The organism is Streptomyces sp. NPDC028308 (genome assembly GCF_055565855.1).
In genome coordinates, this window is the sequence record NZ_JBVHTO010000012.1 from 283,458 (window position 1) to 377,482 (window position 94,025).

At 72.8% G+C, this 94,025-nt stretch carries 84 protein-coding genes, 2 tRNA genes and 1 riboswitch (1 of these 87 only partly in view); of the genes, 60 read left to right on the forward strand and 26 right to left on the reverse strand.

Annotated elements, in window-relative coordinates:
* From ACZ4VA_RS28315 to ACZ4VA_RS28325, 3 genes are all read right to left on the reverse strand, one after another.
* On the reverse strand, positions 1–1,347 hold the 5' portion of the coding sequence (locus tag ACZ4VA_RS28315; protein ID WP_468082938.1) for a Tex family protein. It extends 1,065 nt beyond the left edge of the window; the window shows 1,347 of its 2,412 coding nt (coding positions 1–1,347); the start codon lies at positions 1,345–1,347; the stop codon falls past the left edge of the window.
* 166 nt (positions 1,348–1,513) lie between these two features.
* Positions 1,514–1,639: an LPFR motif small protein gene (locus ACZ4VA_RS28320; protein WP_356166163.1), complete on the reverse strand. Its 126-nt coding sequence runs from the start codon at positions 1,637–1,639 to the stop codon at positions 1,514–1,516.
* Positions 1,640–1,711: 72 nt separating this feature from the next.
* On the reverse strand, positions 1,712–2,578 hold the full coding sequence (locus ACZ4VA_RS28325) for an SCO6745 family protein (protein ID WP_468082940.1): 867 nt from the start codon (positions 2,576–2,578) through the stop codon (positions 1,712–1,714).
* A 113-nt stretch (positions 2,579–2,691) separates the two neighbouring features.
* Between ACZ4VA_RS28325 and ACZ4VA_RS28330 the strand changes: the two genes are divergently transcribed.
* Both ACZ4VA_RS28330 and ACZ4VA_RS28335 read left to right on the forward strand, forming a co-directional pair.
* Positions 2,692–3,645 carry a GlxA family transcriptional regulator gene (locus ACZ4VA_RS28330; RefSeq protein WP_468082942.1) on the forward strand — a complete coding sequence of 318 codons (954 nt, stop codon included), beginning with the start codon at positions 2,692–2,694 and terminating at the stop codon, positions 3,643–3,645.
* Positions 3,646–3,656: 11 nt separating this feature from the next.
* Positions 3,657–4,292, forward strand: coding sequence for a DJ-1/PfpI family protein (locus ACZ4VA_RS28335; protein ID WP_356166153.1), 636 nt, complete (start codon positions 3,657–3,659; stop codon positions 4,290–4,292).
* A 30-nt stretch (positions 4,293–4,322) separates the two neighbouring features.
* Here the strand turns inward: ACZ4VA_RS28335 and ACZ4VA_RS28340 are convergent, their stop codons facing one another.
* Complete coding sequence (locus ACZ4VA_RS28340) at positions 4,323–5,087, reverse strand: enoyl-CoA hydratase/isomerase family protein (protein ID WP_356166150.1); 765 nt, start codon at positions 5,085–5,087, stop codon at positions 4,323–4,325.
* Between the two features lie 322 nt (positions 5,088–5,409).
* Here ACZ4VA_RS28340 and ACZ4VA_RS28345 point away from each other — a divergent pair, with 322 nt between their 5' ends.
* Positions 5,410–5,916: an ATP-binding protein gene (locus ACZ4VA_RS28345; protein ID WP_355785954.1), complete on the forward strand. Its 507-nt coding sequence runs from the start codon at positions 5,410–5,412 to the stop codon at positions 5,914–5,916.
* 6 nt (positions 5,917–5,922) lie between these two features.
* Here ACZ4VA_RS28345 and idi read toward each other — a convergent pair whose 3' ends face one another.
* The 3 genes from idi to galE form a co-directional block, all read right to left on the reverse strand.
* Positions 5,923–6,516, reverse strand: a complete 594-nt coding sequence (gene idi, locus ACZ4VA_RS28350) for an isopentenyl-diphosphate Delta-isomerase (protein WP_355785943.1) — start codon at positions 6,514–6,516, stop codon at positions 5,923–5,925.
* Between the two features lie 246 nt (positions 6,517–6,762).
* Entirely contained in the window at positions 6,763–7,701 is a 939-nt protein-coding gene (locus ACZ4VA_RS28355; protein ID WP_355785940.1) for a cation diffusion facilitator family transporter, read from the reverse strand.
* A 132-nt stretch (positions 7,702–7,833) separates the two neighbouring features.
* Entirely contained in the window at positions 7,834–8,814 is a 981-nt protein-coding gene (gene galE / locus ACZ4VA_RS28360) for a UDP-glucose 4-epimerase GalE (protein ID WP_356166143.1), read from the reverse strand.
* A 355-nt stretch (positions 8,815–9,169) separates the two neighbouring features.
* Between galE and ACZ4VA_RS28365 the strand changes: the two genes are divergently transcribed.
* The 20 genes from ACZ4VA_RS28365 to ACZ4VA_RS28460 all read left to right on the forward strand — a co-directional run bounded on the left by ACZ4VA_RS28365 (position 9,170) and on the right by ACZ4VA_RS28460 (position 30,420).
* The gene (locus tag ACZ4VA_RS28365) at positions 9,170–10,969 is read left to right on the forward strand and encodes a DUF5941 domain-containing protein (protein ID WP_468083008.1); all 1,800 of its coding nucleotides are present in this window, start codon (positions 9,170–9,172) and stop codon (positions 10,967–10,969) included.
* On the forward strand, positions 10,966–11,724 hold the full coding sequence (locus ACZ4VA_RS28370) for a phosphocholine cytidylyltransferase family protein (RefSeq protein WP_355782051.1): 759 nt from the start codon (positions 10,966–10,968) through the stop codon (positions 11,722–11,724). Before ACZ4VA_RS28365 ends, ACZ4VA_RS28370 begins: the two co-directional genes overlap by 4 nt.
* Positions 11,712–12,773: an iron-containing alcohol dehydrogenase family protein gene (locus tag ACZ4VA_RS28375; RefSeq protein ID WP_355782054.1), complete on the forward strand. Its 1,062-nt coding sequence runs from the start codon at positions 11,712–11,714 to the stop codon at positions 12,771–12,773. The genes ACZ4VA_RS28370 and ACZ4VA_RS28375 overlap by 13 nt, the downstream gene beginning before the upstream one ends.
* Positions 12,751–13,530: a CDP-alcohol phosphatidyltransferase family protein gene (locus ACZ4VA_RS28380; protein ID WP_355782056.1), complete on the forward strand. Its 780-nt coding sequence runs from the start codon at positions 12,751–12,753 to the stop codon at positions 13,528–13,530. Before ACZ4VA_RS28375 ends, ACZ4VA_RS28380 begins: the two co-directional genes overlap by 23 nt.
* Positions 13,527–14,408 (forward strand): glycosyltransferase family 2 protein, encoded by an 882-nt coding sequence (locus ACZ4VA_RS28385; RefSeq protein WP_356166138.1) that lies wholly within the window; start codon positions 13,527–13,529, stop codon positions 14,406–14,408. The genes ACZ4VA_RS28380 and ACZ4VA_RS28385 overlap by 4 nt, the downstream gene beginning before the upstream one ends.
* A 97-nt stretch (positions 14,409–14,505) precedes the next feature.
* The gene (locus ACZ4VA_RS28390; protein ID WP_355782060.1) at positions 14,506–15,435 is read left to right on the forward strand and encodes an ABC transporter permease; all 930 of its coding nucleotides are present in this window, start codon (positions 14,506–14,508) and stop codon (positions 15,433–15,435) included.
* On the forward strand, positions 15,428–16,207 hold the full coding sequence (locus ACZ4VA_RS28395; RefSeq protein ID WP_355782062.1) for an ABC transporter ATP-binding protein: 780 nt from the start codon (positions 15,428–15,430) through the stop codon (positions 16,205–16,207). The genes ACZ4VA_RS28390 and ACZ4VA_RS28395 overlap by 8 nt, the downstream gene beginning before the upstream one ends.
* A gap of 406 nt (positions 16,208–16,613) precedes the next feature.
* Positions 16,614–17,546 (forward strand): squalene synthase HpnC, encoded by a 933-nt coding sequence (gene hpnC / locus ACZ4VA_RS28400; protein WP_468082946.1) that lies wholly within the window; start codon positions 16,614–16,616, stop codon positions 17,544–17,546.
* The gene (gene hpnD / locus ACZ4VA_RS28405) at positions 17,543–18,493 is read left to right on the forward strand and encodes a presqualene diphosphate synthase HpnD (protein WP_468082948.1); all 951 of its coding nucleotides are present in this window, start codon (positions 17,543–17,545) and stop codon (positions 18,491–18,493) included. The genes hpnC and hpnD overlap by 4 nt, the downstream gene beginning before the upstream one ends.
* Positions 18,493–18,633 carry a DUF6380 family protein gene (locus ACZ4VA_RS28410; RefSeq protein ID WP_355782070.1) on the forward strand — a complete coding sequence of 47 codons (141 nt, stop codon included), beginning with the start codon at positions 18,493–18,495 and terminating at the stop codon, positions 18,631–18,633. Before hpnD ends, ACZ4VA_RS28410 begins: the two co-directional genes overlap by 1 nt.
* Positions 18,630–20,060, forward strand: coding sequence for a hydroxysqualene dehydroxylase HpnE (gene hpnE, locus ACZ4VA_RS28415; protein WP_356166130.1), 1,431 nt, complete (start codon positions 18,630–18,632; stop codon positions 20,058–20,060). Before ACZ4VA_RS28410 ends, hpnE begins: the two co-directional genes overlap by 4 nt.
* Positions 20,060–21,190, forward strand: coding sequence for a polyprenyl synthetase family protein (locus tag ACZ4VA_RS28420; protein ID WP_355786711.1), 1,131 nt, complete (start codon positions 20,060–20,062; stop codon positions 21,188–21,190). The genes hpnE and ACZ4VA_RS28420 overlap by 1 nt, the downstream gene beginning before the upstream one ends.
* Positions 21,191–21,302: 112 nt before the next feature.
* Entirely contained in the window at positions 21,303–23,297 is a 1,995-nt protein-coding gene (shc, locus tag ACZ4VA_RS28425) for a squalene--hopene cyclase (protein WP_355786714.1), read from the forward strand.
* Positions 23,294–23,935, forward strand: coding sequence for a phosphorylase family protein (locus tag ACZ4VA_RS28430; RefSeq protein ID WP_356166125.1), 642 nt, complete (start codon positions 23,294–23,296; stop codon positions 23,933–23,935). Before shc ends, ACZ4VA_RS28430 begins: the two co-directional genes overlap by 4 nt.
* A 6-nt stretch (positions 23,936–23,941) precedes the next feature.
* Positions 23,942–24,964: an adenosyl-hopene transferase HpnH gene (gene hpnH, locus ACZ4VA_RS28435; protein ID WP_356166122.1), complete on the forward strand. Its 1,023-nt coding sequence runs from the start codon at positions 23,942–23,944 to the stop codon at positions 24,962–24,964.
* A 4-nt stretch (positions 24,965–24,968) separates the two neighbouring features.
* Positions 24,969–26,147 carry a flavodoxin-dependent (E)-4-hydroxy-3-methylbut-2-enyl-diphosphate synthase gene (gene ispG / locus ACZ4VA_RS28440; RefSeq protein WP_356166119.1) on the forward strand — a complete coding sequence of 393 codons (1,179 nt, stop codon included), beginning with the start codon at positions 24,969–24,971 and terminating at the stop codon, positions 26,145–26,147.
* Positions 26,148–26,178: 31 nt separating this feature from the next.
* The gene (dxs, locus tag ACZ4VA_RS28445) at positions 26,179–28,074 is read left to right on the forward strand and encodes a 1-deoxy-D-xylulose-5-phosphate synthase (protein WP_356166116.1); all 1,896 of its coding nucleotides are present in this window, start codon (positions 26,179–26,181) and stop codon (positions 28,072–28,074) included.
* Positions 28,071–29,561 carry an aspartate aminotransferase family protein gene (locus tag ACZ4VA_RS28450; protein ID WP_356237936.1) on the forward strand — a complete coding sequence of 497 codons (1,491 nt, stop codon included), beginning with the start codon at positions 28,071–28,073 and terminating at the stop codon, positions 29,559–29,561. Before dxs ends, ACZ4VA_RS28450 begins: the two co-directional genes overlap by 4 nt.
* 62 nt (positions 29,562–29,623) lie before the next feature.
* Complete coding sequence (locus ACZ4VA_RS28455; RefSeq protein ID WP_356166111.1) at positions 29,624–30,262, forward strand: helix-turn-helix domain-containing protein; 639 nt, start codon at positions 29,624–29,626, stop codon at positions 30,260–30,262.
* A 41-nt stretch (positions 30,263–30,303) separates the two neighbouring features.
* Positions 30,304–30,420 (forward strand): DUF6126 family protein, encoded by a 117-nt coding sequence (locus ACZ4VA_RS28460; RefSeq protein ID WP_356166334.1) that lies wholly within the window; start codon positions 30,304–30,306, stop codon positions 30,418–30,420.
* Between the two features lie 36 nt (positions 30,421–30,456).
* On the opposite strand, the gene ACZ4VA_RS28465 is transcribed toward ACZ4VA_RS28460, so the two are convergent.
* Positions 30,457–31,254 (reverse strand): tyrosine-protein phosphatase, encoded by a 798-nt coding sequence (locus ACZ4VA_RS28465; protein ID WP_355788788.1) that lies wholly within the window; start codon positions 31,252–31,254, stop codon positions 30,457–30,459.
* A 253-nt stretch (positions 31,255–31,507) separates the two neighbouring features.
* On the opposite strand from ACZ4VA_RS28465, the gene mscL reads away from it, so the two are divergent.
* Positions 31,508–31,972, forward strand: a complete 465-nt coding sequence (mscL, locus tag ACZ4VA_RS28470; protein WP_355788785.1) for a large conductance mechanosensitive channel protein MscL — start codon at positions 31,508–31,510, stop codon at positions 31,970–31,972.
* Positions 31,973–32,130: 158 nt separating this feature from the next.
* The gene (locus ACZ4VA_RS28475) at positions 32,131–32,676 is read left to right on the forward strand and encodes a phosphatase PAP2 family protein (protein WP_355788783.1); all 546 of its coding nucleotides are present in this window, start codon (positions 32,131–32,133) and stop codon (positions 32,674–32,676) included.
* Positions 32,677–32,715: 39 nt separating this feature from the next.
* On the opposite strand, the gene ACZ4VA_RS28480 is transcribed toward ACZ4VA_RS28475, so the two are convergent.
* Entirely contained in the window at positions 32,716–33,675 is a 960-nt protein-coding gene (locus tag ACZ4VA_RS28480) for a hypothetical protein (protein WP_356166104.1), read from the reverse strand.
* A gap of 186 nt (positions 33,676–33,861) precedes the next feature.
* On the opposite strand from ACZ4VA_RS28480, the gene ACZ4VA_RS28485 reads away from it, so the two are divergent.
* From ACZ4VA_RS28485 to ACZ4VA_RS28500, 4 genes are all read left to right on the forward strand, one after another.
* Entirely contained in the window at positions 33,862–34,149 is a 288-nt protein-coding gene (locus tag ACZ4VA_RS28485) for a heavy-metal-associated domain-containing protein (RefSeq protein WP_355788777.1), read from the forward strand.
* A gap of 100 nt (positions 34,150–34,249) precedes the next feature.
* On the forward strand, positions 34,250–36,505 hold the full coding sequence (locus ACZ4VA_RS28490; RefSeq protein ID WP_468082956.1) for a heavy metal translocating P-type ATPase: 2,256 nt from the start codon (positions 34,250–34,252) through the stop codon (positions 36,503–36,505).
* Between the two features lie 418 nt (positions 36,506–36,923).
* A riboswitch (cyclic di-AMP (ydaO/yuaA leader) is annotated at positions 36,924–37,043 on the forward strand.
* A 2-nt stretch (positions 37,044–37,045) separates the two neighbouring features.
* Complete coding sequence (locus tag ACZ4VA_RS28495) at positions 37,046–37,921, forward strand: M23 family metallopeptidase (RefSeq protein ID WP_468082958.1); 876 nt, start codon at positions 37,046–37,048, stop codon at positions 37,919–37,921.
* Positions 37,922–38,217: 296 nt separating this feature from the next.
* Positions 38,218–39,003, forward strand: coding sequence for an SGNH/GDSL hydrolase family protein (locus ACZ4VA_RS28500; protein ID WP_355794654.1), 786 nt, complete (start codon positions 38,218–38,220; stop codon positions 39,001–39,003).
* A gap of 195 nt (positions 39,004–39,198) precedes the next feature.
* On the opposite strand, the gene ACZ4VA_RS28505 is transcribed toward ACZ4VA_RS28500, so the two are convergent.
* Both ACZ4VA_RS28505 and ACZ4VA_RS28510 read right to left on the reverse strand, forming a co-directional pair.
* Complete coding sequence (locus ACZ4VA_RS28505; RefSeq protein WP_468082960.1) at positions 39,199–39,843, reverse strand: TetR/AcrR family transcriptional regulator; 645 nt, start codon at positions 39,841–39,843, stop codon at positions 39,199–39,201.
* A gap of 77 nt (positions 39,844–39,920) precedes the next feature.
* Positions 39,921–41,111 (reverse strand): glutamate dehydrogenase, encoded by a 1,191-nt coding sequence (locus ACZ4VA_RS28510; RefSeq protein WP_468082961.1) that lies wholly within the window; start codon positions 41,109–41,111, stop codon positions 39,921–39,923.
* Positions 41,112–41,356: 245 nt separating this feature from the next.
* On the opposite strand from ACZ4VA_RS28510, the gene ACZ4VA_RS28515 reads away from it, so the two are divergent.
* The 12 genes from ACZ4VA_RS28515 (at position 41,357) to ACZ4VA_RS28570 (ending at position 52,429) form a co-directional block, all read left to right on the forward strand.
* Positions 41,357–42,586: an MBL fold metallo-hydrolase gene (locus ACZ4VA_RS28515; protein ID WP_355792035.1), complete on the forward strand. Its 1,230-nt coding sequence runs from the start codon at positions 41,357–41,359 to the stop codon at positions 42,584–42,586.
* Positions 42,587–42,940: 354 nt separating this feature from the next.
* Positions 42,941–45,139 carry an ATP-binding protein gene (locus ACZ4VA_RS28520; protein WP_468082964.1) on the forward strand — a complete coding sequence of 733 codons (2,199 nt, stop codon included), beginning with the start codon at positions 42,941–42,943 and terminating at the stop codon, positions 45,137–45,139.
* Positions 45,140–45,198: 59 nt separating this feature from the next.
* Positions 45,199–45,633 carry a roadblock/LC7 domain-containing protein gene (locus tag ACZ4VA_RS28525; protein WP_356166088.1) on the forward strand — a complete coding sequence of 145 codons (435 nt, stop codon included), beginning with the start codon at positions 45,199–45,201 and terminating at the stop codon, positions 45,631–45,633.
* A 2-nt stretch (positions 45,634–45,635) separates the two neighbouring features.
* Positions 45,636–46,007 carry a DUF742 domain-containing protein gene (locus tag ACZ4VA_RS28530; RefSeq protein ID WP_355795961.1) on the forward strand — a complete coding sequence of 124 codons (372 nt, stop codon included), beginning with the start codon at positions 45,636–45,638 and terminating at the stop codon, positions 46,005–46,007.
* Positions 45,985–46,584 carry a GTP-binding protein gene (locus ACZ4VA_RS28535; RefSeq protein ID WP_355795964.1) on the forward strand — a complete coding sequence of 200 codons (600 nt, stop codon included), beginning with the start codon at positions 45,985–45,987 and terminating at the stop codon, positions 46,582–46,584. Before ACZ4VA_RS28530 ends, ACZ4VA_RS28535 begins: the two co-directional genes overlap by 23 nt.
* Before the next feature lie 28 nt (positions 46,585–46,612).
* Positions 46,613–47,203, forward strand: a complete 591-nt coding sequence (locus ACZ4VA_RS28540; RefSeq protein ID WP_356166083.1) for a GAF domain-containing protein — start codon at positions 46,613–46,615, stop codon at positions 47,201–47,203.
* Between the two features lie 181 nt (positions 47,204–47,384).
* Positions 47,385–48,413: an L-threonine 3-dehydrogenase gene (gene tdh / locus ACZ4VA_RS28545; RefSeq protein ID WP_355793501.1), complete on the forward strand. Its 1,029-nt coding sequence runs from the start codon at positions 47,385–47,387 to the stop codon at positions 48,411–48,413.
* A 35-nt stretch (positions 48,414–48,448) separates the two neighbouring features.
* Positions 48,449–49,642, forward strand: coding sequence for a glycine C-acetyltransferase (locus ACZ4VA_RS28550; protein WP_355793499.1), 1,194 nt, complete (start codon positions 48,449–48,451; stop codon positions 49,640–49,642).
* 40 nt (positions 49,643–49,682) lie between these two features.
* Complete coding sequence (locus ACZ4VA_RS28555) at positions 49,683–50,585, forward strand: LysR family transcriptional regulator (RefSeq protein WP_356166079.1); 903 nt, start codon at positions 49,683–49,685, stop codon at positions 50,583–50,585.
* A gap of 50 nt (positions 50,586–50,635) precedes the next feature.
* A complete protein-coding gene (locus ACZ4VA_RS28560; RefSeq protein ID WP_389391403.1) occupies positions 50,636–51,208 on the forward strand; it encodes a helix-turn-helix domain-containing protein in 573 nt (190 codons plus the stop codon).
* A complete protein-coding gene (locus tag ACZ4VA_RS28565; RefSeq protein WP_389391402.1) occupies positions 51,157–51,732 on the forward strand; it encodes a GNAT family N-acetyltransferase in 576 nt (191 codons plus the stop codon). Before ACZ4VA_RS28560 ends, ACZ4VA_RS28565 begins: the two co-directional genes overlap by 52 nt.
* Positions 51,733–51,850: 118 nt before the next feature.
* On the forward strand, positions 51,851–52,429 hold the full coding sequence (locus ACZ4VA_RS28570; protein WP_355789422.1) for a dihydrofolate reductase family protein: 579 nt from the start codon (positions 51,851–51,853) through the stop codon (positions 52,427–52,429).
* 19 nt (positions 52,430–52,448) lie between these two features.
* On the opposite strand, the gene ACZ4VA_RS28575 is transcribed toward ACZ4VA_RS28570, so the two are convergent.
* Complete coding sequence (locus ACZ4VA_RS28575; RefSeq protein ID WP_356237943.1) at positions 52,449–53,192, reverse strand: VOC family protein; 744 nt, start codon at positions 53,190–53,192, stop codon at positions 52,449–52,451.
* Between the two features lie 165 nt (positions 53,193–53,357).
* Here ACZ4VA_RS28575 and ACZ4VA_RS28580 point away from each other — a divergent pair, with 165 nt between their 5' ends.
* The gene (locus ACZ4VA_RS28580) at positions 53,358–53,717 is read left to right on the forward strand and encodes an MmcQ/YjbR family DNA-binding protein (RefSeq protein ID WP_468082969.1); all 360 of its coding nucleotides are present in this window, start codon (positions 53,358–53,360) and stop codon (positions 53,715–53,717) included.
* Between the two features lie 40 nt (positions 53,718–53,757).
* Here ACZ4VA_RS28580 and ACZ4VA_RS28585 read toward each other — a convergent pair whose 3' ends face one another.
* Together ACZ4VA_RS28585 and ACZ4VA_RS28590 are read right to left on the reverse strand one after the other, a co-directional pair.
* Positions 53,758–54,675 carry a transketolase family protein gene (locus ACZ4VA_RS28585; RefSeq protein ID WP_389391399.1) on the reverse strand — a complete coding sequence of 306 codons (918 nt, stop codon included), beginning with the start codon at positions 54,673–54,675 and terminating at the stop codon, positions 53,758–53,760.
* Between the two features lie 100 nt (positions 54,676–54,775).
* Positions 54,776–55,486, reverse strand: a complete 711-nt coding sequence (locus ACZ4VA_RS28590) for a transketolase (RefSeq protein ID WP_388902604.1) — start codon at positions 55,484–55,486, stop codon at positions 54,776–54,778.
* A 161-nt stretch (positions 55,487–55,647) separates the two neighbouring features.
* Here ACZ4VA_RS28590 and ACZ4VA_RS28595 point away from each other — a divergent pair.
* The 3 genes from ACZ4VA_RS28595 (at position 55,648) to ACZ4VA_RS28605 (ending at position 61,238) form a co-directional block, all read left to right on the forward strand.
* Positions 55,648–55,721: transfer RNA gene (locus ACZ4VA_RS28595), tRNA-Pro, on the forward strand.
* A 652-nt stretch (positions 55,722–56,373) separates the two neighbouring features.
* On the forward strand, positions 56,374–60,108 hold the full coding sequence (locus ACZ4VA_RS28600) for a S8 family serine peptidase (RefSeq protein WP_356166060.1): 3,735 nt from the start codon (positions 56,374–56,376) through the stop codon (positions 60,106–60,108).
* A 137-nt stretch (positions 60,109–60,245) separates the two neighbouring features.
* A complete protein-coding gene (locus ACZ4VA_RS28605) occupies positions 60,246–61,238 on the forward strand; it encodes a helix-turn-helix transcriptional regulator (protein ID WP_355787510.1) in 993 nt (330 codons plus the stop codon).
* A gap of 31 nt (positions 61,239–61,269) precedes the next feature.
* On the opposite strand, the gene ACZ4VA_RS28610 is transcribed toward ACZ4VA_RS28605, so the two are convergent.
* A complete protein-coding gene (locus tag ACZ4VA_RS28610) occupies positions 61,270–61,815 on the reverse strand; it encodes a cysteine hydrolase family protein (protein ID WP_355787513.1) in 546 nt (181 codons plus the stop codon).
* A 392-nt stretch (positions 61,816–62,207) separates the two neighbouring features.
* Between ACZ4VA_RS28610 and ACZ4VA_RS28615 the strand changes: the two genes are divergently transcribed.
* From ACZ4VA_RS28615 to ACZ4VA_RS28625, 3 genes are all read left to right on the forward strand, one after another.
* Positions 62,208–63,593 carry a serine/threonine-protein kinase gene (locus ACZ4VA_RS28615; protein ID WP_452924730.1) on the forward strand — a complete coding sequence of 462 codons (1,386 nt, stop codon included), beginning with the start codon at positions 62,208–62,210 and terminating at the stop codon, positions 63,591–63,593.
* A 97-nt stretch (positions 63,594–63,690) separates the two neighbouring features.
* A complete protein-coding gene (locus tag ACZ4VA_RS28620; RefSeq protein WP_356166054.1) occupies positions 63,691–64,137 on the forward strand; it encodes an HflX-like GTP-binding protein in 447 nt (148 codons plus the stop codon).
* Positions 64,138–64,277: 140 nt separating this feature from the next.
* On the forward strand, positions 64,278–65,723 hold the full coding sequence (locus ACZ4VA_RS28625; protein WP_355794645.1) for a glyceraldehyde-3-phosphate dehydrogenase: 1,446 nt from the start codon (positions 64,278–64,280) through the stop codon (positions 65,721–65,723).
* A gap of 163 nt (positions 65,724–65,886) precedes the next feature.
* On the opposite strand, the gene ACZ4VA_RS28630 is transcribed toward ACZ4VA_RS28625, so the two are convergent.
* On the reverse strand, positions 65,887–66,333 hold the full coding sequence (locus tag ACZ4VA_RS28630; protein ID WP_389391395.1) for a DUF2267 domain-containing protein: 447 nt from the start codon (positions 66,331–66,333) through the stop codon (positions 65,887–65,889).
* Between the two features lie 173 nt (positions 66,334–66,506).
* Positions 66,507–66,938 carry an Hsp20/alpha crystallin family protein gene (locus tag ACZ4VA_RS28635; protein WP_355790269.1) on the reverse strand — a complete coding sequence of 144 codons (432 nt, stop codon included), beginning with the start codon at positions 66,936–66,938 and terminating at the stop codon, positions 66,507–66,509.
* Positions 66,939–67,085: 147 nt separating this feature from the next.
* Here ACZ4VA_RS28635 and ACZ4VA_RS28640 point away from each other — a divergent pair, with 147 nt between their 5' ends.
* Positions 67,086–67,733: a type III effector protein gene (locus ACZ4VA_RS28640; protein WP_355790266.1), complete on the forward strand. Its 648-nt coding sequence runs from the start codon at positions 67,086–67,088 to the stop codon at positions 67,731–67,733.
* An 80-nt stretch (positions 67,734–67,813) separates the two neighbouring features.
* Here ACZ4VA_RS28640 and ACZ4VA_RS28645 read toward each other — a convergent pair whose 3' ends face one another.
* Positions 67,814–68,461: an HAD family hydrolase gene (locus ACZ4VA_RS28645; protein ID WP_355790263.1), complete on the reverse strand. Its 648-nt coding sequence runs from the start codon at positions 68,459–68,461 to the stop codon at positions 67,814–67,816.
* Positions 68,462–68,750: 289 nt separating this feature from the next.
* Between ACZ4VA_RS28645 and ACZ4VA_RS28650 the strand changes: the two genes are divergently transcribed.
* Positions 68,751–69,275 (forward strand): GNAT family N-acetyltransferase, encoded by a 525-nt coding sequence (locus ACZ4VA_RS28650; protein ID WP_468082975.1) that lies wholly within the window; start codon positions 68,751–68,753, stop codon positions 69,273–69,275.
* Positions 69,276–69,332: 57 nt separating this feature from the next.
* On the opposite strand, the gene ACZ4VA_RS28655 is transcribed toward ACZ4VA_RS28650, so the two are convergent.
* Positions 69,333–71,297: a CASTOR/POLLUX-related putative ion channel gene (locus tag ACZ4VA_RS28655; protein ID WP_452924722.1), complete on the reverse strand. Its 1,965-nt coding sequence runs from the start codon at positions 71,295–71,297 to the stop codon at positions 69,333–69,335.
* Between the two features lie 460 nt (positions 71,298–71,757).
* The gene (locus tag ACZ4VA_RS28660; RefSeq protein WP_468082977.1) at positions 71,758–73,437 is read right to left on the reverse strand and encodes an FAD-dependent monooxygenase; all 1,680 of its coding nucleotides are present in this window, start codon (positions 73,435–73,437) and stop codon (positions 71,758–71,760) included.
* 473 nt (positions 73,438–73,910) lie between these two features.
* On the opposite strand from ACZ4VA_RS28660, the gene fusA reads away from it, so the two are divergent.
* Complete coding sequence (gene fusA / locus ACZ4VA_RS28665) at positions 73,911–75,998, forward strand: elongation factor G (RefSeq protein ID WP_356166037.1); 2,088 nt, start codon at positions 73,911–73,913, stop codon at positions 75,996–75,998.
* Between the two features lie 451 nt (positions 75,999–76,449).
* Here fusA and ACZ4VA_RS28670 read toward each other — a convergent pair whose 3' ends face one another.
* Entirely contained in the window at positions 76,450–76,986 is a 537-nt protein-coding gene (locus ACZ4VA_RS28670) for a hypothetical protein (protein ID WP_355794981.1), read from the reverse strand.
* Positions 76,987–77,128: 142 nt separating this feature from the next.
* Between ACZ4VA_RS28670 and ACZ4VA_RS28675 the strand changes: the two genes are divergently transcribed.
* Together ACZ4VA_RS28675 and ACZ4VA_RS28680 are read left to right on the forward strand one after the other, a co-directional pair.
* Positions 77,129–77,494, forward strand: a complete 366-nt coding sequence (locus ACZ4VA_RS28675; protein WP_356166033.1) for a cupin domain-containing protein — start codon at positions 77,129–77,131, stop codon at positions 77,492–77,494.
* A gap of 93 nt (positions 77,495–77,587) precedes the next feature.
* Complete coding sequence (locus ACZ4VA_RS28680; protein ID WP_356166031.1) at positions 77,588–77,941, forward strand: hypothetical protein; 354 nt, start codon at positions 77,588–77,590, stop codon at positions 77,939–77,941.
* Between the two features lie 56 nt (positions 77,942–77,997).
* Here ACZ4VA_RS28680 and ACZ4VA_RS28685 read toward each other — a convergent pair whose 3' ends face one another.
* Both ACZ4VA_RS28685 and ACZ4VA_RS28690 read right to left on the reverse strand, forming a co-directional pair.
* Positions 77,998–78,648, reverse strand: a complete 651-nt coding sequence (locus ACZ4VA_RS28685) for an HhH-GDP family DNA glycosylase (RefSeq protein ID WP_389391390.1) — start codon at positions 78,646–78,648, stop codon at positions 77,998–78,000.
* 8 nt (positions 78,649–78,656) lie between these two features.
* Positions 78,657–78,995 (reverse strand): DUF3140 domain-containing protein, encoded by a 339-nt coding sequence (locus ACZ4VA_RS28690; protein ID WP_468082981.1) that lies wholly within the window; start codon positions 78,993–78,995, stop codon positions 78,657–78,659.
* A gap of 272 nt (positions 78,996–79,267) precedes the next feature.
* Here ACZ4VA_RS28690 and ACZ4VA_RS28695 point away from each other — a divergent pair, with 272 nt between their 5' ends.
* The 4 genes from ACZ4VA_RS28695 (at position 79,268) to ACZ4VA_RS28710 (ending at position 84,452) form a co-directional block, all read left to right on the forward strand.
* A complete protein-coding gene (locus ACZ4VA_RS28695) occupies positions 79,268–80,455 on the forward strand; it encodes a thiolase family protein (protein WP_468082983.1) in 1,188 nt (395 codons plus the stop codon).
* 67 nt (positions 80,456–80,522) lie between these two features.
* Positions 80,523–82,031, forward strand: coding sequence for a long-chain-fatty-acid--CoA ligase (locus tag ACZ4VA_RS28700; RefSeq protein WP_355792855.1), 1,509 nt, complete (start codon positions 80,523–80,525; stop codon positions 82,029–82,031).
* Between the two features lie 844 nt (positions 82,032–82,875).
* Complete coding sequence (locus ACZ4VA_RS28705; protein ID WP_356166019.1) at positions 82,876–83,649, forward strand: sulfite exporter TauE/SafE family protein; 774 nt, start codon at positions 82,876–82,878, stop codon at positions 83,647–83,649.
* Between the two features lie 59 nt (positions 83,650–83,708).
* Entirely contained in the window at positions 83,709–84,452 is a 744-nt protein-coding gene (locus ACZ4VA_RS28710; protein ID WP_468082985.1) for a cobalt-precorrin-6A reductase, read from the forward strand.
* Positions 84,453–84,476: 24 nt separating this feature from the next.
* Here the strand turns inward: ACZ4VA_RS28710 and ACZ4VA_RS28715 are convergent, their stop codons facing one another.
* The 3 genes from ACZ4VA_RS28715 to ACZ4VA_RS28725 all read right to left on the reverse strand — a co-directional run bounded on the left by ACZ4VA_RS28715 (position 84,477) and on the right by ACZ4VA_RS28725 (position 88,041).
* Positions 84,477–86,585: an MDR family MFS transporter gene (locus ACZ4VA_RS28715; RefSeq protein WP_468082986.1), complete on the reverse strand. Its 2,109-nt coding sequence runs from the start codon at positions 86,583–86,585 to the stop codon at positions 84,477–84,479.
* Between the two features lie 57 nt (positions 86,586–86,642).
* A complete protein-coding gene (gene cobF, locus ACZ4VA_RS28720; RefSeq protein WP_356166010.1) occupies positions 86,643–87,413 on the reverse strand; it encodes a precorrin-6A synthase (deacetylating) in 771 nt (256 codons plus the stop codon).
* A 100-nt stretch (positions 87,414–87,513) separates the two neighbouring features.
* Positions 87,514–88,041 carry a DUF309 domain-containing protein gene (locus ACZ4VA_RS28725; RefSeq protein ID WP_356166007.1) on the reverse strand — a complete coding sequence of 176 codons (528 nt, stop codon included), beginning with the start codon at positions 88,039–88,041 and terminating at the stop codon, positions 87,514–87,516.
* Positions 88,042–88,156: 115 nt separating this feature from the next.
* On the opposite strand from ACZ4VA_RS28725, the gene ACZ4VA_RS28730 reads away from it, so the two are divergent.
* From ACZ4VA_RS28730 to ACZ4VA_RS28740, 3 genes are all read left to right on the forward strand, one after another.
* Positions 88,157–88,230, forward strand: a tRNA-Pro gene (locus ACZ4VA_RS28730).
* 301 nt (positions 88,231–88,531) lie between these two features.
* Positions 88,532–90,346 carry an ABC transporter ATP-binding protein gene (locus ACZ4VA_RS28735; protein ID WP_356237953.1) on the forward strand — a complete coding sequence of 605 codons (1,815 nt, stop codon included), beginning with the start codon at positions 88,532–88,534 and terminating at the stop codon, positions 90,344–90,346.
* Between the two features lie 133 nt (positions 90,347–90,479).
* On the forward strand, positions 90,480–93,854 hold the full coding sequence (locus ACZ4VA_RS28740; RefSeq protein ID WP_356166001.1) for a pyruvate carboxylase: 3,375 nt from the start codon (positions 90,480–90,482) through the stop codon (positions 93,852–93,854).
* The last annotated feature ends 171 nt before the right edge of the window (positions 93,855–94,025 follow it).

The following is a 94,025-nucleotide window of genomic DNA, read 5'->3' on the forward strand; positions in this document are numbered from 1 at the left end:
CGAGACGGCGCCGCGCAGCGACACGTCCATGCCGGGCAGCTCCTGCGAGGCGAACGCGGACGCCGAGTACACGGACGCGCCGGCCTCGGAGACCATCACCTTGGTCAGGTTCAACTCGGGGTGCTTGGCGATCAGTTCAGCGGCGAGCTTGTCCGTCTCGCGGGAGGCGGTGCCGTTGCCGATCGAGATCAGCTCGACGGCGTGCTCCTTGGCGAGCCGGGCCAGCTTGGAGATGGCCTCGTCCCACCGGTTCGCCGGGACGTGCGGGTGGATGACGTCGGTGGCGACCACCTTGCCGGTCGCGTCGACCACGGCCACCTTGACGCCCGTACGGAAACCGGGGTCGAGCCCCAGCGTCGCGCGCGTGCCGGCCGGGGCGGCGAGCAGCAGGTCCCGCAGGTTCGCCGCGAAGACGTTCACCGCCTCGTCCTCGGCGGCCGTGCGCAGCCGCAGCCGCAGGTCGATGCCGAGGTGGACGAGGAGGCGGGTCCGCCAGGCCCAGCGGACCGTGTCCGTCAGCCACTTGTCGCCCGGGCGGCCCCGGTCGGCGATCCCGAAGCGCTGGGCGACGATTCCCTCGTACGAGGACGGCCCGGGCGTCTGCGAGGGCTCCTCGGGCTCCAGGACGAGGTCCAGCACCTCCTCCTTCTCGCCGCGCAGCATGGCGAGGACACGGTGCGAGGGCAGCTTGGTGAACGGCTCGGCGAAGTCGAAGTAGTCGGCGAACTTGGCCCCCGCCTCCTCCTTGCCCTCGCGCACCTTGGCGACCAGCCGGCCGCGCACCCACATGCGCTCGCGCAGCTCGCCGATCAGGTCGGCGTCCTCGGAGAACCGCTCGGTGAGGACGGCCCGCGCGCCGTCCAGCGCTGCCTGCGCGTCGGCGACGCCCTTGCCGGCGTCCACGAACTCGGCCGCGGCGGCGAGCGGATCGGCCGACGGGTCGCCGAGCAGGCGGTCCGCCAGCGGCTCCAGGCCCGCCTCGCGGGCGATCTGCGCCTTGGTGCGCCGCTTCGGCTTGAAGGGCAGGTAGATGTCCTCCAGGCGCGCCTTGGTCTCCGCGCCGCGGATCCGCGCCTCCAGCTCCTCGGTGAGCCTGCCCTGCTCGCGCACCGAGTCGAGGATCGCCGTGCGGCGGTCCTCCAGCTCCCGCAGATAGCGCAGCCGCTCCTCGAGGGTGCGCAGTTGCGCATCGTCGAGCATCTCGGTCGCTTCCTTGCGGTAGCGGGCGATGAAGGGCACCGTCGAGCCGCCGTCGAGCAAGTCGACCGCGGCCTTGACCTGCCGCTCCCGTACGCCGAGTTCCTCGGCGATCCTGCCTTCGATGGACCCTACGAGGGGTGTCGTCACGATCCCGTACCGCCTTCTCCACTGGGGTTGCGCGGCAATTGTGGCAGGTGACACCGACAACGGGGGATCAGGGCGGTCCCGCAGCGCGCCGGGAGCCGGACGCGTCGGACGCGTCCGGCTCCCGGAACGTGGGTCGTGGTCGGGCCGTGCGGCCCGGGGGTTGCGGTCAGGCCCTGCGGGCGGAGTTCGAGGCGCCGCCGAACAACCGGGCCACCGCCCGGAACGGCAGGGTCACCACCGTGGCGACTGCTCCACCGATCTGTCGCAACACGTCTGCGATGGCACGAAACACGCGCTTCCCCTTTCGTCTACCGGCACGTTGACTCCCGTCTGGTTCGACGAGGCCGGGTGACATACGGGTACCTCAGTCCTTGCCGATCATGCCTGCCGGGAACGCCCCGTTCGCCACGGCCGTGGTCAGCAGCCCCTTCGCCAGCTCGGTCAGCCGCTCGACGCCCGCCACCCCGAGGTGTGTGTAGGGGGCCAGGTCGAGCCGGTCGGTCTCGGCCTCGATGTGCTGCCGCAGGGCCGCGCCGGCGTCGGTCAACTCGCCCTCCGAGTCGAGCAGTCCGCGCCCGCGCAGCCGGTCCACCGCCGCCTCCCAGTCCTCCCGCGTCCAGCCCCGGGTCCCCAGCGCCCACCTCGGGGCCATGCCCTTGCCGGTCGCCGTGTGGCTGACCAGGGCCTCGACGGGGTCCAGTCCGGCGGCGAGAAGGACGGCGAGGTGACCGTCGCCGCGGTGCTCGCGCAGCAGGGTGGCGGCGTGCCAGAGCGCCAGGTGCGGCTCCTCGGGGACGGGCAGGTCGGCGTGCGCGGCGTACAGCGGGCGTGCGGTCCTGGTGCACGCCTGAGCGGCGCGCAGCGCGAGCCCGGCCGCCTCGGCCACCTCCTCGGACGCGATCAGCTCGTCGCCGAGCAGCCGCCGCAGGGTCGCGTCGACGGCACGCGCGCGTGCCGCAAGGACCGCCTCGGGGGACGCGGCTCGCCAGACCCCGGGCACGTGCCGCGCCACGAGCTCGTGCCGGAAGTTGTAGAACGTGGCGGTCACCGTGCCCGGCCCCACCGCCCCCATGGCCGCGGACCGCGCGGCGAAGTAGGCACCCCGGTCGTCCTCGATCCCGATCGCGGCGAGCTCACGGCCCAGGTCGGGGGAGAAGTAGTGCGTCGAGTGCAGCGGGTTCAGGACGTTGTGGCAGCGCCGCCCGGCGCGCTCCGGCAGGGGAGAGGTCATGCCGGGCACATTACCGACTGGTCAGTACGTACGGAACGGGCGGACGTCCCATGGCAGGAAAGGTGGGGTACTCGTCATTGCGGCCGTCGCCCCGGGCGCCAAGAATCGACGGCATGCGCACCGTCCTGGTCGTCCTCTTCGACGACGTGCAGAGCCTCGACGTCACCGGCCCCGTCGAGGTGTTCGCCGGCGCCGGCGCCCGCCCCGGCGACGCGTACCGCATCAGCACCGCCTCGCTGGACGGCGCCCCGGTCCGCACCTCCAGCGGCCTCACCCTCGTACCGGACGGGACGCTCGCCGACGCCCCCGTCCCGCACACGCTGCTCGTCCCGGGCGGCCGGGGCACCAGGACCCCGCCGGGCGCCCTCGTCGACTGGCTGCGCGAGCACGGACCGCGCGCCGAGCGGCTGGTCTCCATCTGTACCGGCGCCCTGCTGCTCGCCGGGGCCGGACTGCTGGACGGCCGCCGGGCGACGACCCACTGGGCGTTCTGCGACAAGCTCGCCCGCGACCACCCGGCCGTGGAGGTGGAGCCCGATCCGGTCTACGTCCGCGACGGCCACGTCGCGACCTCGGCCGGAGTCACGGCGGGCATCGACCTCGCGCTCGCGCTCGTGGAGGAGGACCTCGGCCGGGAGGCCGCGCTGGCCGTGGCCCGCGCCCTGGTGGTCTTCCTGCGTCGCCCGGGCAACCAGGCCCAGTTCAGCGTCCAGCTGGCCGCGCAGACCGCCCAGCGCGCACCGCTGCGCGAGGTGCAGCAGTGGATCACCGAGCATCCCGGCGAGGACCTGAGCGTCGAGGCGCTCGCCGCCCGGGCCCGTCTCTCCCCCCGCCACTTCACCCGCGCCTTCCGCGGCGAGACCGGCGTGACACCCGGCCGGTACGTCGACCGCACCCGGCTCGAACACGCCCGGCGCCTGCTGGAGGACACCGCAGACGGCGTCGAGGAGATCTCCCGGGCCTGCGGCTACGGCACCCCGGAGGCCATGCGCCGGGCCTTCGTCAAGGCGCTCGGCTCGGCACCCGCCGAGTACCGGCGCCGCTTCCGACCCGCGTCCACCCACTGAGGGGGAACCCGATGCTGACCGCCATCGTCCTCTACGACCGCTTCACCGCCCTGGACGCGGTGGGCCCCTACGAGACCCTCAGCCGGCTGCCCGGCGCCGAGACGGTCTTCGTCGCCGAGCGCACCGGCCCCGTCCGCAACGAGACGGGGGACCTGGCGCTCACCGCCGACCGGGCCCTGGCCGACGTCCCGGCCCCCGACCTGGTGGTCGTCCCGGGCGGCCCCGGCCAGTGGGCGCAGATGGAGAACGAGACGCTCCTGGCCTGGCTGCGCGCCGCCGACGCCACCAGCACCTGGACGACCTCGGTGTGCACCGGCTCCCTGCTGCTCGCCGCCGCCGGGCTGCTCCGGGGCCGCCGTGCCACCTCGCACTGGCTGGCCCTCGACTTCCTCGGGCACTACGGCGCCGAACCGGTCCGGGAACGGGTCGTCGTCGACGGCAAGTACGTCACGGCGGCCGGCGTCTCGTCCGGCATCGACATGGGCCTGACCCTGGTCGGCCGGATCGCGGGCGACGAACACGCGCAGGCCGTCCAGCTGTTCACGGAGTACGACCCGCGGCCGCCCTACGACGCGGGCTCACCGGACAAGGCCCCCGCGCACCTCGTCGCGGAGTTCCACACGAACAGCCGCTTCAAGCTGGACTAGCCCCTGTCGCCGGATCGGACCGGCAGGGCCTCAGCCCTCGTTCCCGGCACCGCCGACGGTCCAGGTGAACTTCGGCTGCCTGCGCTCCAGGAAGGCGGCGACCCCCTCGTCGGTGTCGTCGCTGCCGCGCGCCTGTCCGGCCCAGTACGCGTCCCGGTCCTCGCGCCCGCCGGCGAACTCCTTGGCCGCCGCCTGCGTCAGCTGCGAACGCGCCGCCAGGACGCGGGTGAACTCCGCGACCCGCTCGCCGAGCCCGCCCTCCGGCAGCACCTCGTCCACCAGCCCGGTGCGCAGCGCCCGCTCCGTGTCGATCAACTCGCCCGAGAAGAGCAGGTACTTGGCGGTGGCGGGCCCCACCAGCGACACCAGCCGCCGGGTGGAGGACGCCGGATAGACGATCCCCAGCTTCGCCGGTGTCACCCCGAACAGCGAGCCCTCCCGCGCGAACCGCAGATCGCACGCCGCCGCGAGCTGGGAGCCGCCGCCCACGCAGTACCCGCGGATCGCCGCCAGCGTCGGCTTCGGGAACGCCGCCAGGGCCTCCTCGGCGCGTACGGCGAGTCCCTGCGCCTCGTCGGACGAGCCCCGCAGCGTCGAGATGTCGGCTCCCGCGCAGAACGTGGCACCCTCGCCGGTCAGCACCAGCGCCCGCACGGCGGGGTCGGCGGCCAGCAGGCCGAGCAGCGGAGGCAGCGCCCGCCACATCCCGGCGGTCATGGCGTTGCGCTTGGCCGGGTTGTGGATCACGACGGTGGCGACTCCGTCGGCGACGCGGTGCAGCAGCTGGGGCTCCATGCGCCGGATGCTATCCGGGGCCTCACACCGGTGATCCGCAAGGGTGCCCAGGCCCCGGGACCCCGCCCGGCGCCGCCCCGGTCGGTGTGCGGTGGTCCGGGGGTACGAAGGGGACGAGCCGGGCGGCAAACCCGTACAACCCGAATAGTTCCCGAAGGCGGCATCGTCGCGACAGGACCGGTCCCTCGATCGCCAAATACGTTCGCAAGTAATCAGAAAGCGTCGATACCCGCTGACTTCTGTTCAGACATCCGGTACGGACCAGCGCGTTATCAACACTCGACGTGTGGTGACAATCGAGCGCGAGGGTGGCGACCGGACGATGGAGAACGGTGGGCGGGGGTCCGACTCACGCCCGGAGGGCGGCGACGACGTGCCTGCCGACCGGAGACCCCCCGGCCCGCTGCCGTACGAGGGTGTCTGGCGGTTCACCGCCCCCGCCGTGGACGCCTCGGTCCCGCAGGCCCGCCACGCCGTCCGTGACCTGCTCGTCCGCCAGGGCGTGCCCGTCTCGGAGGACCTGGTCCAGGGACTGCTGCTGATCGTCTCGGAGCTGGTCACCAACGCGGTGCGGCACGCGGCGCTGCTCTCGCCGACCCTCGCCGTGGAGGTCGCCGTCGGCGCCGAGTGGGTGCGGGTCTCCGTGGAGGACAACCACCCCTACCGCCCGACCGCCCTGGAGGCCGACCACGGGCAGACCGGCGGGCGCGGTCTGCTGCTCGTGCGGGAGGTCACCAGAGAGGCCGGCGGGGTCTGCGACGTCGAGCACACGGCGAGCGGCGGCAAGGTGATCTGGGCCGCGCTGCCCCTCAAGCCCGTCACCGTGTAGCGGGCCTCACCAGCCCGCGGACGGCCCCGTGAGTTCCCTGACCGCCGGGCGCGCCGCGTCCAGCACGGTCATGAACCACGCCGAGAACGGGTCCCGCGCGTGCCGCTCCGCCAGCTCCCCGGCGGTCACGTACGCGGTCGAGCCGACCTCGTCCGGGTCGGGGCGCAGCGGGGACTGGACCAGCCCCACGAACAGGTGGTTGTACTCCTGCTCCACCAGGCCGGACTCCGGGTCCGGGTGGTTGTAGCGGACCGTGCCCGCCTCGCCGAGCAGCGACGGCGACACCCCCAGCTCCTCGAACGTCCGCCGGGCCGCCGCCGCGAACGGGGCCTCGCCCGGGTACGGGTGGCCGCAGCACGTGTTGGACCACACGCCGGGGGAGTGGTACTTGCCGAGGGCCCGCTGCTGGAGCAGCAGCCTGCCGCGCTCGTCGAAGAGGAACACGGAGAACGCCCGGTGCAGCTGCCCGGGCGGCTGGTGCGCGGCGAGCTTCTCCGCCGTGCCGATCGTCGTCCCGTCCTCGTCGACCAGTTCGAGCAAGATCGCTTCAGCGGTGCCGTTCGACGAACTGTGCGTCGCGGTGGCAGGTGTGATCGGCATACCCATCCTTCGCATCGGTCTTCGAACCCCAAGTCTGCCGTACGAAACCGGCACTCCGGGCACTCGCGGCGTCCCCGCATGTCCCCCGCACGTCCCCCGGGCGGAGCCCGCGGCGCGGCACACGACCGACGGCGGGCCGGACGCAGGAGCGGCCGGATACCTGATCGTGCCCTCTGCCGCCGACGGGGAACCGTCCCCCACCGGGGGCGTCATGCGTTCGACCGGTACCTCCCGGCGCGCGGCGCGTCAGTGGCAGAGCCGGGCCTCGTGTTCGGCGTGCCCGCTGGGCTCCAGCTGGAAGGTGCAGTGCTCGACGTCGAAGTGGTCGCCCAGGCAGCCCTGGAGCTCGTGCAGCATCTTCTCGTGGCCGATGGCGTTCAGGACCTCGCCGCTGACGACGACATGGGCGGAGAGCACCGGCATACCGGAGGTGATGGTCCAGGCGTGCAGGTCGTGGACGTCCTCGACGCCGGACAGCGCCAGGATGTGCGCCCGCACCTCGGCCATGTCGACCCCCTTGGGCGCCGCCTCCAGCAGCACGTTCAGCGTCTCGCGCAGCAGCTTCCAGGTACGCGGGACGATCATGAGGCCGATGACCAGCGAGGCGATCGGGTCGGCGGCCTGCCAGCCCGTCGTCAGGATGACCGCCGCCGAGATCAGCACCGCCAGCGAGCCCAGCGCGTCCGCGGCGACCTCCAGGAAGGCGCCCCGCACGTTCAGGCTCTCCTTCTGTCCGCGCACCAGCAGCGTCAGCGAGATCATGTTCGCGACCAGACCGATCAGACCGAACACGATGGTCAGCCCGCCCTCGGTGTCCGCGGGCGTCATGAACCGCTGGATCGCCTCGTACAGGACGTAGCCGCCGACCGTGAGCAGCAGCAGACAGTTGGCGAGCGCGGCGAGGATCTCCGCGCGGGCCAGCCCGTACGTGCGGTTGCCGCTCGGCGGCAGATTGGCGAAGTGGATGGCGAGCAGCGCCATGCCGAGGCCCAGCGCGTCCGTCGCCATGTGGGCCGCGTCCGCGATGAGCGCGAGCGAATCGGCGAGCGTCCCACCGACGATCTCGACCACCATGACGGTGAGCGTGATCGACAGGGCGACCCGCAGCCGCCCGCGGTACGCCGCGGCCGCGGTGCCCGTCGGCGGAGCACCGTGCGCGTGTCCGTGATCGTGCCCTGCCCCCATGGAAGCCGCCCTCCGATGTGTACGCCGGATGCTCAGTCAACTACGGGCAGGGGGTACGGGGCAACGCGGCACTGAACACCGTTGTCATCTCTCTGACCTGCGCAAACGTTGCGCAGGTCAGAGAGCCGGACGTCAGCTCCCGGGGTTCGCGCCCCGGTGTGCCTGCCACCCCTGCCAGGCCGACTCGACCATCTCGCGCACCCCTCGGCGCGCGCTCCAGTCCAGCTCGCGGCGGGCCAGTGCCGAGGAGGCGACCGCGCGCGGGGCGTCACCGGGCCGGCGCGGTTCGACGAGCGCGGGACGGCTGTCGCCGCTCACCTCGGCGATGAGGGTGAGGAGTTCGCGAACCGAAACACCCTCGCCGCGGCCGATGTTGACGGTCAGGTCGCCCGTGGAGCCGCCGGCCAGCCGCCGGGCCGCCGCCAGATGGGCCTCCGCGAGGTCGGCGACGTGGATGTAGTCGCGTACGCACGTGCCGTCCGGCGTCGGATAGTCGTCGCCGAAGACGCGCGGCGCCTCACCGCGGGTGAGCCGGTCGAAGACCATCGGGATCACGTTGAAGACGCCGGTGTCGGCGAGCTCGGGAGCCGCCGCCCCCGCCACGTTGAAGTAGCGAAGGCACACCGTCGCCATGCCGTGCGCCCGGCCCGCCGCCCGCACCAGCCACTCGCCGGCGAGCTTCGTCTCGCCGTAGGGGCTCATCGGGGAGCAGGGGGTGTCCTCGGTGATGAGGTCCACGTCCGGGTTCCCGTACACGGCGGCCGACGAGGAGAAGAGGAACCTGCGCACGCCCGCCCCGGCGACGGCGTCGAGCAGCGTCGCGAGGCCGCCCACGTTCTCCTGGTAGTAGCGCGTCGGCTGCGCGACGGACTCACCGACCTGCTTGCGCGCGGCGAGATGCACCACACCGGTCACCGCGTGCTCGGCCAGGACCCGCTTCAGCAGCTCGCCGTCCAGCGAGGAACCCTGCACCAGGCGGATGTCCTCGGGCAGTCGCCCCGGCACCCCGGCCGACAGGTCGTCGAGCACGACCACGCGCTCCCCGGCCCCGGCCATGGCACGCGCCACGTGCGCCCCGATGTATCCCGCTCCGCCTGTGATCAGCCATGTCATGGACGACCACCCTATGCCGGACCCGGGCCCGCCGCCGGTGCCGCCCCGTCCCGCGGGCCCGTCCCGGCCGTACCGGTCCGCCCCGGTGCGCCCCGGTGCGCCGGGGACCGCGCGCGATGCCGTGAATGCGCCGGTCTGGGCCCGCGGTTTGTGGCGCGGGCCCCGGATCACCGATGATGATCGCGGCGGAGGCGGCCGCTCAGACCGGGTTGATCGGGCCGTGAACGGGCGGTGAACGCCCGCTTCCATTCATCCGATAGCCTCTGCCGACATGCCGCCCGCCGCCTCAGGCGCAGGGCCATCCCACCACGCACATGCCGGCGCGGACGCGTCGGCACCCAGGGAGTGAGTTCGTCTGTCGACCGCCATCCTCACCGGCCAGCCGGTCCCCGGATCGTCGCTCGAAGGCGATCTGCGGACGCTCGGTTTCGACGTGCGGGTCGCCTCGGACGCCGGTGACGCCGAGACGCTCCTCGCCCAGGTGCCCGCGAACCAGCGGGTCGCGATCGTCGACGCCCGTTTCGTGGGCCACGTCCACGCGCTGCGCCTCGGCCTGACCGACCCGCGCTTCCCGGCCGCCGCGCTGCCCGGCGCGGTCACCGCCCAGCCCGGCGCCCGCCAGGCCCTGACCCGGGCCGTCGCCCGGGAGAGCTCGGCCGCGGGCGGCGGCGCCACCCTCGTCGTCGAGGACCTCGCCGACCGCGTCACCGCCGCCCTGGACGCGGACGCCGTCCCGGTGCACCGGCCCGAACTCGGCACCCTCGTCGCCGTCGTGCCCACGGACCCGCAGACCCGCAACGAGGCACGGCAGGCCGTCTCCGCCGTGGACGACGAGGCCGTACGCCTGCGCACCGCCGTGAAGTCCCGTGACGGCTTCTTCACCACCCACTTCATCAGCCCGTACTCGCGCTACATCGCCCGCTGGTGCGCGCGCCGCGGCCTGACCCCGAACCAGGTCACGACGGCCTCGCTCGTCACCGCGCTGATCGCGGCGGGCTGCGCCGCCACCGGCACCCGGGCCGGCTACGTCGCGGCGGGCGTGCTCCTCCTCTTCTCCTTCGTCCTCGACTGCACCGACGGGCAGCTCGCCCGCTACTCGCTGCAGTACTCGACGCTCGGCGCCTGGCTCGACGCGACCTTCGACCGCGCCAAGGAGTACGCCTACTACGCGGGCCTCGCGCTCGGCGCGGCCCGCGGTGGCGACGACGTGTGGGCGCTCGCCCTCGGCGCGATGGTCCTGCAGACCTGCCGGCACGTCGTCGACTTCTCCTTCAACGAGGCGAACCACGACGCCACCGCCAACACCAGCCCCACCGCGGCCCTCTCCGACAAGCTGGACAGCGTCGGCTGGACGGTGTGGCTGCGCCGGATGATCGTGCTGCCGATCGGCGAGCGCTGGGCGATGATCGCCGTCCTGACGGCACTGACCACGCCCCGCATCACCTTCTACGTCCTGCTCGCCGGATGCGCCTTCGCGGCGACGTACACCACGGCCGGCCGCGTGCTCAGGTCGCTGACCCGCAAGGCCCGGCGCACGGACCGCGCCGCCCAGGCCCTCGCCGACCTCACGGACTCCGGCCCGCTCGCGGAGCTGCTGACCCGCCTCACCCGCCGGGTCCCCTCCCGCGGCCCGGCCTTCGTCGCCCTCGCGGCAGGCGTCCTCGTCGTGCTCTCCGCCACACTCGCCCCGTACGGCAGCTGGTGGCCCGTCCTCGGCGCCGCCGGCTACGTGCTGCTGTCCCCGGTGGCCCTGCGGCGACCCCTGAAGGGCGCTCTGGACTGGCTGGTTCCGCCGTTCTACCGCGCCGCCGAATACGGCACGGTGCTGGTACTGGCGGCCAAGGCGGACGTGAACGGAGCCCTTCCGGCGGCTTTCGGGCTGGTTGCGGCGGTCGCCTACCATCACTACGACACGGTGTACCGCATCCGCGGCAACGCCGGCGCGCCGCCGCACTGGCTGGTGCGGGCGATCGGCGGGCACGAGGGCAGGACGCTGCTGGTCACCGTCCTGGCCGCGCTGCTCGCCGCCACAGATTTCAAGGTCGCGCTCACGGTTCTCGCCGTGGCCGTGGCACTCGTGGTGCTCTTCGAGAGCATCCGCTTCTGGGTGTCCTCCCATGCACCCGCCGTACACGATGAAGGAGAACCCGCATGATCGGCCTCGTGCTGGCGGCCGGCGCCGGACGGCGTCTTCGCCCCTACACCGACACCCTGCCCAAGGCTCTGGTGCCGGTCGGCCCCGAGGGCACGTCGGGTGACGACAGCCTCACCGTCCTGGACCTGACCCTCGGCAACTTCGCCGAGATCGGCCTGACCGAGGTCGCGATCATCGTCGGGTACCGCAAGGAGGCCGTCTACGAGCGCCGCGAGGCGCTGGAGCAGAAGTACGGCGTCAAGATCACCCTCATCGACAACGACAAGGCCGAGGAGTGGAACAACGCCTACTCCCTCTGGTGCGGCCGTGACTCCATCAAGCACTCGGTGATCCTCGCCAACGGCGACACCGTGCACCCGGTCTCCGTCGAGAAGACGCTGCTCGCCGCCCGCGGCGACGGCAAGAAGATCATCCTCGCCCTCGACACGGTGAAGTCCCTCGCCGACGAGGAGATGAAGGTCGTCGTGGGCCCCGAGGGCAACATGACGAAGATCACCAAGCTCATGGACCCGGCCGAGGCCACCGGCGAGTACATCGGCGTCACCCTCATCGAGGGCGAGGCCGCCGACGAGCTCGCGGACGCGCTGAAGACGGTCTTCGAGACGGACCCGCAGCAGTTCTACGAGCACGGCTACCAGGAGCTCGTCAACCGCGGCTTCCGCATCGACGTCGCGCCCATCGGTGACGTCAAGTGGGTCGAGATCGACAACCACGACGACCTCGCCAAGGGACGTGAAATCGCGTGCCAGTACTGACGAGGCTCATCCCCTCGCCGGTCGTCGTCGACATCCGTCCGGGCGCCCTGGACGACCTGGCGGGTGTGCTCGCCGACCAGCGGATCTCGCACTCCGGCAAGCTCGCCGTCGCGATCAGCGGCGGCTCCGGGGCGAAGCTGCGCGAGCGGCTCGCCCCAGCGCTGCCGGGCGCGACCTGGTACGAGGTCGGCGGCGGCACCCTGGACGACGCGATCAAGCTCGCGGACGCCATGAAGTCCGGCCACTACGACGCGGTCGTGGGCCTCGGCGGCGGCAAGATCATCGACTGCGCGAAGTTCGCCGCGGCACGCATCGGCCTCCCGCTGGTCGCCGTCGCCACGAACCTCTCGCACGACGGTCTGTGCTCGCCGGTCGCGACCCTCGACAACGACGCGGGCCGCGGCTCCTACGGTGTGCCGAACCCGATCGCGGTCGTCATCGACCTCGACGTCATCCGCGAGGCCCCGGTCCGCTTCGTGCGCTCCGGCATCGGCGACGCCCTGTCCAACATCTCCGCGGTCGCGGACTGGGAGCTGGCCAACCGCGAGAAGGGCGAGCAGATCGACGGCCTCGCCGCCGCGATGGCCCGCCAGGCCGGCGAGGCCGTGCTGCGGCACCCGGGCGGCGTCGGCGACGACGCCTTCCTCCAGGTGCTGGCCGAAGGACTGGTCCTCACCGGCATCTCCATGTCGGTCGCGGGCGACTCCCGTCCCGCCTCCGGCGCCTGCCACGAGATCAACCACGGCTTCGACCTCCTCTTCCCCAAGCGCGCGGCGAGCCACGGCGAGCAGTGCGGACTGGGCGCGGCCTTCGCGATGCACCTGCGCGGTGCCCGCGAGGAGTCCGCCTACATGGCCGAGGTGCTGCGCCGGCACGGACTGCCGGTGACGCCGGAGGAGATCGGGTTCACCGCGGAGGAGTTCGTCCGCGTCGTGGAGTTCGCTCCGCAGACCCGGCCCGGCCGCTACACGATCCTCGAACACCTCGACCTGACCACCGACCAGATCAGGGACGCATACGCCGACTATGCAAAAGCCATCGGTAGCTGAGCTCCGCCCGGTCGTGCACCCCCCGGGTGTCAAGGACCGGCGGAGCGGCGAACACTGGGCCGGCCGGCTCTACATGCGCGAGCTCTCGCTGCGCATCGACCGGCACCTGGTGAACACCCGGGTCACGCCCAACCAGCTGACCTACCTCATGACCGTCTTCGGCGTCCTCGCCGCCCCGGCCCTGCTGGTGCCGGGGATACCTGGCGCCGTCCTCGGCGTCCTGATGGTCCAGCTGTACCTGCTGTTCGACTGCGTCGACGGCGAGATCGCCCGCTGGCGCAAGCAGTTCTCGATCGCCGGCGTCTACGTGGACCGGGTCGGCGCCTACCTGTGCGACGCCGCGGTCCTGGTCGGCTTCGGCCTGCGCGCCGCCGACCTGTGGGGCTCGGGGCGCATCGACTGGCTGTGGGCCTTCCTCGGCACCCTGGCCGCCCTCGGCGCCATCCTGATCAAGGCCGAGACCGACCTCGTCGGGGTGGCCCGGCACCAGACGGGCAAGCCGCCCGTCCAGGAGTCGGCCTCCGAACCGCGGTCCTCCGGCATGGCGCTGGCCCGCAAGGCCGCCGCCGCGCTGAAGTTCCACCGGCTCGTCCTCGGGGTCGAGGCGTCCCTGCTGATCCTCCTGCTGGCCGTCCTCGACACCGTCCGCGGCGACCTGTTCTTCTCGCGGCTCGGCGTCGCCGTCCTGGCCGGCATCGCGATCCTGCAGACGCTGCTGCACCTGGTGTCCATCCTCGCCTCCAGCAGGCTGAAGTGAGCACCGCGAAGGTCGGGGCGGTCGTCATCACGATGGGCAACCGCCCGGACGAGCTCCGCGCCCTCCTCGACTCGGTCGCCAAGCAGGACGGCGACCCGGTCGAGGTCGTCGTGGTCGGCAACGGCTCGCCCGTCCCCGACGTCCCCGAAGGCGTCCGCACCGTCGAGCTGCCCGAGAACCTCGGCATCCCCGGCGGGCGCAACGTCGGCATCGAGGCCTTCGGCCCCGGCGGCACCGACGTCGACATCCTGCTCTTCCTGGACGACGACGGCCTGCTCGCCCGGCACGACACGGCCGAGCTGTGCCGCCGGGCCTTCGAGGCCGACCCGCGGCTCGGCATCATCAGCTTCCGCATCGCCGACCCGGAGACCGGCGAGACCCAGCGCCGGCACGTGCCCCGGCTGCGGGCCGCCGACCCGATGCGCAGCTCCCGGGTCACCACCTTCCTCGGCGGCGCCAACGCCGTCCGTACGAAGGTGCTCGCGGAAGTCGGCGGGCTGCCGGAGGAATTCTTCTACGCCCACGAGGAAACCGACCTGGCATGGCGGGCCCTCGACGCGGGCTGGATGATCGACTACCGGTCCGACATGGTGCTGTACCACCCCACGACCGCGCCCTCCCGGCACGCGGTCTACCACCGCATGGTGGCCCGCAACCGCGTCTGGCTGGCCCGCCGCAACCTCCCGGCGCTCCTCGTCCCGGTCTACCTCGGGGTGTGGATGCTCCTGACCCTCGCCCGGCGTCCCTCGGGACCCGCGCTCAAGGCATGGTTCGGCGGTTTCAAGGAGGGCTGGACCAGCCCGTGCGGGCCCCGCCGCCCGATGAAGTGGCGTACGGTGTGGCGGCTGACCCGACTGGGCCGCCCTCCGGTCATCTGACACGCTCGATATCTGAGAGCATTCGGCCGTACCCCGGTCCCTGGCTTCCGACCGGGCCCGACCAGCTGCGAACTTTTGAGGACGAAAGTTTCCACTTGTGAGTGAGACAACGCATGACGGCCCAGTCGCGGTGAGCGACCGGCCGTCGCCCGACGACGGGCTGACCGCGGGCGAGCTGGCCTCCAAGTACGGGCTCGCGGTGAGCGGTGCCCGGCCCGGACTGGTCGAGTACGTCCGCCAGCTCTGGGGACGCCGTCACTTCATCCTCGCCTTCTCGCAGGCGAAGCTCACCGCCCAGTACAGCCAGGCCAAGCTCGGCCAGCTGTGGCAGGTGGCGACCCCGCTGCTGAACGCGCTCGTGTACTTCCTGATCTTCGGTCTGATCCTGGAGGCCGACCGCGGGTTCTCCCGCGAGGTGTACATCCCGTTCCTGGTGACCGGCGTCTTCGTCTTCACCTTCACGCAGAGCTCGGTGATGGCCGGTGTCCGGGCCATCTCCGGCAACCTCGGCCTGGTGCGGGCGCTGCACTTCCCGCGCGCCGCGCTGCCCGTCTCGTTCTCGCTCCAGCAGCTCCAGCAGCTGCTGTTCTCGATGATCGTGCTGTTCCTGGTCGCGGTCGGGTTCGGCAGCTACCCGCAGCTGTCGTGGGTGCTGATCGTCCCGGTGCTCGCGCTGCAGTTCCTCTTCAACACCGGGCTCGCCATGATCATGGCGAGGATGGGCGCCAAGACCCCGGACCTCGCGCAGCTGATGCCCTTCGTGATGCGGACGTGGATGTACGCGTCCGGCGTCATGTTCTCCATCCCGGTGATGCTGGAGGACAAGCCGACGTGGATCGCGGACGTCCTCCAGTGGAACCCGGCCGCCATCTACATGGACCTGATGCGCTTCGCGCTGATCGACGGCTACGGCTCCGAGAACCTGCCTCCGCACGTCTGGGCGGTCGCCGCCGGCTGGGCGGTCCTCGCGGCCCTCGGCGGGTTCGTGTACTTCTGGAAGGCGGAAGAGAGGTACGGCCGTGGCTGAGCAGCGCACCGACTCCCACATCCCCACCGTCATCGCGGACGAGCTGCACATCGTCTACCGGGTGAACGGCGCCAAGACCGGCAAGGGCAGCGCCACGGCCGCGCTCAGCCGCATCATCAAGCGCGGCGAGGAGCGCGGGGTGCGCAAGGTGCACGCCGTGCGCGGCGTCTCCTTCACGGCGTACCGCGGCGAGGCCATCGGCCTGATCGGCTCCAACGGCTCGGGCAAGTCGACCCTGCTGCGCGCCATCGCCGGCCTGCTGCCCGCCGAGAAGGGCAAGGTCTACACGGACGGCCAGCCCTCGCTGCTCGGGGTGAACGCGGCTCTGATGAACGACCTCACCGGCGAGCGCAACGTGATCCTGGGCGGTCTGGCGATGGGCATGTCCCGCGAGCAGATCCGTGAGCGCTACCAGGAGATCGTCGACTTCTCGGGCATCAACGAGAAGGGCGACTTCATCACGCTGCCGATGCGCACGTACTCCTCCGGCATGGCGGCGCGGCTGAGGTTCTCCATCGCGGCCGCCAAGGACCACGACGTCCTGATGATCGACGAGGCGCTGGCCACCGGTGACCGCAAGTTCCAGAAGCGCTCCGAGGCGCGCATCCGCGAGCTGCGCAAGCACGCCGGCACGGTGTTCCTGGTCAGCCACAACAACAAGTCGATCCGCGACACCTGCGACCGCGTGCTGTGGCTGGAGCGCGGCGAGCTGCGCATGGACGGGCCCACCGAAGAGGTCCTGAAGGAGTACGAGAAGTTCACCGGGAAGTAGCCCTTCCTCTTCTCACCCGCACACGACCGAACCCCGTCGGAGCGTCTCCGGCGGGGTTCTGCCGTGCAACCGGAACGGCGCGGACGGTGTCCTGACGGGCAGAAGGGCGCGCCGGAGGGGATCCGCCGTGCAAAGAGCGGACCAACTCTGGTTGTTCCAAGGAATCTTGACGCCAATCGGTGTGTTGTTGTGATGTGCAGGACACCCCGGCGAGGCACACCGCGTTGTACAACGTAAGCTGTACCGGTGCCGATTCGCGGCAAGTAGGGCGATACCCCGCGACACCCGACACCGGAGGACAGCGCGCCCGCCGGGCGGCGTGTCCGAAATGGGATGTATTGGGTCGGCAGTGTAGAACGGGAGATGTGACGGCAATGGCTACGGAAACGCTCCGGCTCCGCGAGGCATGTGCCGTCCGTGTGCCGGGTGGCGAGCGGTGACCGAAGCCGGGACGGCGCACGCCGGCCGTCCGGAGCGCGGCACGCTCGACAAGGCCGCCGACGAGAACTTCCCCGTCGCCCCTTTCTTCCTGCCCAGGGTCTGGCGCGACGACCTTATGGCCGTGTACGGATTCGCCCGTCTGGTGGACGACATCGGAGACGGTGACCTCGCCCCCGGCGGGGCCGACGCCCGCCTGCTCGGCGTCGGCGCGGAGGAGGCCGGGGACCGGCTGCTCCTGCTGGACGCCTTCGAGGCCGACCTCCACCGCGTCTTCGACGGAACCCCCCGCCACCCCCTGCTGCGCCGCCTGCAGCCCACCGTCCGGCGTACCGGTCTCACCCCGGAACCCTTTCTCGGCCTCATCGCCGCCAACCGCCAGGACCAGCAGGTCAAGCGGTACGAGACCTACGACGACCTCCTCGCCTACTGCGAGCTGTCCGCCAACCCGGTCGGCCGCCTCGTCCTCTCCGTCACCGGTACCTCGACCCCCGAGCGCGTCCGCCGCTCCGACGCCGTGTGCACGGCGCTGCAGATCGTCGAGCACCTCCAGGACGTCGCCGAGGACCTGAGCCGCGACCGCGTCTACCTGCCCGCCGAGGACATGAAGCGTTTCCATGTCCAGGAGGCGGATCTCGCCTCGCCCACAGCAGGCGCATCGGTGCGCGCACTGGTTGCATACGAAGCAGAACGCGCCCTGCACCTCCTGAATGAAGGCACCCCCCTCGTGGGTAGCGTCCACGGCAGGCTGAGGCTGCTGCTCGCGGGGTTCGTTGCGGGGGGAAGGGCGGCGATCCGAGCGATCGCCGCCGCCGAATACGACGTACTTCCCGGCCCGCCCAAGCCCGGCAAGCTCCAGTTGCTGCGCGAGGTGGGAGTGACTCTGCGAGGAGAGGGGTGATCCGGAGCGTGGAGTCGGAACAACACGCGTCCGCACCGGTACTCGCCGCTTACAGCTACTGCGAGACAGTGACCGGACAGCAGGCCCGCAATTTCGCGTACGGCATCAGGCTGCTGCCGACGCCGAAGCGCCGTGCGATGTCGGCGCTCTACGCGTTCTCGCGGCGGGTCGACGACATCGGGGACGGCGGGCTGCCGCCGGACGTCAAGGCGGCCCGGCTCGAGGACACCAGGGCGCTGCTCACCCGGGTGCGCGAGGGAGCGGTGGACGAGGACGACACCGACCCGGTGGCCGTCGCGCTCAGCCACACCGCCCGGCACTTCCCGGTACCGCTCGGCGGCCTGGACGAACTCATCGACGGCGTCCTGATGGACGTACGCGGCGAGACGTACGAGACCTGGGACGACCTGAAGGTCTACTGCCGCTGCGTGGCCGGGGCGATCGGCCGGCTGTCGCTCGGCGTCTTCGGCACCGAACCGGGGGCGCGCGGCGCCGAGCGTGCCTCCGAGTACGCCGACACGCTGGGGCTCGCGCTCCAGCTCACCAACATCCTGCGGGACGTCCGCGAGGACGCCGAGGGCGGGCGTACCTACCTGCCGTCGGACGACCTGGCGAAGTTCGGCTGCGCGGCCGGCTTCAGCGGGGCCACTCCACCGCCGGGTTCCGACTTCGCGGGCCTCGTGCACTTCGAAGTGCGTCGGGCCCGCGCCCTTTTCGCCGAGGGCTACCGGCTGCTGCCGATGCTGGACCGGCGCAGCGGCGCCTGCGTGGCCGCCATGGCCGGCATCTACCGCCGTTTGCTGGACCGCATCGAGCGGGAGCCCGAGGCGGTGCTGCGCGGGCGCGTCTCGCTGCCGGGACGCGAGAAGGCGTACGTCGCCGTACGCGGTCTGTCGGGTCTGGACGCCCGTCATGTGTCCCGTCGCGCCGTCGGGAGACGCCCCTGATGGACATTCTGGGCCAAGGTGATTCCTCAGTCGAAAAGCGGCACGCAACCCTCCGGGGGTGCGTGGCGTCCCTGTCTGCGACGACCGGCCGTGCAGCGTTCAAGCACCGCGCCCCGGTCGCGGGGGAGGGAGCACGATGACCGAAGGGACCCAGCCCGGAGGGCCCGACGCGGACACCTCGGGGCGCCCCGGGGGCGCGACCGCCGTCGTGGTAGGCGGCGGCCTCGCGGGCATCACGGCCGCGCTCGCCCTCGCCGACGCCGGAGTACGCGTCACCCTGCTCGAAGGGCGGCCGCGTCTGGGCGGGCTCGCCTTCTCCTTCCAGCGCGGTGGACTGACCGTCGACAACGGCCAGCACGTGTACCTGCGCTGCTGCACCGCCTACCGCTGGTTCCTCGACCGCATCGACGCGGCCGCCCTCGCTCCGCTGCAGGATCGTCTCGACGTGCCCGTTCTCGACGCCGAGGGCGTACCGGGACGGCGGCTCGGCCGTATCGGGCGCACGGCGCTGCCCGTGCCGCTGCACCTCGCCAGAAGCCTCGCCACCTACCCCCACCTCTCCCTCGCCGAGCGGGCCAGGGTCGGGCGGGCCGCGCTGGCGCTCAAGCGACTCGACCCGGCCGACCCCGCCCTGGACGCGCAGGACTTCGGTACCTGGCTGGCCCGGCACGGGCAGTCGCCGCGCGCCGTCGAGGCCCTCTGGGACCTGGTCGGAGTCGCCACCCTCAACGCCGTGGCGGGCGACGCCTCGCTCGGGCTCGCCGCGATGGTGTTCAAGACCGGTCTGCTGTCCGACCCGGGCGCCGCCGACATCGGCTGGGCGCGCGTCCCGCTCGGCGACCTGCACGACCGGCTCGCCCGCAAGGCCCTGGAGTCCGCCGGCGTGCGCACCGAGGTCCGTACCCGCGTCACGTCCCTCTCCCGGCGAGCGGACGGGCGGTGGAGCGTCCAGGTGCCCGGCGAGAGCCTCGACGCCGACGCGGTCGTCCTCGCCGTACCGCAGCGCGAGGCCCACGACCTGCTGCCCGACGGCGCGCTCGACGACCCCGAGCGACTGCTGCGGATCGGCACCGCGCCCATCCTCAACATCCACGTCGTCTACGACCGTACGGTGCTGCGGCAGCCGTTCTTCGCGGCGATCGGCTCCCCGGTGCAGTGGGTCTTCGACCGCACCGACGCCTCCGGGCTCGTCGACGGGCAGTACCTGGCCCTCTCGCAGTCGGCCGCCCAGGACGAGATCGACCAGCCCGTCGCCGCGCTGCGCGAGCGCTACCTGCCGGAGCTGGAGCGGCTGCTGCCCGCCACGCGGGGCGCCGAGGTGAAGGACTTCTTCGTGACCCGGGAGCGCACCGCGACGTTCGCCCCCACCCCCGGGGTCGGGCGGCTGCGGCCCGGCGCCCGTACCAAGGCCCCCGGCCTCTACCTGGCCGGAGCGTGGACCGCCACCGGGTGGCCCGCGACCATGGAGAGCGCGGTCCGCAGCGGCGTCGGCGCGGCGGGCGCCGCGCTGGGCGCCCTGGGCCGGCCCCGCGACCACCTCCTCGAAGTCTTCGAGGAGGCGGCGTGATGTTCGATCTGCACGGGACCGGCCCCCGCACCCCCGCCGGTACCGCAACAAGAGGAGAGACTGTGCCCACTGTGCCCCCGGCCGAAGCGGCTGTTGAGCCGGTGGACGTGACCGCGCTCCTGGAGCGCGGCCGGACCCTGGCCACCCCCGTGCTGCGCGCGGCCGTCGACCGCCTGGCGCCGCCCATGGACACCGTCGCCGCCTACCACTTCGGCTGGATCGACGCAGAGGGCAACCCGGCCGACGGCGACGGCGGCAAGGCCGTGCGGCCCGCCCTCGCCGTACTCTCCGCCCAGGCCGCCGGAGCCGAGCCCGAGGTCGGCGTGCCGGGCGCGGTGGCCGTCGAGCTGGTGCACAACTTCTCGCTGCTGCACGACGACCTGATGGACGGCGACGAGCAGCGCCGGCACCGCGACACCGTCTGGAAGGTGCACGGCCCCGCCCAGGCCATCCTCGTCGGTGACGCGCTGTTCGCCCTGGCCAACGAGATCCTGCTGGAGCTCGGCACCGTCGAGGCCGGCCGGGCCACCCGCCGGCTGACCTCGGCGACCCGCGCCCTGATCGACGGTCAGGCCCAGGACATCTCCTACGAGCACCGCGAGCGGGTCACCGTCGAGGAGTGCCTGGAGATGGAGGGCAACAAGACCGGCGCCCTGCTCGCCTGCGCCTGCTCCATCGGCGCGGTGCTCGGCGGCGCGGACGACCGCACCGCCGACACCCTGGAGAAGTACGGCTACCACCTCGGGCTCGCCTTCCAGGCCGTCGACGACCTGCTCGGCATCTGGGGCGACCCGGAGGCCACCGGCAAGCAGACCTGGAGCGACCTGCGCCAGCGCAAGAAGTCGCTGCCGGTGGTGGCCGCGCTTGCCGCGGGCGGCCCCGCCTCCGAGCAGCTCGGGGAACTGCTCGCGGCCGACGCCAAGAGCAGCGACTTCGAGAGTTTCTCCGAGGAGGAGTTCGCCGCCCGCGCCGCGCTCATCGAGCAGGCCGGCGGCCGGGAGTGGACCGCCCAGGAGGCGCGTCGCCAGCACACCATCGCCATCGAGGCCCTGGACACCGTCCAGATGCCGGACCAGGTGCGGGCCCAGCTCGTGGCGCTCGCCGACTTCGTCGTCGTACGGAAGAGATGATCACTATCGGTCGAATAAACCTCGCGTAGTCGCCGGCCGGTGCCGCGGGAGAAGGCGCACCGGCCGACGGCGGACCCACAGCAGAGACGTACCACTGCACGAAGGGGAAGCCATGACAGCGACGACCGACGGAAGCACCGGGGCCCTGCCGCCCCGCGCTGCCTCGGCCAGCGAAACTCAGCTCGAAGCCCCGGTGGCGGCAGGGGTCCAGGATGCCGCCGCGCGTGCGATGCAACGCGCCACCGACCATCTGCTCTCGTTGCAGGACGCCGAGGGCTGGTGGAAGGGCGACCTCGAGACGAACGTCACGATGGACGCCGAGGACCTGCTGCTCCGCCAGTTCCTCGGGATCCGCGACGAGCGGACCACGCAGGCCGCCGGCCTGTTCATCCGCGGTGAACAGCGCGAGGACGGCACCTGGGCCACGTTCCACGGCGGTCCGGGCGAACTCTCCACCACCATCGAGGCGTACGTCGCCCTGCGGCTGGCCGGGGACAGCCCCGACGCGCCGCACATGGCGCGGGCCTCCGCGTGGATCCGCGAGCAGGGCGGGATCGCCGCGGCCCGCGTCTTCACCCGCATCTGGCTGGCCCTCTTCGGCTGGTGGAAGTGGGAGGACCTGCCCGAACTCCCGCCGGAGCTCATCTACTTCCCGAAGTGGATGCCGCTCAACATCTACGACTTCGGGTGCTGGGCACGGCAGACCATCGTGCCGCTCACCATCGTCTCGGCGAAGCGTCCGGTGCGCCCCGCACCGTTCCCGCTCGACGAACTGCACGTCGACCCCGAGAACCCCAACCCGGTCAACCCCTTCGCCCCGGTGGCGAGTTGGGACGGCCTGTTCCAGCGCCTCGACCGGGCCCTGCACCTCTACCGCAAGGTCGCCCCGCGCCGGCTGCGCAAGGCCGCGATGAACACGGCCGCGCGCTGGATCATCGAGCGGCAGGAGAACGACGGCTGCTGGGGAGGCATCCAGCCGCCCGCCGTGTACTCGATCATCGCCCTCCACCTCCTCGGCTACGACCTCGAACACCCGGTCACGCGCGCGGGGCTGGAGTCGCTGGACCGCTTCACCGTCTGGCGCGAGGACGGGGCCCGGATGGTCGAGGCCTGCCAGTCGCCGGTGTGGGACACCTGTCTGGCGACCATCGCGCTCGCCGACGCGGGTCTGCCCGCCGACCACCCCCAGCTCGTCAAGGCCGCGGACTGGATGCTCGGCGAGGAGATCGTCCGGCCCGGCGACTGGTCCGTGAAGCGGCCCCAACTGCCGCCGGGCGGCTGGGCGTTCGAGTTCCACAACGACAACTACCCCGACATCGACGACACCGCGGAGGTCGTCCTCGCCCTGCGCCGGGTCAGGCACCACGACCCGGAGCGGATCGAGAAGGCGATCGGACGCGGGGTGCGCTGGAACCTCGGCATGCAGTCGAGGAACGGCGCCTGGGGAGCCTTCGACGTCGACAACACCAGCCCCTTCCCCAACCGGCTGCCGTTCTGCGACTTCGGCGAGGTGATCGACCCGCCGTCCGCGGACGTCACCGCGCACGTCGTGGAGATGCTCGCCGTCGAGGGGCTCTCGCACGATCCGCGCACCCGCCGCGGCATCGAGTGGCTGCTCGCCGAACAGGAGGCGAACGGCGCCTGGTTCGGCCGCTGGGGCGTCAACTACATCTACGGAACGGGCTCGGTGGTGCCGGCACTCGTCGCCGCCGGACTGCCCGCCTCGCACCCGGCGATCCGCCGCGCCGTGGCCTGGCTGGAGACCGTCCAGAACGACGACGGCGGCTGGGGCGAGGACCTGCGCTCCTACCACGACGCCGCCGAGTGGAGCGGACGCGGCGCCTCGACCGCCTCCCAGACCGGGTGGGCGCTGCTCGCGCTGCTCGCGGCGGGGGAGCGGGAGTCCAAGGCCGTCGAGCGCGCGGTCGAGTGGCTCGCGCGGACCCAGCGGGAGGACGGCTCCTGGGACGAGCCGTACTTCACCGGCACCGGCTTCCCCTGGGACTTCTCGATCAACTACCACCTCTACCGGCAGGTCTTCCCGCTGACCGCGCTCGGCCGGTACGTGCACGGCGAGCCGTTCGCCAAGATCAAGGGGGGTGGATGAGCGCCGCCCCCCTTCCCGCCCCGCTGCTGATCGCCTGCGCGCTCGGCATCGAGCACCTCGCGCTGCGCAGCGGTGAGCGGGGCGGCGCCGACGGATCCGTCACCGTGCTGCGTACCGGCATGGGACCGCGGGCCGCCGAGCGCGCGGTCACCAGGGTGCTCGCCGACCCGGCCCTGCGTGACGCGGCCGTCCTGGCCACCGGGTTCTGCGCCGGTCTCGCCCCCGGTATGCACCCCGGTGACCTGGTCGTCGCCGAGGAGACCCGGGACCCGCGCGGCAGCACGCCGTGCGTGGGCACCGACCTGCTCGTCCGGGAACTGGCGCGCGCCCTGCCGGGCCGCACCGTGCACCGGGGTCCGCTCACCGGCTCCGACCACGTCGTCCGAGGTCCCGAACGGTCGGCGCTGCTGGAGACCGGCGCGATCGCGGTCGACATGGAATCCGCGGCCACGCTCCACAGCGCCGTCCTGGCGGGCGTGCGCCCGGTTGCGGCCGTCCGGGTGGTCGTGGACGCTCCAGAACATGAACTGGTCCGTATCGGCACGGTGCGCGGTGGAATATCGGCATTCCGCGTTCTTCGTTCGGTACTTCCCGCTTTTTTCGAATGGCACCGTTCTTTGCTGCTCCCTCGGAGGTAGAGCCAGATGGCCATGCCGCTTCGTCAGTCCATGAAGGTCGCCGCATATCTCTTTGAACAGAAGCTCAGGAAGCGGGACAAATTCGCGCTTCTTGTCGAGTTGGAGCCGCTCTTTGCCTGCAACCTCGCCTGCGAGGGCTGCGGCAAGATCCAGCATCCGGCCGGTGTGCTGAAGCAGCGCATGCCCGTGGCCCAGGCCGTGGGCGCGGTGCTCGAATCAGGTGCGCCGATGGTGTCGATCGCCGGCGGCGAGCCGCTGATGCACCCGCAGATCGACGAGATCGTGCGGCAGCTGGTCGCCAAGAAGAAGTTCGTCTTCCTCTGCACCAACGCGATGCTGCTGCGCAAGAAGATGGACAAGTTCACGCCCTCGCCCTATTTCGCGTGGGCGGTGCACATCGACGGGCTGCGCGAGCGGCACGACGCGTCGGTGGCGAAGGAGGGTGTCTTCGACGAGGCGGTCGAGGCGATCAAGGAGGCCAAGCGCCGCGGCTTCCGCGTCACCACCAACTCCACCTTCTTCAACACGGACACCCCGCAGACGATCGTCGAGGTGCTGAACTTCCTCAACGACGACCTGAAGGTGGACGAGATGATGCTCTCGCCCGCCTACGCCTACGAGAAGGCCCCCGACCAGGAGCACTTCCTTGGCGTCCAGCAGACCCGGGAGCTGTTCAAGAAGGCCTTCGCGGGTGGCAACCGGCGCCGCTGGCGGCTGAACCAGAGCCCGCTCTTCCTGGACTTCCTGGAGGGCAAGGTCGACTTCCCGTGCACCGCGTGGGCGATCCCGAGCTACTCGCTCTTCGGCTGGCAGCGGCCCTGCTACCTGATGAGCGACGGGTACGTGCCGACGTACAAGCAGCTGCTGGAGGAGACCGACTGGGACTCCTACGGCCGCGGCAAGGACGACCGCTGCGCCAACTGCATGGCGCACTGCGGCTACGAGCCCACCGCCGTCCTGGCGACCATGGGGTCGCTCAAGGAGTCCATCCGGGCGGCCCGCGAGACCTTCACGGAAAGCCGCGGGTGAGGTCATGACCGCCGTTTCCCTGGGCCTGCCCGAGGTGCCGGTCCGGCCGATCGCGGAACGCCGTGTGTCACGGCGGATCCAGGTCGGACCGGTGGCGGTCGGCGGCGGTGCGCCCGTGTCGGTGCAGTCGATGACGACGACGCGTACGTCGGACATCGGTGCCACGCTGCAGCAGATCGCGGAGCTGACCGCGTCGGGCTGCCAGATCGTGCGGGTCGCGTGTCCGACGCAGGACGACGCGGACGCGCTGGCGACGATCGCCCGCAAGTCGCAGATCCCGGTTATCGCGGACATCCACTTCCAGCCGAAGTACGTGTTCGCGGCGATCAATGCCGGCTGTGCGGCGGTGCGGGTGAACCCGGGCAACATCAAGCAGTTCGACGACCAGGTGAAGGAGATCGCGCGGGCCGCGAAGGACACGGGCACCCCGATCCGGATCGGCGTGAACGCGGGCTCGCTCGACAAGCGTCTGCTGCAGAAGTACGGCAAGGCGACGCCAGAGGCGCTGGTGGAGTCGGCGCTGTGGGAGGCGTCCCTCTTCGAGGAGCACGGTTTCCGGGACATCAAGATCTCGGTCAAGCACAACGACCCGGTGGTCATGGTCAACGCCTACCGGCAGCTGGCGGCGCAGTGCGACTACCCGCTGCACCTCGGCGTGACCGAGGCCGGGCCGGCGTTCCAGGGCACCATCAAGTCGGCGGTCGCCTTCGGGGCGCTGCTGTCCGAGGGCATCGGCGACACCATCCGGGTGTCCCTGAGCGCCCCGCCGGCCGAGGAGGTCAAGGTCGGCCTCCAGATCCTGGAGTCCCTGGGGCTGCGGGAGCGCGGGCTGGAGATCGTCTCCTGCCCGTCCTGCGGCCGCGCCCAGGTCGACGTCTACAAGCTGGCCGAGGAGGTCACGGCCGGTCTGGAGGGGATGGAGGTCCCGCTGCGCGTCGCCGTCATGGGCTGCGTCGTCAACGGTCCCGGTGAAGCGCGGGAGGCGGACCTCGGCGTCGCCTCCGGCAACGGGAAGGGCCAGATCTTCGTCAAGGGCGAGGTCATCAAGACCGTGCCCGAGTCGAAGATCGTCGAGACCCTCATCGAAGAGGCGATGAAGCTCGCGGCACAGATGGAGCAGCAGGACGGCGTCGCGTCAGGCGCCCCCGCCGTCACCGGAACACCCGCGGTGACGGTGATCTGAACAAACGCATGGACCGAGAGGGGGCCCGAGCGTGACGATTCTGGAGAGCATCCGGGGACCACGCGACCTGAAGGCGCTGTCCGAGGCGCAGACCGGCGAACTGGCCACGGAGATACGCGAGTTCCTGGTGCACGCGGTCGCGAGGACCGGTGGTCACCTCGGGCCCAACCTGGGGGTGGTCGAACTGACCGTCGCCCTCCACCGGGTCTTCGACTCGCCAGTCGACCGCATCCTGTGGGACACCGGCCACCAGAGCTACGTGCACAAACTGCTCACCGGCCGCCAGGACTTCTCCAAGCTGCGCGGCAAGGGCGGCCTGTCCGGCTACCCCTCACGCGAGGAGTCCGAGCACGACGTCATCGAGAACAGCCACGCCTCGACGGTGCTCGGCTGGGCCGACGGGCTAGCCAAGGCACGGCAGGTGCGGGGCGAGGAGGGGCACGTCGTCGCGGTCATCGGGGACGGCGCCCTGACCGGCGGCATGGCGTGGGAGGCACTGAACAACATCGCCGCCGCCCGGGACCGGCCGCTGATCATCGTCGTCAACGACAACGAGCGCTCGTACGCCCCGACCATCGGCGGACTCGCCAACCACCTCGCGACGCTGCGTACGACGGACGGCTACGAGAAGGCGCTGGCCTGGGGCAAGGACGTACTGCTGCGCACGCCGGTCGTCGGGAGCACCCTCTACGAGTCGCTGCACGGCGCGAAGAAGGGGTTCAAGGACGCGTTCGCGCCGCAGGGCATGTTCGAGGACCTCGGGCTCAAGTACGTGGGGCCGATCGACGGGCACGACACGGCGGCCGTGGAGTCGGCGCTGCGGCGCGCGAAGGGCTTCCACGGGCCGGTCCTCGTCCACTGCCTCACGGAGAAGGGCCGCGGCTTCGAACCCGCGCTCGCGCACGAGGAGGACCGTTTCCACACGGTCGGGGTGATGGACCCGCTGACCTGTGAGTCCCTGGCGCCCTCCAACGGCCCTTCCTGGACCTCGGTGTTCGGTGACGAGATCGTCCGCATCGGGGAGGAGCGCGAGGACGTCGTGGCGATCACGGCGGCCATGCTGCACCCGGTGGGACTCGGGGAGTTCGCCGAGCGGTTCCCCGACCGGGTGTGGGACGTCGGTATCGCCGAGCAGCACGCCGCGGTGTCCGCGGCCGGGCTGGCCACCGGCGGTCTGCACCCCGTCGTCGCGGTCTACGCGACCTTCCTCAACCGGGCGTTCGACCAGCTGCTGATGGATGTGGCCCTGCACCGGTGCGGTGTGACGTTCGTGCTCGACCGGGCCGGCGTCACCGGCGTGGACGGCGCGTCGCACAACGGCATGTGGGACATGTCGATCCTCCAGGTCGTGCCCGGCCTCAGGATCGCCGCGCCGCGCGACGCCGACCAGCTGCGGGCCCAGCTGCGCGAGGCCGTCGCCGTCGACGACGCCCCGACGCTGGTCCGCTTCCCGAAGGAGTCGGTCGGCCCCGCCGTCCCCGCGACCGGCCGCGTCGGCGGCATGGACGTCCTGCACCGCGCCGAACGGCCCGAGGTGCTCCTCGTCGCCGTCGGTGTCATGGCGCCCGTGTGCCTCAAGGCCGCCGAGCTGCTGGAAGCCCGCGGGATCGGCTGCACCGTCGTCGACCCGCGCTGGGTCAAGCCGGTCGACCCCGCGCTGCCCGGTCTCGCCGCCGGGCACCGCCTCGTCGCCGTCATCGAGGACAACAGCAGGGCGTCCGGGGTGGGCGGCGCCGTCGCCCTCGCGCTCGGCGACGCCGAAGTCGACGTACCCGTACGGAGGTTCGGCATTCCGGAGCAGTTCCTCGCGCACGCCAAGCGCGGCGAGGTGCTCGCGGACATCGGCCTCACGCCCGTCGAGATCGCCGGACGGATCAGCGCCGGCCTGGCGGCGAAGGACCAGTTCGCCAAGGAGAAACAGGAATGACCATCCCCTCAGGGACGGCTCCCTCGGAGGAGCCCGTAGCCGGCGGTCCGCTCGCCGGGCACTCCCCGTCCGCGGAGCCCTCCTCCGGGCCGTCCGGCGGCGGACGCCCGGAGTTCGACCTCGCGGCGCTGCTGGCCGAGCGCGGCGCCGAGCGCTACGACCTGCACAGCAAGCACCTGAACCACCAGCTCCCGCGCATGCTGCACACCATCGGCTTCGACAAGGTCTACGAGCGGGCCGAGGGCGCCCACTTCTGGGACGCGGACGGCAACGACTACCTGGACATGCTCGCCGGGTTCGGGGTGATGGGCCTCGGCCGCCACCACCCCGTCGTCCGCAAGGCGCTGCACGACGTCCTCGACGCCCAGCTCGCCGACCTCACCCGCTTCGACTGCCAGCCGCTGCCGGGACTGCTCGCGGAGAAGCTGCTCACCCACAGCCCGCACCTGGACCGGGTGTTCTTCGGAAACAGCGGGACCGAGGCCGTCGAGACCGCGCTCAAGTTCGCCCGGTACGCGACCGGGCGACCGCGTGTCCTCTACTGCTCGCACGCCTTCCACGGGCTGACCACCGGCTCGCTGTCCGTGAACGGCGAGGACGGCTTCCGCGACGGCTTCGCACCACTGCTGCCCGACACGGCCGTCCCGCTCGGGGACCTCGACGCACTCGCGCGGGAGCTCAAGAAGGGCGACGTGGCCGCCCTGATCGTCGAACCCATCCAGGGCAAGGGCGTGCTGGAGGCGCCGCCCGGATACCTGCGCGGAGCCCAGGAGCTGCTGCGCCGGCACAAGGCGCTGCTCATCGCCGACGAGGTGCAGACCGGGCTCGGCCGGACCGGCGACTTCTACGCCTACCAGCACGAGGACGGCGTCGAGCCGGACCTGGTGTGCGTGGCCAAGGCGCTGTCGGGCGGGTACGTGCCGGTCGGCGCCACGCTCGGCAAGGACTGGATCTTCAAGAAGGTCTACTCGTCGATGGACCGCGTCCTCGTCCACTCGGCGAGCTTCGGGTCCAACGCCCAGGCGATGGCCGCCGGACTGGCCGTGCTGTCCGTGCTGGAGAACGAGCAGGTCGTCGCCAACGCCCGGGCGACCGGTGAACAGCTGAAGTCCCGGCTCACCGCGCTCGTCGACAAGTACGAGCTGCTGAGTGACGTACGCGGGCGGGGCCTGATGATCGGCATCGAGTTCGGGCGGCCCCAGTCGCTCAAGCTGCGCAGCCGGTGGGCGATGCTCCAGGCGGCACGCAAGGGACTCTTCGCGCAGATGGTCGTCGTACCGCTGCTCCAGCGGCACCGCATCCTGACCCAGGTCTCCGGCGACCACCTGGAAGTGATCAAGCTGATCCCGCCGCTGACCATCGGGGAGCAGGACGTGGACCGGTTCGTGGAGGCCTTCACCGCCGTCATGGACGACGCGCACAGCGGTGGCAGCCTGATGTGGGACTTCGGCAAGACCCTGGTGAAGCAGGCGGTCGCGAACCGCTGACGCCTTTTGCCTCTGGGGCAACAAAGTTGCCTCAGAGGCAACTGTGCGGCTCAATGGACGCTATGAGCCCCGCCGCGGACACGAACCCGGAACGTCCGGCCGACGAGCTGCCCGCCGTCGCACCGCAGCTCCGCGCGCTGCGCCGTCGCGCCTCCCTCACCCTGGAGGCCGCCTCCCGCGCCGCCGGACTCTCGCCCGCCCATCTCTCCCGGCTGGAGACCGGGCAGCGCCAGCCCTCGCTGCCGATGCTGCTCGCACTCGCCCGTGTCTACGGTACGACGGTCTCCGAACTGCTCGGCGAGACGGTCGCCGAACGGGACGCCGTGACGCGCGCCGCCGACGTGGAACCCAGCACGGCGGGCGGCTGGACCTACTGGCAGGCGGGCGCCCCCGGCCGCGGGATGCAGGCGCTGCGGGTCCACGTCCCGCACGGGGCGCAGGGCGACATCGTGCGCGTCCACCCCGGCGAGGAGTGGCTGTACGTCCTCACCGGGAGGCTGCGACTGCGCCTCGGGGACACCGCGCACATCCTCGCGCCGGGCGACAGCGCGCACTTCGACTCGCTGACCCCGCACCGTCTCGCCGCCGCCGATCACGACGGGGCCGAGCTGCTCTTCGTCCACACACTGCTGCAGAGCCCGGCCACCGCGCTCTGCCTCGGTCCGGTCACGGGCCACCCGACACCAGGAGAGACCTCATGACCGAGCCCACCGAGCCCACCGAGCCCGGCACCCGGCGGTCGATGGAGGAGAAGTTCCCGCGCGCGCTGTGGGTGCGGCTCATCATCTACGTCGCCGTGGGCCACCTCTTCGCGGCCTTCATCTACCTGCTGTTCACCCTGGGCGCGCAGAACCAGTAGCCGACCGAGTCCGGCCCGTCGCCGGGCCGGGGCCCCTCAGTCGAGGAGCCGGTCCCGCAGCCGCTGCCGCACCTCGGGGGTGACCCGCAGGCCCTTCTCCAGGTAGGCGTCGACACCGCCCCACGTCTCCTCGATCGTCTCGAAGGCGGCCGTCAGGTACTCGGCGCGCGCGTCGAAGAGGGGGCTCAGCAGCTCCATGACCTCGGGGGAGTAGGCGGAGGCGGCGGAGCTGCTGCGGTGGACCTTGTAGCGGCGGTGCGTGGCGTTCGACTCCAGGTAGTCGGCGAGGATCGCGTCGCGCTCCACGCCCAGCGCCAGGAGGGTCACGGCTATCGACAGGCCCGCGCGGTCCTTGCCAGCCGCGCAGTGCATCAGGGCGGGCACGCTGTCCTCGGCCAGCGCGTGCAGCACCCGGGAGTGCTCGGCGGTGCGGTCCTTGATGATGATCCGGTAGGAGCCGATCATCCGGTTCGCGGCCTTGCCGTCGGAGAGGATCGCCCGGAGCTGGTCCAGGTCGCCGTCGCGGACCATCTTCCAGAACTCGGCCCCGTCCGCCGGGTCCGTCAGCGGCAGATTCACGTTCCGCACGCCGGGCAGCGAGACGTCCGGGCCCTCCAGCTTCTGGTCGGCCGCGTTGCGGAAGTCGAAGATCGTGTGCAGGCCGAGCGAGGCGAGGAACGCGGCGTCCTCGTCCGTCGCGTGCGCGAGGTGGCCGCTGCGGAACAGGCGTCCGTACCGCACTCGCCGACCGTCCGTGGTGGGCAGGCCGCCCACGTCACGGAAGTTACGCACTCCGGCCAGCTCGGGCTCGGTCGACGGGACCTGCTGCGTCACGGTGGCTCCTCCCATTCGTCCGCCGGCGCTGCTCGGCATCGCTCGCCGACGGGATGCGCTCTCGACGATACGACATGGGTTCCCAGGGCAATGAGTTGTCCACAGGCGCCCGGGAGCGGACGGGAAGCGGAGTGGCGCGGTCGGCGGTTGCCCGGCGCCAAGCCGGTAAGACGTCGCTCGTAGGGGGCGCCGGGCCGCGCAGGAGGCCGCCCGCGCCGACGGGCGGTGACGCAGTCAGATGGAGGAGTGACAGGTGAAGGGGTTCCGCGGATTCATCCTGCGCGGCAATGTGGTCGACCTGGCGGTCGGCATCGTGATCGGCGCGGCCTTCACGGCGGTGGTGAACGGGTTCGTCCGGGCGTTTCTGACCCCGCTGGTCGGGCTGGCGTCCGGGGCCACCGGTGATCTCAGCCGCAAGACCTTCACGGCGGGCGGGACCGACTTCCCCTACGGCGCGTTCATCAACGCCGCGATCAGCTTCCTGCTGGTCGCCACGGCCCTGTACTTCCTCGTGGTGCTGCCGGTGAACAAGCTGCACCAGCGCTTCGCGCCGAGCCACGACGTGCAGGCGCCCAAGCGGGAGTGCCCGGAGTGCCTCAGCCCGGTGCCCACCGAGGCCCGCCGCTGCGCCTCCTGCACGAGTCCGCTGCCGGCCCTGCCCGCGCAGGCGACCGCTCAGACGTCGGAGGGGACCGTACCGGCACGTCAGGACCGGTGACCGGCGACCGGCCACCGGCGGGACCGGCCGCCCCTCGGGACGAGGTCCCGGGGCGTGCGGTGCCCCCTGCCCGCGTGCGGGCGGACCCGGCCGACGGCTGCCACATGCATCCTGGGCCGGCCCCGTTACGACTGGCGTCGGGCGGGAAGCCGCAGGTCATGAACGCATGGGCGGATCTTCGAGAGAGTGACCACCGGTTGACGCGGCGGGTGGCCGCGTGGCAGTCGGACTGCGCGCGGCGCCTGCTGCCCGCCGTGGAGGACGCTGCTCAGCACACCAAGCTGTGGTGGGGGGCGGCGGCCGTCATGTGCACGGTGGGCTGGAGAGCCCGCCGGGCCGCGGCCGCCGGGCTGGCGAGCATGGCCGTGGCCGAGCTGGTGTCGAACGGCGTGCTCAAGCAGGTCTGCGAGCGGGAACGGCCGCCGAAGGAGTGGATCTCGCACGAGGACGTCCACGAGCGGCCCGACTCCTCCTCCTTCCCGTCCGGGCACACCGCCGCGGGCGTGGGCTTCAGCGCGGCGGTGGCGGTGGTGTGGCCGCTGGCGGGCGCCGTGTGCGCGGTCCCGGCCCTGATGGTGGCCGCCGAGCGGGTGCACACCGGCGCGCACTACCCGTCCGACGTCGCCGCGGGGGCGGCGGTCGGTCTGGCCGCGGCCGCCCTTGTGCACCAGGCTCCCCGTCTGGCGCTGCGCCTGCTGCGCTGACCGCGTGGGACCGCCCCGGCCGCCGTCGTCCCGCGGGCGTCAGTGCCCGTGGCCGTCCGTGTTCTCGGCGGGCGCGGTGCTCTCTTCGTGCCGCCCGGCGTCGGTGCCCGCTCCCGCCGAGACGGTGAAGGCGGCCGTGCGGACGGTGCCGTGGTGCCGGAAGTCCAGGAAGAGGCGGTAGGTGCCGGCGCTCGGGGCGGTGGCGGTGAAGGTGACGTCCGGCCCGGGCTTCGTCGTGCCGTCGCCGGGCTCGCCGTGCGGGTGGACGTGCAGGTAGGCGAGGTCCCCGGAACGCAGGGCGACGAGGTGGCCGTACGCGCCGAGGTAGGGCTGGAGGTCGGTGACGGGGCGGCCGTCCTTGCTGACGCTCAGCCTCAGTCGTCCCGGCGTGCCCGGGCGCAGCTCGCCGTTGAGCGTCACCGTGTAGCCGTCCACGGACGCGGTGCGGGACGGCTTGGGCGGCTCCGCCGGCTTGTACGTGCCGGAGACCGCGAGGTCGGCGCCGAGGGTGAGGTTCGCGGCCCCCTCGGCGGCCGGGGTGAAGTCGGCGAAGACCCGGTAGCTGCCGGCGGCGGGCAGGTCGACCGGCGTGGACCAGGTGCCGTCGGCGGCCCGGACGGGGTGCAGGTGCCGGTAGGTGACCAGATCGCGCGAGGCGAGGATCAGGTGCAGTTCCTTGTCGTGTTCGCGCTGGTAGGCGGTGACGCGACGGCCGGTCCGGTCGCGGATGACGAAACTCAGCCGGCTCTCCTTCCCGGCGCGCACGGCCGGTGTCGCGAGGTCGAGGGTGTAGCCGCCCTCGGAGACCTGGAGCCCTGAGGCGACCGCGTCGCCGCCGCTGCCCGCCGGGCCGGGTGAGGCGCCCCCGTCGTGACCGGAGTGCGAGGCCGGCTCGGGGCCCGCGGTCACGGGACCCACGGCGTCGCCGACGCCGTACGCGGCGGCGAAGGAGGCCGCGAGTGCGGCGCCGAACGCGGTGATCTTCACTGCGGTGTTCATGCGGTTCTCCCCTTGAAGCGTGTCCTGAGCGGTGCTCTCACCGGCAGCGTATACCCCCTAGGGGTATTTTCAAGAGGGGCGGTCGACGCTTGCCAACAATACCGGGGAGGGGTATACCTGAGGTCGGCCGACGGTACCCCCAGGGGGTATCTAGCCAGGCGGCCGTCCCACTGACGAGGAGATCCCATGTCCTGCTGCACCCCCGACGGCACCTGCTCCACCACCGCTGCCGCCACCGCCGACGTCGCGCTCACCGACGCCCGCACGACCGTCTACGACGTGTCCGGCATGACCTGCGGGCACTGCAAGGCCACGCTCACCAAGGAGATCGGCGCCCTCGACGGCGTGCTCTCGGTGGACGTCGACATCGACGCCGGACAGGTCCGGGTGACCACCGAGGCCGAGCCCGACGACGCGGTGCTCGCCGCCGTGGTGGACGAGGCGGGCTACGCGCTCACCGGCCGGGCGGCCTGAGCCCCGCCGTCCGCCGCCGGGCCCGACGCACGCCGGGCCCGGCACCCCGCTTCCCCGTGCTCGTCCCGAGCCCGTTTCCGCACCAGTCCGAGGAGCAGTGATGACTACCACGGTCCCCGACACCGCCGAGGTCGAACTCGCCATCGGCGGCATGACCTGCGCCTCGTGCGCCGCCAGGATCGAGAAGAAGCTCAACCGCATGGACGGGGTCGAGGCCACCGTCAACTACGCCACGGAGAAGGCGAAGGTCAGCTACCGCGGCCAGGACGTGTCGGTGGCGGACCTGATCGCCACCGTGGAGGCCACGGGCTACACCGCCGCCGAACCGGCTCCACCGCACACCGGGCCGGGGCGGGACGGCGCCGCCCCGGGCGAGGCCGACGAGCTGCGCCCCCTGCGGCAACGGCTGGTCACCGCCGTGGTCCTGGCGGTCCCGGTCGTCGCGATGGCGATGATCCCCGCCCTCCAGTTCGAGTACTGGCAGTGGCTCAGCCTCACCCTCGCCGCTCCCGTGGTCACCTACGCGGCCTGGCCGTTCCACCGGGCCGCGATCACCAACGCCCGCCACGGCGCGGCCACGATGGACACGCTCATCTCGGTGGGCACCTCGGCCGCCTTCCTGTGGTCCCTGTGGGCGCTGTTCCTCGGCTCCGCCGGCACCCCGGGCATGACGCACCCCTTCGAGTTCACCGTCGGCCGCTCCGACGGCGCCGGGAACATCTACCTGGAGGCCGCCGCCGGTGTCACCGCCTTCATCCTGGCCGGACGGTACTTCGAGGCCCGCTCCAAGCGCCGGGCCGGTGCCGCGCTGAAGGCGCTGCTGGAGCTCGGGGCCAAGGAGGTCACCGTGCTGCGGCAGGGCCGTGAGCGGCTGGTCCCGGTGGGCGAGCTGCGAGCAGGGGACCGCTTCCTGGTCCGGCCCGGCGAGAAGATCGCCACCGACGGAACCGTCGTCGAGGGCACCTCGGCCGTCGACGCCTCCATGCTGACCGGCGAGTCCGTGCCGGTCGAGGTCGGCCCCGGGGACACCGTCACGGGCGCCACGCTGAACGCCGGCGGCCGGCTCGTCGTCGAGGCCACACGGGTCGGCGCGGACACCCAACTCGCCCGTATGGCACGACTGGTGGAGGACGCGCAGAACGGCAAGGCGGCGGCCCAGCGGCTGGCCGACCGGATCTCCGCCGTGTTCGTGCCCGTCGTCATCGCCCTCGCGCTCGGCACCCTCGGCTTCTGGCTGGGCAACGGCGCCGGGCTGACCGCCGCGTTCACCGCCGCGGTGGCGGTGCTGATCATCGCCTGCCCCTGCGCGCTGGGCCTGGCGACCCCGACCGCGCTCATGGTGGGCACGGGCCGGGGCGCGCAGCTCGGCATCCTGATCAAGGGCCCCGAGGTCCTGGAGAGCACGCGCAGGGTCGACACGATCCTCCTGGACAAGACCGGCACCGTCACCACCGGCAGGATGACCCTCCTCGCCGTCCACACCACCCCCGCGACGAGCGAGGCCGAGGTGCTGCGGCTGGCGGGCGCCCTGGAGCACGCCTCCGAACACCCCGTCGCCCGGGCCGTCGTCACCGGGGCGACCGAGCGGGGCGTCACCCTGCCGGTCCCCGAGGACTTCGCCAACGTCGCCGGGCTGGGAGTGCAGGGCGTCGTGGACGGTCACGCGGTCCTCGTCGGCCGCGAAAGGCTCCTCCGGGAGTGGTCCATGAGCCTGCCGGCGCAACTGGAGCGCGCTCGGGCCGTCGCCGAGGCGGCCGGTCGCACCGCCGTCGCGGTCGCCTGGGACGGCGAGGCGCGGGCGGTCCTCGAAGTCGCCGACGCCGTCAAGGACACCAGCGCCGAGGCCGTACGACGACTGCGGGCCCTCGGCCTCACACCGGTCCTGCTCACCGGCGACAACCGGGCCGTCGCCGAGTCCGTCGCGGCCGAGGTCGGCATCGACGAGGTGATCGCCGAGGTCATGCCGGAGGACAAGGTCGCCGTCGTGGAGAGGCTCCAGGCCGAAGGGCGCAGCGTCGCGATGGTCGGCGACGGTGTCAACGACGCCGCCGCGCTGGCCCGGGCCGACCTGGGCCTGGCCATGGGCACCGGAACCGACGCGGCCATCGAGGCCGGCGACCTGACCCTCGTACGCGGCGACCTGCGCGTCGCCGCCGACGCGATCCGGCTGTCCCGCAGAACGCTGGGCACCATCAGGTCGAACCTGTTCTGGGCCTTCGCCTACAACGTGGCCGCCCTGCCGCTCGCCGCGGCGGGCCTGCTCAACCCGATGATCGCCGGAGCCGCCATGGCCTTCTCCTCGGTCTTCGTCGTCGGCAACTCCCTGCGCCTGCGCGGGTTCAGGGCCCTCGACTGACCCGGACGCCGCGAACCCCGTCACGGAGGGGACGGAGCGGCCACTTGTGACGGTTGTTCCATCCCGTCGCAAGTGGCCGTTCTGTCCTGTTTGGTGCTTAAGGTCCAACTGGCAATGATTTAGGGCTCGCTGGCGTCCTGGTGCGTGAGCAGGGTCATACCGGTGACGGTGCGTCGCGGCCGCCGTCCGTCAAATCCTCGGGTGCGCCAGGGGATTGCGGCCCCGGGAAGATCGCTCGTCGACGGACAGTCACCGGCAATAGGGACATCGATCAAGAAATGGGTGTGCACAGAAACCCCACAAGCTTGTCCAGGCCCTCTCATGTCGCTTACGTTCTGCCTCACTCCGGACGGACGCCCAATCCTGCCGCCGCCCGGATCCCGCACACTCACCCGTCCACGGCAGGAGCGGGGGACCCACAGGTACGACGCCTGTTCCGGTCTCCGGAACGGGCTAGGGGTCAAGCCGCGCGCAACGCGGCCGGGCATCTCCAGCCCGCACCCGACAGCTCACCTCGCAGGCGCCGGAGAGGAATGCACCATGCCCGCGAAGGGTAAGCACCGCCGTCCCAAGTCCCTGCGCATCACCCGCTCGATAGCCGTCGCCGGCACCGGTGGCGCCGCACTCGCGCTGCCCCTGATGGGAGCCGCCGGCGCCCACGCCGCCACTCCGGCGGCCGCCGCCTCCTCCGCCACGGCGAAGACCGTCGCCGCCGCCCCCGTCGCCGCCCAGAAGGCCGTGACCAAGACCTACGCGGTCAAGGCGGGCGACTCCCTCGCGAAGATCGCCGACGACCAGGACGTCAGCGGCGGCTGGAAGAAGCTCTACCAGGACAACCGCAAGGCCATCGGCGGCGACCCCGCGCTGATCCACCCGGGCCTGAAGCTGACGCTCGGCGGCAAGGCCGCGTCCGCCCCCGCCAAGCCCTCCACCGCCGCCAAGCCGTCCGGCAAGACCACCCAGACGGCCAAGACGCAGGCCGCCCCGGCCGCCGCCACCAGCAGCTCCGGCTACACCCTGCCGGTCGAGGGCGCGACCGTCGGCACGTCCTACAAGACCGCGGGCAGCATGTGGTCCAGCGGTTACCACACCGGCGTCGACTTCGTGGCCCCGACCGGCACCACCCTCAAGGCCGTCGGACCGGGCACCGTCGTCTCGGCCGGCTGGGGCGGCGCGTACGGCAACCAGGTCGTCATCCGGCACACCGACGGCCAGTACTCCCAGTACGCCCACCTGTCCTCGCTCTCGGTCTCGGCCGGGCAGACCGTGACCGGCGGTCAGCAGATCGGCCTGTCCGGCGCGACCGGCAACGTCACCGGACCGCACCTGCACTTCGAGATCCGCACCACGCCGGACTACGGCTCGGACGTGGACCCGCTCGCGTACCTGCGCGCGCACGGCGTCTCCGTCGGCTGACGCCCGCACCCGCACACCGGAGGCCGGACCCCGATCACCGGGGTCCGGCCTCCGCCGTGCCGGGGGGGGGCGACACTCCTTTGCGGCGGTGACCGCCGCACGCGTACCGCGTGGGTGGACGCAGGCGTTGAGGCTCGTCAACCGCCCTTGAACACCGCCTTATTCCGGGATTGACCAACACTTGACGAGTGGCTTATCTCACCGCACGTCAACCCCTTCCTACGGTCGCGTAGCTCACATCAAAAGGTGAATCATGGGCCGATGTGGCAGACGATTCGAAGAGTGACAACAGATCAGTGATCGGGTCGTACGTGGCGGTGGGGGACAGCTTCACCGAGGGCGTCGGCGATCCCGGTCCGGACGGGGCCTTCGTCGGCTGGGCCGACCGGTTCGCGGTCCTGCTCGCGGACCGACGGCCCGAGGGCGACTTCGGCTACACCAACCTCGCCGTACGCGGCAAACTGCTCGACCAGATCGTGGCGGACCAGCTCCCGCAGGCCAAGGCGCTGGAACCCGACCTCGTCTCCTTCTGCGCGGGCGGCAACGACATCATCCGGCCCGGCACCGACCCCGACGAGGTTGCAGAGCGCTTCGAGCGGGCCGTCGCCGACCTCACCTCGGTCGTCGGCACCGTCATGGTGACCACCGGCTTCGACACCCGCGGCGTACCCGTGCTCAAGCACCTGCGCGGCAAGATCGCCACGTACAACGGACACGTACGGGCCATCGCCGACCGCTACGGCTGCCCGGTGCTCGACCTGTGGTCCCTCAAGACCGTGCAGGACCGGCGCGCCTGGGACGGCGACCGGCTCCACCTCTCTCCCGAGGGGCACACTCGCGTCGCCCTGCGGGCCGGGCAGGTCCTCGGCCTGGAGGTCCCGGCGGACCCGGACCAGGCCTGGCCCCCGCTCCCGCCGCGTGGCACCTTCGAGGTGCGCCGCGACAACATCCAGTGGGCGCGCGAGTACCTCGTGCCGTGGATCGGACGGCGGCTGCGCGGCGAGTCCTCCGGGGACCACGTGGCGGCCAAGGGCAGCCTGTCGCCCGACGACATCAAGACGCGGATCGCACCGGCCGTCTGAGCGGTACGAGGGGCCGGGCGGAGCGCCGGGCGGGTGCGCGGGCGGGCTCAACGGCTCTGCTGCACGGAATCGTTGCGGCCCGCCGTCCCGTCGGTGCCGGGGAGGGCCGGCTTCCGCGGGGGAGTGGGCGGACCGACGGGCAACTGGACTCGCCGTAAAGGGAGTTCGTGAGCGCCCGTGTCCGGCCCCGGTGTGTCAGGTGCCGGGCGGTGCGGTCAAGGTGCCGGGCGGTGCGGTCAGGGCCTCGCGCTCCAGGCCCAGTTCACGGGCGAGCGCCTCGTCCACCCACGCCTGGGTGCGCGCGCGGGACACCGAGCCGGGGTACGCGGTCATCTGCACGGCGAGACCGTCCAGCAGGGCCGTCAGCCGCAGGGCCGCGTCCTTGGGGTCCGGACACGTGAACTCGCCCGCGGCGACGCCCTCCGCGATGACCTCGGCGATCGCCGCCTTCCACTGCCGGTCGAGGCCCTGGGTGACCTCGCGCAGCCCCGGCTCGCGCAGGGCCACCGCCCAGCCCTCGATCCACAGCCGCCAGCCCTTGGCCTGTCCGGTCGGCGCGTACCAGCGCACGGCGGCCCGCAGCCGGCGCAGCGCCGACGTGCGCCGGCCCAGCAGCTTGCGCAGCCGGGCCAGGTCGTCCTCGGCGGCGAACGTGAACGCCTCCGCGACCAGCTTCTCCTTGGTCGAGAAGTGGTAGAGGACCAGCGCGTTGCTCACTCCCAGCGCCGCGGCCACGTCGGCGATCCGTACCGCCGCGACACCCCGCGCCTCGATCTGCCCGATGGCGGCCCGCAGCATCTCCTCGCGCCGCCGGCCCACACTCAACCGCACTCTCGCCACGCGGCAACCCTAATCCGTCGCGCGGGACGGCCCGACGGGGGCTCGGGGCCGGTCCCGCGCCGAGGGGTGCCGGGACCTCACCGGTAGCGGCCGTACCGTTCGGCGATCACCGGCAGCCGGTCGGCGACGATGGCGTGCGCGGCCTCCCTGGGGGTGCTGCCGTCGGCCTCGGCGCGGGCCAGCGTCCGGTCGATCAGGGTGCGCATCGAGCGCCGGATGTGCGTGAACGCCTCGTCCGGGTCGGGGCCGATGTCGCCGAACAGCGTCCACCACCACCATGCGTTGGTGCCGGAGTTCACCACCACGTCCGGCAGGACGGTGACCCCGCGCGCTGCGAGCAGTTCCTCCGCCTCGGGCAGCACCGGCATGTTGGCGGCCTCCACGATCCAACGGGCCCTGACACCCGCCTGGTTGTCCGTGTCGATCGCATACGAGATGGCGGCCGGCACCAGCACCTCCGCGTCGGTGGACAGCCACGCGTCGGCGTCCAGTTCACGGTCCGTGGGACGCAGCGCGCCGCGGTCGACGGTGCCGTAAGCGTCCCGCGCGGCCAGCAGCGCGTCGACGTCGAGTCCGCGCGGATCGGCGATCGTGCCCTTGACGTCGGCGACCGCCACCACGGTGAGCCCGGCGCGGGCCAGGAAACGCGCCGTCGCCCCGCCCATGGTGCCGAGACCCTGCACGGCGACGCGGGTCCCCGCGTACGGCACGCCCGCCCGGTCCAGGGCCGCGAGCACGGACTCGGCGACCCCGCAGCCGCCGGCCAGCTCGTCGAGCCCGATGCCGTCCACCTCGACCGCGAACGCGTCCGCCAGCCGCCGCCGGGCCGCCGCCTCGTCGTCGAGCAGCGGGTACACGGCCTGGATCGAGGAGACGAGCCCCGCCTCGGCCATCGCCCGGTCCACGACGTCCTGCGTGAGACCGAGGTCCTCCCCGGTCGCCCAGACGCTCTCGACATAGGGGCGCACCGCCCGCAGGTACCGCACGAGCACGCCGTACGCCTCCGGGTCCCGGGGGTCGCAGTCGATGCCGCCCTTGGCGCCGCCCAGCGGGATGTAGCGGCCCTGGGGGTCGTAGTGCAGGGCCTCCTTCATCGTCATGCCGCGGGCGAGACCGACGACCTCCTCGACCGTGCAGCCCTCGCGCATGCGCAGCCCGCCGCTGGAGACCCCGCGCACCAGCCGGTCGACGACCAGGTGCCCCTGCCGTCCGGTGACGTGGTCGGTCCAGGTCAGCGTGATGAGCGGGGCGTCGCCGGGGGCGGTCATGGGGGCTCCTGGGGTGGGTGGGCCGGAGGGGTCGTGGGCGGCGGGGCCCTTGGTGAACCCGCGGTCGGGATCCGCAGGGATGATAGCCGGGCGACCCCGCTTACTGAACGGCGGATCAGTTGCGGACGCGGGGCGGGCAACCGGCCGGTGGGGTCCGGGACACCGTGCCGTCACCCGAATGACCCGGCGTTGTCGGAGGGGCGGACCATAATGGAATGTCAGACCGACTCCACCAGGAGGTTGCCGTGACCGGTTCCCGTCCCCTGAGCTCCGGGCTCCGCTCGTTGCGGCCCGCCGCCTTCGGCGCGGATCCGAGCGGCGAGCGCCTGGAGCGCATCCGCAGGTCGCCCAATTTCGCCGACGGTGTCTTCAAGAACCCGGAGAGTGCCCGGATCCGCCCCGACGGTTCCATGATCGAGCTCGCGAAGGTCTTCTTCCGCCGGGACGAGCGGCCCCACCGGTCCCCGGTCGGCACGGTGCCGGTGCACCCCACGACCCTCGCTGACCTCGCGGCGCCCCCTGCGAGCGGACTGCGGATCACCTGGATGGGACACTCCAGCGTGCTGGCCGAGATCGACGGGCACCGGGTGCTCTTCGACCCGGTGTGGGGCGACCGCTGCTCCCCGTTCGCCTTCGCCGGACCCAAGCGGCTGCACCCCGTGCCCCTGCCGCTGGCCGCCCTCGGCCCGGTCGACGTCGTCGTCATCTCGCACGACCACTACGACCACCTGGACATGCCGAGCATCAAGGCCCTGGCCGGCACGGACACGGTCTTCGCGGTGCCGCTCGGGGTCGGCGCGCACCTGGAGCGCTGGGGCGTCTCCGCCGACCGCCTGCGCGAGCTGGACTGGAACGAGTCGACGAAGGTCGGCGGCCTCACCCTGACCGCCACCCCGGCGCGCCACTTCTGCGGCCGCGGCCTGCGCAACGCGCAGCACACGCTCTGGGCCTCCTGGGCCGTCGCGGGCGACGAGCACCGGATCTACCACAGCGGTGACACGGGCTACTTCGAGGGCTTCAAGGACATCGGCGCCGAGCACGGCCCGTTCGACCTGACGATGATCCAGGTCGGCGCGTACAGCGAGTTCTGGCCGGACATCCACATGACGCCCGAGGAGGGCATGCGGACGCACCTGGACCTCCAGGGCGGCCGGCCCGCCGGCGTGATGATGCCGATCCACTGGGCGACGTTCAACCTCGCGACGCACCCGTGGGTGGAGCCCGGCGAGGGCACGATCGAGGCCGCCCGCGCGGCGGGCGCCCGTATCGCCCTGCCGCACCCGGGGGAGCCGTTCGAGCCCACGGCCGAGACCGTCCCGTCCGAGCCCTGGTGGCGTGGTGTTGCCCGGGAGCCCGAGGGCGGCTGGGACGCCCCGGCGAAGACGGCCGCCGCGGCCCCGGAGGCCACGGCGAGTGACCCCGAGGCCAGGTCCGCGGAGGGCACGGGAGAGCCGGAGACCGTCCCCGCCGGGTGACCGACCGGGGCGAGGAACCGTACGGCGAGGGCCGAGGAGCGCACCGCTCCTCGGCCCTCGCCGTTTGCCACTGACCGCTTCTGACCAGCTCCGATCGATTCGTTTCCGAAGGTGAGCGGATGTCCGAGGCGCTTGTCGGTCTGTCGTACGAAGCCTCATACCAGAGCGGGACGGTCTCCGCGGGAGTTTGTCAACTGCCCGTCGCACATGATGTGTTGCCGACTACTGTGAGTGGCCGTCGGGCGACGCGGGGTCGATCTCCTCGGCTCCGTCGGCCGACTCCGCGATGGCGCATGCCCGAGTCGCAGACCCGCGGGGGTCCCGTGCCCCCGACGCACCAGTACGAGGACGCCGATGTCTCACCTCCGCGCACCGGCCGCACGCGCAGACCGCCGTGAGGGCGGCCGGCACGGGCGGCCGGTCGCCCGCGCCGCTCCGCCGCTGCCCGAGACCCACATACGGTCTCAGCTGCTGCGGCTGGCCGTCCTGCCGCCGATCGCGGTGGCCCTGAGCGCCTGCGCCGCCGTCCTGTTCATCCTGCGCACGGCCGGGGCCCGGCCCAGCCCGACGCTGTGGGCCGTGCTCGCCGGAGCCGCCGGCGTGGCGTGCGCGGGGATCGTGATCGCCGCGATCGCCGCCGACCGCGCGGCCAGGTCCGTCCGCGACCGCGTCGCCGCCCTGCGCCGCACCACCGCCCGCGGCGAGGCGGACCTGCGCGCCCTTGTCGACACCCTGCGCCGCGGCGAGGCCGCCCCCCAGCGCAAGCCGCGCAAGGGGCCGCCCGGGGACGCCGACGACTTCGAGCTGCTCGCCGCCGACCTGGTCCGCGCCCAGGACGGCGCGGTGACCGCGGTCGTGCAGGCCGCGCAGCTCTCCAGCCACGCGGGCAGCGAACAGAAGGTCGAGGTCTTCGTCAACCTGGCCCGGCGGCTCCAGTCCCTCGTGCACCGGGAGATCTCCATCCTGGACGAGCTGGAGAACGAGATCGAGGACCCGGACCTGCTCAAGGGCCTCTTCCACGTCGACCACCTCGCCACCCGCATCCGCCGCCACGCCGAGAACCTCGCCGTCCTCGGCGGGGCCGTCTCACGCCGCCAGTGGAGCAACCCCGTCTCCACGACCGAGGTGCTGCGGTCCGCGATCGCCGAGGTCGAGCAGTACTCACGGGTCAAGCTGGTGCCGCCGATCGACGGCACCCTGCGCGGGCACGCGGTCGCCGACGTCATCCACCTGCTCGCGGAGCTCGTCGAGAACGCCACCGTGTTCTCGGCCCCGCACACCCAGGTGCTGCTCCGGGCCAGCCTCGTCACCTCGGGACTGGCCGTCGAGGTCGAGGACCGGGGCCTCGGCATGCCCGTCGGCGAGCAGGACAAGATGAACGCCCTGCTCGCCGACCCCGACCAGGTCAACGTCGCCAGCCTGCTCCAGGACGGCCGCATCGGACTGTTCGTGGTCTCGCAGCTGGCCCGGCGGCACGGCATCCACGTACGGCTCCAGGCGAACATCTACGGCGGCGTCCAGGCCGTACTCGTCGTACCGCAGGCGCTGCTCGGCACGGACCCGGAGGAGCCCGGGGCGGTGCCGCGGGCACCGGCGCGGGAGGCGGCGCAGCCGCCGCGTCCGGCGCCCGGCCCGCCGCAGCTCCAGGCCGCCGGAGCCGCGCCCGAGCCGTCGGCGCCCCGGCACGCCGCGGCGCCCGCCCTGCCCCGGCAGACGCGTCAGCCGCGGCGGGCACCGGCCACCGCGTCCGGCGTCGACGGCGGCCCCGCGCCGCTGCCCCTGCGCGGCGCCCGCCAGGAGCGGCCCACCCCGGCGGAGGCCGTGCCCGGCGTCCGGCCCGAGGACCGGCGGACCGTGGCGGAGAACGCCGGCACCCCGCCCGTGCCGCGCAACGGCGCCGTGCGCGGCACCATGGGCAGGCCGCCGCAGCTGCCCCGGCGCCGCGCCCAGGAGCACATCGCGCCCCAGCTCCGCGACGGTCCGACGACCCTGCCCCGGCCGGACGCCGACCAGCACGTCGGCCACGACCCCGGTCTGATGGCGGCCTTCCAGCGCGGCATCGGCCTCGCGGAGGCCGCCCAGCGGGAGACGGCCTACACGGAGCGGGACCAGCCGGCGCCGGACCACATGGACGCGCCGGCCATGGTGGAGGCCCTGCACATGGGCGTGCGCCACAGGGACGGGCTCCCGCCCGACGGCCCGCACGGAGAGCCGCCGCAGTCGGGCCTGCCGCACACCGACCTGTCCGCTCCGTCCCCCGCGGCCCACTTCGGCGTGTCGCCCCAGCCGTCCGCGCCCCACCCCGCTTTCCCGGGGGAGCCCCCGTCGTACGCCCCCGCGGGACAGGCGGCCCCGGACGGACGCCACATGGAGGGCCCGCCCATGGAGCACCTGCCTGTGGAGGCCGAGACGTCCATGGAGGCGCCGCACATAACCGAGGAGCAACCGACCCACGCGTCCGCGCGGCACGAAGCGCACGGAGTGCGCGAGATCGCGCCCGCGCCAGGACACGACTTCACCACCCGGCACGACGGGAGCGCACCGGCCGGATGACCAGCACCCCCACCCCCACCGCTCCCGCAGACCTTCGTATTCCAAGGAGTCGATCCATCATGGCGAGCGATGCGCCGACCGGCCATGTATCCGACCTGGACTGGCTGATGAGCGGCCTCGTCCAGCGCGTACCGCACACCACGAGCGCGGTGCTCCTGTCCTGCGACGGGCTCGTGAAGTCGGTCCACGGCCTCGACACCGACAGCGCCGACCACATGGCGGCCCTGGCCTCCGGCCTGTACTCCCTCGGGCGCAGCGCCGGACACCGCTTCGGCGACGGCGGCGACGTACGCCAGGTCGTCGTCGAGCTCGACTCGATGCTGCTGTTCGTCTCCACCGCCGGCTCGGGCACCTGCCTCGCCGTGCTCGCCGGGCGCGAGGCCGACGCGGCGGTGCTCGGCTACGAGATGGCGATGCTGGTCAAGAGCGTGCGGCCGTATCTAGTGACCGCGCCCCGGCAGGTCGCCGTCGAACCGTCGGCGATGAGGCCTTGAGGGTGGCCGCGGCCGGCGACGGGCCCTGGCTCGACGACGCGGCCGGCCGGCTGGTGCGCCCGTACACGGTGAGCAACGGCCGGACCAGGCCCACGACCGCGCTCGACCTGCTCTCGCAGGTGATGACCACCGGGGCGACCCCGCTCGGTTACCTCGGCCCGGAGCACACCCAGGCACTCGAACTGTGCCGGGGGCCGCTGTCGGTCGCGGAGATCGCCGCGCACCTGAAGCTGCCGGCGGCGGTCACCAAGGTGCTGCTGTCGGACCTCGTCGACTGCGGGGCGCTGACCACCAAGCCTCCCGAGTTCCACCACAACCCCACTGACCGGTCTCTTCTGGAGGCAGTGCTCGATGGACTACGACGACAGCTCTGATCCCTTCCCCACCGCACTGAAGATCTTGGTGGCGGGCGGGTTCGGGGTCGGCAAGACGACCTTCGTCGGCGCGGTGAGCGAGATCGCGCCGCTCAGTACGGAGGAGCTGCTCACCACGGTCAGCGCGGCGACCGACAACCTCGACGGGATCGAGAACAAGGTCGAGACGACCGTGGCGATGGACTTCGGGCGCATCACCCTGGACCCGGAACACGTGCTCTACCTGTTCGGCACCCCCGGGCAGGAGCGGTTCTGGTTCATGTGGGACGAGCTGTCCGAGGGCGCGCTCGGCGCGGTGATCCTCGCCGACACGCGCCGCCTGGAGGAGTGCTTCGCCGCCGTCGACTTCTTCGAGCAGCGCGGCCTCGGGTTCATCGTCGCGATCAACGAGTTCGACGGCTCGTACCGCTACGACCCCGACGAGGTGCGCGCGGCCATCGACCTCGATCCGGAGGTCCCCGTGGTGCGCTGCGACGCCCGGATCTCCAGCTCCGGGGTGCAGACCCTGCTCACGCTGGTACGCCATCTCCTCGCCCACGCGCCGACCCACGTCCCCAGTCACGGGGCCCACACATGAGCCCCGTCCCGAATCGAGGAGCCCGCCCATGACTTACGACCCTCCGCGTCCGGCAGGCCGCCTGCTGCTGACCCCGGAGGACAAGGACGCGCCGACCAGGGTGCGGCGATTGCGCCGGCTGGGCCTGGGCGAGCGCGCCGAGCCGGCCTTCGACGCCTTCGCGGACCGGCTCGCGGAGGTCGCCGCGGTGCCGTACTCGATGGTCAACTTCATCGACGAGAAACGGCAGTTCTTCGCCGGTCTGCACACACCGGACGGTGCGGGCTCGGGCGCCCGGCTGATCACCGCGGCGACCGCGGACGGCGGCACGCGCGGCTTCGGGCGCCACCTGACCCGCGACTACGGCTTCTGCCCGCATGTGGTGGTCCGCCGCAAGGCGCTGGTCCTGGAGGACGTCTGCGACTATCCGCGGTTCGCCGGGAACCCGGTCGTCGACGAGATCGGCATCCGCTCCTACCTGGGCGCCCCGCTCATCGACCGCACCGGCATCGCCCTCGGCACGGTCTGCGTCGTGGACGTCGAACCGCGCCCGTGGGGGAGAGCCGGCCTGGAGACGATCAAGTCGATGGCGTCGGAACTCGTCGCGCAGCTCGAACGCCGGGAGGCCCACGGCCCGTGAGCGCGCCCTCCGGTCGGCGGGGCGCGGGGGCGTGAAGGAAAGCTGCGGCGGCGCTTAAGAAAACCTCGATGGACCGGGGCACGCGTCGTACGGCAGATTTCGGGGGGATCACACCCCTCTCCCCGGTACGGGCCGCTTCGGCGTACCCCGCTCCGGGACCTCACCCACAGGAGCCGTAGCGTTGAAGGCGCTGGTCAAGGAGAAGGCGGAACCGGGCCTCTGGCTCGCGGACGTACCCGAGCCGTCCATCGGTCCCGGCGATGTACTGATCAAGGTCCTCAGGACCGGCATCTGCGGCACCGACCTGCACATCCGCAACTGGGACGGCTGGGCGCAGCAGGCGATCCGCACCCCGCTCGTCCTCGGGCACGAGTTCGTCGGCGAGGTCGTCGAGACCGGCCGTGACGTCGCCGACATCGCGGTGGGCGACCGGGTCAGCGGCGAGGGGCACCTGGTCTGCGGCAAGTGCCGGAACTGCCTGGCCGGCCGCCGTCACCTGTGCCGGGCCACCGTCGGTCTCGGTGTCGGCCGCGACGGCGCGTTCGCCGAGTACGTGGCCCTGCCCGCCGCCAACGTGTGGGTGCACCGCGTGCCGGTGGACCTCGACATCGCCGCGATCTTCGACCCGTTCGGCAACGCGGTGCACACGGCGCTCTCCTTCCCGCTGGTCGGCGAGGACGTCCTGGTCACCGGTGCCGGACCCATCGGCCTGATGGCCGCGGCCGTCGCCCGGCACGCCGGCGCCCGCAACGTCGTCATCACCGACGTCAGCGAGGAGCGGCTGGAACTCGCCCGCAAGATCGGTGTGAGCCTCGCCCTGAACGTCCGGGAGGGGACCATCGCCGACGGCCAGCGCGCGCTGGGACTGCGTGAGGGCTTCGACATCGGCCTGGAGATGTCCGGCCGCCCCGAGGCGATGCGCGACATGATCGCCAACATGACGCACGGCGGGCGGATCGCCATGCTGGGGCTGCCCGCCGAGGAGTTCCCGGTCGACTGGTCCCGGATCGTGACGTCCATGATCACCATCAAGGGCATCTACGGCCGGGAGATGTTCGAGACCTGGTACGCGATGTCGGTCCTGCTCGAAGGCGGACTCGACCTCGCCCCCGTCATCACCGGCCGGTACGGCTACCGCGACTTCGAGGCGGCCTTCGCGGACGCGGCGAGCGGCCGCGGCGGCAAGGTCATCCTCGACTGGACCGCGTAACCCCCTCCCGCGCTAGCACTTCAGGAGCCTTTTCCATGTTCGACTCCGTACGCGACGACCTCCGCGCCACCCTCGACGAGATCCGCGCCGCCGGCCTGCACAAGCCCGAGCGCGTCATCGGCACCCCGCAGTCCGCGACCGTCGCCGTCACCTCCGGCGGCCGCCCCGGCGAGGTCCTCAACTTCTGCGCGAACAACTACCTCGGCCTCGCCGACCACCCCGAGGTCGTCGCCGCCGCGCACGAGGCACTCGACCGCTGGGGCTACGGCATGGCCTCCGTGCGCTTCATCTGCGGCACGCAGGAGGTGCACAAGGAGCTGGAGCAGCGCCTGTCCGCGTTCCTCGGACAGGAGGACACGATCCTCTACTCCTCCTGCTTCGACGCCAACGGCGGTGTCTTCGAGACGCTGCTCGGCGCCGAGGACGCGGTGATCTCCGACGCCCTCAACCACGCCTCCATCATCGACGGCATCCGGCTGTCCAAGGCGCGCCGCTTCCGCTACGCCAACCGTGACATGGCCGACCTGGAGCAGCAGCTCAAGGAGGCGTCCGGCGCCCGCCGCCGCCTGATCGTCACCGACGGCGTGTTCTCCATGGACGGTTACGTGGCCCCGCTGCGCGAGATCTGCGACCTCGCCGACCGCTACGACGCCATGGTCATGGTCGACGACTCGCACGCCGTCGGCTTCGTCGGCCCCGGCGGCCGGGGCACCCCCGAGCTGCACGGCGTCATGGACCGCGTCGACATCATCACCGGCACCCTCGGCAAGGCCCTCGGCGGCGCGTCCGGCGGCTACGTGGCCGCCCGCGCCGAGATCGTCGCCCTGCTGCGCCAGCGCTCGCGCCCGTACCTGTTCTCCAACACGCTCGCCCCGGTGATCGCGGCCGCCTCCCTGAAGGTCCTCGACCTGCTGGAGTCGGCCGGCGACCTGCGAGAGAGGCTGGCCGCCAACACGGCGCTGTTCCGCTCCCGGATGGCGGAGGAGGGCTTCGACGTGCTCCCCGGCGACCACGCGATCGCCCCCGTCATGATCGGGGATGCGGCCGTCGCCGGACGCCTCGCCGAGCTGCTCCTGGAGCGCGGTGTGTACGTGATCGGCTTCTCGTACCCGGTGGTCCCGCAGGGGCAGGCGCGTATCCGTGTGCAGCTGTCCGCCGCCCACTCGACCGAGGACGTGAACCGGGCCGTGGACGCGTTCGTGGCGGCCCGCGCGGAGCTCGACGTCTGAGCGGGATCCGAAGGCCCTGTGACCTGAGAGAATCGGTCGCATGATCGAGGCGCGGCGGCTCCACATCCTCCGTGCGGTGGCGGACCACCGCACGGTGACGGCGGCTGCCGCCGCGCTGTACCTCACGCCCTCGGCCGTCTCCCAGCAACTGGCCGCGCTGGAGCAGGAGACCGGCCACCGGCTCGTCGAGCGCGGCGCCCGGGGCGTACGGCTGACCCCGGCGGGCGAGATCCTGCTCGGTCACACGAACGAGGTCCTCGCCCAGCTGGAACGCGCCGAGGCCGAACTGGCGGCGTACAGCTCGGGCGCGGCCGGCACGGTCACCGTCGCCGCCTTCGCCACCGGCATCGGCCTGGTCGTGGCACCCGCACTGGCCCGCCTCGCGCTGACGGCGCCCGGCATCCGCCTGCGCGTGCAGGACGCCGAGGGGGACGCCAGCCTGCCCATGGTCCTGGATCGCCAGGTCGACGTCGCGGTCGCCGTCGAGTACCGGGGCGCCCCGGCCGCGGACGACCCGCGCCTGACCCACGTACCGCTCTACGCCGAGCCCTTCGACGCGGTCGTCCCCGTGACGCACCGACTGGCCGGCGCCGGCGAGGTGCCGCTCGCCGAGCTCGCCAAGGACCCCTGGATCGGCCCCTACCCGGGCAACCCCTGCCACGACGTGGTCGTCCTGGCCTGCGAGAACGCCGGGTTCCAGCCCCGCCTCGAACACTCCTCGGACGACTTCCGGGCCGTCGTCGCCCTCGCCTCGGCCGACGCCGGGGTCGCCCTGGTGCCCCGCTCGGCCCTGCGCGGCATGGACCTCACGGGTGTGGTGGTCCGCCCCGTCGACGGCACCGCACCGACCCGGCGCGTCTTCGCCGCCGTACGCCGCGGGGCGGAGGGTCATCCCCTGATCAGGCCCGTGCTGGAGGCCCTGGCGGAGGCCGCGACGGCGTGATCCGACGCGGCCTTCGTTTCGCGTCCCACATCTGGGATAGCATCCCGAATATGGGAAACGATGTGGAGGACGCCGTCGACGCCCGGCTCGCCGCCCGACTGGCCGAGCTGCGCGCCGAACGTGGCTGGTCCCTGGGCGAGTTGGCGGACCGCAGCGGAGTGAGCCGCTCGACGCTCTCGCGCGCCGAGCGGGCCGAGATCAGCCCCACGGCCGCACTGCTGAACCGGCTGTGCGGTGTCTACGGGCGCACCATGTCGCAGTTGCTCAGCGAGGTCGAGGCGGCCCCGGACCTGCTCGTGCGCGCCGCCGACCAGGCCGTCTGGAAGGACGCCGCGTCCGGTTTCGTACGACGCTCGGTCTCCCCGCCGCACGCGGGCCTGCGCGGTGAACTGGTCGAGGGCCGGCTCACGGCGGGCGCCGACATCGCGTACGACCGTCCGCCCGTCGCCGGCCTCGAACAGCACATCTGGGTCCTGTCCGGGAGCCTCGGCGTCACCGCGCGGGACGTCGAGCACCACCTCGCCGCCGGTGACTGCCTGCGGATGCGGGTGTGGGGACCGACCCGCTTCCGATGCCCCGGCCCCGAGGACGTCCGGTACGCGCTGGCGGTGGTGCTGCCGTGACCGCCGTGTCCCAGCTGACCTCGGACCAACTGCTGCACCACGCCGACGCGTTGGCGGACCTGCTGGCCGACACCGTGGACGGCGGAGCCTCCGTCGGGTTCCTCGCCCCGCTCGACCGCGCGGCGGCCCTCGCCTGGTGGCGGGAGCGCGCGGACGCGGTCGCCGCCGGGGAGCTCGCCGTCTGGGTGGCGCGCACCGGCGACCGGGTCACCGGCACCGTCGGCCTCGCCTTCCCCGGCAAGCCCAACAGCCGCCACCGCGCCGAACTGGTGAAGCTGATGGTGCACCGGGACGGCCGCGGGCAGGGCCTCGGACGTACGCTACTCGCCACCGCCGAGCGGGCGGCCGCCGCGGCGGGTGTCACCCTGCTGCACCTCGACACGGAGACGGGCAGCCCCGCCGAGTCCCTCTACCGCTCCGCCGGATGGACCCGCGTCGGCGCGATCCCGGACTACGCCGCGACACCCGGCGGCACGCTGCACCCCACGACGATCTTCTACAAGCACGTGGGCCCCGCCACCTGAGCCCGCGGGCCGCGTCAGGCGCCATTCGGCCGGTCGGGCGGGAGATTGCCCGCGTCGCGATGAGTTCCGCCGCCGCGCGCGGTCATAGTGTCGAACCCGGCACCGAGGAGGACTTCTGATGCGCAGCGTGACCTTTTCGATGAACGTCTCGCTCGACGGCTACATCGTGGGGCCGGACGGCGGCCTCGACTGGGGGGCGCCCGACGAGGAGCTCTTCCGTTTCGCCACCGACGAGGTGCGCGCGCTCGGCGTCCACCTGATGGGGCGGCGGCTGTACGAGACGATGCTGTACTGGGAGACCGCCGACCAGGACCCGTCGCTCGACGCCCCGACGCTGGAGTTCGCCGCGCTCTGGAAGGCCCTCCCGAAGGTGGTGTTCTCCACCACGCTGTCGGAGGTGGAGGGCAACGCGCGCCTGGCCTCCGGTGGCGTCGTGGAGGAGATCGAGCGGTTGCGGGCCGAGCCGGGAGAGAGCCCCATCGGGATCGGCGGCGCGACGCTCGCCGCCGAGGCGGCCGCGGCGGGACTGATCGACGAGTACCGGGCCAGGGTCTGCCCCCTGCTGCTCGGAGGCGGCATCCCGTTCTTCCCCCGTGACGAGCGCCGGGTGGACCTCGAACTCGTCGAGTCCCGCGTCGTCGGTCCGAGAGTCGTCTTCCTCCACCACCGGGTGCTGCGCGAGCCGAAGGACCACTGACCCGGCCCCGGAACCGGCGTCAGGACAGGGCGAGAACGCAGAACTCGTGGCCCTCCGGATCGGCGAGCACCGTCCAGGGGACGTCGCCCTGGCCGAGGTCCAGGTCGGTGGCGCCGAGGGCCCGCAGCCGGTCCACCTCCGCCTCCTTGTCGTCACCGGGGTAGGGCAGCAGATCGAGGTGGACGCGGTCCGGCACGGCCTTCGCGCCGGGCGTGCGGAGGAACTCCAGATACGGGCCGACGCCCGCGGCGGAGCGCAGCACCGCGTGCTCGTCGGTCACCTCGTGCAGCGTCCAGTCCACGGCCTCGCCCCAGAACCGGGCCATCGCCCGCGGGTCCACGCAGTCGACCAGCACCGTGGCGACCGGGCCGGTGTCCCGGTGGACCTCGCGCGGCTCCAGCACGCAGAACTCGTTGCCCTCCGGATCGGCGAGCACCGTCCACGGGACGTCGTCGCTCTGGCCAACCTGGGCGCGCGTCGCACCCAGGGCCTCCAGGCGGGCGACCAACTCGGCCTGATGGGCGGCGGACGTGGTGGCGAGATCGAGGTGCACGCGGTTCTTCGCCGCCGACTTGGGTTCCGGGACGGGCACGACGTCGATGCCCAGGAAGTCCGGGTGCGGCCAGACGAAGTCACCGCCGGGTCCGACGTAGGCGGTCACGCCGGGCTCATGCAGACTCCAGCCGAGCGCCTCCGCCCAGAACCCGCCGACCGCCGAGGGATCGACGGCCTTGATGTTCACCTGAACGGGTCGCAGTGGCATGCCGGTGATCCTATGCAGCGCCCGCGACGGCACCGCGTCCGCGCCCGCCGCCCGCACCGTCGGCCGGCCCCGCCCGCGGCCGAGTCGCTCACCAGCCACGACGGTCCGCCCGCCGCCGACGGCTCCGACGGGTGGATGTCAGTGGCATTGGCTACGGTGCGGTCCATGCCGGATGCCGAAGACGTACGCCGTATCGCCCTCTCCCTGCCGGACACGACGGAGAAGACCGCCTGGAGCATGCCCACCTTCCGGGTCGCGGGCAAGATGTTCGCCACGCTGCCCGAGAACGAGACCTCCATCGCCGTGCGCTGCCCGAAGGAGGAGCGCGACGAACTGGCCCTGGCGGAGCCGGGCAAGTTCTGGATCGCCGACCACGAGGCCAACTTCGCCTGGGTCCGCGTCCGCCTCGCCGCCCTGGAGGACGAGGACGAACTGCGTGACATCCTGGCCGACTCCTGGCGTCAGGCGGCACCGACCCGGCTCCTCGACTCCTACCCGGAGTTGGGACACCCGGCGACCGGCTGACGCGACGCCAGGGCCCGGGAGCGGCGTGGCCCGCTCACCGTCACCCGCTGACCCCGCCGCCCACGCCCAGGAAGCCGCCGATCCGCTCCCGCAGCGCCCGCGCGTCGAGTCCGTGGGCGGCCACGTGCTCGTCGACGCCGCCGTACCGGCGCAGTTCCCGGCGGCCCACGCCCAGGCCGAGGACCCGGTGCGGCACATCGGCCAGCGCGTCGTTGGCCTCAGCTGTCGACGTACCCGCCAGGTACGGCTCGACCAGGACGACGTCGGCGCCCGCCGCGTGCGTGGCCCGGCGCAGGCCCGCCGCGTCGAAGGGACGGACGGTGGCCGCGTACAGCACCGTCACGTCGAGCCCCTCCGTCGCGTCGAGGACGGCGTCGAGCATCGGGCCCACGGCGACGACCACGCCGGAGCGGCCCTCCCGGACGGTGTGGAAGTGGGCCCCGTCGACCGGCCGGCCGTGCGCATTCGACTGCACGGACAGGCGTACGTAGACCTTGTCGTCCCCGGCGGCCACCGCGTGCCGCAGCAGCGTCTCCGCCTCGTCCGGATGGCCCGGCACGTGCACGGTCCAGCCGTCCAGGGTGTCCAGCAGCGCCACGTCACCCGGTGACATGTGGGTGAAACCGCCGGCCGGCCAGTCGAAGGAGGCGGCCGCGCTGACCAGCACCGCACCGACGTCCTGGTGCCCGAGGTCGAGCTTGACCTGCTCGAAGGGCCGCTCCACCAGGAAGCTGGCGAAGGTGTGCACCACCGGCCGCAGCCCCGTGAGCGCGAGTCCCGAGGCCGCTCCGACGAGGAGCTGCTCGCGGATGCCCACGTTGATCACCCGGTCCGGGTGCCTGCGCCGGGCCTCCGCGAAGCCGTCCGTGCCGATCTCGGCGAGCACGACCGCGACGCGCGGATCCTCGTCGAGCAGCCGCCCCACCACGGGGGCGAAGCGGTCACGCATGGTGTCCATGGGATGTGTCCTTCCAGGCAGGGGCAGGCAGGGGGTGGCCGGTCCGCTCGATCCGCGCCGGGCGGAGGAGGCCGGGGGAGCGGTGACCGGACCGGTCGGCTCAGGCGTTCTTGGGCTCGACCCGGGCGACGACGACGTGCGGCCGTCCCGGGTGCGGCGCGGTGAAGGCGGCGTACAGCTCCGCGTGGTCGCGGCCGTCCACGGTCCGGGTGGACCAGCCGGCGGCCGCGAACCGCGCAGCGATCCCGCCGGGCCGGGCATGACTGGCCGAGGCGTTGTCGATGACGACGGTGTGCAGCCGGTCAAGGCCGGCCGGACCCGCGTACGCGATGGCCTCGTGGTTGCTGCCCTCGTCCAGCTCGGCGTCCCCGACCAGCACCCACACCGCCGGGTCGTCCAGCCCCTGGGCGCGCAGGCCGAGCGCCGTGCCGACCGCGATCGGCAGCCCGTGTCCGAGGGACCCGCTGCCGATCTCGGCGCCCGGGACCAGTACGCGGTCCGGGTGGTGCCCCAGCGGCGAGTCGTACGAGCCGAAGCCCGCGAGCCAGTCGACGGGGACGAAACCCTTGGCGGCGAGCACCGCGTAGTACGCCATGGGACCGTGCCCCTTGGACAGCAGGAACCGGTCCCGCTCGGGGGCGTCCGCCCGCTCCGGTCCCACGCGCAGGACCCGGTCGTAGAGCACCCACAGCGCGTCCAGGGTGGACGTCGCCGCGGGTCCGTGCTTCTCGTCGCCCGTCATCAGCCCCATGAGCCCGGGCAGGTCCTGGTACCGGTATCGCGCGTGACCGCGCTCCGTCGTGATCGTCATGCCGACGATCGTGCAACCTCAAGCGAGCTTGAGGTCAACACCCTCCGGGTGCGGGCCGCCGCTGTGTGTCGCGCCGTAAAAGCGGTGCGCGATCACCGGTCCGAGTGCGGTATTGTTTCCGTGCGCGTTCGGCCAGGGGAAACCCCAGGTCAGACGGGCATCGGGACGTGGCGCAGCTTGGTAGCGCACTTGACTGGGGGTCAAGGGGTCGCAGGTTCAAATCCTGTCGTCCCGACTTTGCCGTAACGCAAGTCGGAGGCCGTTCTCTCATCCGTGAGAGGGCGGCCTTTCGTGTGTTCCCGGACGTGCCGTGCCGCCACGTCCGGCTCGGACGCGGTGGCACGGCGGACGCCTCCGGGGCTCGCGGACCGCCGGGAGAGGAGCGGAGCTCTCAGGGCGTGACGATCGGGAACTGCGGGCAGGACGCCGCGCGAGCCGCCGAACCGAGGTGTGCTCATGGTGGTGCTCCAGTCCGAGGGGCCCGGCGGAGCGGGGGGACTGTGCGGAGACGGCCTGGGACGAGCCCGCCGTCGGCATGATCCACAGACTGGCCTCGACGTACTGCCGCGCCCCGGACCGGGCTGCCCAGGATGTCGGGACACCCGCGTCGCGTCCCCTTCGACCGGGGGAGTCGGCTGCTTTCGGGTATACGGGACGGCGGGAATTCCCCGACGGGATCTCCGTGATCTCACAGCAAGGTGATTCGGGGGACCGCGCAGGGCAGCACCGGGCGCCCCGGTGGCGGCCGTACGGCCCGCTCCCGTCGGCGCGGCCGGCCTGGTCTCGTACGGCTTCGCGTGCTTTGGGGCCGGCAAGTCCTTGCCATGGCGGTGACTTGCCGCCGACAGGCCTTCACGACGGTGTGAGCGGGTCGGTAGACCCATGGCATGTCCTCCCCCTCCAAGGCTTCCGCCTCCCGGTTCAGACGCCGGCGGCTGACCGCCGCCGCGACCGCCGTACCGCTGCTGGCATCCGTCCTCGTCGTCCTGCACACTCCCGCCCAGGCGGCTCCGAGCAAGCCCGCCGTGCCGGCCGAGTCCTCGGCGACCCATCGGGTCACCCTGGTCACCGGCGACGTCGTCACTGTCACCACGTCGGCCGACGGCAGGCAGACCGCCGATGTCGACCGGCCCGACAGCGCCGTCGGCGGCGTGAAACTCCAGCAGATCAAGGGGGATCTGTACGTCGTCCCGGACGAGGCGGCGGCACTGCTCGGCAAGGGCAGGATCGACCGGCGGCTCTTCAACGTCACCGATCTGATCGAGATGGGCTACGACGACGCGAAGTCGGCCACGGTGCCGTTGATCGCGACGTACGCCGGGACGAAGGCGCGCGAGGCCGTCGAACCGACGGCGCCCCGCGGCAGCAGAATGACGCGCGAGCTCAAGGGGATCCGTGCCGCCGTGCTCAGCACGAAGAAGCGGCAGGCCCGCACTTTCTGGACCTCCGTGGCTCCGCCCGGTGCCACCCGGCTGGGCGCGGGTGTCGCCAAGCTGTGGCTCGACGGCCGGGTCGAGCCCGACCTGAAGGAGAGCGTGCCGCTGATCGGCGCACCCGAGGCCTGGGCGGCCGGCTACACCGGCAAGGGCAGCAAGGTCGCGGTCCTCGACACCGGTGTCGACGCCGGGCACCCCGACCTCGCGGGCCTGGTCGACGCGACCGCCAGCTTCGTGCCGGACGAGGGTGTCACCGACGTCAACGGGCACGGTACGCACGTGGCGGGCACCATAGTCGGTTCGGGCGCCGCCTCCGGGGGCGACCACAAGGGTGTCGCACCCGACGCCGACCTGCTCGTCGGCAAGGTGCTCGGCGGAGCGGAGGGCTACGGCCAGGACTCCTGGGTCATGGCGGGCATGCAGTGGGCCGCCGAGTCCGGTGCGGACGTCGTCAACATGAGCCTCGGCGACTCCTACCCCACGGACGGCAGCGACCCGATGTCGCAGCTGGTCGACTCCCTGTCCGAGCGATACGGCACCTTGTTCGTCATCGCCGCTGGCAACGCCGGCCCGGAGACCATCTCCGCCCCCGGCGCGGCGGCCGCCGCGCTGACGGTGGCCGCCACGGACAAGGAGGACCGTCTCGCGTCCTTCTCCAGCACTGGACCGCTCGCCTCCTCCGGCGCCATGAAGCCGGACATCGCGGCGCCGGGCGTGGACATCACCGCCCCCCGTTCCCAGGCGATGACCGACGGCGGCGAGGGCTTCTACCGCACCCTCAGCGGCACCTCGATGGCCACCCCGCACGTGGCCGGCGCGGCGGCGATCCTGGCGCAGCAGCACCCGGACTGGACCGGCGCGCAGCTCAAGGAACATCTGATGAGTACGGCGAAGGGCCTCGACGACGGCTACTCGCCGTACGAGGTGGGGACCGGCCGGCTCGACGTGGCCGCGGCTGTGCGCACCCCCGTCCGCGGCACCGGCTCGCTCTTCTTCGGCAACTACACGTGGCCGCACCGGCCGAGCGACGGCGCCGTCACGAAGGAACTCACGTTCACCAACACCGGTTCCCACGACGCCACGCTCGACCTGGCGCTGAGCGACGACGGCGGCCCCTTCACCCTGGGAGCCGCCGAGGTGACGGTCCCCGCGGGCGGCACAGCCGTCGTCCCGGTGACCGGTGACCCGCGCACCGTCCCGCCGGGCCGGCACGTCGGCTGGGTGACCGCCACCGACGCGGCCACCGGCAAGCCGGTGACCCGCACGTCCGTGGCGCTGCTCAAGGAGGAGGAGCGCTACGACCTGACCATCAAGCTCGTCGGCCGCGACGGCAAGCCCGCCGCCGGCTGGGTCGGTGTCAACCTGGGCGGCGACGTCTGGCCGTACTCGCTCTACGTCGAGGGCTCGACGACCCTGCGCACCGCACCCGGCGTCTACACCGTCGCGGGCTACCTCGACGTCTCCGGCGAGAAGGCGGACCGCTCCGGGCTGGCCGTGCTGGTCGACCCGGAGACCGTGCTGGAGGACGGCTCCGCCGAGGTGGTGCTGGACGCGAGCAAGGCGCGCCTGCTGCGGACCGAGGCGCCGCAGCGCACCGAGGACCGGCAGCGCAAGGTCGACTTCAACGTCCACTACGACGGTCAGGACCCGTTCACGGACTATCGCAGCGCGTACGTGCTGCCGCCCATGTACGACGACGTCTACGTGGCGCCCACGAAGCCCATGAAGCACGGTGAGTTCATCCTGACCACCCGCTGGCGCAAGGGCGAGCCGCAGCTCGGACTGAGCACGCCCGGCGGTCGCCTCCGCTTCGACACGCTCGTCCAGTCCGGCAGCACCCTGCACACCGGCGAGGACCGGTTGGAGGTCGTCCACGCGGGCGCCGGCGCCGCGACCGCCTACGGAAAGATCCGGGCCAGGGGCAAAGTCGTCGTCGTCGACCGCAGCGACGAGGTCTCGCCGCAGGAGCGCGCCGAGGCCGCGGCCGCGGCCGGTGCGAAGGCGCTGATCGTGGTCAACGACGGTGCCGGGTCCCTCATGGAGTACGTCGGAGAGTCGGCCATCCCCGTCGCCGCCGTGCACCGGGACGCCGGCAGGACCCTCGCCGCGATGGCCAGGTCCGGCAAGCTGAAGCTGACCGTGAAGCAGACCGAGTACTCGCCGTACGTCTACGACCTGACCCGGGACTACCCCGGCCGGGTGCCCGACCGGCCCCTGGTCTACGAGCCTGCCAAGGCCGACCTGGCCCGGATCGACGCCCGCTACTACGCGGCCGCGGGCGACCGTGCGGCCGAGGGCTACCGCTCCGACTTCACGCTCAGCCCGTCGTTCAACATCCCCGAGCGGGAGCGGCACCCGGGCACCCGCACCGAGTACGTGACCCCGGGTCAGGTCTGGCGGGAGTTCCACACGCAGGGCGTCGACACGGCCCTGCCGTGGACGATGGTCTCCGGCGACAACACCTACACCCGGGGCAGCACCACCCGGCAGGACTGGTTCGCCCCGCTGACCCGGCCGGGCCAGAGCGAGTCCTTCGGCGTCTACAACTCGCGCTGGCAGAACTACATGACGTGGAACGTCCAGGCGTGGGCCTCGGCCAGCGGCACCCAGCGGCTCGGCGGCTACCTCCCGTGGGGTGAGACCCCGTCACACCTGCGCGTCTTCCAGGGCGACACGCTGATCCACGACAACCCGATGAGCGGGGACATGCAGTGGCAGGAGGTGCCCGCGGGCAACCTTCCCTACCGTGCCGTCCTCGACGTGGAACGGCCGGGCGAGGCCTTCCGGCTGTCGACGCGCACCCACACCGAGTGGACCTTCGTGTCCGACACCACCGACACGGACTTCTTCAAGCCGTTCTCGGTGCTGAACCTGGACTACGGGCTGGAGTCGGACCTGCACGGCGACGTGCGGGCCCGGGCGACGCAGCGGATCACGCTCAAGCCGGTGTCGTCCGACCTGGGCAAGGTCCCGGGCACCGTCACCAGGGTGCGGCTGGACGTCTCCCACGACGACGGCAGGACCTGGCAGAAGGTGACCCTGATCAGGGGCGCCCACGGCTCCTGGACCGGTTCGTTCAGGACGGCCGGCAAGCCCGGCGGCTTCCTCTCGGTCCGCGCGAGCGCCGAGACCGACCGCGGCTTCGGCGTCGAGAACGAGATCATCCGGGCGTACGGCCTGCGATGAGCCGCACCGTCGGGCCCCGGGGAGCCGACTCCCCGGGGCCCTTCCCCGCACAAGCCCTCCCAGCAGGGACTTTTCAAGATCTGCCGCCGTGGCCCATACTCTCCCCGCTGCGGCAAGCGGAGGAGAGTCGGTCGCTGATGCTGGATGTACTGGGCCTCGCGCCCGACGAGGAGCGCGTCTACCGGGCGCTCCTCGGCAGGCCGGACTCCACCGCCCCCCTCCTCGCCGAGGTGGTCGCCCTGCCGCGAGCCGACGTCGGCAACGCCCTGTCGCGGCTGGCGGACTGGGGACTGGCGACCAGATCGGCGGACGAGCGGTTCACCGCCGCACCGCCCGCGATGGCGCTCGGTGCCCTCATCGGCCAGCGCCGGGACGGGCTGCGCCTGGCGGAGCAGGCCCTGGTGACGTTCGCCGAGGAACACCGCGCGGCGATGACCGGCAGCAGCATCAGCGACCTGATCGAGGTCGTCACCGGAGTCGACGCCATCCGCCATCGCTTCCTCCAGGTCCAGCAGGCGGCCCGCACGGAGGTCCGCTCCTTCATCACCGCGCCGTTCGTCGCCCTGCCCCCCGACCAGAACACGGCCGAACCCATGGCCCTCGGCAGGGGAGTGCGCTTCCGGGCGGTTCTGGACCGAGCCGTGCTGGCGGAGCCGGGCATCGTCCACGACGCCATCGACTCGCTGCGCAACGGCGTACAGCTGCGCGTCGCCGACGAGTTGCCCATGAAGCTCGTACTGGCCGACGCCGACCTCGGGCTCGTCCCGCTCGCCGTCACGCCGGCCGGGGAGCCCGGCGCCGTACTGCTGCACCGCAGCGGCCTGCTGGACGCGCTGGACGCGCTGTTCGAGTCCGTGTGGCGCGCCGCCCACCCGCTCCGGCTCCCAGGCCCCGGAGACGCCGCCGACGTCTCCGTCGAGGTCGGCGCGGACGGCCCGACCGACCTCGACCGGCGCATCCTCGCGCTGCTGCTGGCCGGACTGACCGATCTGACGGTCGCCACGCAGCTCGGGCTGTCGCCCCGTACCCTCCACCGGCACCTGCGCCGTCTCATGGACCTGGCAGGGGTCAGGACGCGGATGCAGCTGGGCGGCCACGCCGTACGCCACGGCTGGGTGCCCCCGGGCTGAACGTCAGGCGAGGCGCGGCCAGCCCGCCGGGTCACCCCTTGGAGAAGTCGATCTCGTCGGTCGGGACGACGTCCGCGTTCATGTTGCGCTGCATCATGCGGAACGACGCCTCCGCCAGATCGGCGTGGATGTGCGCGACCCCGTCGCTCGGCACGGTCACCCGGAAGTGCCGGATGTGGGCGTCGAGCGCCGAGTACAGCACGCACTGCTCGGTGACCTGGCCGCACATCACGATGTGCCCGACGTCCTGTTGCTTGAGCAGGTACTCCAGGGGCGTCTGGTAGAAGATCGAGTGGCGGGCCTTGACGACGAAGAGGGACTCCTCGTCCGGCCTGATGGGCTCGACGAGGTCCGCGTGAGGCCCCCGCAGCGCGGCGTCGAGCAGCTCGTCGTGGTGCGAGCGCCACCGCCCGAAGTTGTCGTTGACGTAGATGACGTCCGCCCCCTGCTCGCGGGCCCGGCCGATCAGCCGCCGCATCGCCGGCAGGGTCTCGCGGACGGAGTCGACCAGCACCTCGGCATCCTCGTGCTCATAGGTGTTGATCATGTCGATGACGACCAGTGCGGTCTTCGTCATGTCGGAATCCACAAGATCCTCCTCGGCCCGGGGAACTGGGCCCACGGTGGCAGTGCGCGCACCTGCCCGCCCGCTCGACACGCTCCGGCCGCGCGGGGGTGCGGCGTTCGGGTGACGGGTCACGGCTCGCTCCCTTTATGATCACGAACGTACGGTCCGGTCTTGTGCGGTACCCACCCCGGTCCGCGCCATCCACGCGAGTTTCCTTCCGGCTCCCGTCGAGCGTGGAACGCGGTGCGGCACCTGCGGTGCCGGCCTCCGCGCGAGCGGTGGCCGGCACCGGCATCGGCCCGAAAAGGGATAGCGCGGCTCATTGTGGGAACGCGGACGGCTGCCGCGGGATCGCCGACGATCACGCGCCGGGTCCCACATCGTCCGTCGTAGGAGGGCACATGCCGGTACAGCTATGGCCGTTGCGGACGGACGCCCGCTTGGGGAGCAACGACGTGCTGGCGGGCCGCTACCGGCTGGACTCGTTCCTCGGCCAGGGCGGCGCCGCCGACGTGTTCGGCGGGTTCGACCTGCGGCTCAGGCGGCCGGTGGCCGTCAAGGTGTTCCGGCCCGGCACCGACGCGCAGACGGAGGAACGCTTCACCGAGGAGGCCGTGACGCTGGCCGGCCTCCAGCATCCCGGACTCGTCACCGTCTTCGACTCCGGCCGGGAGGCGGGCAGCCCTTACCTCGTCATGCAGCTCATCGCGGGGTCGACGCTGCGCGCACGCGCCGCCGCGGGAGTGCTGGGGCCCGCCGAGGTGTGCGCGCTCGGGGCAGCCTTGGCGGACGCTCTCGACCACGTCCACGCGGCCGGGGTCGTGCACCGTGACGTGAAGCCGTCCAACATCCTCCTGGACGAGACGGGCGCCCCCCACCTCACCGACTTCGGCATCTCGCGGCTGATGGACAGCACCGCGCGCACCGCCACCGGAGCCCTCGTGGGCACCGCCGCCTACCTGGCCCCCGAACAGGTCCTGGGCCAAACGGTCGGACCCGCCGCGGACGTGTACGCGCTCGGACTGACCCTCCTGGAATGCCTCAAGGGGGAACTGGAATACGACGGGACCCCGCTGGAGGCCGCGATAGCGCGCCTGCACCGGGCCCCGGCCTTCCCCTCCTTCCTCGACGACGGTCTGGCCGCTCTCCTGAGCGCCATGACCGCGCTGGACGAGCACGACCGCCCCGACGCCCGCACCTGCGCGGACGCGTTCGCGGCCCTGAGCAAGGGGGAGGCCCCCGTCGGAGTCCCCGCTCAAGCAGGACCCGTCGGGCAGGTGCCGGACGGCCATGACACGGCTCGGACCTTCTCCGCCGGCCCTGGGGCGTACGTCGCCGACGAAGGTGCCTCGCCGGGCCGCCGGGTGAGCGGGCGCACGCTGGCGACGGCGGGTGCGGTGCTGGCGGCGCTTCTCGGCGTCACGCTCACCGGGATGGTCGGCCTGGCCGACGGTCCCGACGCCGCGGCGGGCCCGGAGAACCACGTCTCGGCGGCGCCGGGTGCCAGCCCCTCGGACAGCTCCGCCGCCTCGCCCGGCCCGCGGACCGAGCCCGCTTCGGAGAGCCCGTCCGCGCGGGACGGGAAGCGGTCCGGGAGCCCGTCCGCGCGGGACGGGAAGCGGTCCGGCACGTCCGCCGCGGCCGTTCCGGCCGCCCGGAAGGCTCCCGGCCCCGGCCACCGGGCCGCCGGGCCGGCCCACTCCGAGCGGCAGGGCAAGGCCGCCCCGCAGCACAAGGCCCCGAAGAAGCAGAAGACGCCGCCTGGCAAGCACAAGGCCCCCAAGTAGGCCGTCGCCGACCGGCGTTGTCCGAAGGCGGGGCCCGTGCGTCTCCCGTTGAGAAATCGGTTGTCGAGACGCGGGCGTTCACCTCTAGCCTCCAGGCATGTACCGACACCGCCGTACCGGACGCCGCCCGGCACCCCGCACCCGGCAGGCCCAAGTGCGGGTCGTGCCGGCGGACTTCGCGACCGAAGGCGCAGAGGTCGTGATCGTCGGCTACTTCTCGGGCAGGGAGAAGGATCACGCCGCCCAAATGGACGCCGCGGCAAGGGAGTTGAGCGCGCTGGGCGCACGCGTCGTGGGGCGGATCGCGCAGCGGCGCGGCGTCTCGCGCGGCGGGGCCCGGAAGATGGGCCTGCCGCTGTCGCCGCGGACCCTCCTCGGCGGAGGCAAGGCCCGGGAAGCCGCCGCCCTCCGCGAGCGGACCGGTGCCGACGCGGCGGTCTTCCTCTCGCCCCTCTCGCCGCAGCAGCGCCGGGTGCTGACCGAACTGCTCGGCTGCCCGGTGCTGAGTCTCGCCGACCTTCGAGGGCAGGGCCCGTACCGGTGACCGGAACGCCACCTCCCCGGGCGGCTGAGCTGCGGTTTTCCGGGCACGGCGACGACGGTCCCGCCAAGGGGCACCCCCTGCATGATCAAAACGACGGGAGCGTTAACATCTGAGCACCGCCTAGCTCGAAAGATAAACCTGTGACTGTCAACGACGACTCGTTCACCAACTGGAAGAACCGCGAGGAGATCGCGGAGTCGATGATCCCGATCATCGGGAAGCTGCACCGGGAGCGGGACGTGACCGTCCTGCTGCACAGCCGCTCCTTGGTGAACAAGTCGGTGGTCAGCATCCTCAAGACCCACCGATTCGCCCGGCAGATGGCGGGTGAGGAGCTCTCGGTCACCGAGACGCTGCCGTTCCTGCAGACCCTCACCACGCTGGACCTCGGCCCGTCCCAGATCGACATCGGGATGCTCGCCGCGACCTACAAGTCCGACGACCGCGGGCTCTCGGTCGCGGACTTCACCGCCGAGGCCGTCGCCGGCGCCACGGGCGAGAACAAGATCGAGCGCCGCGAGGGACGCGACGTCGTCCTCTACGGGTTCGGCCGCATCGGCCGCCTCGTGGCCCGACTGCTCATCGAGAAGGCCGGCTCGGGCAACGGCCTGCGGCTGCGCGCCGTCGTCGTCCGCCAGGGCGGCGCTCAGGACATCGTCAAGCGCGCCTCGCTGCTGCGCCGCGACTCCATCCACGGCCAGTTCCAGGGCACGATCACCGTCGACGAGGCGAACAGCACGATCATCGCCAACGGCAACGAGATCAAGGTCATCTACGCGAGCGACCCGTCCGAGGTCGACTACACGGCGTACGGCATCAAGGACGCCATCCTCATCGACAACACCGGCAAGTGGCGGGACCGCGAGGGCCTGTCCAAGCACCTGCGGCCCGGTATCGACAAGGTCGTCCTGACGGCGCCGGGCAAGGGTGACGTCCCCAACATCGTGCACGGCGTCAACCACGACACGATCAAGCCCGACGAGCAGATCCTGTCCTGCGCGTCCTGCACCACCAACGCGATCGTCCCGCCGCTGAAGGCGATGGCGGACGAGTACGGCGTCCTGCGCGGCCACGTGGAGACCGTCCACTCGTTCACCAACGACCAGAACCTGCTGGACAATTACCACAACTCGGACCGCCGGGGTCGCTCCGCGCCGCTCAACATGGTCCTCACCGAGACCGGGGCCGCCTCCGCCGTCGCGAAGGCGCTGCCCGACCTCAAGGCGAGGATCACCGGCAGCTCGATCCGGGTGCCGGTGCCGGACGTCTCGATCGCGATCCTGAACCTGCGCCTCGCCCGCGAGACCACGCGCGAGGAGGTCCTCGACTACCTGCGCAACGTGTCGCTGACCTCGCCGCTCAAGCGCCAGATCGACTTCATCAGCGCTCCCGACGCGGTCTCCAGCGACTTCATCGGCTCGCGGCACGCCTCGATCGTGGACGCCGGTGCCACGAAGGTCGAGGGCGACGACGCGATCCTCTACCTCTGGTACGACAACGAGTTCGGCTACTCCTGCCAGGTCATCCGCGTCGTCCAGCACGTGTCCGGCGTGGAGTACCCCACGTACCCGGTCACTGTGAGCTGAGCCGAGGCCGGCCGACTCCGTCGCCGTGCCGGCCGGCACGGCGGCGGCAGACGGCGACAACCGTACGCGGCGTCCTTCCCGGTCGGGGGAGGGGCGCCGCGTACGGCTGTCATGGGCGGGATGCGCGCCCGGCGGATGGCGGGCGTCCGTGCCGGGAGGTCCGTCAGGCCGCCTGGACGAGCTGGGCCCGCCCGAACAACAGGGCGTACCCGTCCGGGAGTTGCCGGATGATCCGGGAGGTCAGGTCGTCGCCGGCGAGGCGGGCGACGACACCGAGGACCGAGCCGGTGTCCCAGCGGGTCGTCGCCGGGGAGCCGCCGGTCCGTTCGGCGAGGTCCTTCACGAAGCCCCAGCCGGTGAGCGGCTTGCCGGAGGGGATCTGCGAGGCGAGGAAGGCTGCGGCCTCGCGGGGCAGCCGGGCGGCGAGTTCGACGCGCTCGTCACCCGTCAGCTGCCGGCCGAGGGCCTCGAGGACGCGGCGGACGACGTCCTCGGCCCGGCGGCGGGTGGGGTAGGCGCCCTCGTAGCGCACCTTTTCCAGCATCTGCTCGAAGGTGACGCCTGCCGCGGGCGCGGCCGGGGCGGCGGGTGCGGGAGAGAGGAGGGTCATGTGAGGTGCGACGTCTTTCCTTGCGTGAGCCGATGTCTGACGTGAGCCGATGCCTGACGTGGAGAGATGGCCGACGTGGGCCGGTTGTCCGCACGTGTAGGTGACCCGTGCGGCCGGGGCCGGGGCGGGGCGCTGGGGCACCGCCCCGGGGTGGCGGGCGTCCGGCCGGCGGTTCAACCGTCGATCTCCTTGCGCTGCCCGGCGCTGCGGACGCTGATCTTCCGGGGCTTGGCCCGCTCGGTGATCGGGATGCGCAGGGTGAGGACGCCGGCCTCGTAGTCGGCCGTGATGTGCTCGGTGTCCAGGGTGTCGGCCAGGACCAGTTGGCGGGAGAAGACGCCCAGCGGGCGCTCGGACAGCTCCGTCTGCGCGTTCTCGGACCGCGCGATGGGGCGGCGCTCGGCCCGCACGGTCAGCATGTTCCGCTCGACGTCGATGTCCAGCGCGTCGGGGTCGATGCCCGGCAGGTCGAAGGCGATCACGTACTCGTCGCCGTCGCGATAGGCGTCCATCGGCATCGCGGAGGGGCGGGACCACGTTCCCGGACCCATCAGATGCTGGGCCAGCCGGTCGAGTTCACGGAACGGGTCGGTGCGCATCAACACGGGAAACACCTCCAGAGGTTCAGGCAGTTGCTGCCAATGCGCTTCACCTGACTCCGTTGTAGCATGTCATCCATCCGACGACAAGTGAGATGTCATCCAGTCGATGACGGCGCCTGACGAGGGCCTGACCGAGACGAAGGAGAGGCGATGAACGACGACGGAACGCCGGCCCCGGCCTCCTTCCTGGCGGCGGCCGCCGCGCTGGAGGCCATCGCGCAGGCCATGCGGACGGCCCGGGACGCCGACGCCTCCTCGACCGACGACCCCGAGCAGGCCATGGCGGCGCTGCTGCTCCTGCGCGAGGTGCGCGAGCAGCTCGCCGGCTGGGAACCGGGTCTCATCGAGACGGCCCGGGAGGCCGGTGCCAGCTGGGCGGACCTCGCCCACCCGCTCGGTGTCTCCAGCCGCCAGGCGGCCGAGCGGCGCTACCTGCGGGTGCGTCCCGGGGAGGCCGGTACGACGAAGGAGCAGCGCGTACGGGCCACCCGTGACCGGCGCGCGGCGGACCGCTCCGTGGCGTCCTGGGCCCACGACCACGCGGCCGCCCTGCGCCAGCTCGCCGGGACCATCACCGCGCTGCCCGACCTGCCCGCGGCGGCGAAGGGCGCGCTGTCCGACCTCCACGCGGCCCTGGGGCACAGTGATCCGGCCCGTCTGCTGGGCCCCCTCACGGCGACGGGACCGCATCTGCGCGGGGCGCATCCCGACCTCGCCGACCGGGTCGGCGACATCGGCCGCCGTACGCGCGAGATGCGCGAGCCCGAACACCGCCGGCGTTCCTCCGACGGGGCGTAGGGCCAGGTCCCGGGGGGTGGCGCCCGTGGGGGCGTACGACCCGACCGGTCGCCCCTCTCGCTCCGGCCCGTCGCGTCCCGTCAGCCGGCGGAGTGCGTGAGCAGGTAGTCGATCGCCTGGGTGACGTCGTCCACGCTGTGGTGGGGGACGGCGAGATCGTCGGGCCAGGTCATGCCGCGGACCCAGATGGGCTGGAGGCCCGCCTTGTATCCGCCCGCGATGTCGTTCTCCGGGTCGTCGCCGATCATCCAGTCGTCCCGGGAGAGCTGGGTGCCGCAGCGGGCCGCCGCGAGCTCGAAGAGACGGGGGTCCGGTTTGCGGACGTCGATGTCGCCGCTGGCCGCGATCCCGTCGACCAGGTCGGCGAGACCGGTGGCGTGGATCTTGGCGCGCTGGATGTCGGACGGCCCGTTCGTCACGACCCCGACTGTCCAGGAGGCGTCCCGGAGACGGGCCAGGCTGTCCAGCACGGCGGGACGGCAGGTGACGGCGGCCGTCATCCGGTCGATGTACGCGCGCCACAGTCCGGCGGCGGACTCGTCCAGGTTGAAGACCTCCCGGAGCCGGGCGAAGTCCTCCGGGCAGGCCCGGTCGGCGAGGTGCGTGAGCATCCAGTGCTCGACGTCGGGCCCGTAGCCGTGCGTGCGGGTGAGGTCCGCGACGGCATCGGCGAACGCGGAACGACGGTCGACCAGGGTTCCGTCCAGGTCGAAAAGGGCCAGGCGCATGCGGCCGACCCTAACCTGACAAGCCACTTCTGTCCCCGACGCGGACGCGCACGCCGAGGCCCGATGGGTCGCCCCGCTCGACGGGGACGCCGAAGGCCGCGACGACCGGAGACACGTCGGCCCGCGCTCGCCCGGACGATCGGCCGGCGTACCCGCGCCGGCCTCCGCGTCCCTCGCCTCCAAGGGACCGCGCAAACCGGCGAGTTGCCCCCACCCGGCCTGCCGAGTCGGCGAGCACCTTCAATGGACCTCACGTCCGGACTCTTTTCTCTACCGAAGGGGACCCGCGGTGCCAGTCGACTGGGTCAAGCTGGAACTCGACACGCGTGCTTTCGACGCGGCACGCTTCGCGCCGTACGTGGAGCGCTGCCGAAGCGCCGGACTCCGGCTGACGACGCTGGCCGAGCTGGGCGACACCCCGGCCCACCGGCGCGCGCTCTACGAGCTCAACAAGGAGTGCTCCGCCGACATCCCGGGCCGCGGCGAGTTCCACACCTTCGACGCGTACCTGCGGCACCGGATCGAGGTTCCCTCCTACGACCCCAGGGGCGTCGTGATCTCGCTCGACGGCGACACCTGGTGCGGGCTCGCCGCTACCTCGGACCGCCGTGGCGCCGGCTGCGTCTTCAACGAGATGACCGGTGTCACGCGGCCCTACCGAGGCCGGGGACTCTCGATCGCCATGAAGACGTACGGCATGCGCTTCGCCGGTCTGTGCGGGGTGGACCGGGTCCGGACCGTCCACCACCCGGAGAACACGGCCGCCATCGAGATGAACCGGCGCCTCGGTTACGTGGACGCCGACTGGGACTGACCGCAGGCACGCGCGCGCAGACGCCGCCGGGCGGGTCGGTCCGGCCCCCGAGGCCGGTCACTGCCGCGTTCGCGGCGGTGAGCCGTGGGCGTCCTCCGGGGTCGGGGTCGGGAGCTGGGCGTCCGGGGGCGGCGGGGTCGGTGGGTCCGTGGCGACCAGGATGACCTGGTCGTCCGGGGTCCACTCGCGTCGCTCCGCCTTGGGCGGGTTGAGGCGGACCCCATGGTCGGGGGGTGTCGCCCGACGGTCGTGGCGGCGGTAGCCGATCGCGCACTCGCCCCGGTCGCGCGCGGCGGCGACGACGGTCGCGAACGTGGTCACGCTCCCCGGGCGGACGTAGTGCCCCGCCGGCCGCAGACAGATCGTGCTGCCGTCGGCGGAGAACAACTCGTCGAACACGGCCGCCAGATGCCGGTTCTGCGCGATCTGCGCCATGAGCAGGCCGGTCAGCTCACCGCTGACGATGACGTCGGAGCCGGGATCGAGGGGCGCCAGCGGCCGGTTGCGGTCGTCGGTCAGCTCGGTGACCACCCGCAGCGGCCGTCCGGTGCGTTCCTCCAGGAGCCGCAGGGCCAGCAGCGTCACCAGCGTCCGGTCGTCCGGGCGGTCCGGTCCGTCGCCCGGGTCGGGTCCGAGGACGACCGTCCCGTCGTACGGGGTGAGGTCGAGTCCGAGCAGGGTCTCGGGCCGCGACAGGGCGGCGGACTGGAACCGTACGGACAGCCGGGAGGCGCCCGACGGCTCCGGCTCCGGCTCCCGGGCCGGCGCGGGCACCGCCCGGTCCGTCACCACGTCGAGCACGGAACCCGGCCGTGCCGTGCGCCGCAGCTGGTCCACGACGAGGGGCGCCCGCCGGTTCCAGCCGAGCAGCAGCAGGTGCGCGGCGTCCTCCGGCGGCGGCGGTACGGTCGCGATCACCGGTCTCTCGACCAGGTGACGGCAGTCCTCCGGGCGTGCCGCCTCCGCGTCGCGGGTGAGGACGATCAGCCGGCTCCCGGGCGCGACCACCGTGTCCGCGGGCGGATTGAGGAGCGGGCGGCCCCGCGGGGTGAGCAGCCCCACCACGCAGGCATCGGCATGGCCCAGCAGGGCGGCGCCGAAGGGGCGTCCGTGGAACGCGTCGGCGTCGGCGAGGTGGAACTCGTCACCGGCGAAGTCGAGCAGGTCGCGCAGGACGAGGGAGAGGCCGGGACGGCCCACGCACTGCGCGATCAGCCGGGCGGTGACCGTGTCGGTGTCCAGGACCGTGCCCCGCGGCCCGGCGGCCAGCCGGGCCGCCGCCCGGTACCGGTCGTCCCGCACCGCCGCGAGGACCGGCGGCCCCTCCGCGCCCTCCCCGAGCACGGCCCGCAGCGCCAACAGCGTCCGCAGCACCTCGGCGTCGGCCGTCGGCTCGCCGGACGGCAGCACCAGCACGGTGCGCGCCGTCCGGGGGCTGACCAGCGCGAGTACGGCCGGATCGCTCGCGGGGCCGCTGCGGCAGATCAGCCGCGTCCGGCCGGGCGGGCCGACGTGAGCGGCCAGCGCCCGCTCCATCTCGGTCTTGTCCCGGTCGGCGAGCAGGACCACCGCCCGGGGCCGGCGCGGGACCTGCGCGGCGACCAGCTCCGCCACGACCGTGAACACCTGGTCCGACCAGCCGAGCACGACGGCGTGGCCCTCCTCCAGGACCGTCGAGCGGCCCCGGCTCAGCTCCGCGAGCCGCTCGGCCAGACCGGTCGTGATGACCCCGACGAGGGTCGACACGCAGAGCAGGGCGACCAGCCCGAGCAGGGCCGCGAGCAGCATGCGCGGCGGCGTACCGTCCACCGCGCCCAGCCGCAGGGTCTCCGCACTGGACCGCCACACCGCCGTCAGCCGGCCCGAGAGCGAACGCGGCGCGCCCGGATCCGTCCACACCAGCAGCGCGCTCACCGGGACGACGACGGCCAGGCAGCTGACGACCAGCCAGCCCATCAGGGAACCGGTGCTGCGGGCCAGCGTACGGTCGAACCGGTAGCGCGCCCGGTCCTGTAACGACACCCGTCGCCGCTCCTCCGGCCGGTCTCCGCCCACGCGCACCCCTCGCCTCGTACCGCACTCGCCACGTCACCCGGCCCGTCGGCACGGACGCGACGCCGCACCGACGGGCAGTGCGCCGCCGGCAGATCCGCTCCGCACAGTGCTTGCTCCGGCACCGGGACACGCGGCTTTCGGGAGGCGATTCATTCTTTCGGGCAGGCGTCCCCGCGAGCGGCGCGGACCCGGTCCGAAGGGTGGCCGGGTCGCCGCGGCCGGTGGGCACGTCCGGCGCGCGAGCGGGTACCCGTACGGGCATGTCGGCCTACCCGTACCACGGCACCTACCAAGGCGCTCCGACCGTCTGGGCGTTCGTCCTCGTCGCGATCCTGATCGCGCTGGTCGTGGGCTGGTACATCTGGCGCCGGCCGTAGGCGCGCCGATGTGACGGGCGGGCGGCGCGGCCCGGGTACCGCGGCGGCCCCTACGCGCGGAAGACCCGTGCGAGGCACGCTGTCAGCGCCCGCGGTGTCGGCGGGTGCAGCCGCGCCGCCAGGTAGCCGTCGGGCCGAACGAGGAAGCCCGTCGGGGTCCGGACCGCGAAGCCGCGCGCGAACTCCCCCTCGGAGTCGCGGTACACGGGAAGCCGCCCCGCCTCGGCCGCCGCGTCCCCAGACGGGACGACGGCGATCGTCTCCACGCGTCCCGGCGCCGACTCGGCCGCCGCGCGGGCCAGTTCGTCGAAGCCCTCGTCCGGGGCGCCCGTCCCGTACAGCAGCAGTACGTGGTCACGCTCCCGGAGCACGTCGTACAGCCGCAGCGCGTTGCGCGCGATCGGGCCGGTGAGGCCGCGGCAGTCCGGGACCCGGTCACCGGGCCTCGGTCCCGCGCCGTCCGCCGCCGGGTCCGGCGAGCCCACGATCGGGCTGCCCCGGTAACCGACGAGGAGCTGCGCCTCGCGCAGCATCAGCGTCGCCGGGTCCTCCGGGTCGGCCTGGACGCCCTCGGCGGCGTGCCGCACGGTACGCCCGACGACCTCCTCGCCCACCGGGCGCCGCTCGGCGTCGTAACTGGCGAGCAGGGCCGGATGCGCCGCCCCCTCGACCGTGAGGGCGAGCTTCCAGGCCAGGTTGAACGCGTCCTGGATGCCGGTGTTCATGCCCTGCGCGCCGGTCGGCGGATGGATGTGCGCGGCGTCGCCGGCGACGAAGACCCGGCCCTCGCCGTACCGGTCCACGATCCGGTGGCTGATGCGGAACACCGAGGACCAGCGGAGGGCCGACGCCGTCACCGGTCGCGGCGACAGGCGGTCGAGCACCTTCTGGATGTCGGCGAGCCCCGGCGCCGGACCGCCGTCGAGCCCGTGCGCCACCGTGTCCCCGCGCGTCTCCGCGTCCCGGGCCCGTCCGGCCGTGGAGAGCGCGGGCGGCACCATGGTCGACACGCGGTACCGGCCGCGCCCCGGCAGCGGGATGCACACCAGGATGTCGTCGACGTCACCGTCCGGTCCGCGGTGCATGGAGCGCACGCCGTAGCCCGCGGGCAGGTCCCAGTCGACCTCGACGTCGGCCAGCATGTACTCGTCCGGGAAGGCGCCCCCCTCGAAGCCGAGACCGAGCCCCTTGCGCACGACGCTGTGCGCGCCGTCGCAGCCGACCAGGTACCGGCACCTGACCTCCTCCTCGCGCCGTACCGGAGCCTCGGCGCCGCCCGGACCGGAGGTGGTGACGAGCCGGGCGGTCACCCCGTCCTCGTCCTGGCGGAACCCCACGAGCTCCGTGCCGCGCTCGACCGGTGTGCCGAAGCGGGCCAGGAACCCTTCGAGGACCCGCTCGGTCTCGTACTGCGGGAGCGCGGCGAAGCCGTACGGCACCTCGGGAGGCAGTACGAGGTCGTACGCGCCCTGCTCGGCGCCGTCGACGTACACCAGCTGTCCGCGCATGGGGACGGCCGCCTCCAGGGCGTCCCGTACGAGGCCCATCCGGTCCCAGACCTCCAGCGTGCGCGGCTGGACGCCCACGGCCTTGGCGTACGGGAGCCGGGCCGGGAGCCGGTCCACGACACGGGCCCGGACCCCGCGCCGCCGCAGTTCCCCGGCCGCCGTGAGCCCGACCGGACCCGCTCCGACGACCAGGACGTCGGTGGTGTGGTCGATGAGCGGCATGGACGCCTCCTGTACGCGCGGCCCGAGCTGCACCCCCTGTCTCTCCCTGTCCATGGTGGGCCGGGGGGCGCCGCGCCGCACCCGGGGTCCGCGTCGGCGGAAAACCACGTGCCCCGCGACCGTCCGGCTCCCTACACTCGCCCCACACCGTGCGCGTCCGACCGTCGCCGCGCACTCCGTGACGAACGAGGGGAGCCCGGCCGTGCGTTGCCACACGACTGCCGCCGTTCCCCGGTCGCGCTACGACGTGATCCTCGTGTCCTCGTCCGGCCGGTGCCCGCTGCGCGGCCGGCACCGGACGCCCGTGACGAACCCCTGACGTCCGCTGATCTGACGGAACGTCAACACCCCTGTCGCACCCGCACGTCGGGCCCCCGCACGCTGTCCCGGGGCCCGACGCGGGCCGCCCGTGGGCGACTTCGTCCGGGAATCGCGCCGCCCTTCTTCCGGCAACGCTCCGAAAGGCACGCGCCGTGCGTACCGACCTGCACCGTCACCTCACCGACCCGCTGACCGCCGTCCGCAATCTGGGCATCCTCGCCCACGTCGACGCCGGGAAGACCACCGTCACCGAGCGGGTCCTCTACCTCACCGGCGCCACGCACAGGCGCGGCGAGGTCCACGACGGCACGACCGTCACGGACTTCGACTCCCAGGAACGCGACCGGGGCATCACCATCTTCGCCGCGGCCGTGAGCTGCGACTGGGACGGACACCGCATCAACCTGATCGACACCCCGGGCCACGTCGACTTCGCCGACGAGGTGGCGCGTTCGCTGCGGGTGCTCGACGGCGCGGTCGCCGTGTTCGACGCCGTCGCGGGCGTCGAGCCGCAGAGCGAGGCGGTGTGGCGGCAGGCCGACCGGTACGGCGTTCCCCGCATCGCCTTCGTCAACAAGCTGGACCGCGTGGGCGCCGACCTCGACGCGGCGGTCGAGTCGATCCGCGAACTGCTCCATCCCGCCCCGCTGGCCGTCCAGTTGCCGATCGGCGCGGAGGGCGCCTTCACCGGTGTCGTGGACCTGCTGCGCATGCGGTCCCTGGTCTGGGCCGACGGCGAGGACACGGCCGCGGAGGGGCCCGTGCCGGAGGACCTGCTCGACGAGGCGCGGCGGCGGCGCAGGCTGCTGGAGGAGGCGGTGGCGGAACTGCATCCGCTCGCGCTGGAGGAGTTCTGCGCGACGTCGGCCCTGTCCGCCGCCACGCTGGCGTCCGCGCTGCGCGACCTGACCCGCAGCGGTGACGGCGTGGTCGTGCTGTGCGGCTCGGCCTACCGCAACCGCGGGATCGAGCCGCTGCTGGACGCCGTGGTGGCCTACCTGCCCTCGCCGCTGGACGTGCCCGCGGCGCGGGGCACCTGGGACGGCACGGAGCAGGAACGGGCCGCCGATCCGGCGGCACCGCTCGCGGCGCTGGCGTTCAAGGTCAACGCGACCGACATGGGCCGCCTGACGTTCCTGCGCCTGTACTCGGGAACGATCCGGAAGGGAGAGACGGTGTGGAACGCGAGCACGCGGCAGAGTGAACGCGTCGGCAGGGTCCTGCGTGTGCAGGCCGACCGGCACGCGCGGTTGGACCGCGCGGTGGCGGGTGACATCGTCGCCGTGATCGGCCTGAAGACGACCCGCGCCGGATCGACCCTGTGCGCGGCCGAGGCGCCCCTGGTGCTCGAACCGCCGACCGTGGCCGACCCGGTGGTCTCCGCGGCCGTCGAGGCGCGCACCGGCACGGACACGGACCGTCTGGCGTCGGCTCTGGCCCGCCTGGTGGAGGAGGACCCCTCGCTGGTCGTCCGGACCGACCCCGAGACCGGCCAGACGACGCTGTCCGGCCTGGGCGAGCTGCACCTGGAGGTGGCGGTGGAGAAGGTCCGCCGCGCCCACGGTCTGGACGTCCGTGTCGGTCGGCCGAGGGTGGCGTACCGGGAGACCGTCGTACGCGGGGTGAGCGGGCTGGTGTACCGGCACGTCAAACAGGACGGCGGCGCGGGCCAGTTCGCCCATGTCGTCCTCGACGTGGAACCGCTCGACGGCGACGACGCCGGCGCGACGGGCTTCGCGTTCCGGTCGGCCGTCGTCGGCGGACGGGTGCCGCAGGAGTACGTGCGCGCGGTGGAGGCGGGCTGCCGTGACGCGCTGGCGGAGGGGCCGCTCGCGGGTCACCCGGTGACGGGGCTGCGGGTGGTGCTGACCGACGGGGCGACGCACGTGAAGGACTCCTCGGAGACGGCGTTCCGTGCCGCGGGCCGGTTCGCGCTCCGGGAGGCTCTGCGGGCGAGCACGATGGGGCTGCTGGAGCCGGTGGCCGACGTCACGGTCACCGTCCCGGGCGACGCCGTGGGCGGGGTGCTGGGTGACCTGGCCACGCGCCGGGGCCGGGTGGGCGGCTCCACCACACGTGGGGGAGCCGCGGTGATCGCGGCCACGGTGCCGCTGGCCGAGCTGTTCGGCTACGCGACGCGGCTGCGGAGCCGTACCCAGGGCCGGGGAGTCTTCACCACCCGGCCCGCCGGATACGCCCCGGCCCCGCTTCCGGCGCCTCGCGCGACACCGGCCCGGTGACGCGCGGACGGTCCCGCCCCGCAGAGGGGCGGGACCGTCCTGCCGGGAGCCGGGAGCCGGGAGCCGGGAGCCGGGAGCCGGTGGCCGGTGGCCGGTGGCCGGGGGTCGGGCCGGTGGGTCCGCCCACGGGCGGTGCGGCCGGCGTTACCGGGCGTCGTGAGCCCGCGGACGCCGGCCTCCGTCCCCCGCCCGGCGAGGGCGTCGACGCGGCGCTGACCCGCGCGTCGGCGACAGCCGGTCCCGTGGCCTCGCCCCCGTCAGGCGGACGGGAAAACCGCGACCCGGTCAGGCGGACGGGAAAACCGCGGCCCGGTCAGGCGGACGGGAAAACCGCGGCCCGGTCAGGCGGACGGGAAAACCTCGACCCCGTCAGACGGACCGGAACACCGCGACCCCGTCAGACGGACCGGAGAACCGCGCCCCGGTCAGGCGGCCGGAAAACGGGGCCCGGTCAGGCGGACCGGAACGTCGTCCTGCTCTGCTGGACGCGCAGCGCCTCCAGCGTGCTCAGCTGGCGGGTCGCGCGCTCCAGGAGTTCGTCGAACCGCCGCGCCTCCAGGCGCTCGTCGCTCTCGGCGAGCAGACGCAGCAGCCGCCACGCCGAAGCCTTGGCCTCCACCCCGAGCCGCAGCGCCTCCAGTTCCAGCACGGAACTGAGCGGGGAACGCCGTACGAGGTGGCCGTTGGCCTTGAGGCGGCCCAGCCGTTCGCCGAGCCGGCCCGCCAGGACCTTGTACCGCCGGACGGGCACGTCGAGCCGCCGCATGACGTCGAGCAGGGCCGCCCGGTCCTCGGCGATCTCCGCGGCGACCGGCTCCACGGCGGCGCCGAGCACCGAGCCGTGCAGGGACCCGGCCATGTACCGGGCGCGTTCGGCGCCCGCGGTGGCGGCGCTCAGGTGGTCGTTGAGGTAGATGCCGAGCAGCTCGGTGCGGGTGTTCCGGCCGCGGGTGCGGACGGCGGGCGAGGGGGGAGTGTCGGTGGTCATGCGCGCCGAGTACCCGGGTCACGCGGTACGACCCGGAGGTCCGGCGTTCCTGTGTCGCGCCCCGCACGCCCCGGGCGCAGGCTGGAGGAGAGGCGGAGTTTTCCCAGGTCCGGCCGACGACCCGGCCGGCGGAGGAGGAGCCATGACGGCCACGACACGCAGCGAGACGCCCGTCGCGATCGAGGGCGGGGGAGTGGAACTGCGCACGCGGGAGATCGGTGGCGACATGTCGGTGGCGTACGCGCGGTTCCCGAAGGGCACGGACATGGCGCCCGCCCTCAAGGGCCTGCCCGGCGATCTGTGCCAGTGCCCGCACTGGGGGGTCCTGCTCAAGGGACGCCTGAGAATGCGCACCGCGGACGGCGAGGAGACCTACGAGGCCGGACAGGCGTTCTACTGGGCGCCCGGCCACGCTCCGGAGGCCCTGGAGGACTGCGAGTACGTCGACTTCTCGCCCACCACGGAGTTCCACGAGGTCATCGGCCACATCACGGCACAACAGGGCTGACGCCCGCCGGTCGGCGCGCGCGGATCGCCCGGCACCGTACAACCCTGTGCCCCGGTCGGGCGTCCACCCAACATGAGCCGAGGACGTCATGACGTGACCCCGTGCAGCGCCGCGCCCCTCGTCCCGCTGGCCCGGGTCTGGCTGTTCGACCTGGTGTACGGAGCCTGCGTGGCGGCCGCCGGCTGGCGCGACGCGGTGGACTTCATGGTCGTCATCGCGATGCTCGGGATGGCCGACGCCATCGACGAGAAGGTGCGGCACGGCTGGTGGGCCCTCGCCGCCGGAGTGGCGGCAGGCACGTCCGTCCTCCCTCTCGCGCGGGAGGCCGGTCTCGGCTCTGAGGACTCGCCGTGGGCCGCCTACCCCGTCTTCGCCGCGGCGTCCCTGGCCGCCCTCGCGGTGTTCGCGGCGGTGACGCGGCTGCCCGGCCGCGCCCGCGCCACATAGTTCTCCCGGCCTCCGTCGCCTTCGACGAGGGCGTCCACGACGCTCTCGCCCTTACGTCACTCCGCGGCCTCCAGCACGTCCTCGGCCACCCGTCGGTCCAGTGCCGCGCGGACCAACGCGGCGGCCAGGACGGCGGGTTCGGTGTCCCCGGCGAGCTCGGTGAGGCGGTCGGCGTCCTCCGGAAGGCCGAGCCGCCGGGCGCCGGACAGTGCCTTCGCGTCGACGTAGGGCGCCGTCCCGGGCCAGACGCGCTGGACCTCGCGCAGGAAGATGTCCGCGCCCGCGGGCCCGATCCCGGGCAACTCCCGCAGGAGCGTGCGCAGTCTCGCCAGGTCGCCGTCGGCCTCGTCCCGCATGCGCCGCAGGTCACCGCCCCAACGCTCCATCAGCAGACGTGCGCCGTCCGCGAGTTGTGTCGCGGTGCGTTCGTCGTAGCGCCGGTAGCCGCCGGCGCCGAGCGCGTCGATCCGTCGCCGCCGGGGCGACTCCGCCATGCCGCGGGGGTCGCGCAGTCCCGCGTCGTACAGGGCGCGGGCGGTCGCGACGGCGACGGAGGCGCGGATGCGCGCGCTCAGCAGCGAGGCCAGGACGAGGGTGCGGTACAGCGGCCGCGGGGTGTCGCGCAGCGTGATGCCCGCCTCCTCGGCGTACGTGCGGCCGCAGGAGGCGACGAGTGCCTCGGTCACGCGGCGCTGCCTGTCGTCCACGGCTCACCTCACTGCGGCGACCTGAGCGCGTCGTGCCCCAGGGTCATCAGCCGGTGGCGCCGTCGCTCGTCGTCGGCCAGGGGCTCCTTCTCCGCCTCGGTCTCGGCGGTTACGGTGTCCACGACCTCGTACATGACGCGGACGTCGTCGTCCGTGAGATCCGTGCGCCGCTTCTGCAGGATGGCGAGCACGTGCTGACCGGTCGGTGTGCCCGCGTGCTCCGGAAGCGGTTCGGCGTTCTCGTCGGCGTCGCGGACCCGCAGCCACGTGGCGAGTTCCTGCGAGGTCATGTTCACCACGCGGTGGAACTCCTCCCACAGGGCGTCGAGTTCGAGGGCGTCGGTCATCGTGCGCTCCTTCCGGGCGGGCCGGTGTTCCCGTGCGCGCGGTTCCGGTCGCCGCGCTGCCGGTCCCCGGCCGGGGACATCCGTTCCGCTTTCCCGCGCGGGTGCCCAGGACGGATGGGCGGAAACCGGACCTGATCGAATCCGGCCTGTACCGTCGGGGCCGGTTCCCGGGAGGTCTTCCCAGGTGCCGGGGCCGCGGTCTATAGTCCAAAACTAGCAGTGCTAATTAATGTGGTCCTCGTCATAGTCCGGTGTCCGTCAGGAGTCCTGTCGTGCGTCCCGTCCACTTCGCGGCTGCCCGCCGCACCCCCATCGGCAAGCTGCGCGGAGCCCTCTCTGCCGTCCGCCCCGACGATCTCGCCGCGGCCGTCCTGCGCGCCCTCCTCGCCGACGCGTCCGCCCTCGACCCGGCCCGGATCGACGACGTCTACTGGGGCGCCGCCAACCAGGCGGGCGAGGACAACCGCAACGTCGCCCGCATGGCCGCCCTGCTGGCCGGGCTGCCCGAGACCGTGCCCGGCGCTACCGTCAACCGGCTGTGCGCCTCCGGCCTGGAGGCCGTCACCACGGCGGCCCGCACGATCGCCGCGGGCGAGGCGGACGTCGTGCTCGCCGGCGGTTCCGAGTCCATGAGCCGGGCCCCCTTCGTGCTGCCCCGCCCCGACGAGGCGCTGCCGCACCGCATCGAGACCGTCGACACCCGGCTCGGCTGGCGCCTGGTCAACCCGGCGATGAAGGACCTGCACGGCGTGCTCTCCATGGGCGAGACCGCAGAGGAGGTCGCCGAGCGGTACGGCGTCCCGCGCGAGCGCCAGGACGAGTTCGCGCTGCGCAGCCACCAGCGCGCCGCCGACGCCCGCAAGAACGGGTACTTCGACGCCGAGCTGCTGCCCGTCACCCGGCCCGACGGAGTCGTGGTGGACACCGACGAGTGCGTCCGCGAGGACACCTCGTACGAGAAGCTGTCCCGGCTCAAGCCCGTGTTCCGCCCCGGCGGCACGGTCACCGCGGGCAACGCCTCGCCGATGAACGACGGCGCCGCGGGACTCCTCCTCGTCAGCGAGGACGCGCTGCACGAGCTGGGCCTGGAGTCCCTCGGCCGGTACGTCGCCGGCGCCTCCGCCGGCGTCCACCCCGACGTCATGGGCATCGGGCCGGTGCCCGCGACCGAGAAGGCGCTCGGACGCGTCGGCTGGACGGTCGGCGACATCGAGGAGGCCGAGTTCAACGAGGCGTTCGCCGCCCAGGCCCTGGCCTGCGTGGACCGGCTCGGCATCGACCCGGAGCTCGTCAACCCGACGGGCGGCGCGATCGCCCTCGGCCACCCCCTGGGCTGCTCGGGCGCCCGCATCCTCACGACCCTGCTGCACCGCATGCGGCGCTCCGGCGCGGGCCGCGGCCTCGCCACGATGTGCGTCGGTGTCGGGCAGGGCAGCGCGGTGCTCGTCGAGCGCGCCTGAGCGACCGCACCGCGCACCGAACGACCTGGTCCAGAGCCGCACCAGCACGGAAACGGAGCACTCCTCCATGGCAACCCTGTCCCTCGCCGCGATCCTCGCCGAGAACGCCCGCCGCCGCCCCGACCGGACGGCGCTCGTCGAAGGCGACCTGCGTCTCACCTTCGCCGAGGTGTGGCGGCGCGCACTGGCCCAGGCCGGCGCCCTCGCCGGGCTCGGCGTACGGCCGGGGGACCGGGTGGCGCTCATGGCGCCCAACACCGCCGAGTTCCCGCAGGCCTACTACGCGATCGCGGCGGCGGGCGGCGTGGTCGTCCCCGTCCACCTGCTGCTGTCCGCCGACGAGGTCGAGCACGTCCTGAAGGACAGCGGCGCGACCCTGCTGCTGTGCCACCCGGCTCAGGCCGAGACCGGGACGGCGGCGGCCCGCGCGACAGGCGTGCCCGCCGTGACCCTCGGCGGCGAGTTCGAGGACCTCGCCGCACGGGCCGAGCCGCTGCCGTCGTACGTCACCCGCCAGGCCGACGACCCCGCCGTCGTCTTCTACACCAGCGGCACCACCGGCGTCCCCAAGGGCGCCGTGCTCAGCCACTTCAACCTGGTGATGAACGCGACCGTCAACGCCTTCGACGCCAACGACATCCGGCCCGACGACATCGCCCTCGGCGCGCTCCCGTTGTTCCACGCCTTCGGCCAGACGGTCTCCATGAACTCCACCTGGCGGGCGGGCGCGACCCTCGTCCTGCTGCCCCGCTTCGACGCGGCGCGCGCCGTCGAGCTGATGGTGAAGGAGGGCGTCAACACCTTCCACGGCGTCCCCACGATGTTCGTCGCGCTGGCCGCCGTCGCCGGCTCCATGGACGCGCTCCCCGACCTCAGGGTGTGCATCTCCGGCGGCGCCTCGCTGCCGGTCGCCGTCCTGGAACGCTTCGAGGAGGCCTTCGGCGCGAAGATCTACGAGGGGTACGGACTGTCCGAGACCTCGCCGACCGCGACCGTGAACCAGCCCCTGTTCGGCACCCGGGCCGGCACCATCGGGCACCCGCTGTGGGGTGTGGACGTGGAGATCGCGCGCGCCGAGGTCGAGGGCCGCGTCGAACTGCTGCCGCCGGGGGAGCTCGGCGAGGTCGTCATCCGCGGGCACAACGTCTTCTCCGGGTACCTGGGCCGGCCCGAGGCCACCGCGGAGGCCGTGGTCGACGGCTGGTTCCGCACCGGCGACCTGGGCACCAAGGACGACGACGGGTTCCTGCGGATCGTCGACCGCAAGAAGGACGTCGTCATCCGCGGCGGCTTCAACGTCTACCCGCGGGAGGTCGAGGAGGTCCTCATGCGCCATCCCGGGGTGGCCCAGGTCGCGGTGATCGGCCTGCCCGACGAACTGCACGGCGAGGAGGTCTGCGCGGTCGTCGTCCCCCAGCCGGGGGCCACGCCGGACGCCGCCGGGATCACCGAGTGGTCCAAGGAGCACCTGGGCCGGCACAAGTACCCGCGCCGGGTGGAGTTCACCGACGAACTGCCACTGGGCCCGAGCATGAAGATCCTGAAGCGGGAGCTACGGTCCCGCTACGCGAGCTGACCCACCCGGCACGGCGAACGTCCGGCGCCCCCTCGGCGAGCGATGGCCGCCAGGTCCCGTACACAGGGGTGGATGCCGGCCCCGGGGCGAGGACCGGTCCGCCGCCCCGGCGAGGAAGCGTCCGTGCGACTCCCTCGCGGGGCGCGGTGAGCGTCTGCCGCCTCCCGGCGGGGAGATCGTCCGGCGGGACACCGCACGCCGGGAGCGTCCGCTCCCCCGGGCGAGGGGCCGTCCGCCGCCCCGGCGAGGGAGCGGTCCGCGCGACTCCCCGCGCGGGGCGTCCGCCGGACCTCCGGCGAGGAGCCGTCCGGCGTCCGGCGCGGTGAGCGTCTATCGCCTCCCTGCGGGGGATCGTCCGCCGGATTCCCAGGAGTTGTCCGCCGAGCCTCGGGCAAGGGGCTGTGCGGTGTTCCGGCAGGGGATTGTCGGGCGGGACGCCGCACGCCGGGAGCGTCCGCAGCCCCGGCGAGGAAGCGTCCGCGCGACTCCCCGCGCGGGGTGTCCGCGGGGGCTGCCCGGCGTCCGCCGCGCTGAGCGCCTGCCGCCTCCCGGCGGAGGTTCGTCCGCCGGCCACCCACGCGGAGCGTCCGCCGAGCCCCGGGCGAGGAGCGGTCCCCCGTCCCGGCGACGGGTCACCCGCAGGCTTCCCACGCGGGGAGATCCACCGGCCCCCGGGCGAGGAGCCGTCCCGCCGCCCCGGCCAGGCGCCGTCCACCGTCCCGGTGAGGCCCCCTCCGTCCGCCCTCGCGCAGAGGGGACCCATGACCCGCCGCCCCCGGTTCCGGGGTCCCCCGGCGGCCCGCCCCCGTCCGGCGGGATAGGTGGGCATAGCATCGGTCCCCGCATGAACACGATGACGCTCTGGCACATATCCCTCTGGGAGTTCGCCGCCCTCGCCGCGGCGGCCCTGCTCGTCGGCTTCTCGAAGACCGCGGTGAGCGGGGCCAACACGGTCAGCCTCGCGATCTTCGCCGCCGTCCTGCCGGCCCGCGCCTCCACCGGCGTGCTCCTGCCCATCCTGATCGTCGGCGACGTCCTCGCCGTCCTGACCTACCGGCGGCACGCCCACTGGCCCACGCTGTGGCGGCTGTTCCCCGCGGTCGCCGCGGGCGTCGTCCTCGGCACGCTGTTCCTGGTGTGGGCCGACGACGGGGTGGTCCGGACGTCCATCGGCGCCATCCTGCTGTTCATGGCGGCGGTCACCCTGTGGCGCCGCCGCGCGGACGGCCCGGACCAGGACCCGGACTCCGTGGCCACGCGCACCGGCCGGATCAAGGCCCGTTCGTACGGGGTCCTCGGCGGCTTCACCACGATGGTCGCCAACGCGGGCGGTCCCGTGATGTCGCTGTACCTGCTCTCCGCGGGCTTCCGCAAGCTCGGCTTCCTCGGCACCTCGGCGTTCTTCTTCCTCATCGTCAACGTCTCCAAGGTGCCCTTCAGCGTCGGGCTCGGCCTGATCGACGGGCACTCGCTGCTCCTCGACGCGGCGCTCGCGGCCTTCGTGGTGCCGGGGGCCCTGCTCGGCAAGTGGGCCGTGCACCGCATCAACCAGCGGCTGTTCGAGCAGCTCGTGATCGCCGCGACGATCGTCGGCGGCGTCCAGCTCCTGCTGCGCTGACCCGTGCCGGACGGCACGTGGCGCGGAAGCGGACCCCTCGCCCCCGTACGCTCGTCGGTATGTCCCGGCACATCCTGGTCCTCGGCGGCACGACCGAGGCGCGCGAGCTCGCCGCCCGCCTGGCCGAGAGGCCCGGAGTTCGGGTGACGACCTCCCTCGCCGGGCGCGTGTCCCGGCCGGGGGCCCTCGACGGAGACGTGCGTGTCGGCGGGTTCGGGGGCGCGGACGGACTCGCGGCCTGGCTGCGCGAGCACCACGTGGCCGCCGTGGCCGACGCCACGCACCCCTTCGCCGCGGGCATCACCGCGAACGCGGCGCGGGCCGCGGCGGCCACCGGCGTCCCAGCCGTGGTCCTGCGCCGTCCGGGCTGGACTCCGGGCCCCGGAGACGTCTGGCACCCGGTCGCGACCCTGGCCGAGGCCGCCGAGGCGCTTCCCCGCCTCGGCCGCCGCGTCTTCCTCACCACGGGCCGGCTGGGCCTCGCGGCCTTCGCGGAGCTGTCCGCGCTGCACTTCCTCGTCCGGTCCGTCGAGGCGCCCGGGCCGCCGATGCCGCCGCGGACGCGGGTACTGCTGGCCCGCGGTCCGTTCACCGCGGCCGGCGAGACCGCGCTGCTGCGCGAGCACCGCATCGACGTCCTGGTGACGAAGGACAGCGGGGGAGAGGCGACCGCGGCCAAGCTCACCGCCGCCCGCGAACTCGGCGTGCCGGTCGTCGTCGTACGCCGTCCGCCGCTGCCGGAGGGCGTCCTCGCGGTGCCCGACGTGGCCGCCGCGCTGGACCGCCTCGGCCTCGCCCCGTAGACCCGGCGGGACCACGGGGCCGCCCTAGGGAACGGGCGCCTTCGCCGCGTCCGGCGCACCGGTGGCGGCCAGGGCCCGGTTCGGTCCCGGCAGGCCGGTGGCCAGGTCCTCGGCGAGAAGCCGCTTGGCGATGGTGTCGACAGCGGCCCGCAGATCCGCGCCCGAGGGACGGCCGTGGTCCCGCTCCACCCGCTCCGCCAGCCAGTCGCCCCACGCCCGGCTGATGACGGCCGCCTCGCGCCGGCCCGCCTCGGTGTGGGAGAACAGCGAACCGTGCCGGGTGAGATAACCCTCCTCGACCATCCGGTCGAAGACCGGCACGAGGACTTCCGGCGGCAGATGGCGCCGGGCGGCGATCAGCCCGAGCCCGGCGTGGCCGACCATCCGTGTGAACAGCTCGACCTGCATCACGGCCCACGCCCCCGCGACGTCGAGACGGGTGTCGGACTCCAGCACGACGCGGCGCGCGGTGTCCAGCTCCGTACCGCCGATGATCTTCCCGACGGTGGCCTCCAGGAGCAGCTGCGAATCCGCGGTGGACGGCGACGCGAAGCCCTCGCCCATGTCCGTCGAACCCCTGCGCGCGCTGTCCCGCAGCTCCACCTGCTTGAGGAACAGGGCGACGACGAACCCGAGCAGCGCGACCGGCACCGCCCACAGGAAGACGGTGTGGAGGGTGTCGGCGTACGCCTGGACGACCGGCTCGGCGACCGGCGGCGGCAGCCCGTGCAGACCCTGGGGGCTCTGGGCGGCCCGCGCCACGACGGCCGGGTCGGCGCCCGCGGAACTGCTCGCGGCCTTCACGCCCTCCCGCAGGTTCGGTGTGAGCGCGTTCGTGTAGACGGTGCCGAACACGGCGGTGCCGAAGGAGCTGCCGAGCGTGCGGAAGAACGTCACCCCCGAGGTCGCCGTGCCGAGGTCGGAGTACTCCACGGTGTTCTGCACGGCGATCGTCAGCACCTGCATGCTCAGGCCGATCCCGGTGCCCAGGACGAACATGTAGAGCGACGCGAGCCAGGCGCCGGTGTCCGGCCCCATCAGCGAGAGCAGATACAGCCCGAGGGCCATCACCAGCGAGCCGACGATCGGGAACACCCGGTAGTGCCCGGTCTTGCTGACCACGTTGCCGCTGAACACCGACGCGATGAGCAATCCGATCACCAGGGGCAGCGTGCGCACCCCGGAGACGGTCGCCGAGTCGCCGTCGACGTACTGGAGATAGGTCGGCAGATAGGTCAGCGCGCCGAGCATCGCGAAGCCCACGACGAAGCTGAGGACGGAGCAGACCGTGAACACGGGATTGCCGAACAGCCGCATCGGCAGCATCGGTTCGGCGGCGCGGGTCTCGACCACGCAGAACAGGCCGAGCGCGATCAACCCGCCCACGAACAGGCCGATGATGACGCCCGAGCCCCACGCGTACTGGTTGCCGCCCCAACTCGTCGCCAGGATCAGGGCACTCGCGCCGGCCGCGACGAGGGCGATGCCCAGGTAGTCGATCACCGGGCGCAGCGCCGACTTCACGGCGGGGATCGTCCGGGCGGCCGCGACGACCACGGCGATCGCGATGGGCACGTTGACGTAGAAGGCCCAGCGCCACGACAGGTGATCGGTGAACAGCCCGCCCAGCAGCGGCCCGACGACGGTGGCCACCCCGAACACCGCGCCGATCGCGCCCTGGTACTTGCCCCGCTCCCGCAGCGGGATCACATCGGCGATCAGCGCCATCGCCGTGACCATGAGCCCGCCGGCGCCGATCCCCTGCATCCCCCGCCACAGGATCAGCATCGTCATGTTGGCGGCCAGGCCGCACAGGAACGAGCCGGTGATGAAGACGACCGCCGACGCCTGGAAGACCACCTTGCGGCCGAAGAGATCGCCGAACTTGCCGACCAGGACCGTGGAGACGGTCTCGGCCAGCAGATACGCGGTGACGACCCACGACATGTGCTCCGCGCCGCCCAGGTCCGACACGATCGTCGGCAGGGCCGTCCCCACGATGGTCTGGTCGAGCGCCGCCAGCAGCACACCCAGCATGATCGTCACGAAGACGACGTTGCGGCGCCGCTTGTCCAGGACCGGGGGAGCGGGCTCCGGAGCGGTGGGCGGTGCGGATTCCGTCGTGGTCGTCACAGGGCCACCCTCACACCGGGGTACGGCCCGTGCATGCGGGGAGATCCGCCCGGGTGTCTACTCCCTAGGGCGCCTGCGCAGCAGGTACGTGTCCATGATCCAGCCCTTGCGCTCCCGGGCCTCCGCGCGCAGCCGCTCGATGCGCGGAGCCGTCTCGGCCAGGGGACCGGAGGCGAGGATCTCGTCCGGGGTGCCGATGTAGGCGCCCCAGTAGATGTCGATGTCCTCGTCGGCGTACTCGCGGAACGTCTGGTGCGCGTCGAGCATCACCACGACGTCGTCGACGCCCTCGGGGAAGCCCTCCGCGAGCCGCCGCCCCGTGGTGATCTGCACCGGCCGCGCGACCCGGTTGAGTCCCGTGCGGTGCTTGGCGACGAGCGCCGAGACGCTGCTGATGCCGGGCACCACGTCGTACGTGAACGTCACCGCGCCCCGGTCGAGGATCTCCTCCAGGATGCCGAGCGTGCTGTCGTAGAGCGCGGGATCGCCCCACACCAGGAAGGCGCCGGTCTCGTCCTCGCCCAGCTCCTCGGCGATCAGCCGCTCGTAGATCCGGGCGCGGGCGCTGCGCCAGTCCCCGACGGCGGGGGAGTACGCGGCGCCCCCGGCCGCCCGGTCGCGGTCCGGATCGGTCGCCTCGGCCAGCCGGTACGTCCCCCGCGGCACGTGCGCGTCGAGGATGTCACGGCGCAGCCGGACGAGGTCGGACTTCACCTCGCCCTTGTCCAGGATGAAGAACACGTCCGTGCTCCTCAGTGCTCTGACCGCCTGCAGGGTCAGCTGCTCGGGATCGCCCGCCCCGATTCCGATGACATGAATCTTTCGCACGGCCCCGAGTCTGCCGCACGCCTCCGGCGGCCCCCGCACCGCGTCCGGCCCGCGGGCCCGCCTCCAGCGGCGGAGGCGTCCGCGGGCGGCCGCGGACGGTCTACCGGGACGCGGCCCCGGTCAGCCTCGGCGCCCACTCCCCGGCGTCGACGGGCCGCCCGTCCCGTTCCACGACGCCCGCCAACTCCCGCGCCCACGCGGCGAGATGCGCCAGATCCATTCCGTGCGGCCGGGCCCGGCCGGTGTCGGCGCCCCACTGCTCGATGCCCCCGGCGCCCCGCCGCAGCAGCCGGGCACCGCCCGTCGTGTTCCCACGCGCCGCGTGAGTGAGGCCCACCGCGAGCTGGGCCAGCGCCCGCCACAGCGCGCGCTCGTCGTCGGGGCCCGACTTCCAGGCGTCCTCGAAGACCTCGTGCGCGTGGAACGGCTTGCCCGCGTCCAGCAGTGCCTGCGCCTCGCCGACCGACTCCGCGGGGCTGCGCACGACGCCTTCCGGCTGCCGTTCCACGCCGTCCGCGCCGTACGGCAGCGGGCGGCCCAGCCCGTCCCGGGGCCGGGCGTTGCGCGCCCTACCCTCCGGGTCCCGGTCGCGCCCGTCGTCCGTCCGCCCCTCAGAAGTCCCGGTCATCCTCCGATTGTCCCGCCCGGGGCCGGCCGCCGCCCCCGCGCCCCCTTCGGACCAGCCGCCGACGTGCGGTAAAGTTCTGTTCGCGTCGTTCCGCGGGTCACCGCGGAGGACACACCGGGACGTGGCGCAGCTTGGTAGCGCACTTGACTGGGGGTCAAGGGGTCGCAGGTTCAAATCCTGTCGTCCCGACGGTGTCGACCAGCGGGCCTGCCGATATGGCGGGCCCGCTGGTCTGTTTTGTCCGGGGCGTGTGTGACACCGGTGACCGGTCCGCCCCCGGGGCCGGAGCGTGGCCTGAAACCGCGGGCGGCGCCCTCCCGGCCGGAAAACCCCTTGGACTCCTCCTCCGCCGCCGCGGGACACTGCCGTTCCTGATCGGCCCGAACGCGCATGCCGCACCGGCGTGGCGCGAGGTGTGCGGGGACGCCGCGACCGCACCCCGCCCCCGCCGGGCCGGCCCGGGCGAGCCGTCCGACAGCACGGGGGTGCAATGGGACCGACTTCGTCGCGCGGGAATCCGCCGGAAAAGGGCGCGGTCGCCCTCGCGCTGCGGTTCTACGGGCGGGAACTGGCGCGGCTGCGATGGCTTGCGGTGCCCGGGATGCTGCTGCCCGCGCTGGCGAACATCGGTACGAACTACATCGCGCCGCTGGTCGTCGCCAAGCTCGTCGGCCGCCTCGCCGGTGACGCCGGCACCAGCCTCGGCTCGGCCCTGCCGTACGTGCTCGGCTTCGCCGGCGTCCTGCTCTTCGCCGAGTTGCTGCGGCGGCTGGGCCTGCACTGCCTGAACCGCCTCGACGCCCTCGGCATCGAGCATCTGTACGTCGTCGGCATGGACGAACTGTTCGCCAAGGACGCCGCGTTCTTCCACGACAACTTCGCCGGGTCGCTGACCAAGCGGGTGCTGAGCTTCGCCTCGCGCTTCGAGGAGGGCGTCGACACGCTGACCTTCTCGGTCGTGGGCAGTCTCGTGCCGCTGATCTTCGGCTCGGTGGTGCTGTGGGGCTACGAACCGCTGCTCGTGGTGGGCCTCCTGGTCATGATCACCGTGACGGCGCTGTGCGTGGCCCCCCTCATCCGGCGCCGCCAGGCCCTCGTCGGCCGACGTGAGGAGGCCATCGCCCGGGTGTCGGGACACGTCGCCGACAGCCTCATGAACATGGACACGGTCCGCGCCTTCGCCGCCGAGGAGGGCGAGGCCGCCGAGCACCGGTCCCGCGTCGCGGAGTCACGACGCCTCACACTGCGGTCGTGGGACTACGGCAACCTGCGCATCGACACGCTCGTCGCCCCGATGTCCGTGCTGACCAACGCGCTCGGCCTGCTGCTGGCGGTGGCGCTCGGCGGGGGCAGGCTCGGTGTGGAGGCGGTCGTGGTCGTCTTCACGTACTACAGCAACGCGACACGGATCATGTTCGAGTTCAACCAGATCTACCGGCGGCTGGAGAGCTCGATGACGGAGGCCGCGCAGTTCACCGAGCTGCTGCTGACTCCGCCGACCGTGCTCGACCCGCCGCGCCCGGAGCCGCTGCGCTCCCGTGCCGCCGACGTCCGCTTCGAGCGCGTCACGTTCGCCCACGCCGGCGCCCCGCCCCTCTTCGAGGGCCTCGACCTGGCCGTACCCGCCGGGGCGAAGGTCGGCCTCGTCGGCCGGTCGGGCGGCGGCAAGACCACCCTCACGCGCCTGCTGCTGCGGATGACGGACATCGACGGCGGACGCATCCTGATCGGCGGCCAGGACATCGCCGGACTGCGTCAGGCCGACCTGCGGAGCATGCTCGCCTACGTGCCGCAGGACCCGGCCATGTTCCACCGCACCCTGCGGGACAACATCGCCTTCGCCCGGCCGGACGCCACCGACGCCGAGGTGAGGCGCGCGGCCGAGGCGGCGCACGTCACCGAGTTCGCCGACGCGCTGCCGGACGGCTTCGACACCATGGTCGGCGAGCGCGGCGTCAAGCTGTCCGGCGGCCAGCGCCAGCGCGTCGCCCTGGCCCGGGCGATCCTGCGCGACGCGCCGATCCTGCTCCTCGACGAGGCGACCAGCGCCCTCGACTCCGAGAGCGAGCTGCTCGTCCAGGAGGCGCTGTGGCGGCTCATGGAGGGGCGGACCGCGCTCGTGGTGGCCCACCGGCTCAGCACCGTCGCCACCATGGACCGGCTCGTCGTCCTCGACCGCGGGCGGATCGTCGAGCAGGGCACCCACCAGGAGCTGCTCGCCTCGCAGGGCACCTACGCCAAGCTCTGGCAGCACCAGTCGGGCGGCTTCCTCGACGACGACCCCGCCCGCGCCGGTCTGCTCTGAACCGCCGATCCCGGCGCCCCGGAGCGGGGGAGTGGCCTGCCTCACAGGAGCGGAGTGGGCCGCTTCACATGGCGCCGAGCGGGCAGGGCCGACACCATGGTGCGCGTCACCGAGCAGGCTGAAGGGATCCCGAATGTTCCGCAAGGTGCTGGTCGCCAACCGAGGTGAAATCGCGATTCGAGCGTTCCGCGCCGGCTTCGAGCTGGGCGCCCGGACGGTCGCCGTCTTCCCCCACGAGGACCGCAATTCACTGCACCGGTTGAAGGCCGACGAGGCCTACGAGATCGGCGAGCCGGGACACCCGGTGCGGGCCTACCTCTCCGTGGAGGAGGTCGTCCGCGCCGCGCGCCGGGCGGGAGCCGACGCGGTCTACCCCGGCTACGGGTTCCTGTCGGAGAACCCGGACCTGGCCCGTGCCTGCGAGGAGGCGGGCATCACCTTCGTCGGGCCGAGCGCCCAGACGCTGGAGCTGACCGGGAACAAGGCGCGTGCCGTCGCGGCGGCCCGCGCGGCCGGTGTGCCGGTCCTCGGTTCCTCTGCGCCCTCCACCGACGTCGACGAACTCGTCCGCGCCGCCGAGGACGTCGGGTTCCCCGTGTTCGTCAAGGCGGTCGCGGGCGGCGGCGGGCGCGGGATGCGCCGTGTCGAGGACCCGGCCCAGCTGCGGGAGTCCATCGAGGCCGCCTCGCGGGAGGCCGCGTCCGCGTTCGGTGACCCCACGGTCTTCCTGGAGAAGGCCGTCGTGGAGCCCCGGCACATCGAGGTGCAGATCCTCGCCGACGGACAGGGCAACGTCATCCACCTGTTCGAGCGTGACTGCTCGGTGCAGCGCCGCCACCAGAAGGTCATCGAGATGGCGCCCGCGCCGAACCTCGACCCGGCGCTGCGCGAGCGGATCTGCGCCGACGCCGTCCGGTTCGCCCGCGAGATCGGCTACCGCAACGCGGGCACCGTGGAGTTCCTCCTCGACCGGGACGGCAACCACGTCTTCATCGAGATGAACCCGCGCATCCAGGTCGAGCACACGGTGACCGAGGAGGTCACCGACGTCGACCTCGTCCAGGCCCAGCTGCGCATCGCCGCCGGTGAGACGCTGGCCGACCTCGGTCTCTCCCAGGAGACGGTCACCCTGCACGGCGCCGCCCTCCAGTGCCGTATCACCACCGAGGACCCGGCCAACGGCTTCCGCCCGGACACCGGCAGGATCAGCGCCTACCGCTCGCCCGGCGGCTCCGGCATCCGGCTGGACGGCGGCACCACCCACGCCGGCACGGAGATCAGCGCGCACTTCGACTCCATGCTGGTCAAGCTCACCTGCCGGGGCCGCGACTTCGACACCGCGATCGGCCGGGCCCGGCGTGCCGTGGCCGAGTTCCGCATCCGCGGCGTCGCCACGAACATCCCGTTCCTCCAGGCCGTCCTCGACGACCCGGACTTCCGCGCCGGCCGCGTCACCACGTCGTTCATCGAACGGCGCCCGCACCTGCTGACGGCACGCCACTCCGCCGACCGCGGCACGAAGCTGCTCACCTACCTCGCCGACGTCACCGTCAACAAGCCGCACGGCGAGCGCCCCGAGTCCGTCGACCCCGGCACGAAGATCCCGGTGGTGCCCGCCACGGAACCGCCCGCGGGCTCCCGGCAGCTCCTGGTCGAGCTCGGCCCCGAGGGCTTCGCCCGCCGGCTGCGCGAATCGCCGACCATCGGCGTCACCGACACCACGTTCCGCGACGCCCACCAGTCGCTCCTCGCCACCCGGGTCCGCACCAAGGACATGCTCGCCATCGCGCCCGTGGTCGCCCGGACCCTGCCCGAACTGCTGTCCCTGGAGTGCTGGGGCGGCGCCACCTACGACGTGGCGCTGCGCTTCCTCGCCGAGGACCCGTGGGAGCGGCTGGCGGCGCTGCGCGAGGCGGTGCCGAACATCTGCCTGCAGATGCTGCTGCGCGGCCGCAACACCGTGGGCTACACCCCGTACCCGACAGAGGTCACCGACGCCTTCGTGCAGGAGGCCGCGGCCACCGGCATCGACATCTTCCGCATCTTCGACGCGCTGAACGACGTCGGGCAGATGAGGCCCGCCATCGACGCCGTACGGGAGACCGGGACGGCCGTCGCCGAGGTCGCCCTCTGCTACACCTCCGACCTGTCCGACCCCTCCGAGCGGCTCTACACCCTCGACTACTACCTCCGCCTGGCCGAGCAGATCGTCGAGGCCGGCGCGCACGTCCTGGCCGTGAAGGACATGGCGGGCCTGCTGCGGGCCCCGGCCGCGGCGACCCTCGTCTCGGCGCTGCGCCGGGAGTTCGAGCTGCCGGTGCACATCCACACCCACGACACGGCGGGCGGCCAGCTCGCCACCTACCTCGCCGCGATCCAGGCCGGCGCCGACGCGGTCGACGGAGCGGTCGCGTCGATGGCGGGCACCACCTCGCAGCCGTCGCTGTCGGGCATCGTCGCCGCGACCGACTACTCCGAGCGGCCCACCGGGCTGAGCCTGAAGGCCGTGGGCGACCTGGAGCCGTACTGGGAGAGCGTCCGCAGGATCTACGCGCCCTTCGAGGCGGGCCTGGCCTCGCCGACCGGGCGGGTCTACCACCACGAGATCCCCGGCGGGCAGCTGTCCAACCTGCGCACGCAGGCGGTCGCGCTGGGTCTCGGCGACCGCTTCGAGGACATCGAGGCGATGTACGCCGCCGCCGACCGCATCCTCGGTCACCTGGTGAAGGTCACGCCGTCCTCGAAGGTGGTCGGCGACCTCGCGCTCCACCTGGTCGGCGCCGGTGTCTCGCCGGAGGACTTCGAGGCCAACCCGAACCGGTTCGACATCCCCGACTCCGTCATCGGTTTCCTGCGGGGCGAGTTGGGCAACCCGCCCGGCGGCTGGCCCGAGCCGTTCCGTACCAGGGCGCTGGAGGGGCGCGCCGCCCCCAAGCCGCAGGAGGAGCTTTCCGCGGACGACCGCGAGGGCCTCGCCAAGGACCGGCGCGCGACCCTGAACCGGCTGCTGTTCCCGGGCCCGACACGGGAGTTCGAGACGCACCGCCAGACCTACGGCGACACCAGCCTGCTGGACAGCAAGGACTTCTTCTACGGACTCCGCCCGGGGAAGGAGTACGCGGTCGACCTCGAACCGGGCGTGCGACTGCTCATCGAGCTGGAGGCGGTCGGCGAGGCCGACGAGCGCGGTATGCGGACCGTGATGTCCGCGCTCAACGGCCAACTGCGGCCGATCCAGGTACGCGACACCGCTGTGTCCTCCGACATCCCGGCGACGGAGAAGGCCGACCGGGCCAACCCCGGTCACGTCGCCGCGCCGTTCGCCGGAGTGGTGACCCTCGCGGTCGCCGAGGGCGACGAGGTGGAGGCGGGCGCCACGGTCGCCACCATCGAGGCGATGAAGATGGAGGCCTCGGTCACCGCCTCGAAGTCCGGGAAGGTGTCGCGGCTCGCGATCAACCGCATCCAGCAGGTGGAGGGCGGCGACCTGCTCGTCGAGATCGCCTGACCCCCGACCCACCGGACCCGGCAGCCAGGCCCGTCCGGCCGCTCCGCCGCACGTGACACAGGGGTGGCCCCCCCCCCGGCGGCGCCCCCGCCCCCGCGCCCCCTCCCGCCGGGCGGCTCGGGGGGCGGCACGCCCAGCGCGGGGGCCGCCGCCCCGGGCGGGGGGGCGCCC

What these genes read in the sequence shown, in the direction of transcription:
- ACZ4VA_RS28355 (WP_355785940.1), bottom strand. Translation starts at nt 7,701, where the DNA reads ATGGGGGCAGGGCACGATCACGGACACGCGCACGGTGCTCCGCCGACG.
- ACZ4VA_RS28410 (WP_355782070.1), top strand. Translation starts at nt 18,493, where the DNA reads ATGGACATTCTGGGCCAAGGTGATTCCTCAGTCGAAAAGCGGCACGCA.
- ACZ4VA_RS28475 (WP_355788783.1), top strand. Translation starts at nt 32,131, where the DNA reads ATGAACGCATGGGCGGATCTTCGAGAGAGTGACCACCGGTTGACGCGG.
- ACZ4VA_RS28330 (WP_468082942.1), top strand. Translation starts at nt 2,692, where the DNA reads ATGCGCACCGTCCTGGTCGTCCTCTTCGACGACGTGCAGAGCCTCGAC.
- ACZ4VA_RS28480 (WP_356166104.1), bottom strand. Translation starts at nt 33,675, where the DNA reads ATGAACACCGCAGTGAAGATCACCGCGTTCGGCGCCGCACTCGCGGCC.
- ACZ4VA_RS28675 (WP_356166033.1), top strand. Translation starts at nt 77,129, where the DNA reads ATGACGGCCACGACACGCAGCGAGACGCCCGTCGCGATCGAGGGCGGG.
- ACZ4VA_RS28585 (WP_389391399.1), bottom strand. Translation starts at nt 54,675, where the DNA reads ATGGACACCATGCGTGACCGCTTCGCCCCCGTGGTGGGGCGGCTGCTC.
- ACZ4VA_RS28590 (WP_388902604.1), bottom strand. Translation starts at nt 55,486, where the DNA reads ATGACGATCACGACGGAGCGCGGTCACGCGCGATACCGGTACCAGGAC.
- ACZ4VA_RS28690 (WP_468082981.1), bottom strand. Translation starts at nt 78,995, where the DNA reads ATGACCGACGCCCTCGAACTCGACGCCCTGTGGGAGGAGTTCCACCGC.
- ACZ4VA_RS28700 (WP_355792855.1), top strand. Translation starts at nt 80,523, where the DNA reads ATGGCAACCCTGTCCCTCGCCGCGATCCTCGCCGAGAACGCCCGCCGC.
- ACZ4VA_RS28535 (WP_355795964.1), top strand. Translation starts at nt 45,985, where the DNA reads ATGGACTACGACGACAGCTCTGATCCCTTCCCCACCGCACTGAAGATC.
- ACZ4VA_RS28345 (WP_355785954.1), top strand. Translation starts at nt 5,410, where the DNA reads ATGGAGAACGGTGGGCGGGGGTCCGACTCACGCCCGGAGGGCGGCGAC.
- ACZ4VA_RS28610 (WP_355787513.1), bottom strand. Translation starts at nt 61,815, where the DNA reads ATGACGAAGACCGCACTGGTCGTCATCGACATGATCAACACCTATGAG.
- ACZ4VA_RS28710 (WP_468082985.1), top strand. Translation starts at nt 83,709, where the DNA reads ATGTCCCGGCACATCCTGGTCCTCGGCGGCACGACCGAGGCGCGCGAG.
- hpnH (WP_356166122.1), top strand. Translation starts at nt 23,942, where the DNA reads ATGGCCATGCCGCTTCGTCAGTCCATGAAGGTCGCCGCATATCTCTTT.
- idi (WP_355785943.1), bottom strand. Translation starts at nt 6,516, where the DNA reads ATGCCGATCACACCTGCCACCGCGACGCACAGTTCGTCGAACGGCACC.
- ACZ4VA_RS28705 (WP_356166019.1), top strand. Translation starts at nt 82,876, where the DNA reads ATGAACACGATGACGCTCTGGCACATATCCCTCTGGGAGTTCGCCGCC.
- ACZ4VA_RS28600 (WP_356166060.1), top strand. Translation starts at nt 56,374, where the DNA reads ATGTCCTCCCCCTCCAAGGCTTCCGCCTCCCGGTTCAGACGCCGGCGG.
- ACZ4VA_RS28560 (WP_389391403.1), top strand. Translation starts at nt 50,636, where the DNA reads ATGGGAAACGATGTGGAGGACGCCGTCGACGCCCGGCTCGCCGCCCGA.
- shc (WP_355786714.1), top strand. Translation starts at nt 21,303, where the DNA reads ATGACAGCGACGACCGACGGAAGCACCGGGGCCCTGCCGCCCCGCGCT.
- ACZ4VA_RS28525 (WP_356166088.1), top strand. Translation starts at nt 45,199, where the DNA reads ATGGCGAGCGATGCGCCGACCGGCCATGTATCCGACCTGGACTGGCTG.
- ACZ4VA_RS28640 (WP_355790266.1), top strand. Translation starts at nt 67,086, where the DNA reads ATGAACGACGACGGAACGCCGGCCCCGGCCTCCTTCCTGGCGGCGGCC.
- hpnC (WP_468082946.1), top strand. Translation starts at nt 16,614, where the DNA reads ATGTGCCGTCCGTGTGCCGGGTGGCGAGCGGTGACCGAAGCCGGGACG.
- ACZ4VA_RS28450 (WP_356237936.1), top strand. Translation starts at nt 28,071, where the DNA reads ATGACCATCCCCTCAGGGACGGCTCCCTCGGAGGAGCCCGTAGCCGGC.
- ACZ4VA_RS28520 (WP_468082964.1), top strand. Translation starts at nt 42,941, where the DNA reads ATGTCTCACCTCCGCGCACCGGCCGCACGCGCAGACCGCCGTGAGGGC.
- ACZ4VA_RS28550 (WP_355793499.1), top strand. Translation starts at nt 48,449, where the DNA reads ATGTTCGACTCCGTACGCGACGACCTCCGCGCCACCCTCGACGAGATC.
- ACZ4VA_RS28735 (WP_356237953.1), top strand. Translation starts at nt 88,532, where the DNA reads ATGGGACCGACTTCGTCGCGCGGGAATCCGCCGGAAAAGGGCGCGGTC.
- ACZ4VA_RS28670 (WP_355794981.1), bottom strand. Translation starts at nt 76,986, where the DNA reads ATGACCACCGACACTCCCCCCTCGCCCGCCGTCCGCACCCGCGGCCGG.
- ACZ4VA_RS28340 (WP_356166150.1), bottom strand. Translation starts at nt 5,087, where the DNA reads ATGGAGCCCCAGCTGCTGCACCGCGTCGCCGACGGAGTCGCCACCGTC.
- ACZ4VA_RS28370 (WP_355782051.1), top strand. Translation starts at nt 10,966, where the DNA reads ATGATCGGCCTCGTGCTGGCGGCCGGCGCCGGACGGCGTCTTCGCCCC.
- ACZ4VA_RS28325 (WP_468082940.1), bottom strand. Translation starts at nt 2,578, where the DNA reads ATGACCTCTCCCCTGCCGGAGCGCGCCGGGCGGCGCTGCCACAACGTC.
- ACZ4VA_RS28490 (WP_468082956.1), top strand. Translation starts at nt 34,250, where the DNA reads ATGACTACCACGGTCCCCGACACCGCCGAGGTCGAACTCGCCATCGGC.
- ACZ4VA_RS28565 (WP_389391402.1), top strand. Translation starts at nt 51,157, where the DNA reads ATGCCCCGGCCCCGAGGACGTCCGGTACGCGCTGGCGGTGGTGCTGCC.
- ACZ4VA_RS28620 (WP_356166054.1), top strand. Translation starts at nt 63,691, where the DNA reads ATGTACCGACACCGCCGTACCGGACGCCGCCCGGCACCCCGCACCCGG.
- ACZ4VA_RS28740 (WP_356166001.1), top strand. Translation starts at nt 90,480, where the DNA reads ATGTTCCGCAAGGTGCTGGTCGCCAACCGAGGTGAAATCGCGATTCGA.
- ACZ4VA_RS28615 (WP_452924730.1), top strand. Translation starts at nt 62,208, where the DNA reads ATGCCGGTACAGCTATGGCCGTTGCGGACGGACGCCCGCTTGGGGAGC.
- ACZ4VA_RS28485 (WP_355788777.1), top strand. Translation starts at nt 33,862, where the DNA reads ATGTCCTGCTGCACCCCCGACGGCACCTGCTCCACCACCGCTGCCGCC.
- galE (WP_356166143.1), bottom strand. Translation starts at nt 8,814, where the DNA reads ATGACATGGCTGATCACAGGCGGAGCGGGATACATCGGGGCGCACGTG.
- ACZ4VA_RS28645 (WP_355790263.1), bottom strand. Translation starts at nt 68,461, where the DNA reads ATGCGCCTGGCCCTTTTCGACCTGGACGGAACCCTGGTCGACCGTCGT.
- ACZ4VA_RS28575 (WP_356237943.1), bottom strand. Translation starts at nt 53,192, where the DNA reads ATGCCACTGCGACCCGTTCAGGTGAACATCAAGGCCGTCGATCCCTCG.
- ACZ4VA_RS28460 (WP_356166334.1), top strand. Translation starts at nt 30,304, where the DNA reads ATGGAGGAGAAGTTCCCGCGCGCGCTGTGGGTGCGGCTCATCATCTAC.
- ACZ4VA_RS28420 (WP_355786711.1), top strand. Translation starts at nt 20,060, where the DNA reads ATGTTCGATCTGCACGGGACCGGCCCCCGCACCCCCGCCGGTACCGCA.
- ACZ4VA_RS28570 (WP_355789422.1), top strand. Translation starts at nt 51,851, where the DNA reads ATGCGCAGCGTGACCTTTTCGATGAACGTCTCGCTCGACGGCTACATC.
- ACZ4VA_RS28495 (WP_468082958.1), top strand. Translation starts at nt 37,046, where the DNA reads ATGCCCGCGAAGGGTAAGCACCGCCGTCCCAAGTCCCTGCGCATCACC.
- ACZ4VA_RS28660 (WP_468082977.1), bottom strand. Translation starts at nt 73,437, where the DNA reads ATGCCGCTCATCGACCACACCACCGACGTCCTGGTCGTCGGAGCGGGT.
- ACZ4VA_RS28540 (WP_356166083.1), top strand. Translation starts at nt 46,613, where the DNA reads ATGACTTACGACCCTCCGCGTCCGGCAGGCCGCCTGCTGCTGACCCCG.
- ACZ4VA_RS28630 (WP_389391395.1), bottom strand. Translation starts at nt 66,333, where the DNA reads ATGACCCTCCTCTCTCCCGCACCCGCCGCCCCGGCCGCGCCCGCGGCA.
- ACZ4VA_RS28580 (WP_468082969.1), top strand. Translation starts at nt 53,358, where the DNA reads ATGCCGGATGCCGAAGACGTACGCCGTATCGCCCTCTCCCTGCCGGAC.
- ispG (WP_356166119.1), top strand. Translation starts at nt 24,969, where the DNA reads ATGACCGCCGTTTCCCTGGGCCTGCCCGAGGTGCCGGTCCGGCCGATC.
- ACZ4VA_RS28335 (WP_356166153.1), top strand. Translation starts at nt 3,657, where the DNA reads ATGCTGACCGCCATCGTCCTCTACGACCGCTTCACCGCCCTGGACGCG.
- ACZ4VA_RS28555 (WP_356166079.1), top strand. Translation starts at nt 49,683, where the DNA reads ATGATCGAGGCGCGGCGGCTCCACATCCTCCGTGCGGTGGCGGACCAC.
- ACZ4VA_RS28455 (WP_356166111.1), top strand. Translation starts at nt 29,624, where the DNA reads ATGAGCCCCGCCGCGGACACGAACCCGGAACGTCCGGCCGACGAGCTG.
- ACZ4VA_RS28605 (WP_355787510.1), top strand. Translation starts at nt 60,246, where the DNA reads ATGCTGGATGTACTGGGCCTCGCGCCCGACGAGGAGCGCGTCTACCGG.
- ACZ4VA_RS28510 (WP_468082961.1), bottom strand. Translation starts at nt 41,111, where the DNA reads ATGACCGCCCCCGGCGACGCCCCGCTCATCACGCTGACCTGGACCGAC.
- ACZ4VA_RS28725 (WP_356166007.1), bottom strand. Translation starts at nt 88,041, where the DNA reads ATGACCGGGACTTCTGAGGGGCGGACGGACGACGGGCGCGACCGGGAC.
- ACZ4VA_RS28380 (WP_355782056.1), top strand. Translation starts at nt 12,751, where the DNA reads ATGCAAAAGCCATCGGTAGCTGAGCTCCGCCCGGTCGTGCACCCCCCG.
- ACZ4VA_RS28430 (WP_356166125.1), top strand. Translation starts at nt 23,294, where the DNA reads ATGAGCGCCGCCCCCCTTCCCGCCCCGCTGCTGATCGCCTGCGCGCTC.
- hpnE (WP_356166130.1), top strand. Translation starts at nt 18,630, where the DNA reads ATGACCGAAGGGACCCAGCCCGGAGGGCCCGACGCGGACACCTCGGGG.